Genomic DNA, 113,171 nt, shown 5'->3' with positions numbered 1-113,171 from the left:
CCCCCGGGCCCGCGGCGCCGACCGCGCGGGCACCGCCCCCCACGGGCGCGGGGGGGCACCGGGCCGGACCCCCCTCACACAGGGAACCACCGTGAACACCTCCTGGAACACCCGCGTCGAGACCGACGCCGACACCACCGCCGTCCACGCCGTCAACGCCGCCGCGTTCGACACCCCGGCCGAGGCCGACCTCGTCGACGCCCTGCGCACCGGCCCGGCCTGGATCGAAGGCCTGTCCATGGTCGCCGTCACCGGCGAGGGCACCGTCGCCGGGTACGCCCTGCTCACCCGCTGCCACATCGGCCGGACCCCGGCCCTGTGCCTGGCGCCGTGCGCCGTCCTGCCCGCCCACCAGGGCACCGGAGCCGGTTCGGCCGCCATCCGCGCGGTCCTGGACGCCGCCCGCGCCCGGGGCGAGCGCTTCGTCACCGTCCTGGGGCACCCCGGCTACTACCCGAGGTTCGGCTTCGAGCGCGCCTCCGCGTACGGGATCGGACTGAGCATCGAGGTCCCCGACGAGGCCCTCATGGTCCTGTCCCTGGACCCGGCGCACACGCCGCCCGCCGGGACGATCCGCTACGCCGCCCCGTTCGGCATCTGACCCGGCCCCGCAGGCGGTCCACCCCGGGCGGGGAGCACCCTTCACCCCCGCCCGGGGCCCCAGGGGAGGAGCCCCGCCCCCCTCGACCGCCGAGGAGTGGGGTCCCCTTGCGCCCCCGCCCCATGACCCGGACGGCACCCCCGGCCGCCGCGGCCGCCGTCCCCTGTTCCTGCGGCACTGCCTCCTGGCCGTGTCCGCCCTGGCCCTGGGGGCGCGGCTGCGCCCGGGCCGGTCGGCGGCCGGCGCCCTGGCCTGCGGACCCATCGTCCACCTCCAGTCGGTCCCGGGCTCTCGCCGCCTGTGCGGGAGCTCCCTGTTCGGCATCGCCGACACCTGCGTGTACCGGCTCGGCCCCCTGTGGCGGGTCCTGGTGGCCGTCGTGGCACTGCTCGCCGCCGGGTTCTGGATCCCCGGCCGACCCGCCGGGGTCGGGCAGCACAGTGGTCGGACCACACTGGGCCCGCGGGGGCTGTGACGCCCCCGCGGGCACGGGTCAGGCGAACACCTTGCCGGGGTTGAAGATCCCCGCCGGGTCCAGGGCCCCCTTGACCGCGCGGTGCATCCCCACCACGTCCGGGCCCAGCTCCCGGGCGGCCCCGCGCATCTTCAGCAGACCCACCCCGTGCTCACCGGTCACCGTGCCGCCCAGCGCCAGGGCCTCGTCCACGATCACCTCGAACGCCTCCTTGGCCCGCTTCTTCGCGGCCTCGTCCCCGGCCGGGACGATGAACAGCGGATGGAGGTTGCCGTCCCCGGCGTGGGCGATGTTGCCGATGTGGGTGTCGAACCGGCGCCCCGCCTCCTCGATCCGCGCCAGCATGTGCGGCACCTGCGCCTTGGGCACGCACACGTCCTCGGTCAGCAGGGGCCCCAGCCGCTCCAGCGCCGGGTAGGCCAGCCGCCGCGCCGCGAACAGCGCCTCGGCCTCCTCGGCGTCGGTGGAGCGCACCGCGTACACCGCCCCCTGCCCCTCGAAGCAGCCCAGGATGGTGTCGGCCTCCTGCTCCCCGGCCTCCCCCGGCTGGTCGCTGCGCGCCAGCAGCAGCACCTCACCCTCGGCGGACAGGCCCATGTTCTTCCACCCGTCCACCGCCTGCAGGCAGAACCGGTCGATGAGCTCCAGCGCCGAGGGCACCACCCCCGAGGCCGCCACCGCCGCCACCGCCCGCCCGGCGTCGGTCAGCGAGCCGAAGTAGCCCACCACCGTGTGCTCCACCCCCGTGCGCAGCGGCCGCATCCGCAGCGTCACCTCGGTGACCAGACCCAGCGTGCCCTCCGAGCCCACCATCAGTCCCGCCAGGTCATAGCCCGTCACCCCCTTGGCGGTGCTCCGGCCCAGCCGCACCACCTGCCCGGTGCCCACCACCGCCTCCATGCCCAGCACGTAGTCGCGGGTCACCCCGTACTTGACGCAGCACAGGCCGCCCGCGTTGGTGGCCACGTTGCCGCCGATCGTCGACCAGGGCGCCGAAGCCGGGTCCGGCGGGTACCACAGCCCGTCCCGGGCCACCCGGCGGCGCAGGTCGTCGTTGACCACACCGGGCTGGACCACGGCGCTCTGCTGCACCGGGTCCACCGACAGGACCCGGTCCATGCGCTCGAAGGACACCACGACCCACCCGTCGGCGGCGTTGGCGGCGCCCGACAGCCCGGTCCCCGCGCCCCGTCCCACCAGCGGGACGCGGTGCTCGGCGCACAGCGCCACCACCGCCGCCACATCGGCGGTGTCGCGCGGCCGCACCAGCGCCGCGGGCGTGCCGTGGGGCGCCCACTCGGCCTCGTCGTGGGCGTAGCCCCGCATGATCCCGGGGTCGGTGACGACCTGGTCGGCGCCGACCGCGGCGGCCAGCCTCTGGGCGATGGACATCGCTCCTCCTCCGTACGCGGCGCCGCCCAGGGGCGGGCGGCGCTGACCAGCACCCTAGCGACCGGGGCCGGGGCGCGCTCCCGCGCGGTGCCCGGCCCCGGAGGCGACGCGGTGCTAGCGTCTGACCGTCCGCGACACTCGCGGGGAGGGGAGGCGGCGATGGCTCGGATCCTGGTCACCGGCGGCACCGGCAGGCTGGGGCGGCCGGTGGTGGAGGAGTTGCGGCGGGCCGGGCACCGGGTGCACCCGCTCAGCAGGCACCCCGACCCGCACGACGCGCTCTCGGTGGCGGTGGACCTGCGCCGCGGCACCGGCCTGGACCGGGCGCTGGAGGGGGTGGACACCGTGGTGCACTGCGCCACCACGCCCGCCGGCGGGGACCTGCGGTCGGCCGCCCACCTGATCGGCCGGGCCCGCCGGGCCGGGGTGGGCCACCTCCTCTACATCTCGATCGTGGGCGTGGACCGCGTCCCGCTGGGCTACTACCGCGCCAAGTACACGGTCGAGCGGGCGCTGGCCGCCTCGGGGCTGGGGTGGACGGTGCTGCGCACCACCCAGTTCCACGACCTGGTGGCGTCGCTGTGCGCGAGGGCGTCCCGCCTGCCGGTGGGGCCGGTGCCGGTCCCGGAGATGGACGTGCAGCCCGTCGACGTGCGCGAGGCGGCCTCCCGGCTGGCACAGCTGGCTCAGGGGGAGCCGCAGGGGCGGGTGGCCAACATGGGCGGTCCGGCGGTGGAGTCCTTCGCCGACCTGATGGACGCCTACCTGCGCCGGCGCGGCACGCCCCGGCGCACGGTGGCGGTACGCCCGCCGGGGAGGGTGTTCGCGGCCTACCGGGCGGGGGAGCACCTGGCCCCGGAGCGGGCGGTGGGCACCGTGACCTTCACGGACTTCCTCACCCACGATTGAACAAGTTGTTGAAAATACTACGTTGACAACACGGGGTTTTCCGGGTGATGCTGGGACCATGACCGCACCCGGCCTCACCCCGCCCGACCCCGAACAGGACCGCAAGAAGCGCGCCTACCCCGCACTGGCCCGCCTCACCCAGCGCCACGCCACCGGCCAGGACCGCACCCGCTGGGAGGCCGACACCCGGCCCATGGCGCCCCTGGACGCCCTGCGACGCACCGCCGACCTGGCCGCCGGCGGCATCGAACCCGACACCGGCGAACCCGACGTGGACCACGAGGACCTGCTGGCCGCACTCACCCTGCTGCCCCTGGCACGCGCCGAGTTCGACCGCCTCGAACTCAGCCTGCTCCACATGGCCAAAGGCCGCGGCATGACCTGGCAGGAGATCGCCTTCGGCCTGGGCCTGGGCTCTGCCCAGGCCGCCCGCCAGCGCCACGACCGCCTCGCCGACCGCACCGGATGACCACCCCGGGCGGGCCCCGCCCGGGGCCCGCCCGCCCTCACCCCAGCACCGGGTGCGCCGCCCGCACCACACCGCGCGGGTCCCGCTCACGCTTGATCCGCCCCAGCCGCTCCAGCACCCGCGGCGAGAACACCCGGCCCACCGGCTCCCCGCCCGCCAGGGCCGTGAGCGGCTTGCGCCCGCTCACCGCCACACCCGAGAACAGCCGCTCCAACCGGCCGAGCACCGCACCCGCCCCGCCCGGACCCACCGGAGCCCCGAACGCGTACGCGTAGAACGGCTCCTCCAACGGCCCGAACGGCGTCGCCGAGGGCCCCGCCAGAGCACCCCCCAGATGCCGCACCTGCACCCCGAACAGCGGGTCCAGCGGCTCGGCCGCCAGCGCCGCGCTCCACTCCCCCACCTCCCCCGTCAACAGCTCGGTCCGGGCCACACCCGGCGTCGGATCCACCGGATCACCCGACACCGACCCCAACTGCGCCACCCCCAGCACCCCCAGGGTGTCGCGCACCGCACCGCCCACCGACACCAGCGGCGCCAACGACCTCTCCGCCGCCCCGACCCCGCCCAGGGACACCGCCTGCACCGACACCGAAGGCTTCGCCCCCGGGAACCGGTGCAGACTCCACCACACCGACAACTCCTCCGGCGCACCCGCGGTGACCTCGGCGAAAGCCGCCGCCACCGCCGCCGCCCGCGACACCGGCCACACCAGCGCACCCCCGTACAGCTCCGGCGCCCCGAACAGGCCCAGCTCCACCGCGGTCACCACCGCCACGTCACCGCCCCCGCCGCACAGCGCCCAGAACAGGTCCGGATCGGACGACGCCGTCACCCGCACCCGCTCCCCCTGCGCGGTCACCACCTCCCACGCCCGCACCGCGTCGGCCGCCCACCCGTGGCGGCGCCCGAACCAGCTCAGCCCCCCGCCCAGCGTGTACCCGACCACCCCCACACCCGGAGAACTGCCCGGCAGCCCCGTCAGCCCGTGCACGGCCGCCGCCTCCTGCACCCGCCCCCACGACACCCCGGCGCCCACCCGCGCCACCCGCCGCACCGGATCCACCTCCACCCCGTCCAAAGCGGCGGTGCGCACCAGCACCGCACCCGCGGCGCTGCCCGTGGCACCGTGCCCCGTCGCCTGGGCCGCCACCGACAGACCCCGCCCACCCGCCCACCGCACCACCGCCGCGACATCGGCGGCATCGGCCGCCTCCACCACCGCCGCCACGGGCTGCTCCACCGCCAGGTTCCACGGCCTCGACGCCGCCGCGAACCCCGCGTCCCCGCCGGCCAGCACCCGACCGCGCACCACAGAACCCAGATCCTCGAAACCCACCGCACAACTCCCGTCTCGGTCACATCGCCGGGCCCCCGCGGGTCATCCCTGCGAACCGTCGAACCCACGACGGACCCGACCGCGAGAATGTGACCGATGCACACGAAAAAGCTCACCGAAGACCGCGCCGCCCTGTTCCAGGAACACCGGCCGCTGCTGCTGTCCATCGCCCACCGAATGCTCGGATCCACCGCCGAGGCCGAGGACGCCGTCCAGGAGACCTGGCTGCGCCTGCACCGCACCACCCACCACATCGACAACCCCGCCGGATGGCTCACCACCGTCACCGGCCGCATCTGCCTGGACCTGCTGCGCTCGCGCACCGCCCGCCGCGAGGACCCCGCACAACACCCCGGCACCGAACTCCCCGACCCCGCACCCGGACCCGAGCACCGGGCCCTGACCGCGGACGCCGTCGGCGACGCCCTCCTGGTGGTCCTGGACGCCCTCACCCCCGCCGAACGCCTCGCGTTCGTCCTGCACGACGTGTTCGCCGTGCCCTTCGACGACATCGCCCCCATCGTGGAGCGCACCCCCGCCGCCACCCGCCAGCTCGCCAGCCGCGCCCGCCGCCGCCTCCGCGGCACCCCCGCACCCACCACCGACGTGGTCCCCGACCACCGCGACCAGGCGGTGGAGGCGTTCCTGTCCGCCGCCCGCGGCGGCGACCTGGCCGGACTCCTCGCCGTGCTGGACCCCGGCGTCCAGGCCCGCGGCGACGTCTTCGCCCGCCTGCGCGGCGTCCCGGCCCTGACCCGCGGCGCCGACCGGGTGGCCGCCCAGGCCCTCACCTTCTCCCGCCTGGCCAAGGGCGCCCGCCCCCTGCTGGTCGACGGGCTGCCGGGCTTCGCGTCCCTGTCCGCCCAGGGCCCCGCCGCGCTCCTGCTGTTCACCGTCACCGACGGCCGCATCACCCGTATCGACATCCGCTACGACCCCGACCTGCTCGCCGCCCTGGCCTGAACACACCGGTGGCCGCGGCCCCCACCGGGTCCGCGGCCGCCGACCGCCCGCTCAGACACGCTCCAGGGGCACATGCGGACCGTCCGGGGGCAGCACCTCGACCGCCATCCCCGGCTCCACCCGCCCGCCCCGCAGCACCACCCCCATGACCCCGGCCCGCCGCACCACCCCACTGCCCGGGCCGCGCCCCACCACCTTCTTCAGCAATCCGGGCGAGAACGCGTCGATCTGCACGCACGGATTGCGCAGCCCCGTCACCTCCACCCGCGCCTCCGGCCCCAGGCACAGCACCGCCCCGCGCCCCAGCCCCAGCAGGTCGACCCCCCGCGTCGTGACGTTCTCCCCCAGCTCACCCGCGCCCACCGCGAACCCGTCGGCGGCCAGCTCCTCCAGCAGCTCGGCGTGGATCAGGTGCACCTGCCGCAGGTTGGGCTGCGTGGGATCCACCGCCACCCTGGAGCGGTGCTTGACCGTCACCCCCATGTGGGCGTCCCCCTCCACCCCCAGCCCCTCCAGCAACCGGATGGCCTCCCGCACCGGCTTGCCGAACGTGTGCCCCGCACTGCTGCTCACCGACTCCACGAGCGCACCCACCGACGACCGCCCCTCCACGTCCGAACAGATCCGGACGAACACCCTAACCCCCGCCCGCGCGGAACTTCCGCCCCGGGCGCCCACCCACCAGACTGTCCCCATGCACACCACCGACCGTCCCCGGGAGGCCTGATGCGTCTGCGCACCCTGGGCCGCACCGGCCTGCGCGTCTCCGACCTGTTCCTGGGCACCATGGGCTTCTCCACCACCGACGAGGCCGCCCGCATGATCGCCCACTACGAGGACGCGGGCGGCAACGTCATCGACACCGCCCCCGTCTACGGGGACAGCGAGGACATCCTCGGCGAGATCCTGCACGGCACCCGCCGCGACCGGTTCGTCCTGGCCACCAAGTTCACCCTGCCCACCGACCCCGACAACCCGCTCACCGCCGGATCCCACCGCAAAGCCCTGCGCCTGTCCCTGGAACGCAGCCTGCGCCGCCTGCGCACCGACCACATCGACCTCCTGTGGGTGCACTGCCACGACCCCCGCACCCCCATCGACGAGACCATGCGCGCCCTGGACGACGCCGTCACCGCCGGAACCGTCCTGTACACCGGCGCCTCCAACCTGCCCGCCTGGACGGTGGCCGCCGCCAACACCGGCGCCGACCTGCGCGACCGCACCCCCCTGCACGCCCTCCAGGTCCCCTACAGCCTCGCCCGGCGCGACGTCGAACGCGAGCTCCTGCCCATGGCCCACAGCCTGGGCCTGAGCACCGCCGCCTACAGCCCCCTGGCCGGCGGCCTCCTGTCCGGCCGCTTCGCCGGCCCCCACGCCCCGGCCGCCGGCCGCGTCGACCCCGCCCGCCTCACCGACCGCGAACGCACCCTGGCCCGCACCCTGCACGAGGTCGCCGCCGCCGAAGGCGTCGGCGACACCCGCGCCGCCCTGGCCTGGCTGCTCCAACGCCCCGACCCCGTCCACCCCATCCTGGGCGCCCGCACCGCCGACCAGCTCACCGACCTGCTCCCCGCCGCCGACACCGTCCTGTCCCCGCAGGGACTGGAACGGCTCGAGGAGGCCTCCCGCATCCCGCTCGGCCACCCCGCCGACATCATCGGCCAGACCCTGCCCTGGCTGGACGGCGGCCGCGACGTGGTCCCCCGCACCCGCACCCTGTGACCCCTCCCCCGTTGCGGCGCCCGCGAGCGCCGCAACGGGGCCCCGGGCGGAAAAACCACTGGCCCCGCCCGCACCCCCCGCCTACCCTGGACCCCATGCAGTACCTCTACTTCCTCTGACGGGAACACGCGCACCCGCCCCGCGCCCGGCGCGGCCGCGGGTGCCCCACGCGTACCCGGACCCCCGAGGTCCTCCGCCAGAGGAACCGGGAGGCTCCCCGCCGACGCGGGTCGAGCCCCCACCAGAGGAGAGACATGCCCACCCTGGACCCCGCCCCCGCGCTGCCCGCGGGCGAGCGCGCCCAGATCACCGCCGCCGACGTCCACGTCGCCCGCGGCGGGCGCCCCGTCCTGACCGGCGTCGACATGACCGTCACACCCCGCTCCCGGTGGGGCGTCGTCGGAGAGAACGGCCGCGGCAAATCCACCCTGCTCCACGTCCTGACCGGGGCACTGGAACCCGACCGCGGCACCGTCCGCCGCATCGGCACCCTCGGCTTCGCCGAACAGGAGATGCACACCACCGGCGGACGCACCGTCGGCGACCTCATCGACCTCGAGCTCGCCGCCGCCCGCACCGCCCTGGCGGCACTGGACGCCTCCGCGGCCCGCATGGCCCAGGACGACCCGACCGCCCAGGACGACTACGCCGCCGCCCTGGCCGCCGCCGAGACCCTCGACGCCTGGGACGCCGACCGGCGCGTGGACCTGGCCCTGGAGAACCTGGGCGCCGTCACCGACCGCACCCGGCCCCTGGACCGGCTGTCCGTGGGACAGCGCTACCGGGTCCGCCTGGCCGCCCTGCTCGGCGCCGGACACGACTTCCTGCTGCTGGACGAGCCCACCAACCACCTGGACGCCGACGGGCTCGACTTCCTCACCGCCCGCCTGCGCGAACACCGCAACGGGGTGGTGCTGGTCAGCCACGACCGCGCCCTGCTGTCCGACGTGGCCACCACCGTCCTGGACCTGGACCCCAGCCGCGACGGCCGCCCCCGGGTCCACGGCGGCGGCTTCGCCGGCTACCAGGAGGGCCGCCGCGCCGAACGCGACCGCTGGGAGGAGGAGTACGAACAGCAGCAGGCCGAGCACGCCCGCCTGACCCAGGACCTCTCCCAGGCGCAGAACCGGCTCGTCAGCGGTTGGCGCCCCGACAAGGGCACCGGCAAGCACCAGCGGGCCACCCGCGCCGGGGGCCTGGTGCGCGCCGTCCACCGCCGCCGCGAGGACCTGCGGGCGCACGCCGTCACGATGCCCCCGCCGCCGCTGCGGCTGCGCGTGCCCGACCTGCCCGTCCTCGCGGGGGCGGCCCTGCTGGACGCCGAAGGGGTGGCGGTGGCAGGCCGCCTGCACCGCCCGGCGGACGTGCGCCTGGAGTCGGGGGACCGCCTGGTGGTCACCGGACCCAACGGGGCGGGCAAGTCCACCCTGCTCGCGGTCCTGGCCGGGCACCTGGAACCCACGGCGGGCACGGTGCGCACCGCCCGCCGGGCGCGGGTGCGCCTGCTGGCCCAGGAGTCGCCGCGGATACGGGCGCACCGCGCCCACGAGGTGTTCGCCGACCGCGTCCGGACCCTGGTGAGCCGGGGTGCCCTGGCCCCGGGGGAGGCGGTGTCGCTGTCGTCGCTGGGGCTGCTGTCGGCGGCCGACTCCTCGCGCCCGGTGGGCGAGCTGTCCATGGGCCAGCAGCGACGCCTGGACCTGGCCCTCGCCCTGGCCGAGCGCCCGCACGTGCTGCTGCTGGACGAGCCCACCAACCACCTGTCGATCCCGCTGGTGGAGGAGCTCACCGAGGCCCTGGGCGCCACGGCCGCCGCGGTGGTGGTGGCCACCCACGACCGGCAGCTGCTCCGTGACACGGCGGCCTGGCCGCACCTGCCGCTGACCGCCCCGGCCCTGGTCTGACCGCCCGGCCGGCGGGGGTGTGCGGGCCCGGCCCGCACACCCCCGCCCCGCCTCAGGGGGCGCCCGCCCCCACCCGCGGACCGTCGCCGGTCCGGGGCCCCTCGCCCGGTGCGCGTACCGGACCCCGCACCAGGACGACGACCGCCACGACCGCCATCACGGCGACCCCCGCCCACATCGCCTGCTGCCAGCCCTGCACGAAGGCCTCCCGGGCGGCCTCGACGAGCACCCCGCCCCGGGGACCGGCGGCGTCCGCCGCCGCCACCGCGTTGGCCACACCCTGACGGGCGGCCTCGGCCGCACCCGCGGGCACCCCGTCCAGCCCGCCCTGGACCGCCGCCCGGTACCCGGCCGACAGCAGCGCCCCCAGCAGGGCCACCCCCAGCGCGGTGCCGAACTCGCGGGTGACGTCGTTGAGCGCCGAGGCCACCCCCTGCCGCTCCCGCGGCAGGGAGTCGGTGATGGCCTGCGTGGACGGCGTCATGGACAGCCCCATCCCCGCCCCCATGGCCAGCATGCCGGGCAGGATGGAGGGGTAGCCGCCCTCCACAGAGACGATCCCCGCCATCAGGGCCAGACCCGCACCGGCCAGGAGCACGCCCGCCACCATGGTCGCGCGCGCACCGAACCGCTCCGCCACCCGGGGAGCCAGCCCCGAGGCCGCCATCATCAGCACCGCCATCGGCATCATCGCCAGCGTGGAGGCCAGCGCCGACCAGCCCAGCACGGCCTGCAGGAAGGGGAACAGGACCACGAACACACCCGCCTGCACCCCGAACACCACCAGCAGGGTCAGCGACCCGCTCGCCAGGCGGCGGTCGGCGAACAGCCGCACGTCCAGCAGCGCGGCGTCACCGCGCCTCCACTCCCAGACCGCGAACCCCGCGGCCGCGAAGGCGCCGACGACGAGGCCGGCCAGGGTCTGCGGCGCCCCCCAACCCAGGACCGGGCCCTCGTGCAACGCGAAGATGAAACCGACCACGGCCACCACCGAGGCCAGCGCCCCCACGGTGTCGAAACGGTGGGCGAAGTCCTGCCGGGAGTCGGGCACCGACCGCAGCGTCATCACCAGCGCCACCGCGACCAGGACCACGGGCAGCACGAACAGCCACCGCCAGCTCGCCGCGTCCACCAGGGCCGCGGACAGGAACATGCCCAGAATGCCGCCGCCCCCGGCCACCGCCGTCCAGACGCCGATCGCCCGGCCCCGCTCCCCGTCCGGGAACGTCGACGTGATGACCGCCAGGGTGACGGGCATGATCATCGCCCCGCCCACACCGGAGAGCAGGCGGGCGGCGATCATCACCTCGGCGCTGGGGGCCAGGCCCGCCACCGCACCGGCCGCGCCGAAGACCGCCAGCCCGGCCACCAGCATGGGCCTGCGCCCCACCCGGTCGCCGAGCGCGCCCAGCGGCAGCAGCAGCGCCGCCAGGGTCAGCGTGTAGACGTTGATCATCCACAGGACCGTGCCCTGGGAGACGCCGAACTCCACGGCCAGGTCCGGTTGGGCGACGTTGAGCCCGGACACCGACGCGATGACCGCCATCAGCGCGATGCACACGGCGGCCAGGACCGTGCGCAGCCGGCGCGCGTCGGGGGCCTGCGCCCGCGGGGAGGGATCGGTGTTCATGGGTTCCTCTCAGGAGGTGCGTACGTGACCGGGCGCGCGGACCCGTGGATCCGGCGCCGGGAACGACGCTAACCGCGCCTTGCCTCCCTGGCATAAGCTCTTGCCCATGACGCAAAACAATGAGGATCTCGACGGCCTGGTGCGCAAGAGGATCCGCGCCCTGCGCGTGGCCCAGGGCTGGTCACTGGAGGAACTGGCCGCCCGCGCCCACCTCAGCCAGTCCACCCTGAGCCGCATCGAGAACGGGCACCGCCGCCTGGCCCTGGACAGCCTGGTCGCCATCGCCCGCGCCCTGGACACCTCACTGGACCGGCTCGTGGAGAACGACACCGAGGACGTCATCACCAACCCGGTGATCGACGCCGCCCACGGGATCATGCGCTGGCCCATCAGGGCCGAGCCCGGCATGACGGTGGTGCGCCAGCGCATGACCGGACCCCCGCCCGACAACCCCGCGCGCATGCGCGCCCACCCGGGCCGCGAGTGGCTGGTCGTGCTCTCGGGCACGGCCGTGCTGCTGCTGGGAGACCGGCGCCTGCGGGTGGAGACCGACCAGGCGGCGGAGTTCCCGACGATGCTCCCGCACGCCATCGGCGCCCAGGGCGGCCCCTGCGAGATCCTGGGGATCTTCGACCGCGACGCCCGCCGCGGCCACCAGCGCACCGAGGACTGAGGGGCACCCGACGGATCGTTCCGCCCCGCGACCAGCCGGTCCGCCTCCCGCAGCGCCGACTCCGCCCGCCGCCCCGCGGGAGGCGGCGCGGAGGCCGCCCGTGCCACCCGGCGCGGGCACCGAAGCGGACCAAGGCGTCCGCCGGACAGGCCCCGGCCGCACCGACCATGGAGGTGGATGCCACCCACCCCGCACGGAACCCCGCCGCCCCCAAAGCCCGGTGGCGATCAGCCACACCCCGCCGCCGGGCGGAACACCGGGACCGCCGTCACCGACCCCGGAGACCGGCGCACCTCAGGCCCCGGCCGCCACCACGGGCTGGCGCAGCAGGGTGCGCAGCCTCTCCGGCGCGGCCCTGCGCAGGTCGCTCAGGTAGACCTCGTGGTGGCGGCCGCCCGGGCGCAGCCCCTGCTCGGGGATGAACCCGCGGTGCATGCGCTCCAGCAGCGGACCCTCCTCGTCGAAGGGGCCCACGTGCAGGGTCTGCACGCACCGGCCCTCGGCCAGGGCCTGCAGGCGCACGTCCCCCAGCCGCTCGGGCGGGTTCTTCGCCCCGGCCGCCTCGACGGCGGCGGCGAACATGTCCGCCCCGGTCCACTCCGGGACCATGATCATCAGGGTCCAGTCCCACCGGGACTTGTCGCGGGCGACGGTGAACACGTCCATGTCGTCGGACCACCACAGGCCCTCCAGGGGCATGACGACGTAGTCGCGGCCCAGCTCCCTCCTGCTCGCGAACTTGAGCCTGTAGGCCACCGGGTACAGCGCCCCGACGGCCGCGGCGAAAGCGGAACCGTTGGGGTCTCCGTGGCCGTCGATCATCAGGTACCGCAGTTCGGGGACGTCCAGGACCCGGAACCGGCCGCGCTCGGCGCGGTAGCAGTCCAAGGTCCTCTTGAAGTCGGCCTTATCCGTCATCGTGCACCCGGGCCCGCTCGGCGAGCCACGCCCTTTCCGCCTCCATGAGGCTCAACGAGTAGGAGAACACCTCGCGCGCCGCCCGCGGCAGCGGCCCCTGGGCTCCCTCGGCCACCCGGACGGCGGCGATGCTCTCCTCCACCGCGGCCAGCCGCTCGCCCAGCGCCTGCGCGTACTCCGCCGGGGTGAGCAGGTCCAGGTTGGCGATGCCCACCAGCAGCGGGCGGGCACCGGGCGCGGGGTCGCGCAGGAGGGCGAGCACACCCTCCCGGGCGGCACGCCGCCCGGCGTCGGTGGCGTGGAAGACCCGCCGGGACGTGGCCGCCGCCGGGGCCCGGGGCACGTGCACCAGGCCCCGCCTCTCCAGCTTGCCCAGCAGGTAGTAGATCGAGGAGAACCCGATGTCGGCCCAGCGGCGGATCCCGCGCCGGTCGATGACCTGCTCCAGGTCGTATCCGTGCCGGGGCCGCTCGACGACCAGGCCCAGGACGGTCAGCTCCGCGGGTGTCAGCATCGTCTCCACACCAACATCCTAGTACTGGAATACCGGGGTGCGGACACCGCCCGCCCCCGCCGGAAAAGGAAAGGTGGCCCGGCCCGCGCGGTGGCATACTCAGCCGATGGAACCCACCCTGGAACTGCGCTTCGCGCCCGAACTCCGGTTCTTCCTGGCCCCGCGCCACCGTGGCGGAACCCTGCACACGGGCGCCGACTCCACCTCCACCCTGGCCCACCTGGTCCAGTCGCACGGCGTGCCCATGACCGAGGTCGGCACCCTGCTCCTGGACGGGCGGCCCGCCGGGCCCGGCACCATCCCCGCCCCCGGACAGGTCGTCGACGTCGCCCCCGTGGCCCTGCCCCAGGCCGTCCCCTTCCCCTTGCGCTTCCTGCTGGACGTGCACCTGGGCACGCTGGCCCGGCGCCTGCGCCTGCTGGGCCTGGACACCGCCTACGACAACGACCGCGACGACCCCTCGCTGTTCCGGCAGGCCAACGCCGAGGCACGGGTCCTGCTCACCCGCGACCGCGGCCTGCTCAGCCGGTCCGGGCTGCGGGCGGGCGCCCACGTCCGCCAGACCCGCCCCGACGACCAGCTGCGCGAGGTCCTGGACCGGTTCGCCCCGGACCTGGACCCCTGGACGCGCTGCCCGGCCTGCAACGGCGTACTGGTGCACGCCGACAAGCAGCAGGTGACCGGCGACCTGGAGGCGGGCACCCGTGCCGCCCACGACGCGTTCGCCCGCTGCCCGGGCTGCGAGCGGGTGTACTGGCCGGGGGCCCACCACTCCCACCTGGCCGAGATCGTGCGCCGGGCCCAGGAGAGGGTCGCCGCCCACCGCGCCTGAGCCTCCCCACCGTCCGGGGCCGCGCACCCCCCTGCGCTCCGGAGGGCCCGGAGTGTGAGGAACACCGGAGCGGGATCGTGCGCTGAGCGCTCTTCACGCAGGCCGACGGGGCGTGGCCTTCCCGCCGTGACGGCACCGCAGCCCGGTGCCGCCCCGGACGGGCCCCCCGCACCCAGGGGGCGACTCACCGTGGTCATCTGCGTTAGCACCGGGAGGGTCCCGCGGGAACGGTCCACCGGACCGGCAGCGGGGGCCGCCGTGCCCGCCCCCGGCGAGGCACCCAGACGTTCCCTGGCCGGGCTCCGACCTGATCGGGCTCCGGCTCTCCGGGGTCCGTCCGCTCCAGGACCCCGGGCCTGCCTCGGGGCCGTTGGGCAGGAGGCCGGACGCCCTCATGCCCGTGGCCACCACGGCCCCCGGCCGGGCCCGGGTGCTCAGGGGAGGACCATCCTGGGCGCAGCCCCTGGGGGCAGGGTTGTGGCCTCTCGGTCCCGGTGGGCGCACGGCCAGCAGTGCGAGCCGTTGGGCGGTCGGCGTGGTTCCGCCGGCCCCGCCGCCCACCAGGGCGAACGCTCAGCGCACGATCCCATTCTGTTGTTCCTCGCGCCCCGGCCTCCCTCCGCGCAATAACGTTTCGTTGAAAACGTTAGCAATAAAACGTATTGGATTGCGTTGGCTCCCCACGCCGCCGGGAACCCCGGAATCCTGACTCACGATAAGTGGGCCTTATAATGATGTACATCTTGTACTGCTACAAAGGTGGGACAGAACCCCCGGATAACGTTGGCGCCCCCGCCCGGCAGACGCTGCACGGGCACGAGAACGCGATGGGTACAGCCCCCGCTGAACCGAGGGGTGGACAGCGTGAAACCCTGACAGAGCGCCCGCACACCCGCCACGCCAACCCGCGCCACCCGCACCGGCGCCGCCAACCTCGTCCAGTGCGTCGGAGCGACGATGTGCAGCATGGACATCAGGGCGCACAGGCCCCTGAAGCCGAGCGCGCGGCCCCCTCGACACCGGCCACCGGAACACGGGTGTCCCCTGCGCGCCTCGTCATGCGGCCATCACGGCCCTGCCCGGCGCGATCTCCGTCGGCGGGCTCGCGCTCGGTGCCGGGCTTGTCCGGCACCGGCTCGGTCTCCGCCCATCCCGAACGGCTCCGCGGGCCTGTCCGAACGCCGGAAGATCGGCCATCCTCTTACCATGTTCTCCCTGTCGGACACCCCTCCGCTTTTCCATCTGCTCTTCCTGCTGTTCATGGGGATCCCGTGCGGCGGCACCCTGCTGTGGGTGAGCATGCAGCCCCCGCCGGGCGGCTCCCTGTGGTTCGTGCCGTTCGCCGTGGTGTTCCTGGCCCACCTGCTGGGGGTGCCCCGCGCCGTGGGCCGGATCCGCGATGAGGGCCTGCTCGGCATGAAGCAGTGGCGCCACGATCGCCGGAACCCCTCACCGGACGCGGACCGCTAACGGGACCGTCCGGAGCGTGCGGCGGGCAGGCCGCCCGTGGGCCTGGGCGCGGTCCGCCGGCTCCCCGGCCGGGCGCCGGCCTCAGTCGAGGTGGAACATCTCCAGCGGACGCCGGTGCAGGGCGATCCTGCCGTCATCGAGGCGGTACACCGACCCCTTCCAGACGAGCGTGTACCCGTCGTCTCCGTCGTGGAACTCGACCGCCTCCTCGTAGGTGGCGGGCATGCGCTCCGGCATGCGCCAGTCGAAGTGCTCGGAGTTCAGACGGATCGACCGGGTATGGCGGGGTTCTCGGTTCACGTCGCGGACGAGCTCCTCCACGCTCATGATCTCCGCGAAGGGCTCGGCCTCGGCGAAGTGCCAGAAGAAGGGGTCCTCGGGCAACCGGCCCTCAAAGCCCTTGAGGGAGGAGATCGGCACGGACAGGACCGGTGCCGCGCGCAGCCACCGCCGAAAGCGCTCCACCGCGGCGGCGGTGTCCCTTTGATGCCTCGCCTCGCGCGCGGCCCGGGCCTCGGCGTTGCGGCCGCGGCAGCCGTCACAGAGATAGCGGGCATGGGCCCTCGCATATCCCCTGAACGTGGGGGGTGCGTCGATGTAGAGCACCTGGAGTTCGGGACGGCGCCGGCCGTGCCGAGGGCCGGACCGGGTCGCCAGCCGTATCCGGCACACCTCGCACCAGCGCAGGTAACGGCGGCCCACAGCGCTCAGCGCCCGATGGGCCACGCGCTGCGACCACCGGCCCCCGCGTACTCGGTGAGCATGGAGACGATCCCCGCGACCCGGTCGGCCTGGCCGGCGAAGTGCGAGGCGAGCAGCTGGACCTGCCCACCGGTGAGGTCGGAGGCTTCGCCGGCCACGGGGCACTCCTGTTCGTCGCTGGAACCGTGCACGAGGGGTCCCCCTTCTCCAGGGGCGCCGGGCGCGCCCACCGGGAAACGGCCTACCCGCGCCGGCGGCGGGCAGACCGACATGGCCGGGACGGGTCATTGTCCCTTTCAGTCTCACCTGGTCCGGCCCCGTCACGGAGTCGACCCCTGAGACCCCCGGCCCACCGCCCCGCACACGAGGGGGCACCTCATCTCCCGCTCGACCGCGACGGCACCCCCACCGGACCGCTACCGTGAGCCCATGACACGACCCCGGGTGGAACTGGTGCGCCCCTGGCGGGGCATGACCCCCCGCGAACGCCAGCAGGAGCGGCGCCGCCGCCTGCTGGACGCCGCCCTGGAGGAATTCGGCACCGCCGGGTTCCGCGCCACCACCGTCGGCGCGATCTGCGCCCGGGCCCGCCTCACCAACCGCTACTTCTACGAGCACTTCGCCGACCGCGAAGCCGCCCTGCGCGCCCTGTACGACGAACTCCTGGGCCGGGCCCTGCACCTGATGACCACCGCCCTGGACTCCCACCCCGCCTTCGAGGAGCAGGTCACCGCAGCGGTGGGCGCCTACCTGGACTTCGCCATGGCCGACCCGCGCCGCCCCCGCGTCATCTCCGTGGAGAGCGTCGGCGTCAGCCCGGCCATGGAGGAGCACCGCCGCACCGCCCGCCACACCATCGCCGGCCTGGTCGACGCCGCCTACCGGCGCGGCGTCCACACCGGCCACCTGGTGGACCGGCCCTTCGACAAACAGGCCCTGGCCCTGGTGGGCGCCGCCAACGAACTGGTCATCGACTGGGTACTGGGGGAGCGCACGGCCACCGCCGAACAGGTGGGCGCCGACATCGCCCAGGTGTACCTGCCGCTGCTGCGCTCACGCCGCACCACCCCCTGACCGCCCCTCCCCGCCCCCGCCGGGCCCCGCCCCGCCCCACTCTTGACACACCGACATGTCAACTTGCAGGCTGTGAACCACACCACAACCCCCACGCGAGGACCCCCATGAACCCCCGCTACGGCGACTACCAGCTCGAGATCTACCTCAACGGCCTCACCGGCGTCGTCCCCGACCACCCCATGACCTTCACCGACCTCGCCGAACGCGCCCGCCACGCCCTGCCCCCCGCCATCTGGTCCTACGTCGCCGGCGGCGCCGGAGACGAACACACCCAGGAAGCCAACGCCCGCGCCTTCACCGACTGGGGCCTGTACCCCCGCATGTTCGTCGGCGCCGCCCAACGCGACCTGTCGGTGGACCTGTGCGGCATCCCCCTGCCCTCACCCCTGCTCATGGCCCCCGTCGGCGTCATCGGCCTGTGCTCCCAGGACCGCCACGGCGACATCGCCACCGCCCGGGCCGCCGCCACCACCGGCGTCCCCATGATCGCCTCCACCCTCACCCAGGACCCCATGGAGGACATCACCCCCCACCTGGGCGACACCCCCGGCCTCTTCCAGCTCTACACCCCCACCGACCGCGACCTCGCCGCCAGCCTCGTCCACCGCGCCGAACAGGCCGGATTCAAAGCCATCGTCGTCACCCTGGACACCTGGATCACCGGATGGCGCCCCCGCGACCTGGCCACCGCCAACTTCCCCCAACTGCGCGGCCACTGCCTGGCCAACTACACCTCCGACCCCGTCTTCCAAAAAATCGTCGGCCCCGACCCCACCCCCGACCACATCGTCGCCACCTGGGCCGGACTCTTCGGCCACCCCCTCACCTGGGACGACCTGCCCTGGCTGCGCTCCCTCACCGACCTGCCCCTCATCGTCAAGGGCATCTGCCACCCCGACGACGCCCGCCGCGCCACCGACGCCGGCGTCGACGCCCTGTACTGCTCCAACCACGGCGGCCGCCAGGCCAACGGCGGCCTCCCCGCCCTGCACTGCCTGCCCGAGGTGGCCGCCGCCACCGACCTGCCCGTCATCTTCGACTCCGGGATCCGCTCGGGCACCGACATCGTCAAAGCCCTCGCCCTGGGCGCCACCGCCGTCGCCGTCGGCCGCCCCTACGCCTACGCCCTGGCCGCAGGCGGCGTCCCCGGCCTCGTCCACACCCTGCGCGCCCTCCTGGCCGAAGCCGACCTGCTCATGGCCGTCAACGGCTACCCCACCCCCGCCGACCTCACCCCCGACGCCCTCCGACACCTGCGCTGACCCCCACCCGCACCGCCCCGGCGGGGAGACCATGCCGCCCCCGCCGGGCCCCCATGGCAGGATGCACCCCATGTCGGCACGCGAACTCATCGTCCTGGGCACCTCCAGCGCGGTCCCCACCCCACGGCGCAACCACAACGGCTACTTCCTGCGCTGGGGACCCCACGGCATCCTCTTCGACCCCGGAGAAGGAACCCAGCGCCAGATGCGCGCCGCCGGACTGTCCGCCACCGACATCACCCGCATCTGCATCACCCACTTCCACGGCGACCACAGCCTGGGCCTGCCCGGCATCATCCAGCGCATCTCCCGCGACAAGGTCCCCCACCCCGTCCCCGTCACCCACCCCGCCCAGGGCGCCGACCACTTCGACAGGCTGCGCCACGCCACCGCCTTCCACGACACCGCCCGCATCGTGCCCCAACCGGTGTCCGGCGACGGCGCCTGCCCCCTGGGCGAGGACGACCTGCACATCACCGCCCTGCCCCTGCGCCACTCCATCCCCTGCTACGGGTACCGCATCGCCGAACCCGACGGGTGGCGGATGCTCCCCGACCGGCTCGCCGCCCACGGCATCACCGGCCCCCTCATCGGACGGCTCCAACGCCACGGGCACATCACCGCACCCGACGGCCACCGGGTCGAACTCGCCGACTGCGCCGAACCCCGCCCAGGACAGGTCATGGCGTTCGTCATGGACACCGCCCCCTGCGAGACGGCCCTCGAACTCGCCCGGGACGCCGACCTGCTCGTCATCGAGTCCACCTACCTGGACACCGAAGAACACCTGGCCGCACCCTACGGACACCTCACCGCCCGCCAGGCCGGACGCATCGCCGCCCGAGCCCGCGCACGCTCGGTCGTCCTCACCCACATCTCCGAACGCTACGACGCCGACCAGGACCCGCTCTTCACCGCCCAGGCCGCCCAGGAGTACGACGGCCCCCTCACCCTGGCCCACGACCTGGACCGCATCCCGGTACCCGCCCGCGCACGCTGACTCAGCCCACCAGCACCCGCGCGGCCCGGTCCGCGTCCTCCCCCGTGTTGTACAGGTGGAACGCCAACCGGGTCCGGCCCCCGCGCACACTGGTGGCGATCCCCTCCGCCGCCAACCGCTCATGGGCGCCCGGCACGTCCACCGACACGATCGCCGAACCACCCGGCCCCCACCCCAACCGGGCCCGCACCCGGTCGGCCAACCCCACATCATGGGCGTACACCTTCTCCACCCCCACCCCCAGCAGCACGTCCAAAGACGCCACCGCCGCCGTGTGCGCCACCCAGTTGGGGGAGGTGTCGAACCGGCGCGCCCCCGGCGCGGGCACGAACCGGTCGGCGAACATCGCCGCCGGATCGGCCGCCGCCGCGGGCCCCGCACCCGGAGTGCACAACCCCTCCTGCAACCCCGGCGCCACATACGCGTACGCCAGACCCCGCGGAGTCATCAACCACTTGTAGGTCGCACCCACCAGCACGTCGAACACCGAAGCATCCAGCGGCAGCCACCCCGCCGCCTGGGTGGCGTCCCCCACCACCAGCGCCCCGGCGTCCCGGGCCGCCCCGACGACGTCGGCGACCGGCGCCACCACCCCGCTGTCGGCCCGCACCACACTGAACGCCACCGCATCGCACCCCCGCCCGACCGCGTCGGCCAACCGCTCCAGCGGCGCGGTGCGCACCCGCACCCCCCGCGCCTGGAACGGGAACAGCACGGACGCGAACTCCCCCTCGGGCACCAGCACCGTCGCCGACCGCGGCAGGGACGCCGCCACCGTGCCCAGCAGCTGGGAGGTGGCCGCACCCAGGGCGACGTCGCGGGCGGGCACCCCCAGCAGCGCCCCCAGCCGCTCACGCGCCCCCCGCGTGGCGGCCCCCCAGTCCGCCGGGTCGGCGGACGCCGCCGCCCAGGAGTCCAGGTATCCGGCCAGGGCCGCGCGGGTGGTCGCGGGCGGAACACCGTACTGGGCGGTGTTGAGCCAGACGGTGTCGGTCTTCCACAGGTGACGCAGATCGTGCATCCCCCCGTCCTACCACCCGGCCCCGCGCCCGCCCGCGGCCAGGGCCCTGCCCAGGGCGCGCTCGGCGATCGCCGCCATCACCTCCCGGTCCGGCGCCGCCGCACCGCGCAGATACCGCAGCGGCCCGGCCACCAGCGACAGGTCCAGAGCCAGCGTGTACAGGCCCATCCGGGCCGGATCCAGCGGACGCGTGGCCAAACGGCGGTGGTCGGACGAACGCAACCGCAGGAAAGCGTGCTCCCACTCGTGGTCGAAGAACATCGCCCCCTCGATATCGATGAACGCACCCCGCCCCTCGGCGGTGACCAGCACGTGGTCGGGGCCCAACTCCCCGTGGATCAGCGAGTGCCCGCCCCCGCGCGGCTCGACCCGCGCCGCCCGCACCCGCAACTCCTCCTCCAGCACCGGGCGGGCCGCCGCCACCCGCCCCTCCAGCCCCGCCGCCTCCTCCAGATCGGCCAGGGCCCGCCCCAGGACCACCTCCTGGCAGGACGCCCCGGCAGGGGGAACCCCGCCCTCCACGTGGGCGACCTTCCCGAACCCGGGACGGGTGACCGCGTGCAGGGCCCCCAGCGAGGCCCCCAGGTCCTCCAGCACCGGCTCCGCCCGCCCCGGACCGGAGGCCAACACCTCCTCCAGGGTCGGCCCGGCGTCCTCCACCACCGCCAGCACCCCCGGCCCGCTCTCGTCCAGGGCGTACAGCGCGGGCACCCGCACCCCCGCCCCGGTGAACGCGGCGTGCGCGGCACAGAACAACTCCGGCCCCGAGGCGTGGGAGAACGGGTCCCCCGGATCCGGCGGCGCCTGCCCGGCGGCCCAGCGGTCGTGGTCGGGGTGCCACCGGTAGGCGACCACGCTCGAACCGTCGGCCAGGACCACCCGCCACACCCCCTTCTTGGTGCCGCCGCGCAACTCCCGCACGGCGCGGGCGGGCCGGGGATCGCCCAGCAGGGCGGGAACGGTACTCAGCAGGGACCGCAACGAAGGCACCTCTTCCTGTGGTGGGGAAGGCACATCCTCCCACCCGTCACCGACCCCGCCCGCGCACCGGGGGCCGCAGGACACGACACGGCCCGACCGCCCCCCAAGGGCCGGCCGGGCCGCACCTGCCGGCACGGGTCAGCGCACCGCGGGGACCGGCCCGCCCACCGCAGGACGCGGCCGCGGCTCCCGCCGCGACAACGCCACACCCACCAGGCACAGCACCCCGCCCGCCAGACCGCCCGCCGTGGGCACCTCACCCAGCAGCACCCACGACAACCCCACCACCAGCGCCGGAACCAGATACGTCGTCGCACCCAACCGCGACGCGCTCATGTGCGACAGGGCGAACCCCCACAGGGTGAACGCCACCGCCGTCGGGAACACCCCCAGGTACACCACGTTCGCACTCGCCCACCACGGCGCCGCCGCGGCCTCGGCCACCAGCACCGGAGCGAAGGGCAGGCACGCCACCGCACCCACGATGCACCCCCACCCCGACACCTGCAACGGGCTCGCGTGCGCCAACGCGGGCTTTTGCGACACCACACCCACCGCGTAGGTCACCGCCGCCACCAGGCACAGCACCACACCCACCCACGTCACATGCCCGGGCCCGGCCATCGTCGCCCCCACCACCGCCGCACCCGCGAACGCCACCAGGCCCCCGGCCACCAGCCACCCGGTCAACCGCTCACCCAGCCACACCACACCCAACAACGCGATCAGCACCGGACCGATGTTCACCAGCAGCGCCGCCGTCCCCGCGTCGACCTCCCGCTCACCCCAGTTCAGCGCCACCATGTACACCCCGAACCACAACAGCCCCGAGCACACGATGCCCGGCCACGCAGCCCGGGCCGGCCACCCCGACCGGGTGGCCACCAGCAGCACCCCCAACACCAGCGCACCGGCCAGCAACCGCCCCAGCGCCAGCGCACCCGGCGAGTAGAACTCACCCGCCACGCGGATGGACACGAACGCCGACGCCCACAACAGGACCGTCACACCGGCCGCGACCACGGCCAGAACAGGAGTACGAGAAGTCATGCCAGGACCCTAGACCCCCGACGCTTCGCCACCCACCGAAACATCCCCGAGCACCGCCCCCAACGCCTCCCGGCCCCGCGGCGTCAGGCGCACCGCCCGCGAGGACCCCACCCGCTCACACCACCCCCGGTCCAGGACGTGCGCGCACAGCACCGCACCCGCCACCCCCGCCAGATGGCTGCGCCGCTCCGTCCAGTCCAAACACGCACGCGCCAACGGCCGCCGCCCCCGCTCCGGCAACGGGGCGCCCAGCTCCGCGAACCACTCCCGCCCCGCCCCCGTCACCCCCAGATCCCCGGTCAGCAGCCCCCGCCCCACCATCGCCTCGGCCACCCCGCACCCCAGGGCACCCGCCAGGTGGTCGTAACACGTCCGCCCCCGGGCCAGCGCCCCCCGGGCCCGGTGGGCGCGCAGCGTCGGCGCCACCCGCACCCCCGGCGCCGCCCGGGCCGCCAGCGCCTCCACCACGGCGGTGATCTCACCGTCGGCCAGGGCCACGTACCGGTGACGCCCCTGCCGGCGCTCGACCAGAACCCCGCCCGCCACCATCCGCCCCAGGTGCGCGCTCATGGTCGAGGCCCCCACCCCGGTGTGCCGGCACAGCTCCGACGCCGTCCAGGCCCGCCCGTCCGCCAACGCCAGACACACCCCGGCCCGCGTCGCATCGGCCAACAGCGCCGCCAACGCGGCCATCTTCTGCGCATGAGAGGACATACCCCCCAGCATCCCACCACCACGGTTCGCCCACCGGCGAACCGTCACCGCAGCAGCGAACGCCCCGCCGACCCCGACCACAGCACCCCCACCGACCCGGCCCGCCCCGGCACCGCACGCCCCCCGGGACGCCCCGCACCGCCGCCATGTGCCGCAGGTACGCGGCCTCGTCCGCATACGACACCACCGCCACGACCACACGAACCGGCCCGGACCGTCCAGGCCCCGGAAGCGCCCCGGCACCGCCACCCCACCACCCGGGGACGCACCACGGGAAAGGACACCGCGACCCCTGTCCGCCACCACGGTCCCGGGGCCGCCACGAACCAGCCCACCCCAGGAGGGAACACTGCCGAAAACCCGATGCGCAACCGCCCCCGCCCCGGCATACTCCGCCCATGCGCAACCCCTACGACGACCCCGCCGTCGCCGCCCTCTACGACCTCCTCAACCCCTGGGCGCCCTGCGACGACTTCTACCTCGACCTCGTCATGGACGCCCCCGCCGCCCTGGACGTGGGCTGCGGCACCGGCCTGATCCTGCGCACCGCCCGCACCCGCGGCCACACCGGCCGCCTCGTCGGCCTGGACCCCGCCCACGCGATGCTGGAGGTCGCCCGCTCCCACACCCGCGACGTCGACTGGATCCACGGCGACCTGACCACCCACACCTGGGACGGCGGATTCGACCTGGTCACCATGACCGGCCACGCCTTCCAGGAACTCCTCACCGACACCGACATCGTCGCCGCGCTCACCGCCATGCGCACCGCACTCCACCCCGGCGGACTCGTGGCCTTCGAGACCCGCAACATCCACACCCGCCCCTGGGAGCGGTGGACACCCGACCACCCCTGGTCCGTGACCCTGCCCGACGGCCGCACCGTCACCGACACCCACGACGCCCGCCCCATCACACCCCAGGGCCTGGTGACGTTCACCTCCACCACCACCGGCCCCGACCGGGACGAGCCCCTGTCCACGGTCAGCACCCTGCGGTTCCTCACCACCGACCACCTGGACACCCTGCTGGCCGCCGCGGGCCTCACCGCGGTCCAACGCCACGGCTCCTGGGACCGCACCCCCGTGACACCCACATCACCGGAGGTCATCACCCTGGCCCGCCCCTCCTAGTCCGGGCGCACGTTCCCCAACACCCGCTCCACCGAGATCTCGATGACCACCCGGTTCGGGTTCGGCCGCGGCTCCCGGTACCGCAACGCGTACCGGCGCACCGCCTCGGCCACCCGCTCCGGGTCCCGCGACACGGTCGCCGGGCCCTCCACCGAGCACCAGCGCCGCCCCTCCACCTGCGACACCGACACCCGCACCCCCGGATGCGCCGCCAGGTTGCGGGCCTTGAAACTGCCCCCGTCACAGATCACCCGCACCACCCCCAGACCGGCGTCGTAGGTGGCACCCACCGGCACCTGGTGGATCGACCCGTCCGGACGCGGCGACGCCAGCGTGCACAACCGGTACTCACCCCAGAACTCCACGAACCCGCTCTCACCCACACCGGCCCCCCCTTCTCAGCTCGGGAACCAGCCTCCCACGCCCCCACCCCGGCCCTCCTGCGGGGCCACCCGACCACCGGACACCCCGCCCCCACGGCCCGCACCCGCACAGCCCCCGCCCCGCCCCGGCACCAGGGGCCACCCCTCACCCCAGAGCACCCGCAGCCGCCCGGTGCCGAAGACGGATCCGCACCGCCCGCTGCGCAGCCGGATCCAGCACCGACACCACCGACGCCACCTCCGCGACCTGCACCAGAGCACCCACCGCCCCCTCCACCCCCGCCACGGCCACCACCAACCGGGCCAGAGCGGCCGCATCCACGAACTCCTCCACCGGAGTACCCGCCAACACACGCACCAGCGCCCGCTCCACCGCCACCGGATCCACCTCACCGGCCTCGGCCAACGCCCGCACCACCTCACCCAGCGTCCGCGCCCGCCCCACCGCACCGCCCATCGCCGCCACTCCCCTCCCGGACCGCCCCGCACCCGGGACGGTGAAACGGACCCTACGCCCGCCCCCACTCCTCTCGAACGCCGCTAGACTCCTGCGTTCCCCACCACAGAGGAGACCCCCATGACCACCCCCCGCACCCGAGGCCACCTGCCCACAACCGACGGCAACACCCTGTACTGGGAAGAACACGGCAACCCCCACGGCCACCCCTGCCTGGTCCTGCACGGCGGCCCCGGCTCGAGCGCCCACCCCGGATACGCGGACTTCTTCGACCCCGCCCGGCACCGCATCGTCCTGTTCGACCAGCGCGGCGCAGGCCGCTCCACCCCCGACGCCGGCCTCGCCTCCACGGACCTGTCCACCAACACCACCGCCCACCTCATCGACGACATCGAGGCCCTGCGCACCGCCCGCGGCATCGACTCCTGGCTGGTCCTGGGCACCTCCTGGGGCTCCACCCTGGGCCTGGCCTACGCCCAGACCCACCCCACCCGGGTGCGGGCCCTGGTACTGGCCGCGGTCACCACCACCTCACCCGCCGAGGTGCACTGGCTGACCCACTCCATGGGGCGCGTCTTCCCCGAACAGTGGCAGGCCTTCCGCGACGCCGCCGGACCCGGCGCCGACCCCCACCGCCTGCCCGCCGCCTACGCCCGCCTGCTCGCCGACCCCGACCCGGCCGTGCGCGAGGCCGCGGCACGGGCCTGGTGCCGGTGGGAGGACACCCACATGGCCACCACCCCCGACGCCACCCCGTTCCTGTCCACCCGCCCCCTGGACTTCCAGCTCCGCTTCGCCCGCCTGGTCACCCACTACTGGTCCCACCACGCCTTCCTCCCCGAACACCACCTGAGGCGGAACATGGACCGCATCGCCCACCTGCCCGGCGCCCTCGTCCACGGCCGCCTCGACATCAGCGGCCCCGCCGACACCGCCTGGCACCTGGCCCAACAGTGGCCCGCCGCCACCCTGCACATCATCGAAGGCGCCGGACACACCAAAGGCCTGCACACGACCGCCACAGCGGCCATCGACCGCCTCACCCGCTGACCGCACCCGGCCACCGCACGACCCCGCTCACCGCACCAACCCCGCCCGGAACGCGAACACCACCAGCTGCGCCCGGTCCCGCGCCCCCAGCTTCACCATCGCCCGCGACACATGGGTGCGCGCCGTCGCGGGGGAGACCACCAACCGCTCCCCGATCTCCTCATTGGACAGCCCCTCACCCACCAGACCCACCACCTCCCGCTCCCGCTCGGTCAGCACCCCCACATCCACCACCGGCCCCACCGCCGGCCGCGACGACGTGAACGCCGCCACCACCCGCCGCGTCACCGACGGCGACAGCAACGCCTCACCCCGCGCCGCCACCCGGACCGCCCCCAACAGCTCACCCGGGTCGGCGTCCTTGACCACGAACCCCGACGCCCCCGCCCGCAACGCCTCGAACACGTACTCGTCCAACTCGAACGTCGTCAGCACCACCACCCGCACCCCCGACAACCCCTCGTCCGCACTGATCTCCCGCAACGCGGCCAGCCCGTCCATCACCGGCATCCGCACATCCATCAGCACCACATCGGGCACCACCTCCCGCACCACCTCCAGCGCCCGCACCCCGTCGGCGGCCTCACCCACCAGCTCCAGATCGTCCTCGGCGTCCAGGAGCACCCCCAACCCCATGCGCACCAACGCCTGGTCATCGGCCACCACCACCCGCACCACCATCACACGCCCCCTTCCACCGGCACCCGCACCCGCACCACGAACCCGCCCCCGACCCCGGGCCCGGCCTCCAACACCCCGCCCACACCCCGCGCCCGCTCACGCATCCCCGCGATCCCCGCACCCTCCACCCACCCCGCACCCGCACCCGCACCGGTGTCGGCCACCACAAGCCGCACCCACCCCGCCTCGAAGGCCACCTCCACCCGCGCCGCCGCCCCCGCCCCCGCATGGCGCAGCACATTCGTCAACGCCTCCTGGACGATCCGCAGCAACGCGTGATCCACCGCCCCCGGCAACACCACCGCCCCACCCGACCGCTCCACCTCCACCGGCAGCCCCGCACGCCCCATCTCCTCCACCACACCCTCCAACCGGCCCAGCCCCGCCACCGGCTCCAACGCCGCACCCTCCTCACCCCGGAACACCGCCAACGTCCGCCGCAACTCCTCCAGCGCCGACCGGCTGCTGTCACGGATCGCCGCCAACGCCACCGCCGCCTGCTCCGGACGCCGATCCACCACGTGCAGCGCCACCCCCGCCTGCATACTGATCACCGACAGGCTGTGCCCCACCAGATCGTGCACCTCCCGGGCGATCCGCAACCGCTCCTCGTACCGGTGCCGGGCCACCTCCGCCTCGCGCTCACGCGCCCGCCCCTGCCGACGCGCCCGCACGAACACCCCCGCACCCGCCCAGGGCGCCATCACCCCCACCGCCACCGCCGGAGCCGCCCACAACGACCCGTCCACCAACCCCCACCACGGCTCGCCCGCCCGGGAGAGCACCCCCACCCCCAGAACCGGGGGCAGCGCCCAGACCAGGAACCGGACCGGCTCCATCCGGATCGCGGCGGAGAACACCACCAGGGCGCCCATCACCACCACGACCGGGTTCACCACCCCACCACCGACCAGAACCGCACCCGCCCCGGCCCCGGCCGCCACCAGAGCCGCAGGCGGGCACACCCGCCGCACCGCCACCGCCACCACCAGCAGGACGACCCCGGCCCACACCCCCCACCCCAGGGCCACCTGACCCCAGTCCGGCGGCGGCCCACCCGCCCACGGCGGCCCCGACCCCTCCCGACCCGACCGGGCGGCGTGCCCGAACGCCAACTGGCCGCGCACCGCCACCACCGCCACCGCGCCCAGCACCACACCCAGCCCGGCGTCGACCGCGACCGTCCGCACACTCCTCATGCCACCGACCCTAGGCTCCCCGCCCCCGCCCCGCATCGCCCCCACGGCGCAGCCCCGCCTACGCACACCGACGTACACCCCAAGCCGCCCCCCGGGCGATGCCCGCGACCACCCGCCCCGCCCACAGTGGGACCCATGAACACCACGACCGCCGTCATCACCGACCTGGCCGGCCACCCCCCGTGGGGGGACGGACCGCCGCCCTTCGCACCCCTGGGAGCACTCATGTTCTGCCTGCTGCTGCTCATCGCCGCCGCCACCGCGTTCGTCCTCATCCGCCGCCGCGGCGGCCCCGCGCCCTGGGCAGCCCACCGCCCGGCCCCGCCCGAACACGAGGCCCGCCGCACCCTCGCCGACCGCTTCGCCCGCGGCGACATCACCGTCGAGGAGTTCATGGAACGCGCCAGCGCCCTGAACTGGACCCCAGGACACGACGACACCAAGAAGTAGCCGCCCAGCCCACGGCGCCCGCGACCGGCCAGGTCACGGGCGCCCCACCGTGTGCCCACCCCGACACCCCGAACCGGACGGACCACCACCACCGGTGAGCCACCATGGTCTGCATGCCTCTACCCAAAGCCGAACTCCACCTGCACATCGAAGGCACCCTCGAACCCGAACTCGCCTTCGCCCTCGCCCACCGCAACCGCATCACCCTGCCCTACGCCACCGTCGACGAACTCCGAGCCGCCTACCGGTTCACCGACCTGCAGTCCTTCCTGGACCTGTACTACGCCCTCATGGACGTCCTGCGCACCGAGGCCGACTTCACCGACCTCACCCGCGCCTACCTCGCCCGCGCCGCCGCCCAGGGCGTCCGCCACGCCGAGATCTTCTTCGACCCCCAGGCCCACACCGCCCGCGGCGTCGACCTGGACACCGTCATCGCCGGCATCACCGCCGCCCTGGACACCGCCCAGACCGACCACGGCATGAGCACCCACCTCATCCTGTGCTTCCTGCGCGACCGCCCCGCCGCCGAAGCCATGGACACCCTGAACGCCGCCCGCCCCCACCTGGACCGCATCATCGGCGTCGGCCTGGACTCCGCCGAGGTCGGCCACCCCCCGAACGACTTCGCCCAGGTGTTCGCCGCCGCCCGCGACCTGGGACTGCGCCTGGTCGCCCACGCCGGCGAGGAGGGCCCGCCCGACTACATCCGCCAGGCCCTGGACCTGGGGGTGGAACGCATCGACCACGGCATCCGCGCCCTGGAGGACCCCGACCTGCTCGCCCGCCTGGCCGCCACCCGCACCCCCCTCACGGTGTGCCCGATGTCCAACGTGCGCCTGCGCGCCGTGGACACCATGGCCGCCCACCCCCTGCCCGCCCTCATGGACGCCGGGCTGCTGGTCACCGTCAACTCCGACGACCCCGCCTACTTCGGCGGCTACGTCGACGACAACTACCGGGCCCTGGCCGAGCACCTGCACCTGGACGAGGAGCGGCTGCGCACCCTGGCCCGCAACTCCTTCGAGGCGTCGTTCCTGCCCGCCGACCGCAAGAAGGAGCTCATCGCCCTCCTCGACGCCCACTGACACACCGCGAAAGAGGGGGGCCGCCCACCCGCGATCCCCCTCCCCGCCCCCTCAGGCCCAGGCGAGGTGGTGGCCGTGCTCCCCGGCCCAGGCCACCACCCGCTCGTCGACCGCGATTGTCATGTGCGTGGGCTCGGGCGGCCGCGCACCCTCCAGCCAGGGCAGCACCCGCCACCCCTCGTAGGACACCCAGTGGCCGGGCAGCCCCCGCACCAGCTCCGCGAAACGCTCCCGCTCAGCCAGGGGCAGGTAGGTGAGCACCGCCCCGTGGAACACCACCGGCGTCACCCCCGCGGGCACCCGGGAGACCAGGTCGGCGACACCCTCCACCAGATCCCCCGCCACGATCGGCGCACCCCCGGCCGCGGCCACCACCGACGCGGCCGCCCGCAACCGCTCCCGCCGCTCCCTCTCATGGACCCCGGGCCAGATGAGGGACTCCAACCACCGCACGTCCCCCGCGTCGGCGGCGTCCAACGGGTTCAGGTCCACCCCCGCCCGCCAGGCCACCTCCACCCCCCGCGGGACCGGAACGCCCCCCGAGGTCGAGCACTCCAGCACCACCGCGGAACCGGCCGCACCCACCGGGGCCGCACCGTCATAGGAGTAGGCGTACAGGTCCGGGTACAGGCACAGCCCCGCCGAGGACCCCACCTCCACCAACCCCAGCGGCCCCTCCAGGGCGGCCAGCACCGGCAGCAGGGCGGCGCAGCGGCGCACCTCGTTGGTCTGGGTCATCCGCTCCAGCACCACCCCGCGCACCGGCTCCCAGTGCTCCACCAGCCACGAACGGAACGCCGCCCACCCCTCCACGGGGCCGCCCAGGAACCGCACCGCCCCCAGCAGCAGGTTGGGCTGGCGCTTGTTGCCCTCCGGCAGGGTCAGCACCAGCCCCACCAGCTCCTCGTCCCCCGCCAGCGCCCGGACGATCCGCGCATAGGAGTGCGCACCCCCGGCCTCGTAGTGCTCCGCGAAACGGCGGTACCACGACCGCACACGCTCGGCCTCGTCCCACTGGTCCACACCGGCCTCATCTCGTCAGGGGGAAAGGGGTGACCACCCCATACCCATGACAGCCGTGTCGGCCACCATGACCCCCCTCACGCCCACCCCGGCCGATCCTGCTCCCACAACAGGAACCGCCGGCTCTCCCGCGCCAACCCCACCACCTCCGCAGGCGCCCTCTCCGGCGACCCCGCACCGAACGGCGGCGCCGGATCGTACTCCAACGCCAACTGCACCATCTGCGCCCCGAACTCCCCCACCAGCTCACCCGCCAGCGCCAACCCCATATCGATCCCCGCACTCACCCCCGCCGCCGTCACGTACTTGCCGTCGAACACCACCCGCTCCCCCACCGCATGCTCCACACCCCAACGCTCCAACTCATCCCCCGCCAACCAGTGCGTGGCCGCCCGCCGCCCCGCCAGCACCCCCGACGCCGCCAGGATCAGCGACCCCGTGCACACCGACGCCGTCCACCGGCTCCCCGCGTCCACAGCGCCGATCCACTCCACCAGCGCCCCCTCCATCTGGTGCGCCTGCCCCGGACCGCCCGGCACCACCACCACATCGGCGGTGTCCACCTCACCCAGCTCCGCCTGCACCACCAGCCCCGCACCCCCGCCCGAAGCCCGCACCGGCCCCCGGCGCTCACCCACGAACACCGTCTCCACCCCCGGCAACGACCCCAGCACCTCATAGGGACCGATCGCATCCAACGCCGTCACACCCTCGAACAACACGACCGCCAACCGCACCTCAACCACCCTCCACTCCGTGGAACCTGCTCCGATACCCCGCCGGAGAACACCCCAGCGACCTGACGAACACCCGCCGCATCACCTCCGCCGACGCGAAACCGCACCGCCGCGCCACCGCCTCCACCCCCAGCTCCGAATCCTCCAACCACCGCCGCGCCGCCTCCACCCGCACCCGCTCCACGTACCGGCCCGGCGTACACCCCACCTCCGCGGCGAACACCCGCGAGAACTGACGCACCGACAACCCCACCCGCCCCGCCAGCGCCTCCACCGACAGATCCGCCCCCGGATGCTCCACCACCCAGTGCTGCACCTCCCGCACCGCCGGACGCTGCGCCCACTGCGCCGCCAACGGCGCCGAGAACTGCGCCTGCCCGCCCGGACGCCGCAGGAACACCACCAGGTGCCGCGCCACCGCCAACGCCACCCGCCGCCCCAGGTCCTCCTCCACCAGCGCCAACGACAGGTCCACCCCCGCACTCACCCCCGCCGACGTCACCACCCGCCCCTGCCGCACGAAGATCGGATCCGGATCCACCTCCACCCCCGGGAACCGGCGCGCCAACTCCGCGCAGTACGCCCAGTGCGTCGTGACCCGCAACCCCTCCAGCACCCCCGCCCGACCCAGCAGGAACGCCCCCGTGCACACCGACGCCACCCGCCCCGCCCGCCCGCACGCCCGCGACAACCACTCCACCAACCGCGGATCCACCTCCTCCCGCGCACCCTCGCCCCCCGCCACCACCAGGGTGTCCACCCGACCCACCTCCTCCAACGCCACCGACGGCACCAACCCCAACCCGCTGGAGCAGACCACCGCACCCCCGCCCAACGACCCCACCCGCACCCGGTAACGCGCACCCGGCGCCCGCGCCGCCCCCGCGAACACCTCCAACGGCCCCGTCACATCCAGGCTCTGCACCCCGTCGAAGGCCACGATCACGACCTCGTGCTCTCCCATGCCCCCACCCCACCACCGCCCACCCACGGCCACAAGGTCGCACATCCCACGAAAAAGGACACCCCCCGACGGGAGTGCCCCCACCCCGAGAGGAAAGACACGAACAGACAACGAGAACTCTCACGCGCCCCCGACGATCACACCCCCCTGACACCCCACCACCACGAACGGACACCCGTGAGGCTCACCGACCGCGACCGGCTGCACCGCAGCCCCGCCACCACCCCGCCCCGCCCGCGCCCCCTCGTGGAGTTCCACGACGTGTCCCACACCCCCCTGCTCACCCACCTGGACCTGACCGTCCACCCCGGCGAACACGTCGCCCTCATCGGCCTGCCCACCGACCACACCACCACCCTCACCGACCTCATCACCGGACACACCACACCCGCCCACGGCCGCATCACCACCCACACCACCCCCCACATCCACACCGCAACCCCCACCACCACCCTCGCCCGCACCATCACCGGCCACCCCCGCCCCGACCCCGACGACCCCCACCTGCACACCGCCCTGACCGACACCGGCCTACCCGCCACCCCCACCACACCCCTGGCCGACCTCCCCCACCACCTCACCCCCCGCCTGCACCCCGCCCGCACCCGCTACGCCCACCTCACCGACGCCCACCTGCTCGTCCTCACCCACCCCGCACCCGGCGAACACCTCACCCCCACCCCCACCACCGGCCTGCTCCAACTCACCGACCGCCCCACCCACACCCACACCGCCGACCGCATCCTCCTGCTCCACCGCGGCCGCGTCACCGAAACCGGCACCCACCACCAACTCCTCGTCCGCGGCGGCGCCTACGCCCGCCTCTACGCCCTGCGCGGCACCCACCGCACCCACCCCTAAAATGGGCACCGTGCCGCCCATCGCCAAGGAACTCACCGTGGGGCAGGTGTCCGAACGCTCCGGCGTCGCCATCTCCGCCCTGCACTTCTACGAACGCCAGGGACTCATCCACAGCCGCCGCACCGCCGGCAACCAACGCCGCTACCGCCGCGACACCCTGCGCCGCGTCTCCTTCATCCGCGTCTCCCAACGCGTGGGCATCCCCCTGGCCCGCATCCGCCAGGCCCTGGACCAGCTCCCCGACAACCGCACCCCCACCCGCACCGACTGGGCCCGCGTCTCCGAACAGTGGCGCGACGAACTCGACACCCGCATCGCCCAGCTCGTCCGCCTGCGCGACGACCTCACCGGCTGCATCGGCTGCGGCTGCCTGTCCCTGGAATCGTGCGTCCTGACCAACCCCGACGACGCCCTGGCCGCCGACGGCTCCGGCCCCCGCCGCCTCCTCGTCGCCGAGGACCCCGAGAACACCGAACACGACCGCACCGCCTGAGCACACGCAAAAAAAGGGGGGCGCCCCACCGGGACGCCCCCCACCCGCACCGCCTCAGCGCAGGGCCGCAGCCTCGTCGCGCCCGCGCCGGGCCAGCTCGTCGGCGCGCTCGTTGCCCACATCACCGCTGTGCCCGCGCACCCACCGCCACTCCACGTCGTGGGCCGAGGCCGCCTCCTCCAGCCGCTGCCACAGGTCCACGTTCTTGACCGGCTTCTTGTCGGCGGTACGCCACCCCCGCCGCTTCCACCCCGCCACCCACGACGTGATCCCGTTGCGCACATAAGACGAATCGGTGTACAGCACCACCGGCACCGGCTTGGTCAGGCTCTCCAAAGCCCGGATGGCCGCCATCAGCTCCATCCGGTTGTTGGTGGTCTGCTCCTCGCCGCCGTAGATCTCCTTCTCGTGCGCGCCGTAGCTCAGCCACACACCCCACCCGCCGGGACCGGGATTGCCGCTGCACGCCCCGTCGGTGTACACGATCACTTTCTGTTCCCCGTCGTTCATGCCGGGCAATCTACCGCCCCGGAAGATCACAAAAAGGCCACACGCCCTCCAAAGAGAGCCACTCACAGGGCCAAAAACCCCAATGGACCCCCAAGGCACCCCCGATCGGCCCCGAAAACCCACCAAAGGCACCCCCGTCCACCCCCGACCAGACCCCACGGCACCAGAACCGGAACAACCCACACAAAGCACAAAAAAAGGGGCGGAGGACCCCCAGGTCCCCCGCCCCGCACAACCCCCGCAGGACTAGCCGGCGAACTCCCGCTCCAGCTCGGCCGCCCGCACCTCACGACGCGCGAACACATCGTTGGCCATCTCGTTCATCTTCTTCAACACCCGCTTGCGCTCACGCGCCGACAACCGGTCGATGTACAACCGCCCCAACGTGTGATCGGTCTCATGCTGCAGACACCGGGCGAAATACCCGCTCCCGCTCAACACCACCGGCTCACCGTCACGGTCCACCCCGCGCACCGTCGCATGCTCCACCCGCCCCAGCTCCGCATGCGGACCCGGCACCGACAGGCACCCCTCGTTCTCCACCACCAGCGCATCATCCGCATCACGCTCATCCAACACAGGATTCACCACATGACCCACATGACGCACACCATCATCATCCGGGCAGTCGAAAACGAACACCCGAAGATCCACACCCACCTGGCACGCAGCCAACCCCACACCCTCGGCCGCGTACATCGTCACGAACATGTCGTCGACCAACCGGTGCAGCTCCGCACCACCCAGCATCTCCGCCGGCACATCACGGTTACGACGGTGCAGCACATCCTCACCCGTCACCGTGATCCGCCGCACCGACCCCCGCGCCGCCTCAGGCGCCCACTCCGGGAAGTCGGCCACCTCACGGCCCTGAACAACGGCCGCCACCTGCGACTCATCCGGCATAGGGGTCCCACTCTCACAACGCGATCACCGGCGGCGCACACCGCCGCACCACCCCGCAAAATAGCACGGAACACCAGGTGAACGACCACACACCGTCAACGGAACCACGCATTGCCCTGCAACAGGCACCGCGCCAGATAATCCCGCAACGACACCACCACCAACCGGCGCCGATCCGTCTCATGGTCCCACACCACGATCCCCGGCCCGTAGTCCGTGTGCACATACGCGAACTGCGGACCCATGTCCGAATCCCCGAAGAAGATCATCTCGTCGAACGGCGCGTACAACTCCACATAATCCGGCTCCTCCCGCATCGCCAGATTGTCCTCGACCAACCGCTGCGCACTCCACACCACCGCATCCCCGTACTCGTTCACCACCCCATCGGTCTCCCGCAGCAACGACGCCAACTCGAACGGCAACGGCAGCATCAAACGCTTCTCTACCTCGGCCAACGCCGCCTCATCGGCCGGATCACGCAGATCGGCCTCCGGATACAACTCCAAAATCAGTTCACGCCACACACCCCCGATCATCACAGGTCATGCCAACCCACGGGAAATCGTCGACGGCGAGTTGCGCCAAAAACCCGCACCCGCCCAGCCCGCAACCCCCGCACACCACCCCGAACCACCCCACCCCCGACACCCCCGCACGCAGGGGAGCCACCACCACCGACCACACCACCCCCGAACCGCGACAATGGAGACCACCACACCCGACGGAAGAGGACCCGACCCACCATGGCCACCGCACACCACCACCGCGCAGGCCCCCTCACCACCCTGGCCTACCTCTTCCTCCTCCTCTCCCAGAACGCCGCCGCCCTCCTCCTGCTCCCCCTCATCATCGCCTCCGCCGTCCTGTCCCTGCTGTGGATCGGCCTCCCCTTCATCATCCTCACCGGCCACCTCCTACGAACCCTCGCCGACAGCCAACGCCGCACCCTCACCCACCTCGACCACCACCGCCCCGTCCACTCCGGCTACCGCCCCATGCCCCCCACCGGCATCAACCGCCGCGCCAGCACGATCATCACCGACCCCGCCACCTGGAAAGACCTCCTCTGGCTCATCACCGGAACCATCAACATCCTCCTCATCGCCCTCCCCCTCACCCTCATCGCCCACGGCACCTACATCACCCTCCACACCCTCACCCTCATCCCCACCCCCGACCTCTACGGCACCTACACCCCCACCAACACCACCGAACGACTCCTCCTCCTCATCCCCGCCACCCTCCTCATCGCCCTGGGCGCCGCCCTGGCCACCCCCGCCCTACGCCTCTACACCGCCTTCAACCGCCTCCTCCTGCAACCCTCCGAGAAAGCCCGCCTCACCGCCCGCGTCGCCCACCTCGCCACCAGCCGCGCCAACACCATCGACACCCAGGCAGCCGAGATCCGCCGCATCGAACGCGACCTCCACGACGGCGCCCAAGCCCGCCTCGTCGCCCTGGGCATGAACCTCGGCATGGCCGAACAGATCATCGAACACGACCCCGCCGCCGCCCGCGCCATGCTCACCGAAGCCCGCGAAACCACCCGCACCGCACTCATCGAACTCCGCGACCTCGTCCGCGGTATCCACCCACCCGTCCTCGTCGAACGCGGACTCCACGGAGCCGTCCACGCCCTCGCCCTCACCCACCACCTCCCCATCACCGTCACCATCGACCTGCCCGCCCGCCCCGCCGACCCCGTCGAATCCGCCGCCTACTTCGCCATCGCCGAACTCCTCACCAACACCGCCAAACACGCCGACGCCACCCACGCATGGGTCCACATCAACCATGGCAACGACCGCCTCGTCATCACCGTCACCGACAACGGCCACGGCGGCGCCGACGCCGCCCCCGGCAGCGGACTCTCTGGCATCCACCGCCGCATCGACGCCTTCGATGGCACGATGAACATCACCAGCCCCACCGGCGGACCCACCATCGTCACCCTGGAGATCCCATGCGCGTTGTCATCGCCGAAGACCTCGCCCTCCTCCGAGAAGGCCTGATCAAACTCCTCCAAGCCCACCAGTTCACCGTCGTCGCCGCCGTCGACAACGGCCCCGACCTCCACAAAGCCCTCACCGAACACCGACCCGACGTCGCCGTCGTCGACGTACGCCTGCCCCCCACCTTCACCGACGAAGGCCTCCAGGCCGCCATCTCCGCCCGCGCCCAGATCCCCGGCCTGCCCATCCTCGTCCTGTCCCAGCACGTCGAACAGCTCTACGCCCGCGAACTCCTCTCCGACGACACCGGCGGCGTCGGCTACCTCCTCAAAGACCGCGTCTTCGACATCGGCCAGTTCATCGAAGCCGTCCGCCGCGTCGCCGCCGGCGGCACCGCCATGGACCCCGCCGTCATCTCCCAGCTCCTCGCCCGCCAGGACAGCCAAGGACCCCTGGGCCAACTCACCCCCCGCGAACGCGAAGTCCTCTCCGAAATGGCCGAAGGCCGCTCCAACTCCGCCATCGCCGGACGCCTCTACATCACCGAAAAAGCCGTCAGCAAACACATCAACAACATCTTCACCAAACTCGACCTGCCCCCCTCCTCCGACGACAGCCGCCGCGTCCTGGCCGTCCTCGCCTACCTCAACGGCCAGTGAGCACAGAAAAGACCCCGGGGCACCACGCCCCGGGGCCCGCACCGCACACCCCTACTGCTCCCGACGCACCCGGTACAACCCGTCGATCTCCTCCGAGAACGCCCGCAACACCGCCTCGCGCCGCAGCTCACCCGAAGGATGCACCAACCCCGACTGCACCGTGAACTCCTCCGCCAGCACATGGAACGACCGCACCGCCAGATGCCGCGGCACACTCCGGTTGGCCTCGTACACCAACCCCTGCACCTCCCGCAGAAGATCCCGATCCCCCGCGATCTCCTCCGGCGCCATCGACAACGGCCGGCCGTTCACCAAACGCCAGTACTCCAACTGGTCCCGCACCAACGTGATCAGCGCACTCGCGAAAGGCCGACCCTCCACGATCACCAACACCTGACTGATCAACGGATGCGACCGCAACCGCGCCTCGAACCCCGCCACCAGCTCCGCATCCGACACCTCCCGCGGCTCCGGCTCCGACTCCGCCTGCGCACCCACCACCGGCAGCGCCACCGTCGCATCGGGCTCGGGCACCGGACGCACCACCCCCGCCGGCTCAGGCCGCGCCTCCTCCACCACCGGAGCCGCCTCCTCCACCACCGGAGCACCCTGCGCCGCGAACCGGCCCGGCACCTCCGCCACCGCCGCCTGAGCCCGCAACCGGCCGCTCACCCACACGAACCCGTCACCGTCCACCGACCCCGCCACACCCGACGCCAGCCACCCCTCCCGGAACGCCGACACCGTCGCCGCCTCATCACCCCAGTACCCCGAGAACACCGCACCCCCGCGCACATGGGCCTCACCCTCACGCGACACCCACACCTCACGCCCCTCCAGGGCACGGCCCACCGAACCCGGCACCCGCGCCCCCACCGCGTTCGCCGCGAACGCCCCGGCCGTCTCCGCCGTACCGAACACCTGCACCACCGGAACCCCCACACCCCCGTAGAAGGAGTCCAACCGGTCCGACAGCCCCCCACCCCAGCACACCGCCAGGTGCACCCGGTCCCCCAGCACCTCGCGCACCTTCGCGAACTGCCAGTCGTACATCGACCGCGACAACCGCTGCCACGCCCCCTTCTTCGGCGAACGGTCGAACTGCACCGCCGCGTCCACCGCCGAATTGAACGTCCCCAGCGAATCCCACCCCGTCGACCGGGCGCTGCCCCGCTCCCCCTCGAAGACCTCCTCCAACACCCGCGCACCGCACACCAGCACCGACGGACGGAACCCCCGCACCCGCTCCAGGAACCGCCCGCCACCCCCCAACCCCAACCGCACCCGGCCCACCACACACGCCAGCACCGTCGCCAGACCCTGCACCTGCGACAAAGCCGCATCCGACAGGGCCGACGCCTTCCCCGGACCCAGCTCCGCCACCCGCGGACCCACCCGGTCCACCAGATCCGCCGCGGCCTCCAACAGCGCCCCGTGCGTCAGCACCACACCGCGCATCCACCGCGACACCGTGCTCACCGGATACAGCACCACCGCCGCATCCCCCGGCCCCGTCGCATCCCGCCGGAAACGCACCGACGAGGCGTCCATGTACGCACCCAGCGACACCACCTCCGCCAGACCCGGCTCGAACCGCCACACCCGGCCCAGATCCGGCAGCTCCCGCTGCAACGCAGCCATCACCCGCAGCGGACCCTCACCCTCCACCACAGCAGCCGCAGGACGCGTCTGACGCACCGCATGCACCACACGCTCCGGCGCCGCCGACACCGGCAACGGCACCAGCACCGCCCGCACCGACCACACCGCGAACGCCAACCGCACCCAGTCCACATGATCGGCGCACATCACCAGCACCCGATCGCCCTCGCCCACACCCGCGGCCACCAGGCCCTTGGCCACACCCGTCACATCCGTGGCGAAGCCACCGGCGCTCACCGCAGCCCAACCTCCCCGACGCCCCTGGTCCGGCACCGAGAACAACTCCGCGTGCGCATCCTCGGTCGCCATCTCGTAGACCAGGTCGCTCAACCCGGACAACCCCCGGGCCCACCCACCGGGGCCGACACCCGCCTCGCCCATGACCACAGACCACTCATCCTCAAAGCCGCGTCGAAGAACACGGACCCCACCGGCCCGCATGACAGACATCCCACACCAAGGGGGAAATAGTTCCCCTACAATGCCGAACCTCCCCCACCCACGGCAACATGGAGAGAACCACAAACAAAAGGCCCCACGACCCCCCGCAACATGGGGTCATGGGGCCTTCGCACACCCGAACCGATCACACCCGGGCACGCACCACCGAACGCACCGTCCACACGAACGACACACCCGCCAGCACCGCAGCACCCACCATCACCGACGCCATACTCACCAACGACGCCTCACCCGACGGCGTCAACCCCGCCAGAGCCGCCACACCACCGCCCAGAGCGAACTGCAGCGCACCCATCAGCGCCGACGCCGTACCCGCCACCGACGCCGGCTGACCGTCCAACACCGTCACCGTCGCGTTGGGCATGATGAACCCCGTGCTGAACATCATCAGCGCCAGAAGGCCCACCACCATCCACAACGACGCCGCCCCCACCAGCGCCAGAACCAGCAGACCCGACACCGCACCCAGACCCACGACCAGGCCCAACCCCAGACGCCGCAACGTCTCCATCCGACCCACCAGGAAACCGTTCACCTGCGTCCCCGCCAACATCCCCAGCGAGTTCACCGCGAACAGCCACGCATACGTCTGGGCCGACACCCCCAGCTCCTGCTGCGCCACGAACGAGAACGCCGACACGTACGTGAACAGCATCCCGAAACCCAGCCCCAGCGTCAGCACCGGACCCACGAACCGCGGCTGGCGCACCAACCCGGCCACCGTCCCCGCCAGCACCCGCGGACCCTGCGCACGGCGCTCCCCCACCGGCAGCGACTCCGGCAACCACACCAGCACCAGCACGAAACTCACCGCCGACATCGCGGCCAGCACCCAGAAACTCAACTGCCACGGACCCACCAGCAGCAACTGCGCACCCGCCAACGGCGCCAACAGCGGAGCCAGCATCATCACCAGCGCCAGCCGCGAGAAGAACCGCACCGCGTCATCGCCCTTGAAAAGGTCCCGCACCACCGCACGCGAGACCACCGCACCCGCCGCACCGGCCACACCCTGCACGAACCGCAGCACCACGAACACCGTCACATCCGGCACGAACACGCACAGCACCGAAGTCACCGTGAACACCGCACCGCCCACCAGCAGCGGCCCCCGCCGCCCCCAGGCATCACTCATCGGACCGATCACCAGCTGGCCCACCGCCAACCCCAGCATGATCGAGGTCAACGTCAGCTGGATCTGCGCCTCGGACGCCCCCAGCTCCCCGGCGATCTGCGGGAACGCCGGCAGGTACATGTCCGTGGCCAGCGGGCCGACCGCGGCCAGCACACCCAGCACCAGCACCAGCAACACCACCGACCGCCGGGGGCGCACGACCCGGGGCGCACCCGGGTCCGCCACCGGTCCGACGGCCACCTCGGGGGAGTTCGGGGACTGCACAGGCCACTCCAAAGAATCTCGACGCCGGTCGAGGAAAAGTACGGACAGGAGAAAGGGCCCCGGTGCGTGGGAGCGCACCCAGAAGAAGGGGGCCACTCCATCCCAACACCGGGACCCTCGGAAAGTCTCCTCGTTTATCCCAGAACAGCCTGTGACATCCGTTACTGCACGACCCGCTACCTTACGAGCCGGTCCAGCAACCGCTCCACCTCGGCCCCCGGATCCTCCGTCAACCCCCCGTGGATCGGCCCCGGCTGCACGATCGTGCTCCGCGGAGCCGTCAACCACCGGAACCGCTGCCCCGGCCGCTCCCGGCCCGCCGCACCCGCCACCGCACCGCCCCGGCACAGAGCCTCCACCGCCGCCAGGGCACGCCGCACCCCGGCCACGTCCACCCCCGGATCCAACGCCAGCAACCGGGCCTGGTCCACCTCCGCACGGGCCGCCAGGAACGCCCGCTCCTGGCAGTACACGATCACCCCCGCGTTCACACACTCACCGCGCTCCACCCGGGGCACCACCCGCAACAGCGCGTACTCGAACACCGCACGGTCCCGCTCCTCGCCCACCCGGCCCGTCGTCACCGCGTCGCTGTACCTGCGCACACTCACCGCCCCACCTCCGGCAGCCACGAACGGTCCGCCACCCGCGCCGCCAGGTGCCGCACGTACGCCTCACGCACCGCCCCGGACGAAGCGAACCCCGCCTCGCCCTCCAACCACACATCGGGCACCAGCCCCACCACGTCCCGCAACAGCTCCTCCGTCACCAGCGGCGCCAGCACCGCGTCGGCGGCCGCCAGATCCGGAGCCGACGCCGCCAGCACGTGGTCGGAGGCGTCGTAGGCGCGGCCGACGAACCGGTCGGCGCCCGCCCACGCGTGGTGGAAGATCAGCGTGGCCCCGTGGTCGATCAGGTACGGCTCCCCGTGCCAGACCACCATGTTCGGGTTGCGCCAGGAGCGGTCCACATTGCCGGTCAGCGCGTCGAACCACAGCACCCGCCCGGCCAGACCCGGATCCACCTCGAAAGCGAGCGGGTCGAACCCCAGCGCCCCCGGCAGGAAGTCCATCCCCAGGTTGAGGCCGCCGCTGGCCTTGAGCAGCTCCTGCACCTCCTGGTCGGGCTCGCCCCGCGCGATCACCGCGTCGAACTCCACCAGGGCCAGCTCCGGGACCGGCAGCCCCAGCGCACGTCCCAGCTCACCGGTGATGACCTCCGCCACCAGGGTCTTGCGCCCCTGGCCCGCCCCGATGAACTTCACGACGTACATGCCGAGGTCGTCGGCCTCCACCAACCCGGGCAGCGAACCGCCCTCGCGCAGCGGTAGGACGTACCGCGTGCCTGTCACTTCTTTCAGCGCCTTCACCACGGCGACCAGCCTAGGACCTCCCCGGCCCCACCCCTTCACCGGTAGCGCCTCCACCGGTCCCGCTACGGGCCTCTCAGCCCCTTCCCGGCGGCACGACCGTCGGCGCGACACGCCGACGATGCACTGCCCCGGGATTTCAGGGGGAGTGTGCGGCGTAGCCGCACTCCTTCTTTTTCTTTTGGATGTGTTCAAACAGAAATCACGCCGCCTTTACGACGTAGATTTCTATGGGGGAGAACGACCGCCCGGCCGCGGAACGCGGCAGGGCGGCACGAGTCACAGGTTCTCCGCGGGATCCTCACTCCAGCCCTCCTCGCCCTCCCCCGGCGTGGGCACCACCGGCGTCGAGGGGCTCCCCTGCCCCTCCTCGCCCTCGGAGGGAACATCCTCCCCGGGCTCCCCCGAAGGCCCCTCCTCCGGCACCGGCTGCCCCGGAGCGGGCATCTCCGGCGGGGGGAACTGCAGCATGAACCAGTACAGCAAGGCCACCAGGGCCAGGATCAGCAGCAGGACCGCGCCCAGCCCGCCGATCAGCCACCAGTTGCCCCTCCCCTCCTCCACCGCGCTGTCGCGGCGCCCCGCCCACGGCGCCCACGGCACGGCGGGCCCCGACCTGGGACCCGCCCAGTGCGGCATCACCACCGGCCCCCGGGCGGCGATCCGCCCCGGCCGGCCGGCCCGCTCCAGGAACCGACCGGCCCCCTCCCCGCCGCCGGCGACCGCCACCCAGAGCACCGAACGGCCCTGGGTGCGCGCCGCCAGCACACCGCCGTCGGCCCGCACCGCCTCGGCGAACCGCTCCCGCGCCTGCGGGTCGGCCACCGCGCCCGGGTTCAGCACCGCCACCTCCACCGGCGCACCCTCGCGGTCGCACCCCGCGTACACCACACCCAGTGCGGACTCCCCCGCCCGCCCCTGGAGCCGGAAAGCACCCAGCTGCCGCGGATCGCCCGCCTGCAGACCCATCACGGGAGCCGTCACACCCCCCACCCCCTCATCTACCGCGTCCCCTCCGCCCCCCGGGCGCGTTGTACACCGGACCGATGCCCCCGGAGCGGGTAGTCTCGCCCACAGGTGAGTGATCCACAACCTATCCGGCGCCCCGGCGGGGCGCCGTGCCCGGAAGGCGGAACATGGCACAGACCTCACCCGGCAACGGCGCACCCCCCTCGGGCTCCGAGGGCGCCCCGGGCGAGCCCACCCGGCTGCTGCGCGCGGCGCTGCACGAGGTGTCCACGGTCATCGTCGGCCAGGAGCGCATGGTGGAGCGCTCCCTCATCGCCCTGGTCGCCAAGGGCCACTGCCTCATCGAGGGAGTGCCCGGCATCGCCAAGACCCTGGCGGTGTCCACCCTGGCCAAGGTCACCGGCGGCTCCTTCGCCCGCATCCAGTTCACCCCCGACCTGGTCCCCTCCGACATCGTCGGCACCCGCATCTACCACCCCTCCACCGAGAAGTTCGACGTGGAACTGGGCCCGGTCTTCGCCAACTTCGTCCTGGCGGACGAGATCAACCGCGCCCCCGCCAAGGTGCAGTCGGCCCTGCTGGAGGTCATGGCCGAACGACAGGTCTCCCTGGGCGGCACCACCCACCCCCTCCCCTCCCCGTTCATCGTCATCGCCACACAGAACCCCGTGGAGTCCGAGGGCGTCTACCCCCTGCCCGAGGCCCAGCGCGACCGGTTCCTGATGAAGATCGACGTCGGCCACCCCCGCGCCCACGAGGAGATGGAGATCCTGCGCCGGATGTCCACCACCCCGCCCACCGCCCACCAGGTCCTGGACCCGGTCACCCTGGGCGAACTCCAGGCCGACGCCGAACGCGTCCACGTCCACCAGCTCATCGCCGACTACGTCGTGCGCCTGGTCATGGCCACCCGCGAACCCGAGGCCCACCAGATGCCCGACCTGCGCGGCGTCCTGGAGGTCGGCGCCAGCCCCCGCGCCACCCTGGGCCTGGTGGCCGCCGCCCGCGCCCTGGCACTGCTGCGCGGACGCGACTACGTCCTGCCCGACGACGTACGGGTCCTGGCCCGCGACGTGATCGCCCACCGCCTGGTCCTCACCTTCGACGCCCTGGCCGACGGGGTCACCGCGCTGCAGGTGGTCGACCGCATCCTGGCGGCGGTACCCGCCCCCAGGGTCATCTGGGACGAACCCCCCAGCGGGGAGACCGCCTCCTTCGTCGCCCGCAAGTGAGGCACCGTGACCTCCCTGGGAACCGACCCCCGGCTGCGCTCGGCCCTGCGCCGCCTGGACCTGCGCATCGTGCACCGCCTGGAAGGCCTGCTGCACGGTGAGCACCTGGGCCTGCGCCTGGGGCCGGGCTCCGAGGCCGCCGAGGCCCGCCTCTACCAGCCGGGCGAGGACGACGTGCGCCGTATGGACTGGGCGGTGACCGCCCGTACCGACACCCCGCACGTACGCGACCTGGTCGCCGACCGGGAACTGGAGAGCTGGACCCTGCTGGACCTGTCGGCGAGCATGGACTTCGGCACCGAACGGCACCTCAAACGCGAGGTGGCGGTGGGCGCCATGGTCGCCGTTACCCTGCTGACCCAGCGCGTCGCCGACCGGTTCGGGGCGCACTTCCTGCACCGGGGCGTCATCCGCCGCTGGCCCGCCCGCTCGGGCAACGAGGCCCTGCTGTCGCTGCTGGCGACGGTGTCGGCGGCCCCCACCGGGGACGGACCCGGCGGCGGGGCGGGGCTGGCCGAAGCGATCGAGGACCTGGCGCGGACCCGGCGCCGCCGCGGCCTGCGCGTGGTGGTCTCCGACTTCCTGGGCACCCCCGCCTTCGGCGGTCAGGTGCCCTGGGAGCGGCCCATGTCGCGGCTGGCCTCCCGCCACCAGGTCCTGGTCGTGGAGGTCGTCGACCCCCGTGAGCTGGACCTGCCCGAGGTGGGGGACGTCACCCTGCGCGACCCGGTCACCGGCCGGGTGCGCGACGTGCGCCTGACCCGCCCTGTGCGCGAACGCTACCGCGAGGCGGCCCGCGCCCAGCGCGAGGAGGTCCGCCGGGCCCTGCGCCGCTGCGGGGTGCACCACCTGGTGCTGCGGACCGACCGTGATTGGGTACTGGACATTGCACGGTTCGTGATCCACCAGAGGCGGACCGCGCACCGACTGTCCCGGCACACGCCGGGGACGACGCGATGAGGGCGGGCCGGGCCCACAGAAGGGGGATTGGTCGATGACCTTCCTGGAACCCGAGCGGCTGTGGTGGCTGCTGCTGCTCGTCCCGCTGGTGGCGGCCTACGTGTTCGCCCAGGCCCAGCGGCGCGAGTACACGGTGCGGTTCACCAACCTGTCCCTGCTGGACCAGGTCGTACCCCACCGGCCCGACGTGCGCAGGCACGTGCCCGCGGTGCTGTTCACCGCGGCGCTGGGGGTGCTGCTCACCTCGATGGCGCTCCCGGCGATGCCGGTGGAGCAGCCCCGCGAGCGGGCCACGATCATGGTGGTGGTGGACGTGTCCCTGTCGATGGCGGCCACCGACATCGAACCGGACCGGATGCGGGCGGCCAAGGAGTCGGCGCAGGGGTTCGTGGAGACGCTCCCGGACCGGTTCAACGTGGGCCTGGTGGCGTTCTCGGCGCAGGCCACGGTGGTGTCCTCCCCCACCCAGGACCACCAGGCGGTGGTGGGGTCGATCGAGAACCTCCAGATGGGACCGGGAACGGCCATCGGCGAGGGGGTGTTCGCGGCCCTGGAGTCCATCCGCGGGTTCGACGAGGACGCCCAGCAGGACCCGCCGCCGTCGGCGATCGTGCTGCTCTCGGACGGGGAGAACACCAGCGGGCGGGAGATCGACCAGGCCTCGGCCGCGGCCCGGGACGCGGGCGTGCCGGTGTCCACGATCGCCTTCGGCACCGGGGCGGCGATGATCGACATCGACGGCTACCAGGTGCCGGCCGACATCGACAAGGAGGCGCTGCAGGAGCTGGCGCAGGTGACCGAGGGGCACTTCTACGAGGCCGAGAGCGGCAACGAGCTGGACGACGTCTACGAGGACATCGGCTCCTCGCTGGGCACCGAGACCGTGCACGAGGAGATCGTCACACGGTTCGTGCTGGTGGCCATCGTGCTGGCGCTGGCCACCGCGGTGACGTCGCTGCTGTGGTTCCAGCGCCTGCCCTGAGGGCGTCCCGCGGCCCCGCGACGTGCGGCGATGAACCCCCCGGACCGTTGCATGTGATCCTGCACACATCCGATTCGGAGGGGTTTACCCCTTTTCCGTCACCTGTACGGGTTAGCGTGGGCATGTTTTGTCATGCCCACCCAGTTGAGGAACGATGCCGAACATACCCGCTGCCCCGGCCGCCATCTGCTTCGATCTGGACGACACCCTGATCGACGACACCGCCGCGTCCTCCGCCGGACTGCGAGCCCTCATGGAGCGGATCGGACACCCGGACTTCGGCGCCGCCCGGACCCTGTGGGACGTCCAGACCGAGATCTCCTTCGGCGCCTACCTGCGCGGCGACATGTCCCTGGAGGACCAGCGCCGCGAACGCATCCGCGCCCTGGCCGTCCAGGCCGGGCACGCCGGCATCGCCGACCAGCACTGCGACGAGCTCTACCGCCTCTACCTCGACGTGCACCGCTCCGCCTGGCAGGTCTTCCCCGACACCGTCCCCGCCCTGAACGCCCTCGCCTCCGCCGGATACCGCCTGGCCGTCCTCACCAACGGCATCGAGGCCCTCCAGCACGCCAAGCTCCAGGCCCTGGAACTCACCCCCTACTTCCACACCGTCGTGTGCGCCGACACCGCCGGCGCCGGCAAGCCCGACCCGCGCATCTTCCACCTCACCGCCCAGCGCCTGGGCATCGACCCCGCCGCCTGCTGGCACGTCGGCGACCAGATCCACTCCGACGGCGTGGGCGCCGTCGCCTCCCGCATGCGCCCCATCATGATCGACCGCCACCACGGCCGCCGCTACGAGGGCGTCACCACCGTCCACACCCTCGACGAGCTGCTGCGCCTGGTCGGTCTGCCCTCGGCGACCGCGGGCTCGCTGTGAACCCCGCCCTGCCCCGCCGGGTCACCGTGCACCTGCTCTTCCGCACTCCCGCCGGACCCCGCCTGCTGGGCGCCCGCGTCCTGTACGGCCAGGACCCCGCGACCCTGGCCCGCACCCTGGGCGGCCTGCCCCCCGACGCCCCCCTCCGGGCCCTGGACGTGATCACCGAGGTCGCCTCCACCCCGGGCCGCAACCCCACCCCCCTGCACGTGGACCGCGTGGTGTTCGCCACCCCCGACGCCGCCGCCCACTGGCCCGCGATCCTGCCGCCCCAGGGACTCGAACCCGGCCTGGCCGAACTCCTGCCCGAGGAGCCCGAACCGGAGGGCCCCCTGCCCCGGCTGCGCCGCATGGCCTCCTACGGCGTCGTCACCGACCCCGCCGGACGCATCATGCTCAGCCTCATCGCCGACGGCTTCCCCGGCGCCGGCACCTGGCACCTGCCCGGCGGCGGCGTCGACGCCGGCGAGGACGTGCGCTCCGCCCTGCGCCGCGAGGTCCTGGAGGAGACCGGCCAGCACGGCGTCGTGGGCCGCCTCATCACCGTCTCCAGCCACCACCGCACCCCGCCCAACGCCGGCGAGGTGTACGCGGTGTGGGTCTTCTCCCACGTCCACGTCGCGCACCCCGCGCCCGCCCGCGTCCTGGAGAAGGGCGGATCCACCGCCGACTGCGCCTGGTTCACCCCGGAGCAGCTCGCCGGCCTGCGCCTGTCCACCACCACCCGCCGCGGCCTGGAGTTCCTCATCCGCGGCTGAACCCCGCCGGCCGCCTACCCGCCCGCGCGGGCGGCCAGGCGGTCGCGCACCCACCACAGGGCCGCGCCCGCCGCCAGCACCCCCGCACCCGCCGCGACCACCCCCAGCGGCAGGCTGCACGCCAACACCACGCACCCCACCAACCCGCCCAGGGGCACCGGCAGCGGCGGCCGCGGCTCATCAGGCCCCAACCGCAGCGCCGAGGCGTTGGCGATCGCGTAGTACACCAGCACCCCGAACGCGGAGAAGGAGATCGCCCCGGCCAGGTCGGTGGACAGCACCACGCCCACCACCACCGCGCCGACCACCGCCTCGGCGTACACCGGCACCCCCCGCCGCCCCGCACGGCGCGCCAGCACCCCGGGCAGGTGCCCGTCCGCGGCCATCGCCGCACCCGTACGGGTCACCTCCACCAGAAGCGTCACCAGCGCCCCCAGGCAGGCCAGGGCCGCACCCGCGGCCACCACCGGCACCGCCCACTCCAGCCCCGCCACCCGCACCACGTCCGCCAACGGCGCAGAGGAACCGATCAACCGCTCCCGCCCCAGCACGATCAGCGTCCCGGTCCCCACCACCAGGTAGATCCCCAGCACCCCGCCCAGCGACAGGGCGATGGCCCGCGCGATCGTGGTCTGCGGATCGCGGACCCGCCCGCCCAGCGTCGCCACCCGCGCGTACCCCGCGAACGCGAAGAAGATCATCCCCGCCGCCCCCAGCACGCCGAACGAGCCCGGCCACGGCCCCAGCCCGTCGACCTGGGCCAGAGCGGCCAGGCGCCCGCTCGCCGGCATCGCGGCCACCACGCCGGCCAGCACCGCCAGCACCGCCACCAGCAGCACCTTCACCACCAGCGTCGAGCGCCGCACCCGCAGGTGCCCCACCGCGCCCATCACCACGACCGCGGCCACCGCCGCCGGCCGCTCCCACCCCGGCAGCACGTAGGCGCCGAACGTGAGCGCCACCGCCGCACACGACGCCAGCTTGCCCACCACGAACGACCACCCGGCCAGGTACCCCCACAGCTCGCCCAGCCGCTCACGCCCGTACACATAGGCGCCGCCCGACTCAGGATGGCGGGCCGCCAGACGAGCACACGACACCGCGTTGCAGTAGGCCACCAGCCCGGCGATCAGGATCGCCACGGGCAGCCACGCCCCGGCCCCCCGGGCCGCCGGCGCGAACACCGAGAACACCCCGGCTCCCAGCATCGCGCCCGCGCCGATGGCGACCGCGTCGACGGTGCCGAGCGCCCGTGAGGGGCCGGCCTGCGGTGATGAGGTGGTCAACAGGGCGTCTCCTTGCCTGATGGACGTCGATGGCGGGCGCCGGGCCCGAAGTCTCCTTCCCGGTCGACGCTTCGAGTCTGCCCGATGCCGGTGACCGGACAGTGCGTTCCCGGCATGACGGCGGTGGCCACTTTCGGTCCGCGGGGCACCGCCCCCGTGCCGCGGACACGAGGAGGCCCCCGGCCCTCACAGGGACCGGGGGCCGACCCGCCCGCCGCCGGGGCGGCACCCCTCCTCAGGTGGGCCGCCACGGCGTACCGGTGTTGTCGTTGATGTCCTCGGCCGCGACCTGCCGCAGCTGACGCGACAGGTCCGACAGCGCCCGCGAGACCGCCAGCTCCTCACCGATCTCGGGAACGTCCAGGTCCATCGGGTGCTTGCGCGCCATCCCGTGGCCGCGCAGCGCCGTACCGTCGTCGGCGACCATCCCCACCTCCGCCCACGTACGGGCGGCGTCGCCCTCGTTCTCCTCCGAGATCACCACGTCGACGTTCCAGCGCTTGGTCGTGTGCATCTGCTCCCCCTCCGTGCCGGCCCCGGCCCCCGCACCGGGCGCCTGCTCGATGTGCGCGTCCGGCCCCGGGTAGACCAGGGCGTCGTGCCCCTGCCCGGCGTCGGACCAGTGCACCTGGTACGGGGGCTGCCCTCCGCTGCCCCGCACCCCGGTGACGACCCCGGTCCGGCGGTGCGCGTCCGCGCGCTGACTCTCGATGACCAGACGGTCTCCTACATGTGCTCGCATGGGCTCCCCCGACCAACCTCGGATACCTCCATCTTCGGCACCCCCGGCCGGGTCGTACCGGGGCTTGGCCCGTCGTTTCCCGCAGCATGCGAGGTTTTTGCCGGGCACCGCGCACGCGCCGGTGCTGGTAGCGTCACGGCGTGGCCCAGCACTACTTCGACTCCGACCCGGACGCCGCCAGCCGTCCCTCCACCGCGGACCTGGTCCTGCCCGACCTGCACCTGCGGCTGCACACCGACCGCGGGGTGTTCTCCCCCGACAAGGTCGACCTGGGCACCCGCGTCCTGCTGGAGTCGGTCCCGGCCCCGCCCGCCCGGGGGCGGCTGCTGGACGTGGGCTGCGGCTACGGGCCGATCGCGCTGACCCTGGCCTCCCGGGCCCCCGGCGCCCAGGTGCTGGGGGTGGACGTCAACTCCCGCGCGGTGGGCCTGGCCCGCCGCAACGCCGCCGAGCACGGCCTGGGCAACGCCCGGTTCGCGGCCGTCACCCCCGGGGGGGAGCCCGCCGAGGACGACGCCCCCGACCTGTCCGGCCCCTTCGACGCGATCTGGTCCAACCCGCCCATCCGGATCGGCAAGGACGCCCTGCACACCCTGCTGCGCGTGTGGCTGGGACGGCTCTCGGAGCAGGGCACCGCCCACCTGGTGGTCCAGCGCCACCTGGGCGCCGACTCCCTCCACACGTGGCTGCGGGCCCAGGGGTTCCCCACCGAGCGCGTCGCATCCCGGGCGGGCTTCCGGGTCCTGGCCGTGCGCCGCGCCGACACGCGGTCCTGACCGCCGCCGACCGCCGTCCCGGGTGCGACACGCCCCGCGGCACCGGGGCGCGCGCACGCCCGCAGAGCACCTTGTGCCCCGTTGTGTCCACTCACACGTGCGTCCGCGGATCCCGCCCGGTAACCTGGTGCGCACACCCGGTCCCGGGTGTTCATCCACGCACATCCCGCCGAGGAACACACCGCAGTTGAGCACGCAGTTGCGCCCCACCGACGTCAAACGCCTGAACCGCCAGTGGCGCAGGAGCACCCAGGGGCGCCTGGCCCTGATCGTCGAGTCGGTCACCCAGCCCTACAACCTGGGCTCGATCCTGCGCACCTGCGCCACCCTGGGCGTCGACCGCCTCTGGCTGGCCGGCAACAGCGCCGACCCGCTGGACCCCAAGGTCGGCAAGACCTCCCTGGGCACCGCCGCCAAGGTCGACCACGTCCGGGCCGGATCCACCGCCGAGGCCCTGGCCGCCGCCCGCGCCGACGGCTACAAGGTCCTCGCCCTGGAACTGGCCTCGGGCGCCGTGCCGCTGCACGCCGCCCCGCTGGACGGCGACGTGTGCCTGGCCGTGGGCGCCGAGGACCACGGCTGCTCCCCCGCCCTGCTGGCGGGCGCGGACGCCCTCACCTACATCCCGCAGATCGGGCGGGTGGGATCGCTGAACGTGGCCGTGGCCACCGCGATCGCGCTCGCCGAGGCCCGTCGTCGCGAATGGGCCTCGCTCGGTGGTGAGGCCGACGCTCCGATCGGGAACTGAGGGGGCACGGGAACTTCTTCCCGCCCTCCTTCGTCCTTGATCGCGTAGCAGGCTTCACACCTGCCACAGCCGTACCACACGGCATTCATCCTGAGCGCAGCAGCGCAGAGAGAGGAAAAGTGGACCCGTCCCGAAGTACCGGCAGCATCCCCACGGGATGCTGCGCACCCGAAACCGACGAGCCTCCTTCTTCCGGGGGCACGCACCCTCGTAGAGCCGTTCCCGGTCGCGCCGGGAACACCACCCAGGCGGTGCGTGCCCGATGATGAGCACCGTTCTCAGTATCGGCCTGGGGATCCTGGTGGTCTTCCTGATCACCGTGGCGACGGGATACTTCGTCGCCCAGGAATTCGGCTACATGGCCGTGGACCGCTCCCGTCTGCGGGCGCGGGCCTCGGCGGGTGACGCCGGCGCCAAGCGGGCGCTGGCCATCACCAACCGCACCTCGTTCATGCTCTCCGGTGCCCAGCTGGGCATCACGGTCACCGCACTGCTCGTCGGCTACGTCGCCGAGCCGCTGATCGGTGAGGGCGTCGGCGAACTCCTCGGCGGCGTCGGGGTGCCCACGGGCATCGGCGTCGCCCTCGGCACCGTGCTGGCCCTGCTGTTCTCGACCGTCGTCCAGATGGTCTTCGGCGAGCTCTTCCCCAAGAACCTGGCCATCGCCCGGCCCGAGCCGGTGGCGCGCGCCCTGGCACTGTCCACGGGGATCTACCTCAGGATCTTCGGCCCGGTCATCTGGCTGTTCGACCAGGCGGCGATCCTGCTCCTGAAGCTGGTCCGGATCGAACCGGTGGAGGACGTCCAGCACGCGGCGACCCCGCGCGACCTGGAGAGCATCATCGCCGAGTCCAAGGAGAGCGGTGACCTGCCCGCGGAGCTGTCCACCCTGCTGGACCGCACCCTGGACTTCCACGAGAGCACCGCCGGGCACGCGATGATCCCGCGCCCGGAGGTGACCACGGTGGAGGAGGGCGACCCGGTCAGCCGGGTCGTGGAGCTCATGGCCTCCGACCACTCCCGCTTCCCGGTCCTGGGCGACGGCGTCGACGACATCGTGGGCGTCATCTGCCTGCGCGACGTACTGGCCCTGGGCGACCGCGACCTGGAGCACGTCAAGGTCAGCGAGATCGCCCGGCCCACCGTCATGGTCCCGGCGTCGCTGCCGCTGCCGGGCGTGCTCGACCAGCTGCGCGAGGCGAACGAGGAGTTCGCCTGCGTGGTGGACGAGTACGGCGGCCTGGCCGGTGTGATCACCACCGAGGACCTGGCCGAGGAGCTGGTCGGCGAGATCGCCGACGAGCACACACCGGACGAGGAGGCTCCGGCCCACCTGGACGCCGAGGGCTCCTACCTGGTCCCGGGCGGTCTGCACATCGACGAGGTCGAGCGGCTGATCGAGCACGACCTGCCCGAGGGCGACTACGAGACGCTGGGCGGCCTGGTCATCCACGAGCTGCACCGGCTGCCGGAGGTGGGCGACACCATCGTGCTGGCGCTGCCGCGTCCGGTCAGCGCCCAGGACGAGGACCCCGACATGGTGCTGTCCCTGCGGGTGTCCTCCGTCCAGCGGCACGTGCCGCACACGGTGGAGGTCCGTCTGCAGGAGGCCGGCTCCGACCAGGCCGCGGAGGTGCGCGCATGAGCGACATGAACATCTGGGTGGCGCTCGCGCTGACCGCCGTCATCATCGCGTTGAGCGCGTTCTTCGTCGCGATCGAGTTCGCGCTGGTCGCGGCCCGCCGCTACCGGTTGGAGGAGGCCGCCAAGTCCAGCGCCTCGGCACGGGCCGCCGTCAAGAGCGCCCGGGACCTGTCGCTGCTGCTGGCCGGGTCCCAGCTGGGGATCACGCTGTGCGCGCTGGCGCTGGGCGCGATCTCCAAGCCCGCTGTGCACCACCTGCTGGAGCCGCTGTTCGGCGGCCTGCCCGGCGCGGTGGGGTACGCGGTGTCGTTCGTCCTCTCCCTGATCGTGGTGACGTTCCTGCACCTGGTCGTGGGCGAGATGGCCCCCAAGTCGTGGGCGATCTCCCACCCGGAGAAGTCGGCGATCATGCTGGCGATCCCGATGCGGGCGTTCATGTGGTTCACCCGCCCGCTGCTGCTGGCCCTGAACGGGATGGCCAACTGGTGCCTGCACCGGTTCGGGGTCGAGGCCGTGGACGAGATGCACTCGGGCCACAACCCCGAGGACGTCCGGGAACTGGTGGAGCACTCGGCCAAGGCCGGTGCGCTGGACCCCGAGCGCCGCGACCAGCTGGCCACGGCGCTGGAGGTCAACTCCCGTCCGCTGAGCGAGATCGTCACCCCCAGCGGGGAGATCGCCTCGGTGGGGCCCGACGACGGTGTGGAGGAGATCAAGCGGGTCTCGCGCGATTCCTCGCACCTGCGTCTGGTGGTCATGGACGGAGGGGTCCCGGTGGGCGTGCTGCACGTGCGCGAGGCGCTGACGAGCCCGGCGGGGACGACCGCCGCGGACCTGATGCGCCCGGTACTGACGCTGTCCGCGGACACACCGATGTACGCTGCGATGAGCATCATGCGCGAGAGCCGCAGCCACCTGTCCCTGGTGGAGGAGGACGGCGAGACCATCGGTCTGGTCACCCTCCAGGACATCCTGGACCGGCTGCTGCTGCTGGACACCGCCGCCTGAGGGTGAGGTGAGGGGGCCCGGGGTCGTAGGACCCCGGGCCCCCTCCGCGTCCCACGGGCGCCTGAGGCGGACACGTCGGGCCTGCGGGGCCGAACGCGCGAAGGGGGCGCCCCACCGGGACGCCCCCTCACCGCGGTGCGGCCTCAGACGGCCTTGGCCGACAGCTTCACCTCGATGTTGCCGCGGGTCGCGCGGGAGTACGGGCACATCTGGTGGGCGGCCTCGACCAGCTCCTCGGCCTTGGCCTGGTCCACACCCGGGATGGTCACGTCCAGCTCCACCTCCAGGTCCAGACCCTCCTCGGACTTGCCCAGGCTGACGTGGGCCTCGATGGAGGACCCGTCCACGCTCGTCTTGTCCTTGCGGGCCACGGCCTTCAGGGCGCCGTGGAAGCACGCCGCGTAGCCGACCGCGAAGAGCTGCTCGGGGTTGGTGCCGGGGCCGTCGTCGCCGCCCATGCCCTTGGGCACGGACAGGTCGACGTCCAGGCGGCCGTCGGCGGTCGTGCCGTGACCCTTGCGGCCCTCGCCGGTGACGGTGGCCTGGGCGGTGTACATGACCTCGTATGCCATGGATTCCTCTCCTTCGGGCTCCCCGCGGAGCCCGTCTCGGTGTGTGTCGTCCCCGGGCGCCGGTCCTACCCCCGCGTGCCGCAGGCGCGGCGGGCCGCCGCGCGCTCCACGGAGCGGGTGACCCCGTTCAGCACGCCGATCAGCTCGCGCACCCCCTCGGTGGGCACCTCGGCGGCGCAGACCAGCTGCTCGGGGATGTCCAGGGCCTGCTCCCGCAGGGCGCGGCCGCGGCCGGTCAGGCCGATCTCGACGACGCGCTCGTCCGCGGCGCTGCGGGTGCGGGTGATCATCCCCGCCCCCTCCAGCCGGCGCAGCAGCGGCGACAGGGTGCCCGAGTCCAGGTGCAGGACCCGGCTGAGCCCCTTGACGCTGAGGGTTCCGTGCTCCCACAGCGCGAGCATGACCAGGTACTGGGGGTAGGTCAGGCCCAGGCCGCCCAGCAGCTCCCGGTAGAGCCCGGTCAGGGCGCGGGAGGCGGCGTACAGGGAGAAGCACAGCTGGTTGTCCAGGGCGAGCGGATCGTCCTCGGTCTCGGCCACGGTCTCCCCCTCCGTCCTGTCCCCGGGTGCGCTCACACCGTAACAGCCTTCGATTGCCCACAACAAGATTGCGTGCAAACTTTTTTGCGGGCGTGGGGCACCCCGGGCGGGGCGGGCCCGCCGGGCCCGCCCCGCACCGCCTCACAGGAAGCGGACCCCCTGCGCCAGCGGCAGCTCACCGCCGAAGTTCACCGTGTTGGTCGCCCGCCGCATGTACGCCTTCCACGAATCCGACCCCGACTCACGGCCCCCGCCGGTGTCCTTCTCCCCACCGAACGCCCCGCCGATCTCCGCGCCCGACGTACCGATGTTCACGTTCACGATCCCGCAGTCCGACCCCGCCGACGACAGGAACCGCTCCGCCTCCTGCTGGTCCCGCGTGAAGATCGCCGACGACAGCCCCTGCGGGACCCCGTTGTGCAGCTCCACCGCCTCCTCCAGCGTCCGATACGTCAGCACGTACAGGATCGGGGCGAACGTCTCCTCCCGCACCACCTCCGTCTGCCCCGGCATCCGCACCACCGCCGGGTCCACGTAGTAGGCGTCCTTGGCGTCCTCCTCCAACCGCCGCGAGCCGCCCACCAGCACCCGGCCCCCGTCGGCCTCCGCCCGCGCCAGCGCGTCGCGCATCGCCGCATACCCCCGCTCACCGATGAGCGGGCCCACCAGCGTCCCCTCCTCGGACGGGTCCCCGACGCGGTCCTGCAGCTGCCGGTAGGCGGCCGCGATCCTCTCCGCGACCTCCTCCACCACGTCCTCGTGCACGATCAGGCGGCGCAGCGACGTGCACCGCTGCCCCGCCGTGCCCGCCGCCGCGAACACGCTCCCCCGCACCACCAGGTCCAGGTCCGCCGAGGGCGCCACCACGGCCGCGTTGTTGCCGCCCAGCTCCAGCAGGTACCGGCCCATCCGCGCGGCCACCCGCGGCGCCACCGCACGGCCCATGGCCGTCGACCCCGTCGCCGACACGAGCGCCACCCGCGCGTCGTCCACCAGCGCCTCGCCCACCGCACGGTCGCCCAGCACCACCCGGTGCACGTCCTCCGGCGCCCCGCACTCGCGCACCGCCCGCATCAGCAGCGCATGGCACGCCAGCGCCGTCAGCGGCGTCAGCTCCGAGGGCTTCCACACCACCGTGTCACCGCACACCAGCGCGATGCACGTGTTCCACGACCAGACCGCCACCGGGAAGTTGAACGCCGTGATCACCCCCACCACGCCCAGCGGGTGCCAGGTCTCCATCAACCGGTGCCCGGGCCGCTCCGAAGGCATCGTCCGCCCGTACAGCTGCCGCGACAGCCCCACCGCGAACTCGCACACATCGATCATCTCCTGCACCTCGCCCAGTGCCTCGGAGCGGATCTTGCCCGCCTCGATCGTCACCAGCTCGGCCAGGTCGCCCTTGTGCTCGCGCAGCAGCTCGCCCAGACGGCGCACCAGCGCCCCCCGCACCGGCGCCGGGGTGTCCCGCCACGCCGGGAACGCCGCGTGCGCGGCCCCCACCGCCCGCTCCGCGGAGGCAGCCGTGTCCGACTCCACCGGGAACAGCACGCCTCCGGTCACCGGGGTCCGAGCCGTCCCGGCCGCGCCGACCGGCTCGCGCAGCCGGTCGACACCGCACCGGGCCAGAGCCTCCCTGGCGCGCTCGGCGAGGTACTCGGTGTCGGGCAGAGCAGAAGTGTGCATGTGCGACTCTCTTCGTCGAGAGGGGGCAGGACACTCAACACCCTGCCAAGTCCGGGCCCGCCGGTCCAGCCCCACCGTCCAGGTTTCACGCCGCACCCGCTCCCCCTCCCCCGGCCCGCCCCCGCCCGACGTTAGACTCGAGCGCCCGTCCCCCCGGCGGCCCCATCGGCCGCCTCCCCTACAGACAGCGATCCCGTGCACCACGACACCACCCCCGAAGAGGACCGCGCCCGCCTCGACGTCCCCCGCCGGATCCTCGAACGCTCCGGGTTCGGAGCCGCCGTACCCCTCTTCACCGCCGACCTCAACGACGCCGCCGACCCCGAGGCGGCCCGCCAGGCCGTCACCGCCCACGCCTCGCGGCTGTGGACCGAGGCCGCCCGCACCGACGTCGGAACCGTCGACGACCGCCCCCTGTACTGGGCCCGCCTGCTGCTCGCCGCCCGCCTGCGCACCTGGCGCCCCCCCTTCGACCTCACCGACCGGGACCGCACCGCGCTCCTGCACCTGCTGGAGACCGCCTCCCGCGGCATCACCGAGCTGCACTTCCCCCCCGGAGAACACCTCCTGCGCATCGCCGTCACCGGCTTCGACCCCTTCCACCTGGATCGGGACCCCGCCTGCGCCAACCCCTCCGGCGCCGCCGCCCTGGACCTGAACGGGTGGACCTTCCCCGTGGCGGGACGCACAGCCGTCGTCCGCACCGCCGTCTTCCCCGTCCGCTGGGCCGACTTCGACGCCGGACTCGTGGAACAGGCCCTGGGCCGCGTCCACGGCCAGGCCGACGCCGTCCTCACCCTCAGCCGCGGCCGCCCCGACCGGTTCGACCTGGAGGTGTGGAACGGGGTCTGGCGCGGCGGCGGCACCGACAACCTGGGGGTGGCCCGCACCGGCCGCGCCCTGCCCGAGGACGCCCCCGAATGGACCCGATCCACCCTGCCCCTGCAGGAGATCGCCGACAGCGTCGACGGACCGGTCGTGGTCAACACCGAGGTCACCGAGATCCCCGCGGGCGCCACCGAACCGGTCGTCCGGCCCGACGGGCCCACCCCGGGCTCGGCTGCCCGCAGCGGAGGAGGCGGCGACTACCTGTCCAACGAGATCGCCTACCGCAACACCCTGCTGCGCGACCGGGCCGGCTCCTCGGCCCCGGCGGGACACGTGCACCTGCCCCGCACCGGCTCCGTGGACGAGCACGCCCCCGTGCTGGCCCGGGTGCGCGAGATCGTCGCCGCGGTGGCCCGCACCCTGGCCTGAGCGGTCCCACGACGACGGGGGGCGCGCGGCCGGGCCGCGCGCCCCCCGTGGCGGGCCGAGCCCACCGGTACGGGTCAGTACCCGCTGCCCAGCGCCGTCAGGTACCAGGCGCCGTACATCACGATGTAGACGACCCCCACCACCAGGCCCACACCGAACATCACCCAGGAGATGATGGTGCACGTCTTGGCGGTCTTGGGGCTGCTGGTGGCCGTGGCCGCGCCGATGATGCCCAGAACCAGGCCGACGAGGGCGAACGCCCAGCAGAAGCACAGGCCCAGCGCGTTGGCGATGATCGCGCCGATGGCGGCGCCCATGCTGAAGGGCGGCTCCTGGGGGCCGCCGCCGTATCCGCCCGAGGGCGGCGGGTAGCCGCCCGGGCCCCCCGGCGGCGGATAACCGCCGGGACCGCCGGGGGGCGGAGGGTACCCACCGGGGCCACCGGGCGGGGGATAGCCGCCGGAGCCTCCCGGCGGCGGGGGGACGTATCCCCCGGTGCCGTCGTTGAACGGCTGTCCGGGGCCTGGACCGTAGCTCATGGATCCCTTTCGACTCGGGTGCGGGAGCGGGTACCACGTTAGAGGGTGGGACGCCCGTCTCCGGCCGCAGGTTCGAGCTTCCGCATTACCCAAAAAACATGACAGAAAGTATTCAATCGGGCGCGTTCCGATTCTGCTCTCCCCACCCTCCCCCGATATGGTCCCCTCGTGCCTGACAACTCAGTACGCCGAAAACTCGCCGTCACCGCCGCCCTGAGCCTGCTCCTGGTACCGGGCTGCCACGCCGCGGACCAGGCCCTGCCCTACGTCGAGGCGGTACGCATACCACTCGAAACATGGCCGTCAATGCAGGTCGGAACCCGTTCGGTGGCCACCGACACCGGCACCGTCGCGTACCGCTACCCCGTCCTGGGCCAGGACCACCCGCTCACCGCGGAGATCCACACCTCCATGGCGCAACGCCAGACCGCATTCCTGGAGGACCTGCCCGAAAGCGGCGCACCGGAACTCCAGCAGGACGCGACCGTACTGGCCGCCTCACCGCGCGTCATCGGCGTCCGCATCACCGAGACCACCAAGGCCGGCGTCAACGAGACCTTCCGCGCCCGCACCCTGTGGTACGACACCGACACCGAGGCCGTCCTGCCCTGGACCTCGCTCTTCCGCGACGAGGCCGCCATCGAGAGCGCCCACCTGGCCGTCGCCGAGGCCCTCGAGGACGGCTACGACATGCCGACCGAGCAGCTGCCCGGTCTGGTCGGCGAAGTCGCCATGCGCGCCGCCCGGCAGGAGGAGGGGTCCGAGGCCGCGGCGGCCGACCCCTCCCCCTCACCCGGGGAGGCCGGAACGCTGGACCTGTCCGACCCGGAACAGGCACTGCGCGCCGCCGAACTCTGGGAGGGGTCGCCCCTGGCCGACCTCGCCTTCAGCACCGCAGGCGGACTCGCGGTGCGCATGGAACCCGCGGACGTGCCCGGAGCCGGCCGTGTCGCCGAGGTCCTGCTCCCGGTGGAACCCGAGGACGCCGAGGACCTGCTCTCGGAACTGGGCTACCACGCCCGGGAGGCCGCCCTGGCGGGCGAGCCCGACTTCCCGCTGGACGGCGAACTGTCCGCCGAGGGCGGCACCCTGGACTGCTCCCGGCTCAAGTGCGTCGCCCTGACCTTCGACGACGGACCCGGCGAGGAGACCGAGCGGCTGCTCGACATGCTCGCCGAATACGACGCCCGCGCCACCTTCTACGTCCTGGGCTCGCTGGTGAGCGAGTTTCCCGAGGTGGTCGAGCGCACCCACGCCGAGGGCCACGAGATGGGCAACCACTCCTGGAAGCACGACGACCTGGCGGGCAAGTCCGAAGCCGGGGTCGCCGACGACATCCGGCGCACCAACGAGGCCGTACGCGAGGTCACCGGCTCGGACCCGCTGACCATCCGCCCGCCCTACGGCTCCCTCAACGGAACCGTCCGCAAGGCCGTGGACCAGCCGCTGATCCTGTGGGACGTCGACACCATGGACTGGCGCAGCCGCGACACCGCCAAGGTCGCAGGACACGCACTGGAGCACACCGTGCCGGGCAGCGTCGTCCTCTTCCACGACATCCACCCCAGCACGGTGGACGCCGTACCCGAGGTACTGGAGGGCCTGCACCGGCAGGGGTACCACTTCGTGACCGTCACCGACCTGTTCGGCCTGGAGGAACTGTCCCCGGGCGACGTCTACACCGACGCCCGCGTGAGCTGACGGGCCCGAATGCACGAACCCCCGCAACCGCGGGGGTTCACGCATTCCATTCCCCTAAGCGCCTGAAGAGCGGTTCGTCACTTCGTGGGCTTTTCCCTTTGCCCAGGTCACGAGCTCGCATACATTCTCCAGCGTGAACGTTACCCTTCCGAAACCCAGGCTCGCCCTCCTCGCCACCGGCGGACTCGCTCTCGCCGCCCTCCTCACCCCGGCCGCGCCCGCCACCGCCGACACCGCGCTCGACGCCCAGGGCAAGAGCATCCAGAGAACCGACTGCGCCAAGGACAAGTGCGTCGCCCTCACCTTCGACGACGGCCCCGGCCGCCACACCGACGAAGTCCTGGACGCCCTCGCCGACCACGACGCCAAGGCCACCTTCTACCTCCTCGGCTCCAACGTCGGCGCCTTCCCCGACACCGTGAAGCGCATGGCCGACGAGGGCCACGAGATCGGCAACCACTCCTGGAAGCACGACGACCTGGCCACCCTCTCCGGAGCCGACATCGAGGACGACCTCGAACGCACCGACAGGGCCATCGAGGACATCACCGGCGACGAGCCCACCACCATGCGCCCGCCCTACGGATCACTCGACGACACCGCCCGCGAGGCCATCGGCAGACCCATCGTGCTCTGGGACGTGGACACCCTCGACTGGCAGAGCCGCGACGCCGGAGCCGTCACCGACGTCACCCTCGACCAGGCCGGCCGGGGCAGCGTCGTCCTCTTCCACGACATCCACGAGAGCACCGTCGACGCCGTCCCCGGCATCCTCGACGGACTCGCCGAGGACGGCTACCACTTCGTCACCGTCTCCGAACTGGCCGGAGACGACCTGGAGCCCGGCGTCGCCATCACCGACGCACGCTAGGGCTACAGCATCCGCCGCAGCATCTTCTCCTTCAGGTCGGTGATCGGCGCGTAGGCCAGCCGCATCGTGTCCAGCACCAGCGACTTGTCCAGCACCGACTTGGTGTGCGAGAACGTGTCGATCGACGCCGTCGAGTGGTACGCGCCCATACCGCTCTCACCCACACCGCCGAACGGCAGGTCCGGCACCGCCAGGTGCGCGATGGGCAGGCCGAACGCCAACCCGCCCGAGGACGTCTCCGTCGTCAGACGCCGCTTGGTCGCCTCGGACGCCGTGAACGCGTACAGGGCCAGGGGCTTGTCCCGCCCGTTCACGAACGCGATCGCCTCGTCCAGGTCCGCCACCCGCACCACCGGCAGGATCGGCCCGAAGACCTCCTCCGCCATGATCGGGGTGTCCGCCGTGACACCCCCCAGCACCGTCGGCGCGATGTACAGGTCCTCACGGTCGTGGCGGCCGCCCGCCACCACCGTCCCGCTGTCCAGCAGCGCGACCAGCCGGTCGAAGTGCCGCTCGTTCACGATGCGCCCGTAGTCCGCACTGGCCCTGGGGTCCCGCCCGAACATCTCCGTGATCGCCGCCGCCAGCTCCCGCTGCAGCTCCTCGGCGGTGTCACCCACCGCCAGCACGTAGTCCGGCGCCACACACGTCTGCCCCGCGTTGGTGAACTTGCCCCACGCCAGCCGCCGCGCCGTCGTGGCCAGGTCCACCCCCGGCTCCACGATCGCCGGGCTCTTGCCGCCCAGCTCCAGCGTGACCGGGGTCAGGTGCTTGACCGCGGCCGCCATGATGATCCGCGCCACCTGCGCGTTGCCGGTGTAGAAGATGTGGTCGAAGTGCTGCTCCAGCAGCGCCGTGCTCTCCGGCACGCCGCCCTCGACCACCGCCACCGCCTCCCGGTCCAGGTACCGGGGGAGCAGCTCGGCCAGCAGCGACGAGGTCGCCGGGGACAGCTCACTGGGCTTGAGCACCACCGCGTTGCCCGCCGCCAGCGCGCCCACCATCGGGGCCAGCGCCAGGTTCACCGGGTAGTTCCACGGACTGATCACCAGTACCGTGCCCAGGGGCTCGCGGACCGTACGGGCCTTGGCCGGCGCCAACGCCACCGGCACCGGGACCCGGCGGGGACGCAGCCACGACGCCAGGTGCTTGAGGGTGTGGTCGATCTCGTTGATCACGAAGCCGATCTCGGTGGTGTGCGCCTCCACCGGGCTCTTGCCCAGGTCGGCCCCGAGCGCCTTCTCCAGGGCGGGGCGCTCCTCCACCAGGAGGGAGCGCAGCCCCCGCAGCTGGGCGCGGCGCCAGCCGATCGGCTTGGTCCGCCCGGAGGCGAAGGCGGCACGCAGGCCGCGCACCAGCTCGGCGATCTGTGCGGCCGCGTCACCGTCGATGGGGGCGGGGGCGGCGGTCTGGACGGTGGCCTGGCGGACGGCGGGGGTGCCGGGGGTGTCGTTCGTCATGACCGGATACTAAACGAAACCTTTTCGTTTTGGCCAGGACCGTAGGATGCTCCCATGACCACCGACCATCTGCCCGAGACGACGCCCCGCCGCGGAAGGCCGCGGGACGCCGCCCGGGACCGCGCGCTGATGGACGCCACCCTCCACGAACTCCGCCTGCACGGATACGGCGGGCTGACCACCGCCGCCGTCGCCCGCCGGGCCGGGGTCTCCACCGCCACCCTGTACCGCCGCTGGCGCTCCAAGGAGCACCTGGTCGTCGAGGCCGCCGGCGTGTGGGCCGAGGAGCTGGGACCCGACCGCGACACCGGAGGCCTGCGCTCGGACCTGGCCGCGCTGCTCCACGACAAGGCCACCGCCCTGGACGGGCCCTCCGGCCAACTGCTCCGCGCCATCCTGGGCGAGGCCGCGCACAACCGGGCCCTCGCCGACGTCCTGCTCGGCGAGTACGTGGCACCGCTCCAGGACCGGGTGGCCGCCATCGTGGCCCGCGCCGCCGAACGGGGAGAGATCCCGCCGGTGGAGGACCCGGTGGTGGTGGGCGAGCTCGTGATCGGCCCCATGGTCACCCACACCTTCCTGGTGCCGCACACTCCGGACTCCCGGCCGGGACTGGACATGGCGCGAAGACTGCTCCCCTACCTCCTGCGGGCCCTGGGGGCTCCGGCGGACTAGGGGCGGCCGCGCGGACACACCGGGGCGCCCGGAAAGGGGCCGAGGACCTTTCCTCCCTCCGCGGGGGGAGGTATCCCTGGCGTTCATGAGCGACGGCGGAAGGATCACCTGGGAAGGGTTCTTCAACACCCGCGACCTCGGCGGCCTCCCCGCCCGCTGCGGCCGGACCACCCGCCGCGGGGCCTTCTTCAGGTCCGCCGACCTGCGTTTCGTCACCGCCCGGGGGTGGCAGGCCGCCTACGGCGCCGGCGTGCGCACCGTCGTGGACCTGCGCGACCCGGACGGGATCCGGCCGGCTCCGGGCGGGGGCCCCGCGCGCCGGGTCGGGTCCGGCGCGTTCGCCGCGGCACCGGCCCGGACGCCCCTCCCGTCGGGCGTGCGACGCCTGGAGGTGCCCCTGGACCATGTCGAGGACGTCGGGTTCTGGAAGGACGTCGACCGCGGGCAGCCGAACGGGAGCCCGCTCTACTTCCGGCCCTTCCTCGCCCACAGGGCCGAACGGTGCGCCGCGGTGGTCACCGCCCTGGCACGCTCCGGGCCCGGCGGCGTCCTGTTCCACTGCGGGGCCGGGCGCGACCGCACAGGTCTGGTCACCCTGCTGCTGCTCTCCCTGGCAGGGGTCGGGGCCGAAGCGATAGCCGAGCACTACGCGCTCTCCACCGCCGCACTCGTCCCCCTCTTCGCCGCGATGGGACGGGAGGACCAGGGCCCGGTGGTCGAGGCTCTGTCGGCCGACCGCGGCCTGACGCTGCGCGGCAGTGTCCTCGACGTCCTGAAGGACCTGGACGCGTGGGCCTGTCTCCTGGAGGCGGGGGGCCGCCGAGGAAGACCTCGTCCGGCTCCGGGGCCGGCTCCTGGCCTGAGGGGCCGGGGCCCGGAGGCTCCGGGGGGTACCGGCGGGGCCTCCCCGGCGGCCCGCCGCACCTCCCGGGCGGAGGAGGGCACCGGCGCCACGGGGGCGGTACCGCCGGCGGGCGGGGTCGCCGGCCTGGGCTCCCCGACCCGGTGGGGCGACCGGTACGACACGACGCACACGGACTGCGTGGACGGCTGAGGGTCGGGCCCCGCCCGTGCTGTGCTGCGCCGGGACCGCACCCTCCGGCCCGGGGCCGCGGGGGACACGCCGGGCGAGCGGGGAGGGCGGAGTGGAAGGGGGTGTGCGGCGCAGCCGCACCCCTCTCTTTTTCTCTTGGCTGTCATTTCACTCGGCCCTCCACCTTTACGACGTAGATTCATACCGTGTCCGGAGAGGAGGCCCCGACACGAAACCGCTTGTCGGAGCCCTGCCCCGGCCACAGACTGGGGGCCATGCACATCCGCGCCGCAGACCCCGCCGACTGGGCCTCCATCTGGCCCTTCCTCCACCGCATCGTCGCCGCCGGCGACACCTTCACCTATCCCCCGGACCTGGGCGAGGCACAGGCGCGCGACATGTGGCTGCTCCCCGAGCCGGACCGGACGGTGGTGGCGGTGGACGGCGACGGCACCGTCCTGGGCACCGCGAAGATGAACCGGAACCACGGGGGCAACGCCTCGCACATCGCGAGCGCCAGCTACATGGTCGACCCGGCGCACGCCGGCCGGGGGGCGGGGCGGGCCCTGTGCGAGTACTCGCTGGAGTGGGCGCGCGCCGCGGGCTTCCGGGCGATGCAGTTCAACGCCGTGGTGGAGGCCAACGAGCGGGCGGTGGGACTGTACCGGTCGCTGGGGTTCGAGGTCGTAGGCACGCTGCCGGAGGGGTTCAACCATCCGGAGCTGGGGTTCGTGGGGCTGCACATCATGTACCGGAGGCTGTGAGGCCCCGCCCCCGGGCGGGGTTCGAACAGGTTTTCCGCCGTTCGGCCCCGCCACCGCCCCCGTGGCACTAAGCTTCTTCCCAGTTCCCCTCAGTGACACCCGTGTCACAAAAATCGGAGCCGTTCGGTGCGCCAACACCGAGACGGCCCCTGACCAACCGTCCTGCCAAACCAGGAAGGCGGCTAGTGATGAATCCTAGTCCCCAGATTACGGCTGCCCAAAATCAGGCCCCGAAGCCCTCCCCCGTCCCGCGCAAACGCCCCGAAGGCTCCCTGCGCCTGCGCGGCTTCTCCCCCCTCGTCTGGGTCACGGAGGTCATCGACAAGGGGCTCCTGCCGAGTCTGCGCTCCTGTCTGGCGGCCGTCCTCATCGCCCGGGCCACCGACCGCGACGGCCGCTGGTGCTTCATGCGCCAGGCCACCCTGGTCGAGCGCTCGGGCGGCACTCTCAGCCTCACCACCGCCCGGCGGGCCATCGCCGACCTCGTCCGGGCGGGTGTGGTCCGCAAACTCCCCCGCGAGCAGGTGCGGGAGTTCTTCGCGCAGGACCTGGCCGCCGGTCGGCGCCGGGCGGACGCCCTGCCCGACGTCCTGGAGCTGCTCATCCCGGCCGCCGCCTTTCCCGCCGACTTCCTGGAGCGGGTCAACGAGGCGCGCGCCCTGCTGGGCGAGGAGCCGCTGACCCCGGACAACCGGCCCGACCTGCCCGCGACCGGCCGGTCCGGTGCCCCGCGGCCGGTCGAAGTGACCGGCCGCGGGGTGTCGGATCGACCGACAGACCCCTCTCCCAACGACCCCCGCCCCAACGACCCCTCTCCGGATCCCGTCCGCGGGCGGGTCACCACAGGGGCGGTGGTCCCGCGGCCGCGCACCGCGCCCGACGCGGCCGAGCCGCCGGGCGCCGCGCCGCCGGCCGTCGGGGCGGCGGACGGTCCCGCCGACGCCCCTCCCCCGGCACCGCCGTACCGGGGACCGTCGCACCCGGCGCCGCCCTCGCCGCCGGGGTGGGCGCTGGACCTGCTCCGGCTCATCCCGGACGCGGCCCTGACCCGCCCCCACCGCGACCGGCGCGTCCTCGCCGCGCGGCTGGCCGACCTGCGCTCCGCGGGGGTGGCCTCGGACGAACTCGCCGCCGCCCTGTCCGGCTGGCAGGACACCGCGCGGCCCTACGCCGCGCTCCGCGCCCGGCTGGACTCCCCCGAGGCCGTCCGCGCCTGGAACAGCGGGGTCCTCATCCGGGATCGGCCCCGGCCGGCCCCCGAGGGGGACGCCTTCGCCCGCCGCCCCGCCTTCACCCTCGACTCCCGGGGCAGGGCCGTGCGCACCTGCCCGGACCATCCGGGCGTCCGCAACGTCCCCGGCGGCGCCTGCGCCGTGTGCGGCGGCCCCTGCCGGACCGAACCCGACGAGGTCGTCCACCCGCCCGCCGCGCGCGGAGGCGACATCCTCCACAGGTGGCTCGGCGCGCCCGACGTCGACGCCCTGTTCACCGCGCCCAAGTGCGGCAACGAGCACTGCAACGGGGACAAGGCCTCACCCCGCTACCGCACCGTCATCCGCCTCACCCCCGACGGCCGGGACGCCGTCCCGGTGCCCTGCCCGGTCTGCGGACGCAGGACACGCCGTACCGCCGACGCTGCATGAGCAGACCCCGGGCGGGACGTCCGGCGGCCGGACCGGCCCGTCCGCCACCCGGGCGTCCGCCCCTCCCCGCGCCGACCGCCGCACCGCCCGCATGGGCGCCGCTCCGGTGCGAAGGCGCCTACAGGCGGCATGGACGCACCCGGCCGGAGGCGGCCCCCGGCTCTCCTGGCGACCGCCCGGTTCCGGACGCGCCCCGCGGCGCCTCCGGAAGCGGCGGGGCATTGACGATGGTCAGCCTCTCTGTCTAAATTGGTCAGAGAAGCTGAATATCCGGATGCCTCCCGATCGGAGCAGCGACATGTCCGCACGCATCCACTTCACCGAACCCGGCGGCGGCCTCCTCATGGACACCGTCGACGGAATCCACGCCGAGAAGGCCGGAGCCGAGCACACCGGCGGCGCCTACGAGCTGTTCGAGGTCGCCCTGCGCCAGGGCCCGCCGATGCCGCCGCGCCGCACCCCGTGGGCCAAGACGTTCTACCTGCTGGAGGGGGAGATGAGCGTGGAGGCCGACGGGCGGACGTTCCGACTGACTCCCGGCGCCTCGCTCACGCTCCCCGAGGACGTCCCGCACACCTTCGCGGCCGAGGCCCCCGGGACGCGCGTCCTCGGCTTCGCCACGGGCGACAGGGCCGGACGCCTGTTCCGGGCGATCGTGGCGGCCGTGGCCGAGGAGCCCGACGAGCTGATCCCCGCCCTGCTCTCGGTGGCCCGCGAGCACGACGTCGAGTTCGTCTGACCCGCGAGGGGGCGAGGAGGGGAACGCGCACGTGCGCACGGCACGTGTCGGACCGGCCATCGCGGGGCCGCCGGGGTTCGCCGCCCCGCCCCCGCCCATCCCCGGCGGCGACGGGCCCGGGGAGATCATCCTGGACGCAGCGGCCCCGGCAGCCCCGCCCTCCGGCCGACGGGGTCCGCGTGTCGCGACGGCGGCCGGCGGCGCGACACGCCCGCGGCCCACACGGCATTCCCTTTTCGATACCACGATTTCCGGTGCCATGTGACACATCGAATTACCGGGAGAACAGAATTTTCGTGTGCTAGGCTCTGAGAAGTTGCAGTAGTGGCCCCGTGGAATTTTCACCTCCCCGGGAGATCACCGCAGTGACGGGGAAATCGTCACCCGCGGTTTTCTTCGAACTCCGAGCGAGAGGTGCCACCATGGCCACCGGTACTGTCAAGTGGTTCAACGGCGAAAAGGGCTTCGGCTTCATCCAGCAGGACGGCGGCGGCCCCGACGCCTTCGCCCACTACTCGAACATCCAGTCCACGGGCTACCGTGAGCTGGCCGAAGGCCAGGCCGTGCAGTACGACGCCGTTGCCGGGGCCAAGGGCCCCCAGGCGGAGAACATCACCCTGATCTAGCCTGATCCGGGGGAGTGCGAGCTCCCCTCTGCGACGGGGTCCACCCTACGGGGGCGGGCCCCGTCGTTCTGCTTTTCCCCGCCGGTTCTCGGAACGCCGTTCTCCGACCGCTTTCCCCCACCCCAGAAAACCTCCTGTGGGGCGTACAGGTTTCGTTCATCCGACACATCCGATTTCCTCCTGTACGGGCGCGAGGAATTCACCTCCACCGGACAGGCGCCCCCGCCCCCCGCGGATTCCGGCCGCACCGGATCCCCGGCGCGCGCCTCCTCCGCACGGGACCCGCGAGCGCGGACCGCCTCCCCCGGCCGACCGCGCTCCACCACCACGCGGCGCAGGCGTGGACCACCCCCGTTTTTTGTCCTAGGACATCAGGCCATAGGGTGGGGGCATGCCCGAACCGACCATCTCCGGGGACTCCGCGGCCGCGATCGCCGACTCCGTGCGCGACCTGGTCGCACGCGGGGACCTGTGCGCGGGCGACGCCCTGCCCCCGGTCCGTGCGCTGGCCGCCCGGCTGGGGGTGAACCGCAACACCGCCGGCGCCGCCTACACCGCACTGGCCGCGGCGGGCGTGGTCGAGACCCGACGCGGCGGCGGCACGGTGGTGCGCGGGATCGTGCCCGTGGCCGCCGAGGGCGCACGGGCGCCCGAGGACACGGTCGACCTCGCCGACGGCAACCCCGACCCGGCGCTGCTGCCGCCGCTGCCCGCCCTGGAGGGCCGCGCGCCCGTGCTGTACGGCGCGCCCGGCACCGACGAGGAGCTGGGCCGCTGGGCCGGGGAGCACCTGCTCCCGGACGCCGGCCCCGGTGGCACGCTCGTGATCACCCACGGCGCCGTGGACGCGGTCGAGCGCGTACTGGGCGCGCACCTGACGCGCGGGGACCCGATCGCGGTCGAGGACCCGGGGTTCCTGTCCGGCATCGGCACGTTCCGCAACAACGGATACCGCTGCCTGCCGGTGCCGGTGGACGCCCACGGCATGACCACCGATGGGCTGCGCGCGGCCCTGGAGGCCGGGGCGCGGGCGGTGGTGTGCACCCCCCGCGCGCACAACCCGACCGGGGCGAGCCTGAGCGCGCGGCGGGCACGGGAGCTCCGCGCCCTCCTGTCGGCGCACCCGGAGGTGCTGGTGATCGAGGACGACCACTTCTCCGCCCTGGCCCGCACCCCCTACCGGCGCATCACCCCCGCCGGGGCGCCGCGGTGGGCGCTGGTGCGCTCGGTGTCGAAGTTCCTGGGCCCGGACCTGCGCCTGGCGATGGTGGTGTGCGACCCCGACACGGCGGCCCGGCTGCGGGCCCGCCTGGCGGCGGCCCGGGTCAGCCACCTGTTGCAGCGCCTGGTCGCCGGGATGCTCACCTCCCCCGCCACCCCCGCACTGCTGGAGCGGGCCTCGGACGTGTACGCGTACCGGCGCGGGCTACTGACCGGCGAGCTGGACGCCCGGGGGGTCCCCTGGCTGCGGGGACCCGACGGGGTCAACGTGTGGGTACCGCTGGCCGACGTCCCCGAGGCGGCCGCGGTCGCGGGCCTGGCCGGCCTCGGGTGGTCCGTGCGCCCCGGATCGCCGTTCACCCTGACGCACCGGCCCGCCGTCCGCATCACCACCGCCGTCATCGGGCCCGAACACGCCGGGTCCTTCGCCGCCGACCTGGCCGCCGTCCTCGCCCGGAACACCTGACGACCCACGGAGAGACCATGTTCACCGGCCTGAGCGCCTTCCCCCTGACCCCGCTGCACGAGGACCGCTTCGACGAGCGGGCCTACGCGGAGCTGATCACCCGCCTGGTCCGGGCCGGCGTCGACTCCGTCGGCGCGCTGGGATCGACCGGCTCCTACGCCTACCTGGACCGCGACGAGCGCCGCCGGGTGGCCGAGGCGGCGGTGCGGCACGCGGACGGCACACCGGTGCTCGTGGGCATCGGCGCGCCGCGCACCTCGCAGGTGCGGGCCCTGGCACAGGACGCCCAGCAGGCCGGCGCGTCCGCCGTGCTGCTGGCGCCGGTGGGCTACCAGGCGCTGACGGAGGAGGAGGTGTTCTCGCTCTACGAGGACGTGACCGCCGAGCTGTCGGTGCCCCTGGTCGTCTACGACAACCCGGGCACGACGCACTTCACCTTCTCGACGGAGCTGTACGGACGTGTGGCGGCGCTGCCCGGCGTGGCCGCGATCAAGATCCCGCCGGTGCCCGCGGACCCGGCGGCCGCCCGCGAACGCGTGGCGGCGATCCGCGCGTCCGTCCCCGACCACGTGGTCGTCGGGGTCTCCGGCGACGCCGCCGCCGCGACCGGGATCGGCGCCGGCTGCGGCGCCTGGTTCTCGGCGGTGGCCGGGACCCTGCCCGCTACCGCCCTGCCGCTGGCCCGTGCCGCGCTGGGCGGGGACGCCGGGAGGGCGGCCGCGGAGTCGGAGCGGCTGCGGCCGCTGTGGGACCTGTTCGCCGCCCACGGCAGCCTGCGGGTGATCGCCGCGGTCGCCGAGCACCTGGGGCTGGTCGCACCGCACTGCCTGCCCCGCCCTGTCCTGGGACTGCCCGCCGCCGGGCGGGAGCGGGTGGCCCGGGTGGTCGAGGAGCTGGGCCTGGCCTGAGCCGGACCGGGGCCGTCGGCAGCCGGTGCCCGGCGGGCGGTCCCGGTCCGGCCGCGGGGACCGCGGCGAGCGCCACCGGGGCCGCGGTGGACCGCCCGGCGCCCTGCCCGCCCCGTGGAACGCGGCCCGGCGGCGGACTTGACCTTCGAGCCGGGTCGAAGGTCTACCGTCGAAGGCGTGGAGACCATGCGGATATCCCAGCTGGCCGCACGCTCCGGCGTCCCGGCCACCACACTGCGCTTCTACGGGGCACGCGGGCTGCTGCCCGCCGACCGTTCCGCGTCCGGCCACCGGCTCTACGGGCCGGAGGCGGTGGAGCGGCTGGCGTTCATCGCCGCGGGCAAGCGGCTCGGCCTCGGCCTGGAGGAGATCGCCGGACTGCTGGGGGTGTGGCAGGACGGCGCCTGCTCCGAGGTGAAGGCGTCCCTGCGCCCCCGCATCGCCGAACGCATCGCCGCCGCCCGCGCCCGCGCCGGGGAGCTGGCCGCGTTCACCGCGGTGCTGCGCGGGACGCTGGAGCACCTGGACGCGCTGCCCGACCGGTCGGAGCGCTGCGGTCCCCGGTGCGGCCTCCCCGATCCGGCGGGACACCGGCCGGAGCCCGTCGGGCCGCCGCCGGTCCGGCCGGGCGGGGATGTCCGGCCGGTGGCCTGCTCGCTGGGGGCCCGGGACACGGCCGAGCGGCTCGGCCGGTGGAAGGCCGTACTGCGCGGCGCCGAACGCGAGGAGGTCTCCGCGGGGCTGCGCGTCAGCCTGCCCGCCGACCGGGCCGCCGAGGTGGCCGGGCTGGCCGCCGCCGAGCAGCGCTGCTGCCCGTTCTTCTCGTTCTCGCTGGTCTTCGACCACGAGAGCGTGCACCTGGAAGTGGGAGCCCCCGAACACGCCCGTGCGTTCCTCGGCGAGGTCTTCGGTGGATCCGGGTCCGCGAAGGCCTCCACGGGCTGATCGTCGAACGCGCTCCGACGGCCGTTCGGTGCGTCCTTGTGGCCCCCGGCGGGAGCCTCACACGCCGTGCGCCGGGCCGCCGCCGGGGCGGTGTTCACCGCCCCCTCCCCGGGGTACGGCCGGTCCGTCCGCACCCGGGCGGCGCCCGGTCCGGGAGTCCCCGCAGGCCACGATCCCCGCGCTGGCGGCCCCGACGCAGGCCAGGGCCAGCCACTGGAACGGGCTCGGATACTCGGCCAGGAGAAGTGCCCCGGCCGCTCCGGCGGCCGCGGGTTCGAGGCTCTGCATCACCCCGACCGTGCGGGGCGGAAGGCGCCGCAGCGCGGCGAACTCCAGGGAGTAGGGCAGCACGGAGGCCGACACCGCCACGGCCAGTCCCCCGAGGAGCACCGTCGGGGCGAGCAGACCCGCCCCGGACTCGGCCACGCCGACGGGTACCGTCAGTGCCGCGGCCCAGACCAGGGCCCACGCCAGCGGGGCCGCCGTGGCGGCGCCGGCCCCGGCCCGCCTGCTCAGCAGCAGGTAGGCGGCCATCGACACCCCCGAAGCCGACGCCAACAGCACTCCGGCCCATGCGTACTCCGCATCGCCCGGGCGGTGGAAGAGCCACAGTCCCAGACCCGCGACGGCGGCGAAGCCCAGGTCCCGGAGCCGCTTCGACGACAGCAGCGCGAGCGTGATCGGCCCCAGCAGCTGCAACGAGGCCGCAAGGCCCAGCGGCACGTACACCAGTGCCGGATAGACCAGGTTCATCCCGGCGATCGCGGTGCCCAGCCCCAGAACCAGGCAGGCTTCCCCACGGCCCCGCGGCGGCGGCGGGCGCACCGCCACGAGGAGCACCGCGGCCGCCAGGCTCAGCCTCAGAGCGACCACGCCGCCCGGACCGACCTGGTCGAACAGGCCCTTGCCCAGGGCCTGGCCGAACTGCACGCTCACCACACTGCACAGCACCAGCACCGGTGCGGGGATCCTTGCCATGCTTCCAGGCTCGAACGGACATCCTTTAACGTCAATCGACGGTTAATGGAGCATTCCATGTAATCTGGCTACATGATGGAGTCCCGGGGGATACGAGCCCTCCAGGCCGTGGCCGAGCACGGAACCGTCACCGCGGCCGCCGCGGCGTTGAACTTCACCCCCTCGGCCGTATCCCAGCAGATCGGCCGGCTCTCCGCCGACCTCGGTGTCGAACTGCTCCGGCAACGGGGCAGGCGAGTCGAGCCCACCACGGCCGCCCACCTCCTGCTGCACCGGGCCCAGGAGGTGAACGCCCTCTGGGAGGAGGCCAGGGCCCAGGTCGCCGGCACGGCGGGGACCGTGCACGGGATGCTGCGTTTTTGCGGTGTCTCCTCGGCGATCGCGGCGTACATCGCCCCCGCCGCGAGCGGCCTGGGCCGAACGCACCCCGGCGTCGAGACACGGATCAGGGAGGAGGAGAGCGAGGACTGCCACCGGCTCCTGGCGGCCGGGGAGTCCGATATCGCCGTGGTGCTCCCCACCCCGGACTCACCGGCGGTCACGGACCCGCGGTTCGAACAACGACCGCTCTCCGACGACCCGCAGGACCTCCTCGTCCCCCGGGACCATCCTCTGGCCGGCCGGCCCGGTGCCGAGCTGTCGGAGGCGGCCTCCGAGACCTGGATCGTCAAGCGCCACGGCAACGACACCTATCCCCTGCTGACCACGGCCTGCCTCTCGGCGGGCTTCACTCCCCGCATCGTCCACGAGGCCAAGGAGTGGTACGCGGTCTCCGCCCTGGTCTCCGAGGGGCTGGGGGTCTGCCTCCTACCGAGGATGGTGCCCGTCCCCGCCGACCACCGCGTGGTCCGGGTACCTCTCACGGGCCCCTTCGCGCCGTCCCGCCGGATCATGACCTGCGTACGCCGCGGCAGCGCACGGCATCCGATCGTCAGGGCGGGCCTGGAGGCCCTGGACGCGGTGGTGCGGGACCGCCGCTGAGCGCCGGCCCGTCGCGTGCGGGGCCGCCCCCGGGGCCGGCCGCCGTGGGGGCGCGCGGCTCCGTCTCCTCCGACGCGCACCGGTCCGGCGCCCCGCACGGGGCGGCGGCGAAGACCGGCGAACGGGGCCCAGGAGGGCCGGACCTCGTCGAAGAGGGCGAGGGCCCGGGCGGGGTCCGGACTCACGAGGCGCTCCAGGCCCGCGGTCGGTCTCGGGGTCGGCCCGCTCGTCCGGGCCGGGATTCCGGTCGCGCAGGACGGTCCCGTCGGTGTCCAGGACGCGCATAGCCCGGCCCTCGGACCGGGACAGGGCCTGTAACTCCGCCGGCAGCCCCGACATCTCCAGCGCCCGCCGGCCCGGTCCTTCGTGCAGGTCCAGCGTGCCGCCCGGGGGTCGGGCGTCCGGGCCGGGGGCGCGTTCGAGCACGGTGACAGGGTGGCCGTGGCGGTGCAGGACGCGGGCGAAGGCCGGGCCTCCGGGCCCGCCTCCCACGACGGCGATGCGGTGTCCCCCCATCGATACACCGCATCGCCTCCTGACGGTGTATCGCAACAGTACGGTGTGAGCATGACCGTGTGGGACCGCCCCGAGCCGCCCAAGCGCCCCGTTCCGCTGACCCGGGCGCTGATCGTCACCGCCGCCGTCGCGCTGGCCGACGAGGGCGGACTGGAGGCGGTGTCGGTGCGCAGGGTCGCCGCCCGGCTGAACGTCGGCCCGATGCGCCTGTACGGGTACATCGCCGCCAAGGAGGAGCTGTTCGACCTCATGGTCGACGCGGTCCACGCCGAGATCCTCCCCGAGACCCCGCCCCGCGGCTGGCGGGAGGTGCTGCGCGTGCGCGCCCACCGCACGAGGCAGGCCGCCCTCCGCCACGAGTGGCTGGCCGACCTGCTCGGCGGCCGCCCGAACCTGGGCCCCAACGCCCTGGCCGTGACCGAGGGCACGCTGGCCGCCCTCGACGGCCTCGCCGGACCGGACACCGTCCTGCGCGCCGTGGAGACCGTCAACGCCTACGTCACCGGCGCGGTCAGGCGCGAGATCGCCGACGTGCGGGCCGAGCGCGCCACCGGCCTGTCCCTGCGCGACCGGCAGCGCTCCGCCGGCCCGTACCTGCGGAAGATGCTGGACACGGGCCGCTTCCCGGCGCTGGCCCGGGCCGTGCACGAGGGTCCCGACGCGGACGCCGAGACGTCCTTCGCGACCGGCCTGGAGTGGATCCTGGACGCGGTGGCCGCCAGGCTCGACCGCCCCTCGCCCTGAGACCCGCGGCGTCTCAGGACGAGGCCGCCCCCGTGTCGGGGGCGGTGCACAGCCGGGCGGTCAGCGTGGCCAGGACCCGGTCCTGCCAGCGGTCCGGCGTCCAGCCCCGGTCGCGCACGAAGAGCAGGTACAGCTGCGGGCCGAGCAGGCCGAAGAGCAGGTCCGCGGCCGCCTCCGCGGTGACGCCGGGGCGCAGGCCGGGCTTGTCCGCCAGCGCCGCGCCCGGCGCGCCGCCGCCGATGTTCGGCTGGGCCGTGTTCTTTTGGACCTCCGCTCCGCGTTCGGCGCCCCCGGAGGGCGGGAACCCCCGGCCCCACGGGAACATCCCCGTTCCCCGGACACCCCTCCGGGCCCCCAGAACCCCGCCGACGCCTCACACACCCCCGCGGAACAGGACGGCATCCGAAGAACAGGTCCTGGAAGCACCCGGCGCCTTCGACGATCCGCCGGCCGGGGTGAGCACGAGGAGCCGCGCGCGCGGTTCTCCGGCTGGGACCTGGTCGACACCGCCCCGGCACCGATCCCGTTCCCACCTTCTGGTCCACCCTGCGCCGCCACTGAGGCCGAGGGGCCCTCCGGCCGCCCGGAGGGCCCCCGCGGTCCACGGCACCGGTCCGCACTGTTTATAGTTATCCGGTAACTGGTTACTCGGTAATCAGACGTTCCCCTGCGACGAACTCCGGAGGCTTCCGTGCCGGTGAAATTCGGGCTCCTGGCGCTGCTCTCCCGCGGCCCCGCCACCACCTACCAGCTCAAGAAGGACTTCGACCTCACCACCGGCCAGAGCTGGCCGCTCAACATCGGCCAGGTGTCCACCACCCTGGGCCGCCTGGAACGCGACGGCCTGGTGGAGCGCGGGGCCGGGGAGGACGCCGCGGCCGCCCCCTGGCACCTGACCGCCTCCGGCCGCGAGGAGCTCGGCCGCTGGTGGCTCAGCCCGGTGTCGCGCAGGAACCAGGGCCGCGACGAGCTGATGGTCAAACTCGCCCTGGCGGTCGTCGTCCCGGGCGTGGACGTGGCGGCGCTGGTGCAGCGGCAGCGCTCGGCGATGCAGCGTCTGCTGCACGACGTCACCCGCGCCAGGCGCGCGGTCGGACCGGGCGACCTGACCGCGCGCCTGGTCCTGGACCACCACATCTTCGCGACCGAGGCCGAACTGCGCTGGCTGGACGCGGTGGAGGGCGAGGTGGCCCGCGCGGGCGCGGCCCTGCCCACCGCTCCCGCAGCTCCCGCCGTCTCCGCCGACGAGCACTCGGAGGCGAACCGATGAGCCTGCCCCTTCCCGCCCCCGGTGCCCCCGCCGCCCCGCCCTCCCCCGCGCCCGCGCTGGTGCTGGCCGGGGTGACCCGCGCGCACGGGGAGGACGCCCGGCGCGTGACCGCCCTGGCGGACGCCGACCTGGTCCTGGAACCGGGTGAGTTCGTCGCCGTCATGGGCCCCTCCGGGTCGGGCAAGTCCACCCTGCTCAACCTGGCCGGCGGCCTGGACGCGCCGACCGCGGGCCGGGTCCTGGTCCAGGGCGTCGACCTGGGGACCCTGACGGCCGCCGGCCGGGCGGTGGTGCGGCGCCGCTCGGTCGGGTACGTGTTCCAGGACTTCAACCTGCTGCCGGCACTGACCGCGGCCGAGAACGTCGCGTTCCCCCTGGAGCTGGACGGGCTGTCCGCGCGCCGGGCCCGGCGCGCGGCGCTGGAGGCCCTGGCCGAGGTGGGCGTGGGCGACCTCGCCGACCGCAGGCCGGAGGACATGTCGGGCGGCCAGGCCCAGCGCGTGGCGATCGCCCGCGCCCTGGTGGGCCCGCGCCGCCTGCTGCTCGCCGACGAGCCGACGGGTGCGCTGGACTCCGCGACCGGCACGGCCGTGCTGCGGCTGCTGCGCGAGCGGGCCGACGGCGGCGCCGCGGTGCTGATGGTCACCCACGAGGCCCGGTTCGCGGCCTGGGCGGACCGGACCGTCTTCCTGCGCGACGGCCGGATCATCGACGAGACCGGCCCCTCCGACGCCGCCGACCTGCTCGGGGGTGCCGCCTCGTGAACGCCTTCGCCAACGCCGCGGAGGCCTGGAACCGGAGGCGTCCCGCACTGCGGCTGGCCGCCCGGGACGCGGCCCGCCACCGCGCGCGCACGGCCCTGGCCTCGCTCATGGTGGCCCTGCCGGTGGCCGCCCTCATCGCGGGCACCGGGCTGACGCAGTCCGGCCCGCCCGCCCGCGAGGCGGCACTGGCGGGGATCCCTGACGGGGTGCAGGCGGTCGTCACCGCCACCGCCGTCCCCCGCACGGGGCAGCCGTTCCCGCAGCTGCCCGAGGGCGCGCCGGGCCCGTGGGTGGACGACACCGGGCAGATGCCCGCCTCGGCGGAGGAGGTGGCCGCGCACCTGCCCGAGGAGAACCGGCTGCTCCCCTACTGGAACTCCCCCGAGCTGCTGGCCACCACGGGGACCGACCTGGCCCCGGGCGAGGAGACCGCGGCGGGCGCCCGGGTGGTGGAGGGCCTCGACCCGGCCGGGGTGGCCACGGCCCGGATGACCGAGGCGGGAGGCGAGGCACTGGGCCTGCTGCTGCCCGAACCCGCCGAGGGGGACGCCCCCGCGGACGCGGCCGAGGCGGTGGTCACCTCCGCGCTCGCCGACCGCCTGGGACTCGGGGTGGGCGACACGCTCACCCTCGTCGCCCCGCCGTTCAACGGCTGGTACAGCACGGACGGGCGGATCGGCGACGCGGTGCAGGACTCCCAGCGCGCCTACCGCGTGTCCGGGATCGTCGCCGACGGCGAACCCCGGGCCTGGGCGCACGACACCTGGATCTCCCGGCTGGCCGAGGCCGACCCGACGGGGATCGACCGGCGCTGGCTCGTCGTCGGCGACGCGCCCGTGACCTGGGACCAGGCCAGGGCGATCAACCCGCTCCAGGCGTTCGCGGTGTCCCGGCACGTGCTCACCGACGGCTACCCGGGGCCGGACGAGCTGTACCCGGTACCCGTCGACCCGGCGGCGCTGCTGCTGCGGATCGTCACGGTGCTCCTCACCGCCGTGCTCGGCTCGATGCTGGTGCTGTTCCTGGTCACCCCGGCGTTCGCCGTGTCCACGGACCAGGCCCGCCGCACCCTGGGGCTGGCAGCGGCGACCGGGGCGACCGGGGCGGACCTGCGGCGGATCATCACCGCGCAGGGACTGGTGGTCGGCCTGGCGGGCGGCGTGCTGGGCGCCGGACTGGGGGTGGGAGCGGCGCTGGCCGCCGACCTGGTCCTGGAGCGGATGGGCGGAGCCCAGGCGGGGGTGGTGGACCCGGCACTGCGGTTCCCCTGGTGGGTGTTCCCGGCGGCGATCGGGGTGGCGGTGCTGCTGGGGGTGGTCTCCACCCTGGTCCCGGCCCGGACCGCGGCGCGCGTGCAGCCGGTGGAGGCGCTCAAGGACCGGCCGCCGCGGCGGCGCCGCGGGGCGGACCGGCCCGGGATCCGCCTGCTGTCGGCGGCGGGACCGCTGCTGCTGGCCGCCGCGGTCGCGTCGGGGGCGGCGGGCCTGGCGCTGCCGGTGCCGGAGCGCCCGGAGCACCTGGCGCCGACGGGGCCTCCCCCGGGGGCGGGGCCGGTCGTGGTACTGCTGGTGCTCACCCTGGGGTTCGCGGTGGCGGGGCTGATGCTGTGCGTGCGGTCCGTCACCGCGGTGGGGGCCCGGTTCGCCGGCCGCCTGCCGCCGGTGCCGCGCCTGGCCCTGCGCGACGCCGCCGACCACCGGTCCCGGTTCCTGCCGGCCGCCCTCGCGGTCCTGGTCACGGTGTGCGCGGCCTCCTACCTGGTGGTCATGGCCGGTTCCACGACGGCGAACGAGAAGGACCGCACAGGTGAGGCGGTCGCGGGCGGGCGGCTGATCCTGGGGGCCCGGGTACCGGTGGGCGAGGAGTTCGACCGGCTGGTCATCACCGACGCGATCGACGCGCTCGCCGAGGAGCTGCCCGTGGTCGGCCACGAGCCGGTCCGTTCGCCGCAGGCATCGGAGGGGGCGGAGGCCGTGTACTTCGGTCCCCTGGCACCGGAGGGCCGCGCCTGCCCGCCGGACCGCCACCCCGACACGGCCTCGTCGGTCGAGGTCGGCGCGCCGCTGGTCTGCACCGGCTGGGAGCAGGCCTACAGCCCGGGGATGTCCACCGCCTGGTGGGGCGGTTCGGACGGCTTCGTCATGACGGGCGACGCCCTGCGCGCCTCGGGACTGCCCGGGGCACAGGAGGCGGCGGAGGTCCTCGACGCCGGGGGCGTGGTCGTCAACAGCGCGGCCGTGCTGTCCGAGGAGGGCACGGTCCGCGTCGCCCTCTCCTCCGAGCCGATCCCGGAGGAGCACAGCGCCGAGCGGGTCGAGGAGCTGCCCGGGGTGTTCCTGCGGGGGTTCGCCCCCAGGATCGCGCTCTCCCCGGAGACGGCGCGGGACCTGGAGATCACCGGGCTCCAGTACATCGCCGAGTACCCGGTCCTGTCCCGGGAGCTGACCCACGGCGAGCTGGACCGGGCCAGGAAGATCATCGAGGGGCGCACCTCCCTGGTGTGGGTCGCGGAACCCGTCCACCGCCACCCGTGGGGGCACGACGAGGCACTGGTCCCCATCGCCCTGCTGGCCGCCCTGGCGGTGGCCGCGGCGGCGATCTCCCTGCTGCTGGCCCGCACGCAGTCGCACCGGGACTTCGCCACCATGCACGCGGTCGGCGCGGCCCCGGCGTTCCTGCGCCGGTTCGCGTTCACGCAGGCCGTGGTGGTGCTGGCCGCGGGGCTGCCCCTGGGACTGGCGGCCGGGATCTGCCTGGGCGTGTACCGGGTGGCGTGGAACCGCTCGCTCCATGTGGACGGGGCCTGGCTGGACACCGTCCCGCTGTGGGGTGTGCAGGCGGTGCTGGCGCTGGCGGTGGTCGCGGCCGGGCTGGCGGCGGCGACCCTGGCCGGGCGTCCGCCGCGGCGGATCACCCGCCGCCCCATCGACTGAGCGGTCGGCCCGCGCCGGAACGGGGCGCGGGCCGACCGCGGTGTCGGACCGCGGCCGGGGCCCGCCGCGGTGGCGTCCGCGCGCGGGCTCCGCGGTCAGGTCCCGGCACCCGGCGACGGGGCCAGCCGCCGGACCACCACACCGAGCACCTGGTGCTCGGGGCAGGGCCCGTGGTGGCGGGAGTCGATGCTGCCGGTGTTGTCGCCGAGCAGCGCCAGGTGCCCGGCCGGGACCGTGCCGTCGATGCCGACGGCGGCGGGGTAGCGCTCCCCCGCCGTGGCGGCGACGCGTTTGATGTACCAGCCGCTTGCGGCGACCCGGCGTGCCGGCGGGGCCGCCTCCCGCCATCCGGTGCCCTCCCGCGGGCGCCCGACCACGACCACCGCGCCGCGTTCCAGGCCGCGCCGCCCGCGCCGCACCAGCACCCGGTCGCCCGCGGCGAGAGCGGGCGCCATGCTCTGGCCGTCCACGGTGACGACCACGTAGGCCCCGCGCAGGCGCACCACCGCCAGCGCCATCAGCAGGGCCGCCGGGACCGCGGCGAGCCACAACGTCACGCGGTCACCTCCGCCGCGGGCGGGGCTGCGGGCGGGACCTGCCCGGTGTACCCCTCGGCCTGGAGGGCGAACAGCCGGGCGTACTCCCCGTCCAGCGCCATCAGCTCCTCGTGCCGCCCCTGCTCGGTGATCCGCCCGCCCTGGAGCACCACGATCCGGTCCGCCTCGCGGATCGCGCCCAGGCGGTGCGACACCAGGACGGTCGCCGTCCCGCGGCGCAGGGTCTGCAGCCGGTCGTGGACCTCCCGTTCGGCCTGGGGGTCCAGGCCCGAGGTCGGCTCGTCCACGATCAGCAGGTCCCGGCCCCGGCGCATGAGCGCACGCGCGATGGCGAGCCGCTGCCACTGGCCGCCGGAGAGGGTGACGCCGGACTCCTCGTCCTCCTCCCCCTGGTAGAACTCGCGGGAGAGCATGGTGTCGTACCCGCTGGGCAGCCCGGTGACGAACCCGTCCGCCCCCGCCTCGCGCGCCGCCCCGCGGATCCGGTCGGCGTCGCCGAGGTGCTCCAGGGAGCCGAGCGCGATGTTCTCCCGCACCGGCAGGTCGTAGGACATGAAGTCCTGGAACACCGCGCTCATCCGCGCGCGCAGTTCCGCCACCTCCATCTCCCGGATGTCCTCGCCGTCCCAGAGCACGCGCCCGCGCGTGGGGTCGTACATGCGGCACAGGAGTTTGACGAGGGTGCTCTTGCCCGCGCCGTTGAGCCCCACCAGCGCCAGGGTCCCTCCGGCGGGGACGGTGAGGGAGACGCCCCGCAGCACCCAGGGCCCGTCGTCGGTGTAGCGGAACCACACGTCCTCCAGGCGGACGGCGGTGCGCAGCGGCCCGATCGGGCGCGGGGAGTCGGGCACGGGCAGGTCCGGGGGGGTGTCCATGACGTCGTCGTAGTGGCCCATGAGCAGCAGGGCCTGGTAGGCGCGGGAGAGGGTCTCCACCGTTCCCGCCAGGGCGTTCTGCACCCCGGCGACGGCGGCCACGAAGGCGGCCACGTCGCCGATGGTGAACTCTCCGCGCATGGCGGCGCCCGCCATCCACACCAGCCCGCCCGCCGGGACGAGGGCGCCCAGCAGGGAAAGCGGCGCGTGGGCGGCCACCGTCCTGCGGTCCACCCGCTCCTCCGCGCGGTTGACCTCGGCGGTCTCCTCGCGCATCCGGCCGAGCAGGAAGCCGCCGGCCCCGAACAGGCGCGTCTCCTTGATCGCGGCCGTGTTCACCATGAGCGCCCGGTAGAACACCTGGCGGCGCAGGCGCGGGCTCATCCGCCACATCATCCCGGCCCGGCGGCGGTTGAGCGAGAGCTGGACGAGCAGGGCGGGCACGGCCGCCAGCACCGTGACCGCGGTGACCACCGGGCTGATCGTCACCAGGATGCCGAGGAAGCCGGTGATCATCAGGGCGGTCGTGACGATGCCGAAGAGGGACTCGATGATCTCCTCCGGGGCCGAGCTCGCCGAGGTCTGTGCCAGGCGCAGCCGGTCCAGGAAAGCCGGGTCCTCGAAGCGGCGCAGCCCGTCGAGCCGGTCGACCTTGGCGTAGAGGCGCTGCTGCACCACCAGGCCGACCCCGCGGCGGATGCGTCCGCCCAGGTAGGTGGCCAGGTGGCCGGACAGGGCCGTGGCGAGGGTGCACACGCCCAGGAGCACGACCACCCGGACCGGTTCGCCCGCCAGCGCGGCGGGCACCCCCGGGGCCTGGCCGCCGAACTGGAGGGTGTCCAGCAGCCACTTGGTGAGGAGGGTGACGGCCGCGGGCAGCAGCCCGGTCACGACGTTCAGCAGGGCGTAGGCGGTCAGCGACCGGGGGGCCGCCCGCCAGGCGATCTCCAGGGAGCGCAGGGCCCGCGCGCACGCGGCGCGCGGGCCCGGTCCCCCCGTGTCGGGACGGTCGGCACGGGAGCGGCCCATCAGGCCCCCACGAGCGCGGTCCGCAGGTCCTCGACGGCCACCGCCGAGCGCACGACCGTGCCCGTGGCGTCGGCGAAGACGAAGGCGGGGATCCCGGTGAGCGAGAACGCCTGCCCGGCCTCGTGGTGGATGGTCTGCATGACCACGGTGGTGTGCCCCTCCAGGACGGAGGTGTAGGTCTCCGCGTCGCCCCGGGGGTCGCCGACGAAGGCGATGACCCGCTCGGGGGGCAGGCCGACCTCGCGTGCGAAGTCCACCAGCGGCCGCAGCTGGTCCTTGCACGAGCCGCAGCCGGTGTCGAGGAAGGCGTACAGGGCCATGCCGCCGCGCAGCCCCGACGAGGTGACGGTCTCCCCCGCGGTGCTGACGCCGGTGAACTCGGGGACCTCCATCCCGGCGGGGATGTCCGCCAGGTCGGCCGGCGGTGCGCCGGCCCCGCCGGCGGGGGACCCCTCCAGGTTCCGCAGGCGGCGGACGAGTGCCAGGGTCAGCAGCAGGTTGAACAGGGCCAGGGCGGTCAGCAGCACGACCGCCGCGGTGAGGATTGCCACGGTTGTCTCCAGGTTCAGGAACGGTGGGGTCGCGCGTCGGCCCGTGTCCGGCCGCCGGTGCCGAAGAGGTCGACCAGGTCGTCGAAGTAGAAGGTGACGGCCGTGACGGCGGCGGCGGCGACGGCGGCCAGGGCGGTCTCCGCCCAGGAGGCGGGGGGCGCGTCGGCGGTGGCCCACGCTCCCGCCAGTCCGGCCGCGGCCGCGCAGGTCAGGGCGAGGTTGCGCCACACGTGCGGCGGTCCCAGGTCGGACCGGGCCTTGCCGAAGCAGGCGCAGGGGACGGCGGTGTCGGCGCGCACGGAGTACAGGGCCAGCAGGGTGAACGCGGCGAACAGGGCGGTGGCCGCGGCGAGGGCGGGCAGCCGCGCCCAGGTCCCGGTCAGCAGGGCCAGACCGACCGCGAGCTCGGCGGCGATGTGGGCGGCGGAGGCCGCGCGGACGGGCAGGCCGGGCGTGCGCAGGCGTTCGGCCAGGACCGTCCAGGTCGCCTCGTTGTCGCGGGTGCCGATCTTGGCGAGTCCGGAGGCGAGGAAGACCCCGGCGACGGCCAGTTGCAGGAAGAGTGCGGTGAGCGAGAGCAAGGTGTGCCTCAGGAGGGGAGGGGTGCGGGACCGGTGGCGGCCCGTCGGGAGGCCGCCACCGGAGAGGGGTCAGCGGCAGCAGCCGACCGGGTCCCAGCGGTAGCTGCCGTCGCTGCACTGGTACTTGTAGTCGCGGCTGAGGTAGTAGCCGCTGCCGCCGCAGTAGGGGAGGCGGCAGCGGTAGGTGGTGTAGCTGCACTCGAACTGGTCGGCCTTGGCGGTGGCCTTGGGCGCCAGCCGCTCCAGGAGGCTGTCGCCGAGGCGGGTGAGGGAGACCTTCATGGTCACTCCTGTGTTTCGGGTACGTGTCGTGGTTCACACTCCGGCCGGAGCGAGAGCCACTGTAGGACCGGAATGGGGCGGACCGAGGGACGGGGAAGTCCGGTTGAGCAAAATTTGAGCTTTATCGGAAGTCGTCCCAGTTCGGTGGAGAAATGTCAGGCAGGAGGCCTGCGGATTCTCCTCCGAGCCATTCACCTGGGGAAAGGCGTTCCAGGATCGGAGTTTTCCGGGGAAAACCGGCTTTCCTTCATGTTCGGAATCCCGCGCCGGGACGGGTCGAATCGCCAGCGGTGACTCCGGGGCACACCCCGGGTCGCGTTCCCGGGCCCGCACCCGGAGCCCCGAAAACCCCTCCGGGAGAAGAGAAGGCCCGCTTTCTTTTTTTCGCACAGAAAGGGGCCGACCGTATCGTAGGGCGCCAGAGGATTTCCACCGAGAGCGCGGCCGAGCATTTGAGCTTCATTTGAGCTTGGCCGCGCCCGTCACGGAGGGTGATGACCGGCGAGCGGGCCGGGGCCCGCCGCCGCGCCTTCGGCCGCCCCCGCGCGCGGAACGTCACCGCACGTCAGCAAGGCCGAAACGGTCGGGAGAGCCCGGAGCGCCACCGGGGCACCCGAACATCCCGCGCACCGGAGGCGGTTTCCGTGCGCCGCGCCGGAACCGGCGGAAGCCGAAGCCGGAAATGAATTCCTCACCTTGGCCCGGGTGCGGGAGAAAAAATAACTCTTGTCTTTTCCCGGCTCCCCTGCTTCCATGACCGTGCCCCGGGAGGATCGCACTCCCGGGTTTTCCGGTTCCCGCGTGCGGGTCCCGGAAAAACGAGGAACCCAGGAGAGGGAATTCCATGAAGAGCATGCTCAAGAAGATCGGCGCGGTGGCGGCGGCCGGCGCGATCGGCGCGACGCTGATGCAGGCTCCGGCCTGGGCCTACGTCTACGGCTACCCGATCACGACGGCTCCGGTGCGGACCGAGCCGTACGCGAGCGCCCACGCCGTCGACACGGTCGCCCCCGGCGAATACGTCCTGCTGGAATGCTCCCTGCTCAACAAGCACGGGAACCACTGGTACCGCACCCGGGGCGGCAAGTTCTACACCTACGCGGGCCACTACCCGTCGTACAACCTGCCCAACTGCTGATCCGGGCGCACACGGGGGTGCGGCCGCGTCCGGGCGGAGGGGATGCCGCCCGGCCGCGGCCGCGGCCGCGCGCCGTGCCGCGCGGGCCCGGCACACGGCCGCCGGGCGCGGCGGTCCGGGCCCGGCGCTCGGCGGCGGGGCCGTGGTCACAGGCGGCGAAGCCGACGGTGGCGCCCGGCCTCGGCGCCCCCCGGAACGCGCCGCCGCAGCGGATACCTCTCGACGCGGCGCCTCTGGGCCGGGGCGGTCGTTCCGGGCTCCCCTTGGCGGGGTCCCGGGGCGGGGCGGGGGACCCTTGAGGCCGGCCCTACCCGGCCGTCCTCCTGCACCGGGGGCGCCTCCGGGCTCCCGAAAGCGTGTTCTAGCCTGGTCCCGGTCCCCGGTGCGCACGCTCCGGGCCGACCGTGCCCGCGCCACCGCGACCGGAGGACACCCGTGAACATCCCAGCCCTGGTGAACGCGATCGCCTTCCGCGTGATCGCCGTCGTCGAAGCCCTGACCTGGGTCGGCCTGCTGGCGGGCATGTACGTCAAGTACCTGGGGAGCGGCAGCGAGCGGGGCGTGGAGGTCTTCGGCATGCTGCACGGGATCGCGTTCATGCTCTACGTCGCGGTCTGCCTGGTCTCGGCGGTCCACCTGCGCTGGGGCGTGTGGCCGACCCTGCTGGCGCTGGCCGCCTCCGTTCCGCCGCTGTTCACGCTCATCGCCGACCTGTGGCTGCACCGCAGCGGGCGGCTGCCCCGGATCCGCGGCGCCGCGCGCGTCCCCGAGACCGTGGGCTGAGCCGCTTCCCGGCAACGGGAGGGGGCACCCGTGCCCGGCTCCGCCTCCGCACCGGCCGGCGGGGGCCGCGCGGTCCGTCGCCACCGGGGTCCCGGTAGGTACCCGGCCCGGGGTCGGGGACGTATCCGGCCCGGTGCGCGTCCGGCCTCGGCCCCGCGGGCCCGGGGTCGGGCCGCCCTCCGCGTGCGGGCGCCGCTCGCCGCCGACCGCGCCCACCGCCGTCCGCTCCGTCCGCGCCCCGGCACCCGTGCCCGGCGCCGTGTCACCCGCCGCCCGCGGGGACCGCTCCCCCCGTCGCGATGCGGGCGCGGGTGCGGTCCACGTCCCAGCCCTCGATCCCGGTGAGCGGTGCCCCGGCGCCCGCGCGCAGGGCGGCGGCGCGGTCCAGCAGGTCGGCGGCCGCCGCGTGCTCCCCGGCCAGGGAGCGCGCCCCCGCCTCGCCCTCCAGGGCCAGGGCCCGGGCCCGGGGGTCCCCGCTGCGCCGGGCCTGCTCCCCTCCCCGGGCGTGCAGCTCCAGCGCCCGCTCCGGCTCGCCCCGCTGTTCGGCGATGTAGCCCAGCTGCGTGTGGATGAACGCCGCGCCGATGTGCCCGTCGGTGCGGAGGTTCCACTCCAGCCACCGGGACAGGACGGCCTCGGCCTTCCCCAGGTCGCCGCGGCGGCGCGCGGTGAGCGCGATGCCCGCGTCCGCGTACTGGGCGGCGACCGTGTCGTCCTGTTCTTCCGCCAGGCGCAGGGCGCGGCCGTGCAGGGCGTCGGCTCGGTCGAGGTCCCCGGCCAGCAGGGCGACGCGCCCCAGCCCGGCCGCGTGCCGGGACACCGCGCGCCACAGGCGCAGGTCCTCGGCGATCCGCAGCCCCTCCCCGTGCCGCCGGGCCGCCTCGTCCACGTCGCCCAGCGCCTCGGCGACCTGGGCCAGGGCGTCGGAGGCCTGGAGCAGCCCCCACGGGTCGCCGAGGTCGCGCAGGGCGGTCTCGGCACCGCGCCCCTCGGCCAGGGCCGCCGCCAGGTCGCCGCGCCCGAACGCGGCCAGGGCCAGGTCGACCCGGGCCAGGGCCGCCGTCCAGGGGTCCCCGGCCTCCTCGGCCGCCGCCAGGACGGCTGCGGTCCTCTCCCCGGCGGCGCCCGGGTCGCCCAGGCCCCGCCGGGTGAACCCGGTGAACCAGGCCAGGCGGGCCCGGACCGCCGGGTCGGCGATGCGCGCCAGCAGGGCGTCCGCACCGTCGCGCCGCCGCTCGTCCCCGGTGGCGTGCCGGGCCAGGGCCGCCCGCAGCACCGCTGCCCTGGCCCGCGGCTCCTCCGGCTCCCCCGCCCCGGCGGGCACCGCCAGTGCGGTGTCCAGCGCGGTGCGGGCCTGGGCGGTGCGGCCGCGCAGGAAGCGGTACCAGGCCAGGTCGGCCGCCAGGCGCAGGGCGGTGGGGGCGTCGCCCGCGCGGACGGCGTACGAGGAGGCGGCGCGCAGGTTGGCGTCCTCCCGGTCCAGCAGGGCCAGGGCCCCGGCCTGGTCCGGGCCGCGCAGGCGGGCGTCGGCCTCCCCGGCCAGGTCGGCGAAGTACGCGGCGTGGCGGGCGCGGGCCCGGTTCTCCCGCCCCGCGGCGGCCAGGTGTTCCAGGGCGTAGGCGGCCACCGACTCCAGCAGCCGGTAGCGGGTCCCCTCCGGGCGTGTGGAGGCGACGACCAGCGACCGGTCCACCAGGGCGCCGACCAGGTCCGGGGTGCCGCCGCCGACCGCCTCGGCGGCGGCCGGGTCGCAGCCGTCGGCGAACACCGCCAGCCGGGACAGCAGGGCGCGTTCGGGGCCGGTGAGGGGCTCCCAGCTCCAGTCGATGGTCGCGCGCAGGGTGCGCTGGCGGGCGGGCGCGTCCCGGCGTCCGCCGCCCAGCAGGGTGAACCGGTCGTCGAGGCGGGCGGCCAGCTCGGGGGCCCGGAGGTGGCGCATCCGGGTGGCGGCCAGTTCCAGGGCCAGGGGGATGCCGTCCAGGCGGCGGCAGATCGCGGCGACGGCGGCGACGGTGTCCGGGTCGGTGCCGGGGCGGGCGCCCGCGGCCTCGGCTCGGGCCAGGAACAGGCGGGCGGCCGGGGAGGCCTCCACCGCCGCCGGGGTGTCGTCGGCCGGCGGCTCCAGGGGCGCCAGGGGGTACAGGTACTCCCCCGCCACGGCCAGGGGCGACTGCGAGGTGGCCAGGATCCGCAGGTCCGGCAGGGCCGCCAGGAGGCCGGAGACCAGCTCGGCGACCTCCTCCACCAGGTGTTCGCAGTTGTCCAGGAGCAGCAGGGCGGGGCGTCCGCGCAGCAGGGCGGCGATCCGGCCGCCGAGGTCCCCGTCCCCGTCGCGGACGCCCAGCGCGGTGGCCAGGGCGGCGCCGGGGTCCCTGTCCAGGGCCGCCAGGTCCACCGGGACGGCGGGGTCGGCGGCTGTCCGGCGGGCCGCGGCCAGGGCCAGGCTGGTCTTGCCCACCCCGCCGGGTCCGGTGACGGTGACCAGGCGGTACCGCTCCAGGAGGCCGTGCACGGCCGCGACCTCGGTTTCGCGGCCCACCAGGTCGGACGCTGCGGCGGGCAGGTTCCCGGCGGGCGGGGCGGGGAGCCGGTCCGGGGCGGGGGCCCGGCGCGGGAGGAGGGCGGGGTCCTGGACCAGCACCGCGCGGTGCAGGGCGGCCAGCTCCGGCCCGGGGTCCACCCCCAGGTCGTCGGCCAGGCGGGCGCGCAGCTCCTCGTAGCGGGTGAGCGCCTCGCCCTGGCGCCCGGCGGCGTACAGGGCGCGGACCAGGGCGGCGTGCAGCCGCTCCCGGTAGGGGTGTTCGCGGGCCGGGCCCGCCAGGGCGTCGGCCAGTCCGGCGTGGTCGCCCAGCTCCAGGCGGGCCCCGGCGAGGTCCTCCAGTGCGGTCAGCCGCCGCTCCTCCAGGAGGGCGGCGTCCTCCCGGGCCCCGTCCAGGTCGGCGAACCCGGCGGCGGCCGGCCCCCGCCACAGGTCCAGGGCGCGGGAGAGCAGGTCGGCGCGCCCGCGGGGGGCGGCCCCGCGGGCTCGGTCGAGCAGCTCCTCGAACCGGTCCGCGTCCAGGTCGGCGCCGTGGAGCAGGTAGCCGGGCGGACGGTGGCGCACCAGGGCGCGCCCGCCCGGCTCGGCGCGCTCCAGGGCGCCGCGCAGCTGGGAGACGCGGGCCTGCAGGACCGCCGCCGGCCGGGCCGGCGGCTGGTCGCCCCACAGTGCGGCGACCAGCCGGTCGGCGGGGACCACCCCTCCCCGGGCCAGCGCCAGGAGCACCAGCAGGGCGCGGACCTTGGTGTCGGCGACGGCCACGGGACCCCCGTCCCCCGTACGGACCTCCAGCGGACCCAACACCCCCACGCGCATGGGCCAACCGTAGCGTTCCCGTAGGACACCCGTGGCGGCCGCGGGCACCGTGGTCCCACCGGGGCGGCACGGGGCCGCCCCGCCGAGAAGGACGGGGAACGACATGGGCGTCTACGAGGGACGCAGGGCCGTGGTCGTCGGCGGTACGCACGGCATGGGCCTGGGCGTGGTGGAGGAGCTGCTCGCCGGCGGGGCGCGGGTGCTGCTCACCGGCAACAACGAGAAGAACCTGGAGGAGGTGCGCGGCCGCCTGGGGCCGGACGTGCACACACTGCGGGCGAACGCCGCGGAGGTGGCCGACGCCGACCGGCTGGCCGAGGCCGTGCGCGAGCACCTGGGAGGGATCGACTTCCTGCACGTCAACGTGGGCGTGTCCGAGCTCGCCCCGGCGACCGGGGTCACCGAGGAGTCCTACGACTGGATGTTCGCGGTCAACGCCAAGGGGGCGTTCTTCACCGTGCAGCGGCTGCTGCCGCTGCTGGCCGACGGCGGGTCGATCGTGTTCACCACCTCGGTCACCAACCAGACCGGCACCCCGGGCATGGTCGTGTACAGCGGCACCAAGGCCGCGGTGCGGGCGTTCTCCCGGGTGCTCGCCGCCGAGCTGCTGCCGCGCGGGATCCGGGTCAACTCGGTGGCGCCGGGCTTCATCCACACCCCCTCGGGGGGTTTCACCAACGCCACCGACGCCGAGAAGGCGGAGATGGAGCGTATGGGCGACACGATCACCCCCATGAAGCGGCACGGCACCGTCGCCGAGGTCGCCCGGGCCGTGCTGTTCCTCGGCTTCGAGGCGACCTTCACGACCGGTGTGGAGCTGCCGGTGGACGGCGGCCTGGGGCAGGGGATCGGGTGACCCGGGCGGTGGCCGGACGCGGCCACCGCCGCCTCCCCGTTCCGCGTGCGGCCCCGGGGGCCCGGGGCCGCGGGGCCCGGCCGGGTCCACCGCGGCCGCCCGGGTGTCGGGCCGGCCCCTACTCCAGGAACAGCTCGCCGACCACCTCGCCCTCGTCGACCCGGCCCGTCCTGCGGAAGCCGAGGCCGAGGTAGAAGCCCTCGGGCGAGCCCTCCCCGGGGACCCAGGAGACGGTGACACGCTCCTGGCCGCGGCGGCGGGCCTCGGCCAGGACGGTCTCCACGGCGAAGCGGCCGTAGCCCCTGCCCTGCTCGCCCTCCGCGACGTTGAGCCGCCAGATCCCGCAGCGGTGGTCGGGGTCCTCCTCGCCGGGCTCGAAGTTGGCCATGACGAACGCGACGGGCCGGTCGCCGTCCAGGATCAGCCGGGGCCAGGCGGTCTCCCGCGAGGCGTACGCCTCGGCGAGGGAGTGGACGACGGGGGCGACGAAGGCGTTCTGGTCCTCGCGGACCTTCACCTTGATCGCCGCGCGGACGTTGTCGGGGGTGATCTCGACGGCGCGGAGGGAGGAATCGCTCATAGCGGCTCACTGTAGGCCCCTCCGTGACCGCGGGGGTAAGGGTTTTTCACGCCCTGGGCAGGGTGCGGGCGTGCAGGCGGGCCCCTGGACCCGGTCCGCGCGGGCGGGCGCGCGCCCGGGACCGGGCGCGGGGCCGCCCGGGGGCTCCCCGGGCGGCCATGCGCGGGTCAGGCCTGCGGCGGGGCTGCGGCCGTCCAGTACAGGGCCTGGGCCACCTGGGCGAACAGTCCCTTGGGGTGGTGGCGGAACATCGGCTCGGTACCGAAGAGCACCACCGACGCGCCGTCCGCCGTACCGCTGACCACCGCCGCCTGCCCGGCGGCCGCGTCCGGTCCGGCCGAGCCGTCGGCGGCGGCCCGCCAGTGCCCCGCCACCAGCGGGTCGCCGGCGTAGGCCTGCTCGACCGCCACGCCCTCGCCGAGGTCGGCGAACCACCCCGGGGAGTACACGAACGCGTGCCCGCCGGTGCCGGTGAGCGCGCCCCCGCCCGCCGTCACGGCCACCACGCCGTTGGCGTCGGAGCGGCCCGCGACCCGGGTGGCCTCCAGCAGCCCCGCCTGGTCGTTGAGCCGGGCGCCCGTCGCGCCGCGGCCCACCAGGCCGCCGCCCCCGGCGAAGAACCCGTCCAGGGCGGCCCGGGCGCCGGCGTTCAGGTCCCCGTACACCAGCCCGGAGCCGGCGTAGAGCACGTCCACCCCCGACCAGTCGAATCCGTCGTTGAGCACCGCCGTGGACACCGGCACCGGTTCGAAGCCGAGCGAGCCCAGGGTGAAGACCTCGTCGGCGGCGCCCGCCACCGCGACGGTGAGCGGCTCCAGGACGGCCTCTCCCGGCTCGTCCGCGGCGGTGAACACCGCCCCGTGCCTCTCGGCGGCCCCGGCGACCGCCTCGGCCGCCCCCGGTGCGACGACCGCGCCGCCCCGGGTCCAGGTCACCTCGGCGCCCGAGGCGAGCAGTTCGTTGAGGGCGGCGGCGTCGGAGCCGTCGGCCACCCCCAGCCGCCACCCCGCCGCGCCGGGCTCCTCGACCCGGCCGGTGGGCGCGGCCGCGGCCACCGGCGCGGTCCGGACCGGCACCGCCTCCTGCACCGGTGCGGCCTCGGCGCCCCAGAGCAGGCCGTGGCTCCACCCGGAGATGTCGTACATGGCCTCCACGTCGGCGCTGATGTCGCGGCCCGCCTCCAGCAGCACGTTGGCCATGCCGCGCTTGGGCTGGTGCATGTCCACCACGTAGGACCCCGCCGGGTAGGCCTCGCCCCCGACGGTGAACGCCTCCCCGGCACGGTCCACCCGCACGTCGTTGGCGATGAGGAAGTCGACCAGCCGGGCGGTGGCGCGGTTCCGGCCCGGCAGCACGTAGGCGCGGGGGAACTCGGTGGTGTACACGTCCTCCGGACCGAACCCGGGCACCCAGCCCTCGGGCGGGACCACCTGTTCCTCCCCGGCCGCGCCGCGGCGGAACACCTCGATCTGGTCGGCGATGAGCTCGCCGCGGTTCTCCCGGGCGAACTCGAGGGTCGCCTCGATGGTGGCGGCGGAGATGTCGGTGTTGACGGCCGAGCGCCGCCGCAGCTCCTCCTCGGGCAGGTTCGTGTAGTCGGCGTTGTTCACCCGCAGGGGGAACTCGACGGTGGCCGAGGCGACCGCGCCCTGGTAGGGCGCGTACATGGGGGTGAAGATGGGCGGCCAGTCGTCCCAGCCGTCCTCGCTGTCCCGGAACGGGATCTGCGGCGGCCGCACCCCGTCGCCCTCGGGCGTGTACCCCAGGTCGAGGACCGCCTCCTCCATGGCCAGGGCGTTGGCGTAGGTGTTCTCGACGAAGAGGTCGTACTCGTAGTTCTGGCCGTGCGGGGGTGTGCACGGCTCGATGAGGGTCCCGTTGACGTACCCGTGCTGGTCGACCATGACCAGCGGCTGGGTGTCGATCATGACCTGGCGCACCGCCGCCGTCTCGGGCTGGGAGACCGTCACGAAGTCGCGGTTGAGGTCGAATCCGGCCGCGTTGGCCCGGGTCCCGGCGACCCGGCCGTCCGGGTTGGCGGTGATCACGAAGTACAGCCGCGCCCCCTCCAGCAGCTCCCCGGTCGCGGGCTCATCGCTGTGGGCCAGCTCCTCGATGACCCGCAGCGAGGCGTCGGTGCCCTCCCACTCGTTGCCGTGGATGTTGGCGTTGACCAGCACCGGCGCCTTGTACCGGTCGGGCAGGGTGCGGTCGCGGGCCGCCCGGGCGGGGTCGGTGGAGATGAGCTCGCGCATCCGCCGCTGCTGGTCCGCGCGGCCCCGGTTCTCCGGCTCGGTGACGGTGACCAGGTACAGGTCCCGGCCTCGGGTGCTGGTGCCGATGACCTCGGCGCTGACCCGGTCGGACTCGTCCATCAGCTCGTTGAGGGCCGGGGCGATGTCGTGGTACGGGGTCAGGCCCAGTCTGACGGAGTGGTCGCCGGGGTCCTCCGGGTGGACGGGCAGTTCGCTCTGGCGCGGGTAGGGGTCGTCGGCGTCCACCCCGGGCGCCCGCGGCGGCGCGGGGGCGGCGAGGGTGCGTGCGGGGTCCTGGAACGGCACGGCGGCGACGTCGTTGCGCTCGGGTCCGTTGCCGTGCTCGCGCTGGGCGGGGTCGGCCAGCGCGGGGGCGGGGGCGGTGAGCACACCGGCGGCGACCGCCGCGGCCACCGCGGTCAGGGCGGCCCGGCGTCGTACGGGCGGGGGTGGGTACACGGGGATCCTTCCTGGGGGCGTCCCCTGCTTCCTACCGGGGAGGGCCCGCGCGGACAAGACGGTCTGCCGTGGGAACCGTGTTCCGTGCGACGGCCCGCCGCTTGACCGGCCCTTGGGGACGCCGCGGTGTCGCCCGGGCCCGGCGTTTACCCGATCGGGGTGTCCGGTCGGGCCGTTTCCACCCGTGGCCGTCGCCACTGCCGCCCGATCCCCCTGCCCCGCAGGGGATCGCGCCGCCGTAATCCGGATCACGGGATCATTCCGGCGCCACGGGGATTTTCCCGCCCCCCGACCCTTGTTGGAGCCGGGAGTGCGGCCCTTCGGGGTCAACCCACGGTGCCCCGCCCGAAGGCGGTTCACGGCGCCCGCGCACCGCGCGTCCCACGCGCACCCGAACGTCCCACTTCCGGTAATGGAGATTCCCCGGTGACCCTTGCCTCCGTGCGCCCCGACCGCCGCCACGCGGCGACCCCGACAACCGCGACCGTCCCGCCGGCCGCCGTCCCCGCCCCGACCGCTCCCCCCGCTCCGGCCGCCCAGGAGCAGCGGCCCGCCGCGCCCGGCCGGGCCCGGGCTCTGCTGCTCGTCATCGTGCTGGGCGCGCTGTCCGCCGTCGGCCCCCTGGCCACCGACCTGTACCTGCCCGCCCTCCCGAACATCGCCGCCGACCTGGGCACCAGCGAGTCGGCCGTCAAGTTCACCCTGACCTCGGTCATGGCGGGGATGGCACTGGGCCAGCTGGTCGTGGGACCGCTCAGCGACCGGTGGGGGCGGCGCGCGCCGCTGCTCATCGGCATCGCCGTGTTCACCGCGACCACGGTCGCCATCGCGTTCTCGCCCACCGTGGAGGTGTTCTCCGTCCTGCGGTTCCTCCAGGGGCTGTCGGCGGCGGCGGGGCTGGTGGTGTCCCGTGCGATCGTGAGCGACGTGTACGACGGCGAGGCCGCCGCCGTGTTCTTCTCCCGGCTGGTGCTGCTGTCGGGTCTGGCCCCCATGCTCGGGCCGATCCTCGGCGGGCAGCTGCTGCTCCTGGGCCCCTGGCCGGTCCTGTTCGGGGCGCTGGGCGCGGTCGGCCTGCTCACCACCGCACTGGTGTGGTGGGCGCTGCCCGAGAGCCTGCCGCGGGAGCGCCGCACGGCGGTGGACCCGCGCGGCCAGCTGCGGGTGTTCGGCGCGCTGCTGCGCGACGCCCGGTTCCTGCTGCCGACCCTCACCCTGGCGCTGGGCTTCGGGATGTCGTTCACCTACATCTCGGCGTTCTCCTTCGTCTCCCACAACGAGCTGGGCGCCGACGCGCAGCGGTTCGCCCTCGTGTTCGCGGTGACCACGCTCGGCATGATCCTGGGCAACCAGGTGAACGCCGTGCTGGTGCGGCACGTGGAGATCCACCGGCGGCTGCTGCTGGGCCTGGCGGGATCGATCGTGTCGGTGGGGGCGCTGGCCGTCCTGGACGCCTCCGGCGCAGCGTCGCTGGTGTCGGTGACCGCGGCCCTGTTCGCGATGATGCTGTTCACCGGGCTCGTGTCGCCCAACGCGACGGCGCTGGCGCTGGCCCACCTGCCCGCGGACCGGGCGGGGAGCGGCTCGGCTCTGCTGGGCACCCTCCAGTTCGGCCTGGGCTCGGCGGTGGCGGCCCTGGCCGGGCTGGGCGGCGCGGTGACCCTGTCGGGGATGACCGCGGTGATGCTCGCCTCCGCCGTGGGTGCCGCCGCGGTGTTCTCCCTGACGGCGGTGGTCGTGCGGCGCGCCCGGACACAGGCCGGGTGAATACCGCGCGATCGTCGTCGGGGGCCGTTAACCTGGGCGATTCGTGCAAGGCGACCAGAAGGGAGGCGGCATGTCCACCTTTCCGAACCCGCAGGCCCGCCCGCTCACCGAGCAGGCGCCGTGCGAATGGGAGGAGGCGGTGGCCCGGCTGTCCCGGGAGGCGGGGACGGCGTGGCTGACGGCGGTGCGGCCGGACGGCGCCCCGCACACCCGGCCGGTGCTGGCGGTGTGGGTGAACGGCCAGCCGTTCTTCGCCTCCGGTACGGACACCGCCAAGTCCCGGCTGCTGGCGGGCGGGCCGCAGGTGAGCCTGGCGTTCTCGGCGGCGGGGATGGACGCGGTGGTGGAGGGCGCGGTCGAGCCGGTCCGCGACCACGACCGCCTGGCCTGGGTGGCGGCGGCCTACGCCGAACGGTACGGCTGGGCGCCGGCGCCGGGCGAGGGGGAGCTGACGGGGGCGCAGGGCGCCCCGACGGCGGGCCCGCCCCCGTACCGGGTGTACACGGTGGTGCCGTCGACGGTGTACGCGTTCCCCACCGACGACGACGGCCCGGCGCCCACCCGGTGGCGGTTCGACGTGTGGCCCTGAGCCGCGGCGGGGTGAGACATCCCCTCTCCGGGGTAAGAGTCGGCTGAACGATTCAGGACCGCACGGCCCCGACCCCCCAGGAGGCGGTCACATGCGAACGAAGATCGTTGTCTCCACCCTCGTCGTCCTCTGGCTGGCCATCGGTGTCATCGCCGTGTTCCAGCGCGGCCTGTTCAGCGATGCGCCCTCGTGCTCCAACGTCGGCTACACCCTCGGGACCGTTTTCGTCGGGCCGCTGAACTACATGGGGGTGAACCCGACCATCGAGTGCCCGCCCCTGCCCGAGCCCTCGGAGTGACCCGCGCGCCACGACCGGTGCCGGGGAGTCGCCTCCCCGGCACCGCGTCCCCGCCGGGCGGGGTCAGGCCAGGACGGTGAAGGAGGCCCTCAGCAGGTCCTCCTCCCGCGAGGACGGGCCGACCCGCAGCTCGAAGTCGCCCGGCTCCACCCGCCGTACCCCGGCGGCGTCCACCAGGGTGCAGTCGGCCACCGGTACCTCCAGCCGCACCCGGCGGCTCTCCCCCGGGGCCAGCTCGACCCGGCGGTAGGCCTTGAGCTCGCGGTCGGCCCAGGTGACCGAGGTGACCGTGTCGGAGACGTAGGCCTGCACGGTCTCCACCGCCGGGCGGTCACCGGTGTTGGCGACGGTGACCTCGGCGCGCACGGTGTCGCCGACCCCCAGGTCGGTGCGGTCGAGGGCCAGGTCGGAGTACTCCACGGTGGTGTAGGTCAGTCCCTCGCCGAACGCGAACGCGGGGCGCTGGGTGAGGTCGGCGTACCGGTCGCCGTGCTGGCCGCGCACCTGGTTGTAGAACGTCGGCTGCTGCCCGGCGTGGCGGGCGTAGGAGACCGGCAGCCGGCCGGCGGGCTCGATGAGCCCGAACAGCAGCTCGGCGACCGCCCGGCCGCCCTGCATGCCGGGGTTGGCGGCGTGCACCAGTGCGGCGGCGCCCAGCGCCGACTCCGGCAGCACCAGCGGCTTGGAGGAGATGACCACGACCGTCATGGGGGTGCCGGTGGCGGCCAGGGCGTCCAGCAGCGCGGTCTGTGCGCCGACGAGTTCGAGGGTGGCGGTGGACCGCCCCTCCCCCACCAGTTCGATACGGTCGCCGACCACGGCGACGACGTGGTCGGCCGCCTCGGCGGCGGCGACCGCCTCGGCGATCATGGTCTCGTCGGGCTCGGCGGGGTGGACCACGGGCGGCCGGGGCTGGCCGTCGGGGAAGGCGGCCCCGGCGGGGTCGGGGCCCAGTCGGCAGATGTCGGCGCCGCGGGCGTGCACGACCTTCCAGCCCTGGGGGACGTGGTCGCGCAGGCCGTCCAGGACGGTGCGGACCATCTCGCGGGGGTGGCCGTCGGGCATCCAGTCGACCTGGCCGGAGGCGCCCGCCCAGTCGCCGAGCTGGGTGTGCGGGTCGTCCGCGTTGGGTCCCACGACGGCGATGGTGCGGGCGGCCTCGCCGCGGCGGGCCACCGCGCGGCCGGCGACGTCGGGGAAGCGCTCGTCGGTGAGCGGCAGGGTGCCGTCGTTGGCGAGCAGGACCAGGGAGCGCCGGGCGACCTCCAGGTTGAGGTCGGTGTGCTCGCGCGAGCCGATGACGGCGCGCTGGCGGGCCGCGTCGGGGTGGCGGGGGTCCTCGAACAGGCCGAGCTCGAACTTGAGGGCGAGGATGCGGGCGACGGCGGCGTCGATGTCCTCCTCGGCGAGCAGGCCGCGGGCGACGGCGTCCTGGGCGCCCTCGAAGAAGTCGGGGGTGGTCATCACCATGTCGTTCCCGGCCCTGACGGCGGCGGCCGCGGCGCGGGTGTGGTCGGGCTGGATGCGCTGTTCCCACACCATGCGGCCGACGTTGTCCCAGTCGGTGACGAGGGTGCCGGTGTAGCCCCACTCGCCGCGCAGCACCTCGTCGAGCAGCCAGGAGTTGACGGTGATCGGGACCCCGTCCATGGACTGGTAGCCGAGCATGAAGGTGCGGCAGCCCTCGCGGGCGACCCGCTCGAAGGGGGGCAGGAACCAGGAGCGGAGCTTGCGCCGGGAGATGTCGGCCTCGCTGGCGTCGCGGCCGCCCTGGGTCTCGGAGTAGCCGGCGAAGTGCTTGGCGCAGGCGAGGATCGCGGTGGGGTCGTCCAGGCCGGCGCCCTGGTAGCCGCGCACCATGGCCGAGGCGAACTCGCCGATGAGGAAGGGGTCCTCGCCGAAGGTCTCGCCGACCCGGCCCCAGCGCAGGTCGCGGGTGATGCACAGGACCGGGGAGAAGGTCCAGTGGATGCCGGTGGCCGCGACCTCCACGGCGGTGGCGCGGGCGGCGCGCTCGATCAGCTCGGGGTCCCAGGTGGCGGCCATGCCCAGCTGGGTGGGGAAGATGGTGGCTCCCTCCCAGAAGGAGTGGCCGTGGATGCAGTCCTCCGCGATGAGCAGGGGGATGCGCAGCCGGGTGCGGGCGGTGAGGGCGGCGGCCTCCAGGACGAGTTCGGGGGAGGTGTGCAGCAGTGATCCGGCGTGCATGTCCTCGACCAGGGGGCGCACCCCGCCCCGCGCGTCCAGTTGGAGCATCTGGCCGACCTTCTCCGGCAGCGTCATCCGGGAGAGCAGGTCGGCGACCCGGTCGGCGACGCTGAGGGAGGGGTCGAGGTAGGGGTGCGGGGCGTTCACCAGGGTTCCTCCTGCGGTGACAGCGTGTGGCCGGGGGTTACGGACAGGCATGGGAGCGATCCCATGGAGATACGCTATGCCATCGGCATGCGCCGCGGACGCCCGGTCCCGGACTTTCTCCCACCGATCGCGCCGTTCGTTCCCGGGTGCCCGGATGCCGGGGCGACGGGGCCGAGGGCCGGTGCGGCCGGGTCCCCGGCGCCGAGGGCGTCCGGGGCCGGGCCTGCGCTCCTCGTATCCGGAGCGGGTCTGCACGACGGCCTCGATGCCGTCGAGGCGGCGGTGCGGTTCCTCGGCGCCCCCGCCCCGGACCAGGCCTTCCCCGGGGAACCGATGAGGTGGTCGGGCATCGAGTGGTCCTGTTCGAGCCGCGGGACGCCCGGGGCCGGCCCCGGGTCGGCGGTCCGGCTGTCCGCCCAGCGGGAACCGGGACGTGCGCGGCCCCGGCCTCAGGCCGGGGAGAGGCGGTGGCGGGCCACGAACCGCCACAGCTCCCGGGCCGCCGCCACGGTGTCGGTGGTACGGCCCGGGCCGCTGGAGGAGGCGGCGCCCGGCCAGGTGTGGCCGCCGCCCTCGACGACGACGTGCCGCACGTCGGCACCGCTGTCGCAGCCCGACCACTCCAGGACGGTGACGTCCGGGCCCGGCCGCTCCGTCCCGGGTCCCGCGCGGCAGCCGTGGGCGGCGGCGCGGTCGGCGTTCCAGGCGGCGAGGTCGGGCAGGCCCCGTTCCGGGTCCCCGGTGTAGGGGATGGTGGTGTCCCCGGTGCCGTGGAAGGAGACCACCGGGACCGCCCGGGAGGTGTCGCACTCCAGGCCGTGCGGGTAGAACGCGGCCGCCACCGGCGCGATCGCCGCGACCCGGTGCGGGGCCGCGCAGGCCAGGACCGCGGTGAACCCGCCGCCGTTGGACATCCCGGCGGCGTAGACCCGGGTGCGGTCCACGCAGGTGCGCGACTCCACCGTGTCCAGGAGCGCGTGGGTGAAGGCGACGTCGTCGACGCCGGGCGGTGAGTAGGGGGCGCCCTGCCAGGCCGTGCGGTCTTCCTCGCCGGGCAGGGCCTCGGGCAGCACGACCACGGCGGGCAGCCCGGTCAGCCCCGCGTAGTCGGCCATGCCCGCGGCGCTGCCGCCGCGGCCGTGGTAGGCCAGCAGTACCGGCCAGGCGCGGCCGGGGGTGTACCCCTCGGGCAGGTGGAGCAGGTACCCGCGCTCCAGGCCGCCGCCGACCAGGGAGTGCCGCACCGCCTCCCCCGGCTCCTGGGGCGCGGGCAGCCCGCAGCCCGTGGAGCGGTGCCCCTGCTCCGGGTCGTGCGGGACCGCCGCGCCGGGGACTGCCACCGCCAGGGCCGCCAGGGCGAGCACCAGGACCGGGCGGAGGGTGGTGCGCAGGGCCAAGCGGCGCTCCCTCCAGCGGCGTGATCCAGACATCAAAGACGTTATCGACTTCCGCACCATAAACCGGTTCCCGCCTCCTCGGCGTTCTTGCTACGGTCGGCGCGCGGGCCGTGGGACTTCGGCCGCGACTTCCGAGAACCGCCTTGTAAGCACCATTCACGCCGGTCGCGCCTTCACTCCCCGGCCCGCCGCACCCCCACCGGAAGCGGACGCGGACGATGACCGACACCTACACCGACCTGCTGGCCTGCGAGGACCTGCTGCTGTTCGCCTCCGCCGCGATCTCCTCCACCGGCCAGCGCGAGTTCCACACCGGCGCCGGGGAGCAGGTCCCCTCCCTGGACTTCCTGCACGACTACGTCCACGGCACCCTGCCCGACCTGTACGGCCTGATGCTCGCGCTGCACGTCAACGACCACAACGCCGTCCGGATCGTGCACACCCTGCTCTCGCGCTCTCGCCCCGGGGCCGACCCCGCGCTGCGCGCCCGGGAGAACGGCCTGATCCGCCGTCGGCTGGCGCGGACGCCGCCGCAGCGCGTGTACCGCCTGTTCCGGCGCCTGGCCGCCGAGCGCGTCAACAACCGCCGCACCCGCGCCGTCATGCGCGACTGGATCGCCCGGCGCCCGCTGGAGCTGGACGCGCTGAAGTACCGCGACGGGCTGCGCGCCGCCGCCCGGCACGCCCGGGTTCCGCTGCCCGCCGAGGTGGCCCGCTTCCTCTTCTCCGGCCCCGCCGCCCGGCGCGCCCGCCCCTACCGCGCTCCCCTGCTGGAGTCCCACCGCCGCGCCCACTTCGCGGCCCGCGACCTGTACGGCCTGCCCTTCACCGTCGCCGAGGGCTTCGCCGCCCACCACCGGGTGCCGCGCGCCGTCTTCCTGGAGGGCATCGCCGGGCGCACCACCGCCGCCGAGCGGCTGCGCCTGGACCGCGGTGCGCGACGGCACGGACTGGACGCCCCGCTGTCCGACCTCGGATCGGCCCCGCTGCTGCGCCTGTGCGTGTACGTGCTGGGCCTGCCGGTGGCCGAACGCCGCGAACGGCGCGCCGAACTGGAGGCCGCCCTGGAGCGGGCCGCCCGGCGCACCGCCGGACCGCTGGCCGGGACCTGGCCGCGCACCGCCGCCGTCCTGGACGACAGCTACTCCTCGATCGGCTCGCCGGTGCGCCGCAACCGCCCGCTGGCGCTGGCCCTGGCCTGCCACCACCTGCTGCGGGCGCTGTCCCCGGACGGCTCCTCGCACTGGGTGTCGGGGCGCACCGACGCGCTCACCGCCCGCCCGGCGGGCCCCACCCGGCTCACCGAGACGATCCTGGACGCCCTGGACACCGGGCCCTCCCGGGTGGTCGTGGTCTCCGACGGCTATGACGACACCCCGCCGCTGCTGTCCGACGCCCTGCTGCTGTGGCGGCGGCGGATCGACCCCGACCGTTCGGTGGCGATGGTGCACCTGTCCCCGGTACTGGACGACGCCTGGTCACCGCACCGGCTGTCCCCGGCCGTGCCCACCATCGGGCTGCACGACCCCGCGGTGCTGCCCTCCCTGGTGGAGCTGGCCCGGTTCGGGGAGGGGCGGCTGGGCCTGTCCGACCTGCGCGCGCACCTGCTCGCCACCGCCGACGCCCTGCTCGCCACCGACCGCCCGGGAGGGGCCCCGTGACCGACGCCCAGCGCCTGGACCTGACCGGGGTGACCACCGACACCGCCCAGCAGTGGGGCGCCGTGCGCCTGGTGCCGCTGCTGCGCACGGACCCGGTGCCGGGGTTGCGGCTGCACCCGATGGCCGCCGAGGACCTGCGCGACAACGCGGCCCTGGCCCGGGAGTACGAGCACGCCGAGACGTGCTGCTACGTTCCGCACGCCTATGTGCTGACCTGGGAGGAGGACGCCGTGCCCAGCGCCTCCTACGGAACCCGGATCCTCCCGCCCGGGAGCTCGTCGGCGCCCCGGCGCATGCACCTGGACCTGCGCGGTCGCGGCGTGCGCACGGCCTACCGGGGGCGGGGCCGGTTCCTGCCGATGCGCCTGGCCGTGGACGGGCTGCTGTCGCTGTTCTCCGGCGGCCCCGAGACCGCCTGGGCGGAGTGGTCGCGGCACCTGCTCGTCCAGGGGCTGTCCGCCCCCTCGATGGACACCTACATCGGCGAGGAGATCGGTGGCCTGGCCGAGGCGCTGCGGGTGTTCGAGATCCACCCGGGCCAGTGCGGGGTGGCGGTGTACGTGGCCGACGTCCTGGCGTCGGTGCACCTGTACCCGCACCCGGACGACTACCGGGCGCTGCACGCGAGCATGCTGCTGGACCTGTTCGGCGAGACCCTGTACACCTACGGGCTGCTGCGGGCGACGGTCCCCCCGCTGTACACGCCGCTGCGGGAGCGGGAGGTGCGCTCCCTGGCCGACCTGCGCCGGGAGGTGGCGCGCAGCCGCGCCGAGACCCGGGACGGCCACGACTCCCTCATGCTGTCCTCGCTGACCGGGGGGCTGTACCGGGGTGGGCGCGGCGTGGACTTCGGCGGGTGGGAGCAGGCCGGGCCCGACGACGGGAGCCGCCGGCCCCGGTTCCGCACGGGGTGGCTGGCCCCGGAGCCGACCCGCGGGGACGACCTCCACGTCGGCGAGGTGATCGAGGACCGGCGCGGCCGGACCGCCTACCTCAAGACCCTGCGGCTGTCGGCCTCCCAGGCGCGGCAGGCCCGCCTGCTGTACGCGCTGGGCGCGGCGCAGTGGCGGCTGGAGCAGGCCGCCGAGGACCTCGGGATCGCGGAGTCGGCGCTCGTCGCCCGCCTGGACCGGGCGGGGCTGGGCCACCTGCTGGCCCCGGGCCTGCTACAGGCCCACCGCACCGAGCGCCGCCGGGCGGCCCGGCGCCGCTGACCCCGCCTCCTCATCCGCTGCGGGAGGCGATGCGGCCCTCGACGCCGTCCAGCAGCCAGGACAGGCCCTCCTCGAAGACCTCCTCCGCCCCGGGGCCCGGCCCGGTGAGACGCTCGACGGCCGGGAACCGGCCGGGGGTCAGGTGCGCGGCCAGGTACTCCATCCGGGCGTCCGCCCAGGACCGTCCGTCGGGGGCGACACGGCGGACGGTGCGGTCGGCGTCCACCACCCGGGCGGCGTGCCCGCGCACGTAGCCGTCCACGCCCTCGATGACCGCCAGCACCTCGCGCTCGCTCAGGCCGGTGCCGTCGAACACCCGCAGCGCCGAGTCGGTCCAGGCCAGCGCGCCCGGGCCGACGGGGTGCCCCGTCCCCATGAGGTCGACCAGCCAGGGGTGGGCGCGGTAGCCGTCCAGGTCGGCGCGGGCCCAGGCGGCCACCTTCTCCCGCCAGGTCCCGGGCCGGGTGTGCGGCAGGGGGGCCTCGGCGATCATCGTGTCCACCATCAGGGCCAGCAGCGCGGCCTTGTCGGGGATGTAGGTGTAGAGGGTGGCGGCGCCCACGCCCAGGGCGGCGGCGACCCGGCGCATGGACAGGGCGGACAGCCCCTCCTCCTCCGCGAGCGCGGTGGCGGCGTCCACCACGGCCTGAACGGTGAGCCGGTGGCGGGGGCCGCGCCGGGGCGTGCCGATGCCGTTCCACAGCAGCTCCATGACCGGTCGCGGATCATCCTCGGCCGCCACTGGCGCCTCCCGCCCCGTGCACGTAGATTGAAACCCCGAACATTGTACGGAGTATATCCGGGAGGCACCCCATGACCACCCCGACGACACCCGGCCCTCCCCGGGCCGCTCCCCCGGGCCGGGCCCTGGCCGGAGCCGTGCTCGCCGCCACGGGGTTCGCCCTGGCCGCCGCCTTCGCTCCCCCGCTCGTGATCCCTCCGGTCGCGGCGCTGCTGCTGTGGGCGGTACTGCGCGCCACCGCCACACCCCTCTCCGCCCTGGGCCTGACCGGCGGCACGCGGACCGCGCTGCTCGGCGCCGGGACCGGGCTGGCCGCCGTGCTGGCCGGGGCGGGCCTGGCCACGGGCGCGGGACTGGTCTTCGGCGGGCTCGCCCTCACCGTGCCGACCGCCGCGGCCTGGGGCGCGGCGGCACTGGCACTGGTCGCGGTGGTGCTGCCGGAGGAGGCGGTGTTCCGCGGCTACGTCCAGCACGCCCTGGGCACCCGATGGCGCAGGCTCTCCGCGGTGGCGGCGCAGGCAGCGCTGTTCGCCCCGGCCACCGCACTGGTGCAGGGGTCTCCGGACGGGCTCGCCACGGGGTTCGCCTTCGGATTCCTGCTGGGGTACCTGCGGCTGCGCTCGGGCGGCCTGTGGACCGTGCTGGGGGTGCGCGCCGGACTGCTCCTGGCCGGGGTCGCGGTCGTCGACCCCTCCCCCGGGTGGGCGGCTGCGCTGGCGGTCGCCCCGGGCCTGGCCGCGCTGGCCGCGGTCCACCTGGCGGCTCCGGACCGGACTGCGGCGACCGGGGCCCCGCCGCACCGCCCGCTGGCCCAGAAGGGGGTGCTGTACGACGTCGGCTCCTCCTACCTGCCGGGCCAGCACTCGCGGGAGCGGTGGCGCCCCGACGTGGTCGCCGAGGAGATGCGGGTGATCGCCGAGGACCTGAACTGCACGGCGGTCACCGTGTTCGGCCACGACCTGGACCGCCTGGAGGAGGCGGCCCGCCTGGCGCTGGACCGCGGCCTGTTCGTCTGGGTGCAGCCGCGCCTGGTGGACGGGACCCGGGACGAGATCGCCGGGCGGCTGGCGCGCACAGCCGCGTTCTGCGAGCGCCTGCGCGCCGACCACCCGGACCGGGTGGGGCTCAACGTCGGCTGCGAACTGACGGTCTTCGTCCGCGGCATCATCCCGGGGGGCACGTTCGGGGTGCGCAGCGCCCTGCTGGGCTGGCTGTCCCCGCTGTTCCCGCTCTTCGACCTGAGGCTGAACCGGCTGCTGGGACACCTCGCCGCGACCGCCCGGTCCGGGTTCGGCGGCCCCCTCACCTACGGCTCCGGCAGCTGGGAGGGCGTGGACTGGACCCCGTTCGACCTGGTGGGCGTGGACCACTACCTCGACGGCACGGGCCTGGACGCCTACCGGGAGGGGCTGCGGGCGCTGTACCGCTGGAACAAGCCCGTACTGGTCACCGAGTTCGGCTGCTGCGCCTACGAGGGCGCCCGCGAGGCGGGCGGCTCGGGCGCGGACATCCTCGACTGGAGCGACCCGGACGACCGCAGGGTCCGGCCCGGGTACCCGCGCAGCGAGAAGGTGCAGGCCGACACCCTCGGGCAGATGCTGGACGTGTTCGAGACCGAGGAGGTGCACGGCGCGTTCGTGTGCATGTTCATCGAGGGCGACTGCCGCTACTCCGAGGACCCCGAACGCGACCAGGACAAGGCCTCCTTCGGGATCGTGCGCCCGCCCTCCCTGGAGTCGGGCCTGTCCCCCGACGACGGCCATTGGGAGCCCAAGGAGGCCTTCCACCTCCTGGCCCGCCGCTTCGCCGCCGACCCCGCCCCCGGTCCCCGCCCCGACCCGCGGCGCGGGTGAGCGGTCTCATCCGGAACCGGGGCTCCCGACCGGAGGGGCGGGGTGACAGACTGCCCCCATGCTCGGCATCACCGACCTGCCCACCTACCTGGCGGGCCTCGTCCTCATCGTGCTCCTGCCCGGTCCCAACTCGCTCTACGTGCTCTCCGTCGCCGCACGCGGCGGGACCCGCGCCGGCTACACGGCCGCCGCCGGGGTCTTCACCGGCGACGCCGTGCTCATGCTGCTCGCCGCGGCCGGGGCCGCCACCCTGCTCCAGACCAACCCGGTCGTGTTCGCCGCCGTGAAGTTCGCGGGCGCCGCCTACCTGGTGTGGATGGCGGTCGGGATGCTGCGCTCCGCCCACACCATGTGGGCCACCCGCCATCAGCGCAGCCTGGAACAGCAGGCCGCCGACACCTCCGGCGCCGCGGCCGCCGAGCGCCCCTACCGGAGGGCCCTGGTGGTGTCGCTGTTCAACCCCAAGGTGATCGTCTTCCTGATCTCCTTCTTCGTGCAGTTCGTCGATCCCGCCTACGCCTATCCCGCGGTGTCCTTCCTGGTCCTGGGCCTGCTGCTGCAACTGGTGAGCTTCCTGTACCTGTCGGCGCTGATCCTCAGCGGCACCCGGCTGGCCGCAGCCTTCCGGCGGCGGCGCAGGCTCTCGGCGGGCGCGACCTCGCTGGCGGGCGCCCTGTTCCTGGGCTTCGCGGTGAAACTGTCGCTCACCTCCGCCTGACCCGCTCGGCGCGCGCCGCGGCGGCCGCGGCCGCCGCGGCCGGAAGGGCGCCTCAGTCCCCGCGGAGCCGCCGCTTGAGGATCTTGCCGGAGGCGTTGCGCGGCAGGTCGGAGACCAGCCGTATCGCCTTGGGCACCTTGAACGCCGCCAGCCGCCCGCGCACGTGCTCGGTCAGCACGTCCTCCAGCCCCTGCGCGTCGATGCCCTCGACGGGCACCACGAACGCGGTCACCGCCTCGATCCACTTCTCGTCGGGCGTCCCCACCACGGCCGCCTCCGCCACCGCGGGATGGGTGTACAGGGCGTCCTCCACCTCCCGGGACGCCACCAGCACCCCGCCGGTGTTGATGACGTCCTTGATCCGGTCCACCACCTCGATGTAGCCCTCGGCGTCGGCGCGGACCAGGTCGCCGGAGTGGAACCAGCCGCCACGGAAGGCCTCCTCGGTCTCCTGCGGCTTGTCCCAGTAGCCCTGGCACAGCTGCGGCGACCGGTACACCACCTCGCCGAGCTCGCCGGGCGGCACGTCCTCCCCCTTCTCGTCGACCACCCGCAGCTCCACGAACAGGGCGGCCCGCCCCGCCGACGCGGGCCGGTCCGCGTGCTCCTCGGGGCGCAGCACGGTGGCCAGCGGGCCGATCTCGCTCTGCCCGAAGCAGTTGTAGAACGCCAGCTCGGGCAGGGCGCCGCGGAGCTTCTCCAGGACCGGGCCGGGCATGACCGAAGCCCCGTAGTAGGCCTTGCGCAGGCTGGCCAGGTCGTGTCCGGTGAACTCCGGGTGGTTGGCCAGCGCCACCCACAGGGTGGGCGCGGCGAAGAACGCCCCGTGCCGGCCGGCCTCGATCCGGCGCAGCAGGTCGGCGGGGTCGGGCGCCTCCACCAGGGTGTTGCGCGCGCCCACCGCCAGCCACGGCATGAGGAAGACGTGCATCTGGGCGCTGTGGTAGAGCGGCATGGCGTGCAGCGGCTCGTCGTCGGCGCGCAGGTCCAGGCCGACGACGCAGGACAGGTACTCGTGCACCAGCGCCCGGTGGGTCATCATGGCGCCCTTGGGCCGGGAGGTGGTGCCGGAGGTGTACAGCAGCTGCACCAGGTCGGTGTCGGAGACCTCCACCCCGAGGTCGGGGACCGGGCCCTCGGTGGCGGCGGCGAGCAGGCCGGCGGGGGTGTCGCGCAGTTCCACCACCTGCTCGACCCCGGCGGTCTCTCGGACGGCGTCGACCGCCGAGCGCAGGGCGGGGTCGGCGAGCACCACGGTACTGCCGGACTGGTCGAGCAGGTAGAGGAGCTCCTCGCCCTGGAGGGCGTAGTTGACGGGGACGTGCACCAGCCCGGCCCGCGCGCAGGCCAGGAAGCCGATGAGGTAGGCGTCGGAGTTGCGGCCGTAGGCGGCGACCCGGTCGCCCCGGGCCGCCCCCAGCGCCAGCAGCCGGGCGGCGGCGCGGGTGACGGCCGCGTCCAGCTCGGCGTAGGTCCAGGTGCGGTCTCCGAAGACCAGCGCGGTCCGCTCGGGGGTGCGAGCCGCGCTGCGGCGCAGGACGCCGTCGACGGTGCTGGAGGTGATGGGGCTCAAGATCGCCGCTCCCTTTCGCCGGTGCGCCCCGCCGCGGGGCGCGGTCATCCCCATCCTGGTGTGGCCGCCGCCACAGCGACAAGGGCCCACGGCACCGGGTTCCGTCAGCCCTTGAGGGCCCCGGCCATCAGGCCGCGCATGAAGTAGCGGCCCAGCAGCAGGTAGACGACCAGGGTCGGCAGCGACGCCAGCACCGCCGCGGCCATCTGCTGGTTGTAGGGCACCACCATCGACCCGGCGACGTTGTTCAGCTGCACCGTCACCGGCCAGCTGTTGGGGCCGGTCAGGAACACCGCGAACAGGAAGTCGTTCCACGCCGAGGTGAACTGCCAGATCAGCGTCACCGCGAACGCCGGCGCCGACACCGGCAGCACCACCGACGCGTAGGTCCGCAGCATCCCCGCCCCGTCCACGCGCGCCGCCTCGATCAGCGTGTGCGGGACGCTCGCGTAGTAGTTGCGGAAGATGAGCGTGCAGATCGGGATCCCGTACACGGTGTGCGCCAGGATCAGCGGGAACACCCCGCCCATGAGGTTCGCGCCCACCAGCAGCTGCTGGAGCGGGATCATCACCGCCTGGTAGGGGATGAACATCCCGAACAGGAACAGGGTGAACACCGTGTCCGCGCCGGGGAACCGCCAGCGCGCCATCACGAACCCGTTCATCGACCCCAGCACCGCCGAGACCACCGCGCTGGGCACCGCCACCATCACGCTGTTGCGCAGCCCCGAGGACAGCGCGTCCCAGGCCGCGGTCCAGCCCTCCGTGCTCCAGGTCTCGGGCAGCGACCACGCCCGGGCCGCGGTGGCCTCGGCGAAGGGCTTGAAGCCGGTCACCAGCAGCACGTACATCGGCAGCAGGAACAGCACCGCCAGCCCGAACAGCACGGCGAACTTGACGGCCTGCCCGCGCCGGGTCGTCCCCGCCGCCCGGCCGCCCGGCGCGGTCACCCGCTCGGGTGCGCTCTGAACGCTCAACGGCCCTCGCTCCGTTCCTTGCGCACCGTCCACACCAGGTACGGGACGACGAACAGCGCCACCGCGAACAGCAGGTAGGAGGCGATGGTCGCGCCCTTGGCCGGGTCGCGGACCTCGAACACCATCGCCCACATGTACACCGCGGGCACGTCCGCGATGATCTGCTTCCCGGCGATGGCGATGATCAGGTCGAACACCTTCAGCGACATGTGCCCCAGGATGATCACCGCGCTCAGCAGCACCGGCCGCAGCTGGGGCATGACCACGTGCCGGTACACGCCCCACTCCGAGCAGCCGTCCACCCGGGCCGCCTCGCGCAGGTCCTCGGGCACCCCGCGGAAGCCCGCCAGGAACAGCGCCATGATGTACCCGGCCAGCTGCCAGATCGCGGGCAGCGCCATCGCCGCCATGCCGAGGTCCGGCGCGGTCCACCAGTCGTTGACCAAAAAGTCCAGGTTGAAATGGACGAACAGGGCGTTGAGGCCGGTGGCGCGTTCGGCGGGGGCCGGGTTCATCAGCCACCGCCACACCACACCGGTGGCGATGAAGGACACCGCCATCGGCGCCAGGAACAGGGTGCGGAAGACCGGCTCACCGCGGATGCCCTTGTCCAGCAGCAGCCCCAGCAGCCAGCCCAGCAGCAGGGCGCCGCCCACGAACACCACCGTGAACACGATCGCGTTGCCCACCGCGGCGGGCCAGCGGGCCTCCTGCCACAGCGCGGTGAAGTTGGCGAGGCCGACGAACTCCCCCTCCTGGACGGGGGCGTGCCGGTCGCTCAGCGCCAGGCGGGTGTTCCAGCCGATCATCCCGTAGACGAACACCGCGATGAGCAGGATCGACGGGGAGACCAGCAGCAGGCCGGGCAGCCGGGTGCGGGCCCGGTGCAGCGCGCGGCGCGCGGGCGAGGGGGCGGCCCGGCGCGGCGTGCCGCCCGAGGCGCGGGCGGGGCCGCCGGCGGCGGCCCCGGTCCGCTTCGGGGAGGTGCTCATTCGGCCCGCGCGGCCAGGACCAGAGCGTCCTGGAGCGCCTCGATGTCGCCGTTGCCCAGGTAGAGGCCCACGGCGGTGTCGACGTCGTTCTTCCACCGGTTGCCGACCGTGACCCCGTGCCAGAAGGAGCCGGCCAGCTGCGGTCCGGCCTGCCACTCGGCCAGGGCCGACCGCAGGTAGGGGCTGTCCTCGTAGTTGGCGGGGTCGGCGTCCTCCCGGGCGGGGATGGAGCCCTTGAGGGGGTTGAAGACGTCCTGCCCCTCCCGGCTGCCGACCAGTGCCAGCCAGGTGAGCGCCGCCTCCTCGTTGGGCGCGCCCGCGGGGAGGGTGAAGCTGTCGGAGAGCCACATGTAGGTGCCCTCGGTGCCGGGGGAGGCGGCCCAGTCGTAGTCCTCGCCCGGGACCGCTCCCAGCTCGTCGAAGTACCCGGCGGCCCAGTCGCCCATGATGTTGAAGGCGGCCTCGCCGTCGGCGACGCGGCGCGCGGCCTCCTGCCAGTCCTCGGCGGCCGACTCCTGCTGGGTGTGCTCCATGATCTGCTCGAACGTGGCCAGGGCCTCGGTGACCTCGGGGGTGTCCCAGTCGGCGCCGGGCTCCCACAGGGCGTTGTAGGCGTCGGTGCCCAGTGAGCCCAGCAGCACCGACTCCAGCAGGTGGTCGACGGTCCACTGGGCGCCCACCGCCATGGGGATGGCGTCGGTCTCCTCGGCGACGGTCTCCAGCGCCTCGACCAGTTCCCGGGGGCTCTGGGGCGGGGCGTCGATGCCGGCCTCCTCCAGTACGGCGGGGCTGTACCACATCACGTTGGAGCGGTGGATGTTCACCGGGACGGAGTAGACGCTGCCGTCGTAGGTGATCTGCTCGACGAGCTGATCGGGCAGGGCGTCGTGCAGGCCCTGCTCCTCGAAGAAGTCGTCCAGGGGGCTGAGGTGGCCCGCCTCGATGTAGTCCTGGAGCTCGGCCCCGGCGTGGCCCTGGAAGGAGTCGGGCGGGTCCTGGCTCTGCAGGCGGCCCTCCAGGACCGCCTGGGCGTTGGTGCCCGAGCCGCCGGCGACGGCGGCGTTGACGAACTCGATGTCGGGGTTCTCGTCCTCGAAGCGCTCGATGAGCGCGTTCAGGCCGGCCTCCTCACCGCCGCCGGTCCACCAGGAGAACACCTCGACCCGGTCGCCGTCTCCGCCCCCGCCGCCCCCGCATCCCGAGGCCGTGAGCGCCAACGCGAGCGCCCCCGCTGCGACCGACCACCGCCGTGCGCGCATGATCTCTCCTCCCGGAGCGGCGGGGCCGTCTCACGAAGGCGCCCGCCCATCGTGTCCTGCATCACAAAAGTCGTCTGCCGTGCCATCTTTCGCACTCTGCACATTCGAGGTCAAGGGATGGGGGGATCCGACGCCGAGGCGTGACCTGACGGCGGTTCCGAAAGCCGCGGCGAACGGACCGCACGCCTCCGGGCACGGCCGGGAAAAGGCGGGTGCGGGCGCGGCGCCGAAACGGCACCAATGGACATATCAGGTGCGATGGACCAGAAATCCAGGAGAAGGAGAATCGGTGGCAGGGCCGCGCGTCGCAGCGTGTTCCCGGGAAATGCGGCTAGGGTGTCCACCGCCCGTACACGGGAAATCGAAAAAACATATCGTCGAATAACACCCAAGAACTGGACGGAATCATGTCTGATTCTCCCGACGGCGAACGGATGACACGGGAACCGGAGCCGCCGACCCTCGCCGACGTCAGGGAGGAGGGCCGCCCCAAGGGTTCGGTCATCGTGAACTGGATGACGTCGACCGACCACAAGGTCATCGGGTACATGTACCTGATCACGTCGTTCGCGTTCTTCCTCTTCGGGGGTGTGCTCGCGGCCCTGATCAGGCTGGAGCTCTTCAGCCCGGGCATGCAGGTGATGTCCAACGAGCAGTTCAACCAGCTGTTCACCATGCACGGCACGATCATGCTGCTGATGTTCGCGACCCCGCTGTTCGTCGGGTTCTCCAACATCATCATGCCGCTGCAGATCGGCGCCCCCGACGTGGCGTTCCCCCGGATGAACCTGTTCGGGTACTACCTGTTCCTGTTCGGCAGCCTCATCACCGTCAGCGGGTTCATCACCCCGGGCGGCGCGGCCAGCTTCGGCTGGTTCGCCTACACCCCGCTGTCCGACGCGGTCCGCTCACCTGGGATCGGCGGCGACCTGTGGATCCTGGGCCTGGCCGTCTCCGGTCTGGGCACCATCCTCAGCGCGGTCAACTTCATCACCACCGGCCTGTGCATGCGCGCGCCCGGCATGACGATGTTCCGCATGCCGATCTTCACCTGGAACACCCTGCTCACCAGCATCCTCGTGCTCATCGCGTTCCCGGTGCTGACCGCGGCCCTGATCGCCCTGGGCGCCGACCGCATGGTCGGCACGCACGTCTACGACGCCGAGCACGGCGGCGCCATCCTGTGGCAGCATCTGTTCTGGTTCTTCGGCCACCCCGAGGTGTACATCATCGCGCTGCCGTTCTTCGGGGTCATCACCGAGATCCTGCCGGTGTTCAGCCGCAAGCCGATCTTCGGCTACAAGAGCCTGGTGGCCGCGACGATCGCCATCACGGGCCTGTCCGTGACCGTGTGGGCCCACCACATGTTCCCGACGGGCGCGGTGCTGCTGCCGTTCTTCTCTTTCATGTCGTTCCTCATCGCTGTCCCGACCGGTGTGAAGTTCTTCAACTGGATCGGCACGATGTGGCGCGGCCAGCTCACCTTCGAGACGCCGATGCTGTACGCGGTCGGATTCCTAACCACGTTCCTGTTCGGCGGCCTCACCGGTGTGCTGCTGGCCTCCCCGCCGATCGACTTCCACGTCACCGACACCTA

Annotated in this window: 109 protein-coding genes and 2 pseudogenes (1 of these 111 running past the window's edge); 58 read left to right on the top strand and 53 right to left on the bottom strand. The window is 74.1% G+C overall.

Annotated features, from left to right (window positions below):
* The first annotated feature begins 91 nt into the window (after positions 1-91).
* Positions 92-601 (top strand): GNAT family N-acetyltransferase, encoded by a 510-nt coding sequence (locus ACSUPR_RS01635; protein WP_436888893.1) that lies wholly within the window; start codon positions 92-94, stop codon positions 599-601.
* Positions 602-791: 190 nt separating this feature from the next.
* On the top strand, positions 792-1,076 hold the full coding sequence (locus tag ACSUPR_RS01630) for a hypothetical protein (RefSeq protein ID WP_436888891.1): 285 nt from the start codon (positions 792-794) through the stop codon (positions 1,074-1,076).
* A gap of 18 nt (positions 1,077-1,094) precedes the next feature.
* Here the strand turns inward: ACSUPR_RS01630 and ACSUPR_RS01625 are convergent, their stop codons facing one another.
* Positions 1,095-2,468: an FAD-binding oxidoreductase gene (locus tag ACSUPR_RS01625; protein ID WP_436888889.1), complete on the bottom strand. Its 1,374-nt coding sequence runs from the start codon at positions 2,466-2,468 to the stop codon at positions 1,095-1,097.
* 159 nt (positions 2,469-2,627) lie between these two features.
* On the opposite strand from ACSUPR_RS01625, the gene ACSUPR_RS01620 reads away from it, so the two are divergent.
* On the top strand, positions 2,628-3,377 hold the full coding sequence (locus tag ACSUPR_RS01620; RefSeq protein WP_436888887.1) for an SDR family oxidoreductase: 750 nt from the start codon (positions 2,628-2,630) through the stop codon (positions 3,375-3,377).
* A gap of 58 nt (positions 3,378-3,435) precedes the next feature.
* On the top strand, positions 3,436-3,846 hold the full coding sequence (locus ACSUPR_RS01615) for a DNA-binding protein (protein WP_436888885.1): 411 nt from the start codon (positions 3,436-3,438) through the stop codon (positions 3,844-3,846).
* 37 nt (positions 3,847-3,883) lie between these two features.
* Here ACSUPR_RS01615 and ACSUPR_RS01610 read toward each other — a convergent pair whose 3' ends face one another.
* Positions 3,884-5,185: an FAD-binding oxidoreductase gene (locus ACSUPR_RS01610; RefSeq protein ID WP_436888883.1), complete on the bottom strand. Its 1,302-nt coding sequence runs from the start codon at positions 5,183-5,185 to the stop codon at positions 3,884-3,886.
* A gap of 96 nt (positions 5,186-5,281) precedes the next feature.
* On the opposite strand from ACSUPR_RS01610, the gene ACSUPR_RS01605 reads away from it, so the two are divergent.
* Positions 5,282-6,148 carry a sigma-70 family RNA polymerase sigma factor gene (locus ACSUPR_RS01605; RefSeq protein WP_436888881.1) on the top strand — a complete coding sequence of 289 codons (867 nt, stop codon included), beginning with the start codon at positions 5,282-5,284 and terminating at the stop codon, positions 6,146-6,148.
* 51 nt (positions 6,149-6,199) lie between these two features.
* On the opposite strand, the gene ACSUPR_RS01600 is transcribed toward ACSUPR_RS01605, so the two are convergent.
* Positions 6,200-6,742 carry an MOSC domain-containing protein gene (locus tag ACSUPR_RS01600; protein ID WP_436888879.1) on the bottom strand — a complete coding sequence of 181 codons (543 nt, stop codon included), beginning with the start codon at positions 6,740-6,742 and terminating at the stop codon, positions 6,200-6,202.
* A gap of 132 nt (positions 6,743-6,874) precedes the next feature.
* On the opposite strand from ACSUPR_RS01600, the gene ACSUPR_RS01595 reads away from it, so the two are divergent.
* Both ACSUPR_RS01595 and ACSUPR_RS01590 read left to right on the top strand, forming a co-directional pair.
* Complete coding sequence (locus ACSUPR_RS01595; protein ID WP_436888877.1) at positions 6,875-7,870, top strand: aldo/keto reductase; 996 nt, start codon at positions 6,875-6,877, stop codon at positions 7,868-7,870.
* Between the two features lie 254 nt (positions 7,871-8,124).
* On the top strand, positions 8,125-9,774 hold the full coding sequence (locus ACSUPR_RS01590) for an ATP-binding cassette domain-containing protein (protein ID WP_436888875.1): 1,650 nt from the start codon (positions 8,125-8,127) through the stop codon (positions 9,772-9,774).
* 52 nt (positions 9,775-9,826) lie between these two features.
* On the opposite strand, the gene ACSUPR_RS01585 is transcribed toward ACSUPR_RS01590, so the two are convergent.
* Positions 9,827-11,404, bottom strand: coding sequence for an MFS transporter (locus ACSUPR_RS01585; RefSeq protein WP_436888873.1), 1,578 nt, complete (start codon positions 11,402-11,404; stop codon positions 9,827-9,829).
* A gap of 106 nt (positions 11,405-11,510) precedes the next feature.
* Between ACSUPR_RS01585 and ACSUPR_RS01580 the strand changes: the two genes are divergently transcribed.
* On the top strand, positions 11,511-12,077 hold the full coding sequence (locus tag ACSUPR_RS01580) for a helix-turn-helix domain-containing protein (protein ID WP_436888871.1): 567 nt from the start codon (positions 11,511-11,513) through the stop codon (positions 12,075-12,077).
* A 294-nt stretch (positions 12,078-12,371) separates the two neighbouring features.
* Here ACSUPR_RS01580 and ACSUPR_RS01575 read toward each other — a convergent pair whose 3' ends face one another.
* The gene (locus tag ACSUPR_RS01575; RefSeq protein ID WP_436888869.1) at positions 12,372-12,995 is read right to left on the bottom strand and encodes a GyrI-like domain-containing protein; all 624 of its coding nucleotides are present in this window, start codon (positions 12,993-12,995) and stop codon (positions 12,372-12,374) included.
* Positions 12,985-13,509: a PadR family transcriptional regulator gene (locus tag ACSUPR_RS01570; RefSeq protein WP_436892197.1), complete on the bottom strand. Its 525-nt coding sequence runs from the start codon at positions 13,507-13,509 to the stop codon at positions 12,985-12,987. Before ACSUPR_RS01570 ends, ACSUPR_RS01575 begins: the two co-directional genes overlap by 11 nt.
* Before the next feature lie 106 nt (positions 13,510-13,615).
* Between ACSUPR_RS01570 and ACSUPR_RS01565 the strand changes: the two genes are divergently transcribed.
* Both ACSUPR_RS01565 and ACSUPR_RS01560 read left to right on the top strand, forming a co-directional pair.
* Positions 13,616-14,341, top strand: coding sequence for a Mut7-C RNAse domain-containing protein (locus ACSUPR_RS01565; protein ID WP_436888867.1), 726 nt, complete (start codon positions 13,616-13,618; stop codon positions 14,339-14,341).
* A gap of 1,206 nt (positions 14,342-15,547) precedes the next feature.
* Positions 15,548-15,811 carry a hypothetical protein gene (locus tag ACSUPR_RS01560; protein ID WP_436888866.1) on the top strand — a complete coding sequence of 88 codons (264 nt, stop codon included), beginning with the start codon at positions 15,548-15,550 and terminating at the stop codon, positions 15,809-15,811.
* Positions 15,812-15,892: 81 nt separating this feature from the next.
* On the opposite strand, the gene ACSUPR_RS01555 is transcribed toward ACSUPR_RS01560, so the two are convergent.
* Entirely contained in the window at positions 15,893-16,537 is a 645-nt protein-coding gene (locus ACSUPR_RS01555; protein WP_436888864.1) for a hypothetical protein, read from the bottom strand.
* Positions 16,519-16,704: a hypothetical protein gene (locus ACSUPR_RS01550; protein WP_436888862.1), complete on the bottom strand. Its 186-nt coding sequence runs from the start codon at positions 16,702-16,704 to the stop codon at positions 16,519-16,521. Before ACSUPR_RS01550 ends, ACSUPR_RS01555 begins: the two co-directional genes overlap by 19 nt.
* Positions 16,705-16,942: 238 nt before the next feature.
* Between ACSUPR_RS01550 and ACSUPR_RS01545 the strand changes: the two genes are divergently transcribed.
* The 3 genes from ACSUPR_RS01545 (at position 16,943) to ACSUPR_RS01535 (ending at position 19,852) form a co-directional block, all read left to right on the top strand.
* A complete protein-coding gene (locus ACSUPR_RS01545; protein ID WP_436888860.1) occupies positions 16,943-17,587 on the top strand; it encodes a TetR/AcrR family transcriptional regulator in 645 nt (214 codons plus the stop codon).
* 107 nt (positions 17,588-17,694) lie between these two features.
* Complete coding sequence (locus ACSUPR_RS01540) at positions 17,695-18,852, top strand: alpha-hydroxy-acid oxidizing protein (RefSeq protein WP_436888858.1); 1,158 nt, start codon at positions 17,695-17,697, stop codon at positions 18,850-18,852.
* A gap of 70 nt (positions 18,853-18,922) precedes the next feature.
* Positions 18,923-19,852, top strand: a complete 930-nt coding sequence (locus ACSUPR_RS01535) for a ribonuclease Z (protein ID WP_436888857.1) — start codon at positions 18,923-18,925, stop codon at positions 19,850-19,852.
* A gap of 1 nt (position 19,853) precedes the next feature.
* On the opposite strand, the gene ACSUPR_RS01530 is transcribed toward ACSUPR_RS01535, so the two are convergent.
* The 4 genes from ACSUPR_RS01530 to ACSUPR_RS01515 form a co-directional block, all read right to left on the bottom strand.
* Positions 19,854-20,873: an aminotransferase class V-fold PLP-dependent enzyme gene (locus tag ACSUPR_RS01530; RefSeq protein WP_436888855.1), complete on the bottom strand. Its 1,020-nt coding sequence runs from the start codon at positions 20,871-20,873 to the stop codon at positions 19,854-19,856.
* A 9-nt stretch (positions 20,874-20,882) separates the two neighbouring features.
* Positions 20,883-21,854: a phosphotransferase family protein gene (locus ACSUPR_RS01525; protein ID WP_436888853.1), complete on the bottom strand. Its 972-nt coding sequence runs from the start codon at positions 21,852-21,854 to the stop codon at positions 20,883-20,885.
* Positions 21,855-21,992: 138 nt separating this feature from the next.
* The gene (locus tag ACSUPR_RS01520) at positions 21,993-22,904 is read right to left on the bottom strand and encodes a DMT family transporter (protein ID WP_436888851.1); all 912 of its coding nucleotides are present in this window, start codon (positions 22,902-22,904) and stop codon (positions 21,993-21,995) included.
* A gap of 9 nt (positions 22,905-22,913) precedes the next feature.
* On the bottom strand, positions 22,914-23,618 hold the full coding sequence (locus ACSUPR_RS01515) for an ArsR/SmtB family transcription factor (protein ID WP_436888849.1): 705 nt from the start codon (positions 23,616-23,618) through the stop codon (positions 22,914-22,916).
* A 398-nt stretch (positions 23,619-24,016) separates the two neighbouring features.
* Between ACSUPR_RS01515 and ACSUPR_RS01510 the strand changes: the two genes are divergently transcribed.
* Positions 24,017-24,751 carry a class I SAM-dependent methyltransferase gene (locus ACSUPR_RS01510; RefSeq protein WP_436888847.1) on the top strand — a complete coding sequence of 245 codons (735 nt, stop codon included), beginning with the start codon at positions 24,017-24,019 and terminating at the stop codon, positions 24,749-24,751.
* Here the strand turns inward: ACSUPR_RS01510 and ACSUPR_RS01505 are convergent.
* Positions 24,748-25,134 (bottom strand): pyridoxamine 5'-phosphate oxidase family protein, encoded by a 387-nt coding sequence (locus ACSUPR_RS01505; RefSeq protein WP_436888845.1) that lies wholly within the window; start codon positions 25,132-25,134, stop codon positions 24,748-24,750. The genes ACSUPR_RS01510 and ACSUPR_RS01505 overlap by 4 nt on opposite strands.
* Positions 25,135-25,279: 145 nt before the next feature.
* Positions 25,280-25,591, bottom strand: coding sequence for a hypothetical protein (locus tag ACSUPR_RS01500; RefSeq protein ID WP_436888843.1), 312 nt, complete (start codon positions 25,589-25,591; stop codon positions 25,280-25,282).
* Between the two features lie 120 nt (positions 25,592-25,711).
* On the opposite strand from ACSUPR_RS01500, the gene pip reads away from it, so the two are divergent.
* A complete protein-coding gene (gene pip / locus ACSUPR_RS01495) occupies positions 25,712-26,641 on the top strand; it encodes a prolyl aminopeptidase (protein ID WP_436888841.1) in 930 nt (309 codons plus the stop codon).
* A gap of 27 nt (positions 26,642-26,668) precedes the next feature.
* On the opposite strand, the gene ACSUPR_RS01490 is transcribed toward pip, so the two are convergent.
* Both ACSUPR_RS01490 and ACSUPR_RS01485 read right to left on the bottom strand, forming a co-directional pair.
* Positions 26,669-27,322, bottom strand: coding sequence for a response regulator (locus ACSUPR_RS01490; RefSeq protein ID WP_436888839.1), 654 nt, complete (start codon positions 27,320-27,322; stop codon positions 26,669-26,671).
* The gene (locus ACSUPR_RS01485; protein ID WP_436888837.1) at positions 27,322-28,521 is read right to left on the bottom strand and encodes a sensor histidine kinase; all 1,200 of its coding nucleotides are present in this window, start codon (positions 28,519-28,521) and stop codon (positions 27,322-27,324) included. Before ACSUPR_RS01485 ends, ACSUPR_RS01490 begins: the two co-directional genes overlap by 1 nt.
* Before the next feature lie 135 nt (positions 28,522-28,656).
* Between ACSUPR_RS01485 and ACSUPR_RS01480 the strand changes: the two genes are divergently transcribed.
* Both ACSUPR_RS01480 and ACSUPR_RS01475 read left to right on the top strand, forming a co-directional pair.
* A complete protein-coding gene (locus ACSUPR_RS01480) occupies positions 28,657-28,971 on the top strand; it encodes an SHOCT domain-containing protein (RefSeq protein WP_436888836.1) in 315 nt (104 codons plus the stop codon).
* Between the two features lie 113 nt (positions 28,972-29,084).
* The gene (locus ACSUPR_RS01475; protein ID WP_436888834.1) at positions 29,085-30,059 is read left to right on the top strand and encodes an adenosine deaminase; all 975 of its coding nucleotides are present in this window, start codon (positions 29,085-29,087) and stop codon (positions 30,057-30,059) included.
* A gap of 51 nt (positions 30,060-30,110) precedes the next feature.
* On the opposite strand, the gene ACSUPR_RS01470 is transcribed toward ACSUPR_RS01475, so the two are convergent.
* From ACSUPR_RS01470 to ACSUPR_RS01460, 3 genes are all read right to left on the bottom strand, one after another.
* Entirely contained in the window at positions 30,111-31,082 is a 972-nt protein-coding gene (locus tag ACSUPR_RS01470; protein ID WP_436888832.1) for a DUF2332 family protein, read from the bottom strand.
* Positions 31,083-31,159: 77 nt separating this feature from the next.
* On the bottom strand, positions 31,160-31,819 hold the full coding sequence (locus ACSUPR_RS01465) for a DJ-1/PfpI family protein (protein ID WP_436892196.1): 660 nt from the start codon (positions 31,817-31,819) through the stop codon (positions 31,160-31,162).
* 1 nt (position 31,820) lies between these two features.
* On the bottom strand, positions 31,821-32,783 hold the full coding sequence (locus ACSUPR_RS01460) for a GlxA family transcriptional regulator (RefSeq protein WP_436888828.1): 963 nt from the start codon (positions 32,781-32,783) through the stop codon (positions 31,821-31,823).
* A 177-nt stretch (positions 32,784-32,960) separates the two neighbouring features.
* On the opposite strand from ACSUPR_RS01460, the gene ACSUPR_RS01455 reads away from it, so the two are divergent.
* Both ACSUPR_RS01455 and soxR read left to right on the top strand, forming a co-directional pair.
* Positions 32,961-33,644, top strand: a complete 684-nt coding sequence (locus tag ACSUPR_RS01455; protein ID WP_436888826.1) for an ABC transporter ATP-binding protein — start codon at positions 32,961-32,963, stop codon at positions 33,642-33,644.
* 10 nt (positions 33,645-33,654) lie between these two features.
* Entirely contained in the window at positions 33,655-34,137 is a 483-nt protein-coding gene (gene soxR, locus ACSUPR_RS01450; RefSeq protein WP_436888824.1) for a redox-sensitive transcriptional activator SoxR, read from the top strand.
* A gap of 54 nt (positions 34,138-34,191) precedes the next feature.
* Here the strand turns inward: soxR and rnhA are convergent, their stop codons facing one another.
* From rnhA to ACSUPR_RS01435, 3 genes are all read right to left on the bottom strand, one after another.
* Positions 34,192-34,647 carry a ribonuclease HI gene (gene rnhA, locus ACSUPR_RS01445; RefSeq protein WP_436888822.1) on the bottom strand — a complete coding sequence of 152 codons (456 nt, stop codon included), beginning with the start codon at positions 34,645-34,647 and terminating at the stop codon, positions 34,192-34,194.
* A gap of 246 nt (positions 34,648-34,893) precedes the next feature.
* Entirely contained in the window at positions 34,894-35,553 is a 660-nt protein-coding gene (gene def, locus ACSUPR_RS01440) for a peptide deformylase (RefSeq protein ID WP_436888820.1), read from the bottom strand.
* A 95-nt stretch (positions 35,554-35,648) separates the two neighbouring features.
* Complete coding sequence (locus ACSUPR_RS01435) at positions 35,649-36,092, bottom strand: SMI1/KNR4 family protein (protein ID WP_436888818.1); 444 nt, start codon at positions 36,090-36,092, stop codon at positions 35,649-35,651.
* 207 nt (positions 36,093-36,299) lie between these two features.
* Here ACSUPR_RS01435 and ACSUPR_RS01430 point away from each other — a divergent pair, with 207 nt between their 5' ends.
* Together ACSUPR_RS01430 and ACSUPR_RS01425 are read left to right on the top strand one after the other, a co-directional pair.
* The gene (locus ACSUPR_RS01430; protein WP_436888816.1) at positions 36,300-37,568 is read left to right on the top strand and encodes a histidine kinase; all 1,269 of its coding nucleotides are present in this window, start codon (positions 36,300-36,302) and stop codon (positions 37,566-37,568) included.
* The gene (locus ACSUPR_RS01425; RefSeq protein WP_436888814.1) at positions 37,520-38,167 is read left to right on the top strand and encodes a response regulator; all 648 of its coding nucleotides are present in this window, start codon (positions 37,520-37,522) and stop codon (positions 38,165-38,167) included. The genes ACSUPR_RS01430 and ACSUPR_RS01425 overlap by 49 nt, the downstream gene beginning before the upstream one ends.
* A gap of 51 nt (positions 38,168-38,218) precedes the next feature.
* Here ACSUPR_RS01425 and ACSUPR_RS01420 read toward each other — a convergent pair whose 3' ends face one another.
* The 5 genes from ACSUPR_RS01420 to ACSUPR_RS01400 form a co-directional block, all read right to left on the bottom strand.
* Positions 38,219-40,210 (bottom strand): AMP-binding protein, encoded by a 1,992-nt coding sequence (locus ACSUPR_RS01420; RefSeq protein ID WP_436892195.1) that lies wholly within the window; start codon positions 40,208-40,210, stop codon positions 38,219-38,221.
* A gap of 205 nt (positions 40,211-40,415) precedes the next feature.
* Positions 40,416-41,690: a multidrug effflux MFS transporter gene (locus ACSUPR_RS01415; protein ID WP_436888812.1), complete on the bottom strand. Its 1,275-nt coding sequence runs from the start codon at positions 41,688-41,690 to the stop codon at positions 40,416-40,418.
* Positions 41,691-41,866: 176 nt separating this feature from the next.
* Positions 41,867-42,301 carry a DUF3037 domain-containing protein gene (locus tag ACSUPR_RS01410; protein WP_436888810.1) on the bottom strand — a complete coding sequence of 145 codons (435 nt, stop codon included), beginning with the start codon at positions 42,299-42,301 and terminating at the stop codon, positions 41,867-41,869.
* Positions 42,298-42,987: a HipA family kinase gene (locus ACSUPR_RS01405; protein ID WP_436892194.1), complete on the bottom strand. Its 690-nt coding sequence runs from the start codon at positions 42,985-42,987 to the stop codon at positions 42,298-42,300. Before ACSUPR_RS01405 ends, ACSUPR_RS01410 begins: the two co-directional genes overlap by 4 nt.
* Before the next feature lie 351 nt (positions 42,988-43,338).
* The gene (locus ACSUPR_RS01400; protein ID WP_436888808.1) at positions 43,339-44,043 is read right to left on the bottom strand and encodes a hypothetical protein; all 705 of its coding nucleotides are present in this window, start codon (positions 44,041-44,043) and stop codon (positions 43,339-43,341) included.
* 152 nt (positions 44,044-44,195) lie between these two features.
* Here ACSUPR_RS01400 and ACSUPR_RS01395 point away from each other — a divergent pair, with 152 nt between their 5' ends.
* The 5 genes from ACSUPR_RS01395 to ACSUPR_RS01375 all read left to right on the top strand — a co-directional run bounded on the left by ACSUPR_RS01395 (position 44,196) and on the right by ACSUPR_RS01375 (position 48,843).
* Entirely contained in the window at positions 44,196-45,260 is a 1,065-nt protein-coding gene (locus ACSUPR_RS01395; protein WP_436888807.1) for an AAA family ATPase, read from the top strand.
* A gap of 6 nt (positions 45,261-45,266) precedes the next feature.
* Positions 45,267-46,220, top strand: coding sequence for a DUF58 domain-containing protein (locus tag ACSUPR_RS01390; protein ID WP_436888805.1), 954 nt, complete (start codon positions 45,267-45,269; stop codon positions 46,218-46,220).
* 34 nt (positions 46,221-46,254) lie between these two features.
* Entirely contained in the window at positions 46,255-47,202 is a 948-nt protein-coding gene (locus ACSUPR_RS01385; RefSeq protein ID WP_436888803.1) for a VWA domain-containing protein, read from the top strand.
* Positions 47,203-47,356: 154 nt separating this feature from the next.
* Positions 47,357-48,085, top strand: coding sequence for an HAD family hydrolase (locus tag ACSUPR_RS01380; protein WP_436888801.1), 729 nt, complete (start codon positions 47,357-47,359; stop codon positions 48,083-48,085).
* Positions 48,082-48,843, top strand: coding sequence for an NUDIX hydrolase (locus ACSUPR_RS01375; RefSeq protein WP_436888799.1), 762 nt, complete (start codon positions 48,082-48,084; stop codon positions 48,841-48,843). Before ACSUPR_RS01380 ends, ACSUPR_RS01375 begins: the two co-directional genes overlap by 4 nt.
* A gap of 14 nt (positions 48,844-48,857) precedes the next feature.
* Here ACSUPR_RS01375 and ACSUPR_RS01370 read toward each other — a convergent pair whose 3' ends face one another.
* The 3 genes and pseudogenes from ACSUPR_RS01370 to ACSUPR_RS01360 all read right to left on the bottom strand — a co-directional run.
* Positions 48,858-50,132, bottom strand: a complete 1,275-nt coding sequence (locus ACSUPR_RS01370; RefSeq protein WP_436892193.1) for an APC family permease — start codon at positions 50,130-50,132, stop codon at positions 48,858-48,860.
* 232 nt (positions 50,133-50,364) lie between these two features.
* Positions 50,365-50,643 carry a DUF1876 domain-containing protein gene (locus tag ACSUPR_RS01365; RefSeq protein WP_436892192.1) on the bottom strand — a complete coding sequence of 93 codons (279 nt, stop codon included), beginning with the start codon at positions 50,641-50,643 and terminating at the stop codon, positions 50,365-50,367.
* Between the two features lie 108 nt (positions 50,644-50,751).
* A pseudogene (locus ACSUPR_RS01360) lies at positions 50,752-50,871 on the bottom strand (DUF1918 domain-containing protein); the annotation flags it as partial.
* 140 nt (positions 50,872-51,011) lie between these two features.
* On the opposite strand from ACSUPR_RS01360, the gene ACSUPR_RS01355 reads away from it, so the two are divergent.
* From ACSUPR_RS01355 to ACSUPR_RS01340, 4 genes are all read left to right on the top strand, one after another.
* Entirely contained in the window at positions 51,012-51,647 is a 636-nt protein-coding gene (locus tag ACSUPR_RS01355) for a class I SAM-dependent methyltransferase (RefSeq protein ID WP_436888797.1), read from the top strand.
* 187 nt (positions 51,648-51,834) lie between these two features.
* Positions 51,835-52,395 (top strand): TrmH family RNA methyltransferase, encoded by a 561-nt coding sequence (locus ACSUPR_RS01350; RefSeq protein WP_436888795.1) that lies wholly within the window; start codon positions 51,835-51,837, stop codon positions 52,393-52,395.
* A 262-nt stretch (positions 52,396-52,657) separates the two neighbouring features.
* Positions 52,658-54,040: a hemolysin family protein gene (locus tag ACSUPR_RS01345; protein ID WP_436888793.1), complete on the top strand. Its 1,383-nt coding sequence runs from the start codon at positions 52,658-52,660 to the stop codon at positions 54,038-54,040.
* Positions 54,037-55,047, top strand: a complete 1,011-nt coding sequence (locus ACSUPR_RS01340) for a hemolysin family protein (protein ID WP_436888791.1) — start codon at positions 54,037-54,039, stop codon at positions 55,045-55,047. Before ACSUPR_RS01345 ends, ACSUPR_RS01340 begins: the two co-directional genes overlap by 4 nt.
* A gap of 143 nt (positions 55,048-55,190) precedes the next feature.
* Here the strand turns inward: ACSUPR_RS01340 and ACSUPR_RS01335 are convergent, their stop codons facing one another.
* The 3 genes from ACSUPR_RS01335 to amaB all read right to left on the bottom strand — a co-directional run bounded on the left by ACSUPR_RS01335 (position 55,191) and on the right by amaB (position 57,844).
* The gene (locus ACSUPR_RS01335) at positions 55,191-55,619 is read right to left on the bottom strand and encodes an organic hydroperoxide resistance protein (protein ID WP_436888789.1); all 429 of its coding nucleotides are present in this window, start codon (positions 55,617-55,619) and stop codon (positions 55,191-55,193) included.
* A 65-nt stretch (positions 55,620-55,684) separates the two neighbouring features.
* The gene (locus ACSUPR_RS01330) at positions 55,685-56,158 is read right to left on the bottom strand and encodes a MarR family winged helix-turn-helix transcriptional regulator (RefSeq protein WP_436888787.1); all 474 of its coding nucleotides are present in this window, start codon (positions 56,156-56,158) and stop codon (positions 55,685-55,687) included.
* A gap of 141 nt (positions 56,159-56,299) precedes the next feature.
* Positions 56,300-57,844, bottom strand: coding sequence for an L-piperidine-6-carboxylate dehydrogenase (amaB, locus tag ACSUPR_RS01325; RefSeq protein ID WP_436888785.1), 1,545 nt, complete (start codon positions 57,842-57,844; stop codon positions 56,300-56,302).
* Between the two features lie 195 nt (positions 57,845-58,039).
* On the opposite strand from amaB, the gene ACSUPR_RS01320 reads away from it, so the two are divergent.
* Positions 58,040-59,101: a pyroglutamyl peptidase gene (locus tag ACSUPR_RS01320; protein ID WP_436888783.1), complete on the top strand. Its 1,062-nt coding sequence runs from the start codon at positions 58,040-58,042 to the stop codon at positions 59,099-59,101.
* A 74-nt stretch (positions 59,102-59,175) separates the two neighbouring features.
* On the opposite strand, the gene ACSUPR_RS01315 is transcribed toward ACSUPR_RS01320, so the two are convergent.
* Positions 59,176-59,418, bottom strand: coding sequence for a hypothetical protein (locus ACSUPR_RS01315; RefSeq protein ID WP_436888781.1), 243 nt, complete (start codon positions 59,416-59,418; stop codon positions 59,176-59,178).
* 390 nt (positions 59,419-59,808) lie between these two features.
* On the opposite strand from ACSUPR_RS01315, the gene ACSUPR_RS01310 reads away from it, so the two are divergent.
* Complete coding sequence (locus ACSUPR_RS01310; RefSeq protein ID WP_436888779.1) at positions 59,809-61,341, top strand: polysaccharide deacetylase family protein; 1,533 nt, start codon at positions 59,809-59,811, stop codon at positions 61,339-61,341.
* A 133-nt stretch (positions 61,342-61,474) separates the two neighbouring features.
* A complete protein-coding gene (locus ACSUPR_RS01305; protein ID WP_436888778.1) occupies positions 61,475-62,212 on the top strand; it encodes a polysaccharide deacetylase family protein in 738 nt (245 codons plus the stop codon).
* A 2-nt stretch (positions 62,213-62,214) separates the two neighbouring features.
* On the opposite strand, the gene ACSUPR_RS01300 is transcribed toward ACSUPR_RS01305, so the two are convergent.
* Complete coding sequence (locus ACSUPR_RS01300; protein ID WP_436888776.1) at positions 62,215-63,672, bottom strand: aldehyde dehydrogenase family protein; 1,458 nt, start codon at positions 63,670-63,672, stop codon at positions 62,215-62,217.
* 54 nt (positions 63,673-63,726) lie between these two features.
* On the opposite strand from ACSUPR_RS01300, the gene ACSUPR_RS01295 reads away from it, so the two are divergent.
* The 9 genes from ACSUPR_RS01295 (at position 63,727) to ACSUPR_RS01255 (ending at position 72,692) form a co-directional block, all read left to right on the top strand.
* Positions 63,727-64,347, top strand: coding sequence for a TetR/AcrR family transcriptional regulator (locus ACSUPR_RS01295; RefSeq protein ID WP_436888775.1), 621 nt, complete (start codon positions 63,727-63,729; stop codon positions 64,345-64,347).
* Positions 64,348-64,432: 85 nt separating this feature from the next.
* A complete protein-coding gene (locus ACSUPR_RS01290; protein WP_436888773.1) occupies positions 64,433-65,401 on the top strand; it encodes a tyrosine-protein phosphatase in 969 nt (322 codons plus the stop codon).
* Between the two features lie 254 nt (positions 65,402-65,655).
* On the top strand, positions 65,656-66,144 hold the full coding sequence (locus tag ACSUPR_RS01285; RefSeq protein ID WP_436888771.1) for an N-acetyltransferase family protein: 489 nt from the start codon (positions 65,656-65,658) through the stop codon (positions 66,142-66,144).
* A gap of 188 nt (positions 66,145-66,332) precedes the next feature.
* Entirely contained in the window at positions 66,333-67,787 is a 1,455-nt protein-coding gene (locus ACSUPR_RS01280) for a hypothetical protein (protein WP_436888769.1), read from the top strand.
* Between the two features lie 298 nt (positions 67,788-68,085).
* Positions 68,086-68,526: a cupin domain-containing protein gene (locus tag ACSUPR_RS01275; RefSeq protein WP_436888767.1), complete on the top strand. Its 441-nt coding sequence runs from the start codon at positions 68,086-68,088 to the stop codon at positions 68,524-68,526.
* A 422-nt stretch (positions 68,527-68,948) separates the two neighbouring features.
* Positions 68,949-69,152 (top strand): cold-shock protein, encoded by a 204-nt coding sequence (locus tag ACSUPR_RS01270; protein ID WP_436888765.1) that lies wholly within the window; start codon positions 68,949-68,951, stop codon positions 69,150-69,152.
* Positions 69,153-69,543: 391 nt separating this feature from the next.
* Positions 69,544-70,839: an aminotransferase class I/II-fold pyridoxal phosphate-dependent enzyme gene (locus ACSUPR_RS01265; protein WP_436888764.1), complete on the top strand. Its 1,296-nt coding sequence runs from the start codon at positions 69,544-69,546 to the stop codon at positions 70,837-70,839.
* 17 nt (positions 70,840-70,856) lie between these two features.
* Positions 70,857-71,747 carry a dihydrodipicolinate synthase family protein gene (locus tag ACSUPR_RS01260; protein ID WP_436888762.1) on the top strand — a complete coding sequence of 297 codons (891 nt, stop codon included), beginning with the start codon at positions 70,857-70,859 and terminating at the stop codon, positions 71,745-71,747.
* 186 nt (positions 71,748-71,933) lie between these two features.
* Positions 71,934-72,692 carry a MerR family transcriptional regulator gene (locus tag ACSUPR_RS01255; RefSeq protein ID WP_436892191.1) on the top strand — a complete coding sequence of 253 codons (759 nt, stop codon included), beginning with the start codon at positions 71,934-71,936 and terminating at the stop codon, positions 72,690-72,692.
* 57 nt (positions 72,693-72,749) lie between these two features.
* Here the strand turns inward: ACSUPR_RS01255 and ACSUPR_RS01250 are convergent, their stop codons facing one another.
* Complete coding sequence (locus ACSUPR_RS01250; RefSeq protein ID WP_436888760.1) at positions 72,750-73,670, bottom strand: EamA family transporter; 921 nt, start codon at positions 73,668-73,670, stop codon at positions 72,750-72,752.
* Between the two features lie 72 nt (positions 73,671-73,742).
* Here ACSUPR_RS01250 and ACSUPR_RS01245 point away from each other — a divergent pair, with 72 nt between their 5' ends.
* Complete coding sequence (locus ACSUPR_RS01245; RefSeq protein WP_436888759.1) at positions 73,743-74,651, top strand: LysR family transcriptional regulator; 909 nt, start codon at positions 73,743-73,745, stop codon at positions 74,649-74,651.
* Positions 74,652-75,095: 444 nt separating this feature from the next.
* Here ACSUPR_RS01245 and ACSUPR_RS01240 read toward each other — a convergent pair.
* Positions 75,096-75,167, bottom strand: a pseudogene (locus ACSUPR_RS01240) (hypothetical protein); the annotation flags it as partial.
* A gap of 51 nt (positions 75,168-75,218) precedes the next feature.
* Between ACSUPR_RS01240 and ACSUPR_RS01235 the strand changes: the two are divergent.
* On the top strand, positions 75,219-75,911 hold the full coding sequence (locus tag ACSUPR_RS01235) for a TetR/AcrR family transcriptional regulator (protein ID WP_436888757.1): 693 nt from the start codon (positions 75,219-75,221) through the stop codon (positions 75,909-75,911).
* A 13-nt stretch (positions 75,912-75,924) separates the two neighbouring features.
* On the opposite strand, the gene ACSUPR_RS01230 is transcribed toward ACSUPR_RS01235, so the two are convergent.
* The gene (locus tag ACSUPR_RS01230; RefSeq protein ID WP_436888755.1) at positions 75,925-76,236 is read right to left on the bottom strand and encodes a hypothetical protein; all 312 of its coding nucleotides are present in this window, start codon (positions 76,234-76,236) and stop codon (positions 75,925-75,927) included.
* 372 nt (positions 76,237-76,608) lie between these two features.
* Here ACSUPR_RS01230 and ACSUPR_RS01225 point away from each other — a divergent pair, with 372 nt between their 5' ends.
* Genes ACSUPR_RS01225 through ACSUPR_RS01215 form a run of 3 tightly spaced genes read left to right on the top strand, consistent with a single transcriptional unit; the run spans position 76,609 to position 80,878 of the window.
* The gene (locus ACSUPR_RS01225) at positions 76,609-77,181 is read left to right on the top strand and encodes a PadR family transcriptional regulator (protein ID WP_436888754.1); all 573 of its coding nucleotides are present in this window, start codon (positions 76,609-76,611) and stop codon (positions 77,179-77,181) included.
* Positions 77,178-77,945: an ABC transporter ATP-binding protein gene (locus ACSUPR_RS01220; RefSeq protein WP_436888752.1), complete on the top strand. Its 768-nt coding sequence runs from the start codon at positions 77,178-77,180 to the stop codon at positions 77,943-77,945. The genes ACSUPR_RS01225 and ACSUPR_RS01220 overlap by 4 nt, the downstream gene beginning before the upstream one ends.
* Positions 77,942-80,878: an FtsX-like permease family protein gene (locus ACSUPR_RS01215; protein ID WP_436888750.1), complete on the top strand. Its 2,937-nt coding sequence runs from the start codon at positions 77,942-77,944 to the stop codon at positions 80,876-80,878. The genes ACSUPR_RS01220 and ACSUPR_RS01215 overlap by 4 nt, the downstream gene beginning before the upstream one ends.
* A gap of 95 nt (positions 80,879-80,973) precedes the next feature.
* Here ACSUPR_RS01215 and ACSUPR_RS01210 read toward each other — a convergent pair whose 3' ends face one another.
* The 5 genes from ACSUPR_RS01210 to ACSUPR_RS01190 form a co-directional block, all read right to left on the bottom strand.
* A complete protein-coding gene (locus tag ACSUPR_RS01210) occupies positions 80,974-81,435 on the bottom strand; it encodes a S26 family signal peptidase (RefSeq protein WP_436888748.1) in 462 nt (153 codons plus the stop codon).
* Positions 81,432-83,339: an ABC transporter ATP-binding protein gene (locus ACSUPR_RS01205; protein ID WP_436888746.1), complete on the bottom strand. Its 1,908-nt coding sequence runs from the start codon at positions 83,337-83,339 to the stop codon at positions 81,432-81,434. Before ACSUPR_RS01205 ends, ACSUPR_RS01210 begins: the two co-directional genes overlap by 4 nt.
* Positions 83,339-83,890: a TlpA family protein disulfide reductase gene (locus tag ACSUPR_RS01200; RefSeq protein WP_436888745.1), complete on the bottom strand. Its 552-nt coding sequence runs from the start codon at positions 83,888-83,890 to the stop codon at positions 83,339-83,341. Before ACSUPR_RS01200 ends, ACSUPR_RS01205 begins: the two co-directional genes overlap by 1 nt.
* Before the next feature lie 14 nt (positions 83,891-83,904).
* A complete protein-coding gene (locus tag ACSUPR_RS01195; protein ID WP_436888743.1) occupies positions 83,905-84,471 on the bottom strand; it encodes a MauE/DoxX family redox-associated membrane protein in 567 nt (188 codons plus the stop codon).
* Positions 84,472-84,540: 69 nt separating this feature from the next.
* Positions 84,541-84,753 (bottom strand): hypothetical protein, encoded by a 213-nt coding sequence (locus ACSUPR_RS01190; protein ID WP_436888741.1) that lies wholly within the window; start codon positions 84,751-84,753, stop codon positions 84,541-84,543.
* Positions 84,754-85,597: 844 nt separating this feature from the next.
* Here ACSUPR_RS01190 and ACSUPR_RS01185 point away from each other — a divergent pair.
* Positions 85,598-85,891, top strand: a complete 294-nt coding sequence (locus tag ACSUPR_RS01185) for a hypothetical protein (RefSeq protein WP_436888739.1) — start codon at positions 85,598-85,600, stop codon at positions 85,889-85,891.
* Between the two features lie 435 nt (positions 85,892-86,326).
* Positions 86,327-86,674, top strand: a complete 348-nt coding sequence (locus ACSUPR_RS01180; RefSeq protein ID WP_436888737.1) for a DUF3817 domain-containing protein — start codon at positions 86,327-86,329, stop codon at positions 86,672-86,674.
* A 262-nt stretch (positions 86,675-86,936) separates the two neighbouring features.
* Here the strand turns inward: ACSUPR_RS01180 and ACSUPR_RS01175 are convergent, their stop codons facing one another.
* Positions 86,937-90,029 (bottom strand): BTAD domain-containing putative transcriptional regulator, encoded by a 3,093-nt coding sequence (locus ACSUPR_RS01175; RefSeq protein ID WP_436888735.1) that lies wholly within the window; start codon positions 90,027-90,029, stop codon positions 86,937-86,939.
* A gap of 103 nt (positions 90,030-90,132) precedes the next feature.
* On the opposite strand from ACSUPR_RS01175, the gene ACSUPR_RS01170 reads away from it, so the two are divergent.
* A complete protein-coding gene (locus ACSUPR_RS01170; RefSeq protein WP_436888734.1) occupies positions 90,133-90,885 on the top strand; it encodes an SDR family oxidoreductase in 753 nt (250 codons plus the stop codon).
* A 118-nt stretch (positions 90,886-91,003) separates the two neighbouring features.
* On the opposite strand, the gene ACSUPR_RS01165 is transcribed toward ACSUPR_RS01170, so the two are convergent.
* Positions 91,004-91,465, bottom strand: coding sequence for a GNAT family N-acetyltransferase (locus tag ACSUPR_RS01165; RefSeq protein ID WP_436888732.1), 462 nt, complete (start codon positions 91,463-91,465; stop codon positions 91,004-91,006).
* A gap of 167 nt (positions 91,466-91,632) precedes the next feature.
* Positions 91,633-94,179 carry a M14 family zinc carboxypeptidase gene (locus tag ACSUPR_RS01160; RefSeq protein WP_436888731.1) on the bottom strand — a complete coding sequence of 849 codons (2,547 nt, stop codon included), beginning with the start codon at positions 94,177-94,179 and terminating at the stop codon, positions 91,633-91,635.
* A 426-nt stretch (positions 94,180-94,605) separates the two neighbouring features.
* Here ACSUPR_RS01160 and ACSUPR_RS01155 point away from each other — a divergent pair, with 426 nt between their 5' ends.
* The 3 genes from ACSUPR_RS01155 (at position 94,606) to ACSUPR_RS01145 (ending at position 96,833) form a co-directional block, all read left to right on the top strand.
* Positions 94,606-95,946 (top strand): multidrug effflux MFS transporter, encoded by a 1,341-nt coding sequence (locus ACSUPR_RS01155; RefSeq protein WP_436888730.1) that lies wholly within the window; start codon positions 94,606-94,608, stop codon positions 95,944-95,946.
* 70 nt (positions 95,947-96,016) lie between these two features.
* Positions 96,017-96,535: a pyridoxamine 5'-phosphate oxidase family protein gene (locus tag ACSUPR_RS01150; protein ID WP_436888729.1), complete on the top strand. Its 519-nt coding sequence runs from the start codon at positions 96,017-96,019 to the stop codon at positions 96,533-96,535.
* Between the two features lie 91 nt (positions 96,536-96,626).
* Positions 96,627-96,833 (top strand): hypothetical protein, encoded by a 207-nt coding sequence (locus tag ACSUPR_RS01145; protein ID WP_436888728.1) that lies wholly within the window; start codon positions 96,627-96,629, stop codon positions 96,831-96,833.
* Between the two features lie 63 nt (positions 96,834-96,896).
* Here ACSUPR_RS01145 and ACSUPR_RS01140 read toward each other — a convergent pair whose 3' ends face one another.
* Positions 96,897-99,188, bottom strand: a complete 2,292-nt coding sequence (locus ACSUPR_RS01140; protein WP_436888727.1) for a glycoside hydrolase family 3 N-terminal domain-containing protein — start codon at positions 99,186-99,188, stop codon at positions 96,897-96,899.
* Positions 99,189-99,637: 449 nt separating this feature from the next.
* A complete protein-coding gene (locus tag ACSUPR_RS01135) occupies positions 99,638-100,618 on the bottom strand; it encodes an alpha/beta hydrolase family esterase (RefSeq protein WP_436888725.1) in 981 nt (326 codons plus the stop codon).
* Positions 100,619-100,803: 185 nt separating this feature from the next.
* Between ACSUPR_RS01135 and ACSUPR_RS01130 the strand changes: the two genes are divergently transcribed.
* Both ACSUPR_RS01130 and ACSUPR_RS01125 read left to right on the top strand, forming a co-directional pair.
* Positions 100,804-102,246, top strand: coding sequence for a hypothetical protein (locus ACSUPR_RS01130; RefSeq protein WP_436888723.1), 1,443 nt, complete (start codon positions 100,804-100,806; stop codon positions 102,244-102,246).
* Complete coding sequence (locus ACSUPR_RS01125) at positions 102,243-103,460, top strand: ARPP-2 domain-containing protein (RefSeq protein WP_436888721.1); 1,218 nt, start codon at positions 102,243-102,245, stop codon at positions 103,458-103,460. The genes ACSUPR_RS01130 and ACSUPR_RS01125 overlap by 4 nt, the downstream gene beginning before the upstream one ends.
* Before the next feature lie 10 nt (positions 103,461-103,470).
* Here the strand turns inward: ACSUPR_RS01125 and ACSUPR_RS01120 are convergent, their stop codons facing one another.
* Positions 103,471-104,202, bottom strand: a complete 732-nt coding sequence (locus ACSUPR_RS01120; protein ID WP_436888719.1) for a TetR/AcrR family transcriptional regulator — start codon at positions 104,200-104,202, stop codon at positions 103,471-103,473.
* A 71-nt stretch (positions 104,203-104,273) separates the two neighbouring features.
* Here ACSUPR_RS01120 and ACSUPR_RS01115 point away from each other — a divergent pair, with 71 nt between their 5' ends.
* Positions 104,274-106,055, top strand: coding sequence for a CPBP family glutamic-type intramembrane protease (locus ACSUPR_RS01115; protein ID WP_436888717.1), 1,782 nt, complete (start codon positions 104,274-104,276; stop codon positions 106,053-106,055).
* Between the two features lie 58 nt (positions 106,056-106,113).
* The gene (gene leuE / locus ACSUPR_RS01110) at positions 106,114-106,773 is read left to right on the top strand and encodes a leucine efflux protein LeuE (protein WP_436888715.1); all 660 of its coding nucleotides are present in this window, start codon (positions 106,114-106,116) and stop codon (positions 106,771-106,773) included.
* A 52-nt stretch (positions 106,774-106,825) separates the two neighbouring features.
* On the opposite strand, the gene ACSUPR_RS01105 is transcribed toward leuE, so the two are convergent.
* From ACSUPR_RS01105 to ACSUPR_RS01090, 4 genes are all read right to left on the bottom strand, one after another.
* The gene (locus tag ACSUPR_RS01105; protein WP_436888713.1) at positions 106,826-108,346 is read right to left on the bottom strand and encodes a fatty acyl-CoA synthetase; all 1,521 of its coding nucleotides are present in this window, start codon (positions 108,344-108,346) and stop codon (positions 106,826-106,828) included.
* Positions 108,347-108,450: 104 nt separating this feature from the next.
* Positions 108,451-109,323 (bottom strand): carbohydrate ABC transporter permease, encoded by an 873-nt coding sequence (locus ACSUPR_RS01100; RefSeq protein ID WP_436888711.1) that lies wholly within the window; start codon positions 109,321-109,323, stop codon positions 108,451-108,453.
* Positions 109,320-110,315: a carbohydrate ABC transporter permease gene (locus tag ACSUPR_RS01095; protein WP_436888709.1), complete on the bottom strand. Its 996-nt coding sequence runs from the start codon at positions 110,313-110,315 to the stop codon at positions 109,320-109,322. Before ACSUPR_RS01095 ends, ACSUPR_RS01100 begins: the two co-directional genes overlap by 4 nt.
* Complete coding sequence (locus ACSUPR_RS01090) at positions 110,312-111,574, bottom strand: ABC transporter substrate-binding protein (protein WP_436888707.1); 1,263 nt, start codon at positions 111,572-111,574, stop codon at positions 110,312-110,314. Before ACSUPR_RS01090 ends, ACSUPR_RS01095 begins: the two co-directional genes overlap by 4 nt.
* Before the next feature lie 434 nt (positions 111,575-112,008).
* Here ACSUPR_RS01090 and ctaD point away from each other — a divergent pair, with 434 nt between their 5' ends.
* Positions 112,009-113,171 carry the 5' portion of an aa3-type cytochrome oxidase subunit I gene (gene ctaD, locus ACSUPR_RS01085; protein WP_436892189.1) on the top strand. The gene runs 544 nt beyond the window's last position, so 1,163 of the gene's 1,707 nt are visible here — the first part of the coding sequence; it begins with the start codon at positions 112,009-112,011; its stop codon lies off the right edge, out of view.

The sequence above is a fragment of the Nocardiopsis dassonvillei genome (assembly GCF_964273065.1).
In the GTDB taxonomy this organism is placed as follows: domain Bacteria; phylum Actinomycetota; class Actinomycetes; order Streptosporangiales; family Streptosporangiaceae; genus Nocardiopsis; species Nocardiopsis dassonvillei_B.
Note: the sequence above shows the minus strand (reverse complement) of the source record. Positions and strands in the feature narration are given on the sequence as shown.

Bases quoted from the DNA above. Each gene is read 5' to 3' on its own strand.
- ACSUPR_RS01625 (WP_436888889.1), bottom strand. From the start codon at position 2,468: ATGTCCATCGCCCAGAGGCTGGCCGCCGCGGTCGGCGCCGACCAGGTC.
- ACSUPR_RS01620 (WP_436888887.1), top strand. From the start codon at position 2,628: ATGGCTCGGATCCTGGTCACCGGCGGCACCGGCAGGCTGGGGCGGCCG.
- ACSUPR_RS01615 (WP_436888885.1), top strand. From the start codon at position 3,436: ATGACCGCACCCGGCCTCACCCCGCCCGACCCCGAACAGGACCGCAAG.
- ACSUPR_RS01605 (WP_436888881.1), top strand. From the start codon at position 5,282: ATGCACACGAAAAAGCTCACCGAAGACCGCGCCGCCCTGTTCCAGGAA.
- ACSUPR_RS01595 (WP_436888877.1), top strand. From the start codon at position 6,875: ATGCGTCTGCGCACCCTGGGCCGCACCGGCCTGCGCGTCTCCGACCTG.
- ACSUPR_RS01590 (WP_436888875.1), top strand. From the start codon at position 8,125: ATGCCCACCCTGGACCCCGCCCCCGCGCTGCCCGCGGGCGAGCGCGCC.
- ACSUPR_RS01585 (WP_436888873.1), bottom strand. From the start codon at position 11,404: ATGAACACCGATCCCTCCCCGCGGGCGCAGGCCCCCGACGCGCGCCGG.
- ACSUPR_RS01580 (WP_436888871.1), top strand. From the start codon at position 11,511: ATGACGCAAAACAATGAGGATCTCGACGGCCTGGTGCGCAAGAGGATC.
- ACSUPR_RS01575 (WP_436888869.1), bottom strand. From the start codon at position 12,995: ATGACGGATAAGGCCGACTTCAAGAGGACCTTGGACTGCTACCGCGCC.
- ACSUPR_RS01570 (WP_436892197.1), bottom strand. From the start codon at position 13,509: ATGCTGACACCCGCGGAGCTGACCGTCCTGGGCCTGGTCGTCGAGCGG.
- ACSUPR_RS01565 (WP_436888867.1), top strand. From the start codon at position 13,616: ATGGAACCCACCCTGGAACTGCGCTTCGCGCCCGAACTCCGGTTCTTC.
- ACSUPR_RS01560 (WP_436888866.1), top strand. From the start codon at position 15,548: ATGTTCTCCCTGTCGGACACCCCTCCGCTTTTCCATCTGCTCTTCCTG.
- ACSUPR_RS01545 (WP_436888860.1), top strand. From the start codon at position 16,943: ATGACACGACCCCGGGTGGAACTGGTGCGCCCCTGGCGGGGCATGACC.
- ACSUPR_RS01540 (WP_436888858.1), top strand. From the start codon at position 17,695: ATGAACCCCCGCTACGGCGACTACCAGCTCGAGATCTACCTCAACGGC.
- ACSUPR_RS01535 (WP_436888857.1), top strand. From the start codon at position 18,923: ATGTCGGCACGCGAACTCATCGTCCTGGGCACCTCCAGCGCGGTCCCC.
- ACSUPR_RS01530 (WP_436888855.1), bottom strand. From the start codon at position 20,873: ATGCACGATCTGCGTCACCTGTGGAAGACCGACACCGTCTGGCTCAAC.
- ACSUPR_RS01520 (WP_436888851.1), bottom strand. From the start codon at position 22,904: ATGACTTCTCGTACTCCTGTTCTGGCCGTGGTCGCGGCCGGTGTGACG.
- ACSUPR_RS01515 (WP_436888849.1), bottom strand. From the start codon at position 23,618: ATGTCCTCTCATGCGCAGAAGATGGCCGCGTTGGCGGCGCTGTTGGCC.
- ACSUPR_RS01510 (WP_436888847.1), top strand. From the start codon at position 24,017: ATGCGCAACCCCTACGACGACCCCGCCGTCGCCGCCCTCTACGACCTC.
- ACSUPR_RS01500 (WP_436888843.1), bottom strand. From the start codon at position 25,591: ATGGGCGGTGCGGTGGGGCGGGCGCGGACGCTGGGTGAGGTGGTGCGG.
- pip (WP_436888841.1), top strand. From the start codon at position 25,712: ATGACCACCCCCCGCACCCGAGGCCACCTGCCCACAACCGACGGCAAC.
- ACSUPR_RS01490 (WP_436888839.1), bottom strand. From the start codon at position 27,322: ATGGTGGTGCGGGTGGTGGTGGCCGATGACCAGGCGTTGGTGCGCATG.
- ACSUPR_RS01485 (WP_436888837.1), bottom strand. From the start codon at position 28,521: ATGAGGAGTGTGCGGACGGTCGCGGTCGACGCCGGGCTGGGTGTGGTG.
- ACSUPR_RS01480 (WP_436888836.1), top strand. From the start codon at position 28,657: ATGAACACCACGACCGCCGTCATCACCGACCTGGCCGGCCACCCCCCG.
- ACSUPR_RS01475 (WP_436888834.1), top strand. From the start codon at position 29,085: ATGCCTCTACCCAAAGCCGAACTCCACCTGCACATCGAAGGCACCCTC.
- ACSUPR_RS01460 (WP_436888828.1), bottom strand. From the start codon at position 32,783: ATGGGAGAGCACGAGGTCGTGATCGTGGCCTTCGACGGGGTGCAGAGC.
- rnhA (WP_436888822.1), bottom strand. From the start codon at position 34,647: ATGAACGACGGGGAACAGAAAGTGATCGTGTACACCGACGGGGCGTGC.
- def (WP_436888820.1), bottom strand. From the start codon at position 35,553: ATGCCGGATGAGTCGCAGGTGGCGGCCGTTGTTCAGGGCCGTGAGGTG.
- ACSUPR_RS01435 (WP_436888818.1), bottom strand. From the start codon at position 36,092: ATGATCGGGGGTGTGTGGCGTGAACTGATTTTGGAGTTGTATCCGGAG.
- ACSUPR_RS01430 (WP_436888816.1), top strand. From the start codon at position 36,300: ATGGCCACCGCACACCACCACCGCGCAGGCCCCCTCACCACCCTGGCC.
- ACSUPR_RS01425 (WP_436888814.1), top strand. From the start codon at position 37,520: ATGCGCGTTGTCATCGCCGAAGACCTCGCCCTCCTCCGAGAAGGCCTG.
- ACSUPR_RS01420 (WP_436892195.1), bottom strand. From the start codon at position 40,210: ATGGGCGAGGCGGGTGTCGGCCCCGGTGGGTGGGCCCGGGGGTTGTCC.
- ACSUPR_RS01395 (WP_436888807.1), top strand. From the start codon at position 44,196: ATGGCACAGACCTCACCCGGCAACGGCGCACCCCCCTCGGGCTCCGAG.
- ACSUPR_RS01385 (WP_436888803.1), top strand. From the start codon at position 46,255: ATGACCTTCCTGGAACCCGAGCGGCTGTGGTGGCTGCTGCTGCTCGTC.
- ACSUPR_RS01380 (WP_436888801.1), top strand. From the start codon at position 47,357: ATGCCGAACATACCCGCTGCCCCGGCCGCCATCTGCTTCGATCTGGAC.
- ACSUPR_RS01365 (WP_436892192.1), bottom strand. From the start codon at position 50,643: ATGCACACGACCAAGCGCTGGAACGTCGACGTGGTGATCTCGGAGGAG.
- ACSUPR_RS01345 (WP_436888793.1), top strand. From the start codon at position 52,658: ATGATGAGCACCGTTCTCAGTATCGGCCTGGGGATCCTGGTGGTCTTC.
- ACSUPR_RS01340 (WP_436888791.1), top strand. From the start codon at position 54,037: ATGAGCGACATGAACATCTGGGTGGCGCTCGCGCTGACCGCCGTCATC.
- ACSUPR_RS01335 (WP_436888789.1), bottom strand. From the start codon at position 55,619: ATGGCATACGAGGTCATGTACACCGCCCAGGCCACCGTCACCGGCGAG.
- amaB (WP_436888785.1), bottom strand. From the start codon at position 57,844: ATGCACACTTCTGCTCTGCCCGACACCGAGTACCTCGCCGAGCGCGCC.
- ACSUPR_RS01315 (WP_436888781.1), bottom strand. From the start codon at position 59,418: ATGGGCGCCGCCATCGGCGCGATCATCGCCAACGCGCTGGGCCTGTGC.
- ACSUPR_RS01300 (WP_436888776.1), bottom strand. From the start codon at position 63,672: ATGACGAACGACACCCCCGGCACCCCCGCCGTCCGCCAGGCCACCGTC.
- ACSUPR_RS01295 (WP_436888775.1), top strand. From the start codon at position 63,727: ATGACCACCGACCATCTGCCCGAGACGACGCCCCGCCGCGGAAGGCCG.
- ACSUPR_RS01290 (WP_436888773.1), top strand. From the start codon at position 64,433: ATGAGCGACGGCGGAAGGATCACCTGGGAAGGGTTCTTCAACACCCGC.
- ACSUPR_RS01285 (WP_436888771.1), top strand. From the start codon at position 65,656: ATGCACATCCGCGCCGCAGACCCCGCCGACTGGGCCTCCATCTGGCCC.
- ACSUPR_RS01280 (WP_436888769.1), top strand. From the start codon at position 66,333: ATGAATCCTAGTCCCCAGATTACGGCTGCCCAAAATCAGGCCCCGAAG.
- ACSUPR_RS01275 (WP_436888767.1), top strand. From the start codon at position 68,086: ATGTCCGCACGCATCCACTTCACCGAACCCGGCGGCGGCCTCCTCATG.
- ACSUPR_RS01270 (WP_436888765.1), top strand. From the start codon at position 68,949: ATGGCCACCGGTACTGTCAAGTGGTTCAACGGCGAAAAGGGCTTCGGC.
- ACSUPR_RS01265 (WP_436888764.1), top strand. From the start codon at position 69,544: ATGCCCGAACCGACCATCTCCGGGGACTCCGCGGCCGCGATCGCCGAC.
- ACSUPR_RS01260 (WP_436888762.1), top strand. From the start codon at position 70,857: ATGTTCACCGGCCTGAGCGCCTTCCCCCTGACCCCGCTGCACGAGGAC.
- ACSUPR_RS01255 (WP_436892191.1), top strand. From the start codon at position 71,934: ATGCGGATATCCCAGCTGGCCGCACGCTCCGGCGTCCCGGCCACCACA.
- ACSUPR_RS01250 (WP_436888760.1), bottom strand. From the start codon at position 73,670: ATGGCAAGGATCCCCGCACCGGTGCTGGTGCTGTGCAGTGTGGTGAGC.
- ACSUPR_RS01245 (WP_436888759.1), top strand. From the start codon at position 73,743: ATGATGGAGTCCCGGGGGATACGAGCCCTCCAGGCCGTGGCCGAGCAC.
- ACSUPR_RS01235 (WP_436888757.1), top strand. From the start codon at position 75,219: ATGACCGTGTGGGACCGCCCCGAGCCGCCCAAGCGCCCCGTTCCGCTG.
- ACSUPR_RS01230 (WP_436888755.1), bottom strand. From the start codon at position 76,236: ATGTTCCCGTGGGGCCGGGGGTTCCCGCCCTCCGGGGGCGCCGAACGC.
- ACSUPR_RS01220 (WP_436888752.1), top strand. From the start codon at position 77,178: ATGAGCCTGCCCCTTCCCGCCCCCGGTGCCCCCGCCGCCCCGCCCTCC.
- ACSUPR_RS01205 (WP_436888746.1), bottom strand. From the start codon at position 83,339: ATGGGCCGCTCCCGTGCCGACCGTCCCGACACGGGGGGACCGGGCCCG.
- ACSUPR_RS01190 (WP_436888741.1), bottom strand. From the start codon at position 84,753: ATGAAGGTCTCCCTCACCCGCCTCGGCGACAGCCTCCTGGAGCGGCTG.
- ACSUPR_RS01185 (WP_436888739.1), top strand. From the start codon at position 85,598: ATGAAGAGCATGCTCAAGAAGATCGGCGCGGTGGCGGCGGCCGGCGCG.
- ACSUPR_RS01175 (WP_436888735.1), bottom strand. From the start codon at position 90,029: ATGCGCGTGGGGGTGTTGGGTCCGCTGGAGGTCCGTACGGGGGACGGG.
- ACSUPR_RS01170 (WP_436888734.1), top strand. From the start codon at position 90,133: ATGGGCGTCTACGAGGGACGCAGGGCCGTGGTCGTCGGCGGTACGCAC.
- ACSUPR_RS01165 (WP_436888732.1), bottom strand. From the start codon at position 91,465: ATGAGCGATTCCTCCCTCCGCGCCGTCGAGATCACCCCCGACAACGTC.
- ACSUPR_RS01150 (WP_436888729.1), top strand. From the start codon at position 96,017: ATGTCCACCTTTCCGAACCCGCAGGCCCGCCCGCTCACCGAGCAGGCG.
- ACSUPR_RS01145 (WP_436888728.1), top strand. From the start codon at position 96,627: ATGCGAACGAAGATCGTTGTCTCCACCCTCGTCGTCCTCTGGCTGGCC.
- ACSUPR_RS01135 (WP_436888725.1), bottom strand. From the start codon at position 100,618: ATGTCTGGATCACGCCGCTGGAGGGAGCGCCGCTTGGCCCTGCGCACC.
- ACSUPR_RS01130 (WP_436888723.1), top strand. From the start codon at position 100,804: ATGACCGACACCTACACCGACCTGCTGGCCTGCGAGGACCTGCTGCTG.
- ACSUPR_RS01115 (WP_436888717.1), top strand. From the start codon at position 104,274: ATGACCACCCCGACGACACCCGGCCCTCCCCGGGCCGCTCCCCCGGGC.
- leuE (WP_436888715.1), top strand. From the start codon at position 106,114: ATGCTCGGCATCACCGACCTGCCCACCTACCTGGCGGGCCTCGTCCTC.
- ACSUPR_RS01095 (WP_436888709.1), bottom strand. From the start codon at position 110,315: ATGAGCACCTCCCCGAAGCGGACCGGGGCCGCCGCCGGCGGCCCCGCC.
- ACSUPR_RS01090 (WP_436888707.1), bottom strand. From the start codon at position 111,574: ATGCGCGCACGGCGGTGGTCGGTCGCAGCGGGGGCGCTCGCGTTGGCG.